This window comes from Brevibacillus sp. 7WMA2, assembly GCF_010748895.1.
In the GTDB taxonomy this organism is placed as follows: domain Bacteria; phylum Bacillota; class Bacilli; order Brevibacillales; family Brevibacillaceae; genus Brevibacillus_B; species Brevibacillus_B halotolerans.
The window spans coordinates 3,397,501-3,512,843 of the sequence record NZ_CP048799.1; the positions used below are offsets into that span (position 1 = coordinate 3,397,501).

Annotated in this window: 102 protein-coding genes, 2 tRNA genes and 1 riboswitch (2 of these 105 only partly in view); of the genes, 6 read left to right on the plus strand and 98 right to left on the minus strand. The window is 41.9% G+C overall.

Features of this window, described 5'->3' with window-relative positions; genetic code table 11:
• The 10 genes from hisA to uvrB form a co-directional block, all read right to left on the minus strand.
• Positions 1-283 carry the 5' end (the start) of a 1-(5-phosphoribosyl)-5-[(5-phosphoribosylamino)methylideneamino]imidazole-4-carboxamide isomerase gene (gene hisA, locus GOP56_RS14225; protein ID WP_022586211.1) on the minus strand. Its footprint begins 464 nt before the window's first position, so 283 of the gene's 747 nt are visible here — the first part of the coding sequence; its start codon is at positions 281-283; its stop codon lies beyond the left edge, outside the window.
• Positions 280-900 (minus strand): imidazole glycerol phosphate synthase subunit HisH, encoded by a 621-nt coding sequence (hisH, locus tag GOP56_RS14230; protein WP_163245903.1) that lies wholly within the window; start codon positions 898-900, stop codon positions 280-282. Before hisH ends, hisA begins: the two co-directional genes overlap by 4 nt.
• A 4-nt stretch (positions 901-904) precedes the next feature.
• Positions 905-1,504 (minus strand): imidazoleglycerol-phosphate dehydratase HisB, encoded by a 600-nt coding sequence (gene hisB / locus GOP56_RS14235; protein ID WP_022586210.1) that lies wholly within the window; start codon positions 1,502-1,504, stop codon positions 905-907.
• 49 nt (positions 1,505-1,553) lie between these two features.
• A complete protein-coding gene (gene hisD, locus GOP56_RS14240) occupies positions 1,554-2,837 on the minus strand; it encodes a histidinol dehydrogenase (protein ID WP_163245904.1) in 1,284 nt (427 codons plus the stop codon).
• A 19-nt stretch (positions 2,838-2,856) separates the two neighbouring features.
• Entirely contained in the window at positions 2,857-3,474 is a 618-nt protein-coding gene (hisG, locus tag GOP56_RS14245) for an ATP phosphoribosyltransferase (protein ID WP_050816534.1), read from the minus strand.
• A gap of 35 nt (positions 3,475-3,509) precedes the next feature.
• Positions 3,510-4,682, minus strand: coding sequence for an ATP phosphoribosyltransferase regulatory subunit (locus GOP56_RS14250; protein ID WP_163245905.1), 1,173 nt, complete (start codon positions 4,680-4,682; stop codon positions 3,510-3,512).
• Between the two features lie 244 nt (positions 4,683-4,926).
• A complete protein-coding gene (locus GOP56_RS14255; protein ID WP_022586206.1) occupies positions 4,927-5,409 on the minus strand; it encodes an acyltransferase in 483 nt (160 codons plus the stop codon).
• Positions 5,410-5,456: 47 nt separating this feature from the next.
• Positions 5,457-6,383, minus strand: a complete 927-nt coding sequence (hprK, locus tag GOP56_RS14260; RefSeq protein ID WP_003334359.1) for an HPr(Ser) kinase/phosphatase — start codon at positions 6,381-6,383, stop codon at positions 5,457-5,459.
• A 189-nt stretch (positions 6,384-6,572) separates the two neighbouring features.
• Entirely contained in the window at positions 6,573-9,461 is a 2,889-nt protein-coding gene (gene uvrA, locus GOP56_RS14265; RefSeq protein WP_163245906.1) for an excinuclease ABC subunit UvrA, read from the minus strand.
• Between the two features lie 12 nt (positions 9,462-9,473).
• Complete coding sequence (gene uvrB / locus GOP56_RS14270) at positions 9,474-11,450, minus strand: excinuclease ABC subunit UvrB (protein WP_163245907.1); 1,977 nt, start codon at positions 11,448-11,450, stop codon at positions 9,474-9,476.
• Between the two features lie 174 nt (positions 11,451-11,624).
• On the opposite strand from uvrB, the gene GOP56_RS14275 reads away from it, so the two are divergent.
• Complete coding sequence (locus tag GOP56_RS14275; protein WP_163245908.1) at positions 11,625-12,590, plus strand: flagellar hook assembly protein FlgD; 966 nt, start codon at positions 11,625-11,627, stop codon at positions 12,588-12,590.
• A gap of 122 nt (positions 12,591-12,712) precedes the next feature.
• Here GOP56_RS14275 and GOP56_RS14280 read toward each other — a convergent pair whose 3' ends face one another.
• The 17 genes from GOP56_RS14280 to prfB all read right to left on the minus strand — a co-directional run bounded on the left by GOP56_RS14280 (position 12,713) and on the right by prfB (position 32,577).
• Positions 12,713-13,996, minus strand: coding sequence for a PDZ domain-containing protein (locus GOP56_RS14280; RefSeq protein WP_163245909.1), 1,284 nt, complete (start codon positions 13,994-13,996; stop codon positions 12,713-12,715).
• Between the two features lie 189 nt (positions 13,997-14,185).
• Positions 14,186-15,667: a S41 family peptidase gene (locus GOP56_RS14285; protein ID WP_163245910.1), complete on the minus strand. Its 1,482-nt coding sequence runs from the start codon at positions 15,665-15,667 to the stop codon at positions 14,186-14,188.
• Between the two features lie 83 nt (positions 15,668-15,750).
• Complete coding sequence (locus GOP56_RS14290) at positions 15,751-16,938, minus strand: murein hydrolase activator EnvC family protein (protein ID WP_163245911.1); 1,188 nt, start codon at positions 16,936-16,938, stop codon at positions 15,751-15,753.
• Between the two features lie 46 nt (positions 16,939-16,984).
• Positions 16,985-17,878: a permease-like cell division protein FtsX gene (gene ftsX, locus GOP56_RS14295; protein WP_003344479.1), complete on the minus strand. Its 894-nt coding sequence runs from the start codon at positions 17,876-17,878 to the stop codon at positions 16,985-16,987.
• On the minus strand, positions 17,868-18,554 hold the full coding sequence (gene ftsE, locus GOP56_RS14300; RefSeq protein WP_022586201.1) for a cell division ATP-binding protein FtsE: 687 nt from the start codon (positions 18,552-18,554) through the stop codon (positions 17,868-17,870). The genes ftsX and ftsE overlap by 11 nt, the downstream gene beginning before the upstream one ends.
• Before the next feature lie 384 nt (positions 18,555-18,938).
• Entirely contained in the window at positions 18,939-20,387 is a 1,449-nt protein-coding gene (gene argH / locus GOP56_RS14305; RefSeq protein ID WP_163245912.1) for an argininosuccinate lyase, read from the minus strand.
• A complete protein-coding gene (locus tag GOP56_RS14310) occupies positions 20,384-21,673 on the minus strand; it encodes an argininosuccinate synthase (RefSeq protein WP_163246859.1) in 1,290 nt (429 codons plus the stop codon). The genes argH and GOP56_RS14310 overlap by 4 nt, the downstream gene beginning before the upstream one ends.
• A gap of 86 nt (positions 21,674-21,759) precedes the next feature.
• Entirely contained in the window at positions 21,760-22,731 is a 972-nt protein-coding gene (gene argF / locus GOP56_RS14315) for an ornithine carbamoyltransferase (RefSeq protein ID WP_022586199.1), read from the minus strand.
• Positions 22,676-25,915, minus strand: a complete 3,240-nt coding sequence (gene carB, locus GOP56_RS14320; RefSeq protein WP_163245913.1) for a carbamoyl-phosphate synthase (glutamine-hydrolyzing) large subunit — start codon at positions 25,913-25,915, stop codon at positions 22,676-22,678. The genes argF and carB overlap by 56 nt, the downstream gene beginning before the upstream one ends.
• Positions 25,908-27,014: a carbamoyl phosphate synthase small subunit gene (locus GOP56_RS14325; protein ID WP_163245914.1), complete on the minus strand. Its 1,107-nt coding sequence runs from the start codon at positions 27,012-27,014 to the stop codon at positions 25,908-25,910. The genes carB and GOP56_RS14325 overlap by 8 nt, the downstream gene beginning before the upstream one ends.
• A 159-nt stretch (positions 27,015-27,173) precedes the next feature.
• Positions 27,174-28,361, minus strand: coding sequence for an aspartate aminotransferase family protein (locus tag GOP56_RS14330; RefSeq protein WP_163245915.1), 1,188 nt, complete (start codon positions 28,359-28,361; stop codon positions 27,174-27,176).
• Between the two features lie 22 nt (positions 28,362-28,383).
• The gene (gene argB, locus GOP56_RS14335) at positions 28,384-29,220 is read right to left on the minus strand and encodes an acetylglutamate kinase (RefSeq protein ID WP_163245916.1); all 837 of its coding nucleotides are present in this window, start codon (positions 29,218-29,220) and stop codon (positions 28,384-28,386) included.
• A gap of 68 nt (positions 29,221-29,288) precedes the next feature.
• On the minus strand, positions 29,289-30,341 hold the full coding sequence (gene argC, locus GOP56_RS14340) for an N-acetyl-gamma-glutamyl-phosphate reductase (protein WP_163245917.1): 1,053 nt from the start codon (positions 30,339-30,341) through the stop codon (positions 29,289-29,291).
• A gap of 122 nt (positions 30,342-30,463) precedes the next feature.
• Positions 30,464-30,817, minus strand: a complete 354-nt coding sequence (cccB, locus tag GOP56_RS14345) for a cytochrome c551 (RefSeq protein WP_003334339.1) — start codon at positions 30,815-30,817, stop codon at positions 30,464-30,466.
• A gap of 325 nt (positions 30,818-31,142) precedes the next feature.
• Positions 31,143-31,229, minus strand: a tRNA-Leu gene (locus GOP56_RS14350).
• Between the two features lie 7 nt (positions 31,230-31,236).
• Positions 31,237-31,319 (minus strand) — tRNA-Leu (locus tag GOP56_RS14355).
• Positions 31,320-31,466: 147 nt separating this feature from the next.
• Positions 31,467-32,577, minus strand: a protein-coding gene (gene prfB, locus GOP56_RS14360) for a peptide chain release factor 2 (RefSeq protein WP_096886499.1) whose coding sequence is annotated in 2 segments (ribosomal slippage) — positions 31,467-32,495 and positions 32,497-32,577 — 1,110 coding nt in all. Because the reading frame shifts where the segments join, the coding sequence is not laid out codon by codon here.
• Between the two features lie 187 nt (positions 32,578-32,764).
• On the opposite strand from prfB, the gene GOP56_RS14365 reads away from it, so the two are divergent.
• Complete coding sequence (locus GOP56_RS14365; protein WP_096886498.1) at positions 32,765-33,505, plus strand: response regulator transcription factor; 741 nt, start codon at positions 32,765-32,767, stop codon at positions 33,503-33,505.
• Positions 33,495-34,913 carry a HAMP domain-containing sensor histidine kinase gene (locus tag GOP56_RS14370; protein ID WP_163245918.1) on the plus strand — a complete coding sequence of 473 codons (1,419 nt, stop codon included), beginning with the start codon at positions 33,495-33,497 and terminating at the stop codon, positions 34,911-34,913. The genes GOP56_RS14365 and GOP56_RS14370 overlap by 11 nt, the downstream gene beginning before the upstream one ends.
• An 11-nt stretch (positions 34,914-34,924) precedes the next feature.
• Here GOP56_RS14370 and cls read toward each other — a convergent pair whose 3' ends face one another.
• The 7 genes from cls to GOP56_RS14405 form a co-directional block, all read right to left on the minus strand.
• Positions 34,925-36,379: a cardiolipin synthase gene (gene cls, locus GOP56_RS14375; RefSeq protein WP_022586192.1), complete on the minus strand. Its 1,455-nt coding sequence runs from the start codon at positions 36,377-36,379 to the stop codon at positions 34,925-34,927.
• A gap of 88 nt (positions 36,380-36,467) precedes the next feature.
• Complete coding sequence (secA, locus tag GOP56_RS14380; protein WP_022586191.1) at positions 36,468-38,942, minus strand: preprotein translocase subunit SecA; 2,475 nt, start codon at positions 38,940-38,942, stop codon at positions 36,468-36,470.
• 153 nt (positions 38,943-39,095) lie between these two features.
• On the minus strand, positions 39,096-39,647 hold the full coding sequence (gene hpf, locus GOP56_RS14385; protein WP_003334332.1) for a ribosome hibernation-promoting factor, HPF/YfiA family: 552 nt from the start codon (positions 39,645-39,647) through the stop codon (positions 39,096-39,098).
• 268 nt (positions 39,648-39,915) lie between these two features.
• Positions 39,916-40,113, minus strand: coding sequence for a cold shock domain-containing protein (locus tag GOP56_RS14390; protein ID WP_003334330.1), 198 nt, complete (start codon positions 40,111-40,113; stop codon positions 39,916-39,918).
• An 852-nt stretch (positions 40,114-40,965) separates the two neighbouring features.
• Positions 40,966-41,721: an OmpA/MotB family protein gene (locus tag GOP56_RS14395; protein WP_121473049.1), complete on the minus strand. Its 756-nt coding sequence runs from the start codon at positions 41,719-41,721 to the stop codon at positions 40,966-40,968.
• Entirely contained in the window at positions 41,711-42,541 is an 831-nt protein-coding gene (locus GOP56_RS14400; protein WP_003334326.1) for a motility protein A, read from the minus strand. Before GOP56_RS14400 ends, GOP56_RS14395 begins: the two co-directional genes overlap by 11 nt.
• A gap of 162 nt (positions 42,542-42,703) precedes the next feature.
• On the minus strand, positions 42,704-43,822 hold the full coding sequence (locus tag GOP56_RS14405; protein ID WP_035318975.1) for a DegT/DnrJ/EryC1/StrS family aminotransferase: 1,119 nt from the start codon (positions 43,820-43,822) through the stop codon (positions 42,704-42,706).
• Positions 43,823-43,961: 139 nt separating this feature from the next.
• Here GOP56_RS14405 and GOP56_RS14410 point away from each other — a divergent pair, with 139 nt between their 5' ends.
• Entirely contained in the window at positions 43,962-44,522 is a 561-nt protein-coding gene (locus GOP56_RS14410) for an acyltransferase (RefSeq protein ID WP_163245919.1), read from the plus strand.
• A gap of 86 nt (positions 44,523-44,608) precedes the next feature.
• Here GOP56_RS14410 and GOP56_RS14415 read toward each other — a convergent pair whose 3' ends face one another.
• The 14 genes from GOP56_RS14415 to GOP56_RS14480 form a co-directional block, all read right to left on the minus strand.
• Positions 44,609-44,977, minus strand: coding sequence for a flagellar protein FliT (locus tag GOP56_RS14415; protein ID WP_101669274.1), 369 nt, complete (start codon positions 44,975-44,977; stop codon positions 44,609-44,611).
• The gene (gene fliS, locus GOP56_RS14420; RefSeq protein WP_121473052.1) at positions 44,977-45,369 is read right to left on the minus strand and encodes a flagellar export chaperone FliS; all 393 of its coding nucleotides are present in this window, start codon (positions 45,367-45,369) and stop codon (positions 44,977-44,979) included. The genes GOP56_RS14415 and fliS overlap by 1 nt, the downstream gene beginning before the upstream one ends.
• A gap of 28 nt (positions 45,370-45,397) precedes the next feature.
• Positions 45,398-47,020: a flagellar filament capping protein FliD gene (gene fliD / locus GOP56_RS14425; protein WP_163245920.1), complete on the minus strand. Its 1,623-nt coding sequence runs from the start codon at positions 47,018-47,020 to the stop codon at positions 45,398-45,400.
• A 12-nt stretch (positions 47,021-47,032) separates the two neighbouring features.
• Positions 47,033-47,389 carry a flagellar protein FlaG gene (gene flaG, locus GOP56_RS14430; RefSeq protein ID WP_003334318.1) on the minus strand — a complete coding sequence of 119 codons (357 nt, stop codon included), beginning with the start codon at positions 47,387-47,389 and terminating at the stop codon, positions 47,033-47,035.
• Between the two features lie 239 nt (positions 47,390-47,628).
• Positions 47,629-48,873: a flagellin lysine-N-methylase gene (gene fliB, locus GOP56_RS14435; protein ID WP_163245921.1), complete on the minus strand. Its 1,245-nt coding sequence runs from the start codon at positions 48,871-48,873 to the stop codon at positions 47,629-47,631.
• Between the two features lie 53 nt (positions 48,874-48,926).
• Positions 48,927-49,298 carry a DUF8042 domain-containing protein gene (locus tag GOP56_RS14440; protein ID WP_022586185.1) on the minus strand — a complete coding sequence of 124 codons (372 nt, stop codon included), beginning with the start codon at positions 49,296-49,298 and terminating at the stop codon, positions 48,927-48,929.
• Between the two features lie 198 nt (positions 49,299-49,496).
• Positions 49,497-49,742 carry a carbon storage regulator CsrA gene (gene csrA / locus GOP56_RS14445; RefSeq protein ID WP_121473056.1) on the minus strand — a complete coding sequence of 82 codons (246 nt, stop codon included), beginning with the start codon at positions 49,740-49,742 and terminating at the stop codon, positions 49,497-49,499.
• 9 nt (positions 49,743-49,751) lie between these two features.
• A complete protein-coding gene (locus tag GOP56_RS14450; protein WP_003334314.1) occupies positions 49,752-50,171 on the minus strand; it encodes a flagellar assembly protein FliW in 420 nt (139 codons plus the stop codon).
• 13 nt (positions 50,172-50,184) lie between these two features.
• Positions 50,185-50,763: a DUF6470 family protein gene (locus tag GOP56_RS14455; RefSeq protein WP_068794014.1), complete on the minus strand. Its 579-nt coding sequence runs from the start codon at positions 50,761-50,763 to the stop codon at positions 50,185-50,187.
• Positions 50,764-50,784: 21 nt separating this feature from the next.
• Positions 50,785-51,693: a flagellar hook-associated protein FlgL gene (gene flgL / locus GOP56_RS14460; RefSeq protein ID WP_163245922.1), complete on the minus strand. Its 909-nt coding sequence runs from the start codon at positions 51,691-51,693 to the stop codon at positions 50,785-50,787.
• 157 nt (positions 51,694-51,850) lie between these two features.
• The gene (flgK, locus tag GOP56_RS14465) at positions 51,851-53,332 is read right to left on the minus strand and encodes a flagellar hook-associated protein FlgK (RefSeq protein ID WP_163245923.1); all 1,482 of its coding nucleotides are present in this window, start codon (positions 53,330-53,332) and stop codon (positions 51,851-51,853) included.
• Positions 53,333-53,346: 14 nt separating this feature from the next.
• On the minus strand, positions 53,347-53,850 hold the full coding sequence (locus tag GOP56_RS14470) for a flagellar protein FlgN (protein ID WP_003344535.1): 504 nt from the start codon (positions 53,848-53,850) through the stop codon (positions 53,347-53,349).
• Between the two features lie 18 nt (positions 53,851-53,868).
• Entirely contained in the window at positions 53,869-54,147 is a 279-nt protein-coding gene (flgM, locus tag GOP56_RS14475; RefSeq protein ID WP_003334308.1) for a flagellar biosynthesis anti-sigma factor FlgM, read from the minus strand.
• Between the two features lie 189 nt (positions 54,148-54,336).
• Positions 54,337-54,750 carry a TIGR03826 family flagellar region protein gene (locus tag GOP56_RS14480; protein ID WP_003334307.1) on the minus strand — a complete coding sequence of 138 codons (414 nt, stop codon included), beginning with the start codon at positions 54,748-54,750 and terminating at the stop codon, positions 54,337-54,339.
• Positions 54,751-54,906: 156 nt separating this feature from the next.
• On the opposite strand from GOP56_RS14480, the gene map reads away from it, so the two are divergent.
• Positions 54,907-55,656: a type I methionyl aminopeptidase gene (gene map / locus GOP56_RS14485; protein ID WP_003344539.1), complete on the plus strand. Its 750-nt coding sequence runs from the start codon at positions 54,907-54,909 to the stop codon at positions 55,654-55,656.
• Positions 55,657-55,744: 88 nt separating this feature from the next.
• On the opposite strand, the gene GOP56_RS14490 is transcribed toward map, so the two are convergent.
• The 17 genes from GOP56_RS14490 to GOP56_RS14570 form a co-directional block, all read right to left on the minus strand.
• Entirely contained in the window at positions 55,745-56,554 is an 810-nt protein-coding gene (locus GOP56_RS14490) for a ComF family protein (RefSeq protein WP_163245924.1), read from the minus strand.
• Positions 56,555-56,563: 9 nt separating this feature from the next.
• Positions 56,564-58,510: an ATP-dependent helicase ComFA gene (locus GOP56_RS14495; RefSeq protein ID WP_163245925.1), complete on the minus strand. Its 1,947-nt coding sequence runs from the start codon at positions 58,508-58,510 to the stop codon at positions 56,564-56,566.
• Between the two features lie 76 nt (positions 58,511-58,586).
• On the minus strand, positions 58,587-58,967 hold the full coding sequence (locus GOP56_RS14500; RefSeq protein WP_236867697.1) for a hypothetical protein: 381 nt from the start codon (positions 58,965-58,967) through the stop codon (positions 58,587-58,589).
• Between the two features lie 92 nt (positions 58,968-59,059).
• Entirely contained in the window at positions 59,060-59,767 is a 708-nt protein-coding gene (locus GOP56_RS14505) for a response regulator (RefSeq protein WP_003334302.1), read from the minus strand.
• A gap of 5 nt (positions 59,768-59,772) precedes the next feature.
• Positions 59,773-60,951 (minus strand): sensor histidine kinase, encoded by a 1,179-nt coding sequence (locus GOP56_RS14510; protein ID WP_003344545.1) that lies wholly within the window; start codon positions 60,949-60,951, stop codon positions 59,773-59,775.
• Between the two features lie 11 nt (positions 60,952-60,962).
• The gene (locus GOP56_RS14515; RefSeq protein WP_068792148.1) at positions 60,963-61,973 is read right to left on the minus strand and encodes a polysaccharide deacetylase family protein; all 1,011 of its coding nucleotides are present in this window, start codon (positions 61,971-61,973) and stop codon (positions 60,963-60,965) included.
• Between the two features lie 162 nt (positions 61,974-62,135).
• The gene (metK, locus tag GOP56_RS14520; RefSeq protein WP_003334298.1) at positions 62,136-63,341 is read right to left on the minus strand and encodes a methionine adenosyltransferase; all 1,206 of its coding nucleotides are present in this window, start codon (positions 63,339-63,341) and stop codon (positions 62,136-62,138) included.
• 129 nt (positions 63,342-63,470) lie between these two features.
• A riboswitch (SAM riboswitch) is annotated at positions 63,471-63,591 on the minus strand.
• A gap of 73 nt (positions 63,592-63,664) precedes the next feature.
• The gene (locus GOP56_RS14525; RefSeq protein ID WP_096886484.1) at positions 63,665-66,217 is read right to left on the minus strand and encodes a S8 family peptidase; all 2,553 of its coding nucleotides are present in this window, start codon (positions 66,215-66,217) and stop codon (positions 63,665-63,667) included.
• A 185-nt stretch (positions 66,218-66,402) separates the two neighbouring features.
• On the minus strand, positions 66,403-67,407 hold the full coding sequence (locus tag GOP56_RS14530) for an SLAP domain-containing protein (protein WP_003344549.1): 1,005 nt from the start codon (positions 67,405-67,407) through the stop codon (positions 66,403-66,405).
• A gap of 64 nt (positions 67,408-67,471) precedes the next feature.
• Positions 67,472-68,404 carry an SLAP domain-containing protein gene (locus tag GOP56_RS14535; RefSeq protein WP_003344550.1) on the minus strand — a complete coding sequence of 311 codons (933 nt, stop codon included), beginning with the start codon at positions 68,402-68,404 and terminating at the stop codon, positions 67,472-67,474.
• A 106-nt stretch (positions 68,405-68,510) separates the two neighbouring features.
• Positions 68,511-69,482 (minus strand): accessory Sec system S-layer assembly protein, encoded by a 972-nt coding sequence (locus GOP56_RS14540; RefSeq protein WP_121473062.1) that lies wholly within the window; start codon positions 69,480-69,482, stop codon positions 68,511-68,513.
• Positions 69,483-69,580: 98 nt separating this feature from the next.
• Positions 69,581-70,546: an NAD-dependent epimerase/dehydratase family protein gene (locus GOP56_RS14545; RefSeq protein ID WP_163245926.1), complete on the minus strand. Its 966-nt coding sequence runs from the start codon at positions 70,544-70,546 to the stop codon at positions 69,581-69,583.
• Between the two features lie 219 nt (positions 70,547-70,765).
• A complete protein-coding gene (locus tag GOP56_RS14550; protein ID WP_163245927.1) occupies positions 70,766-71,374 on the minus strand; it encodes a TetR/AcrR family transcriptional regulator in 609 nt (202 codons plus the stop codon).
• A gap of 270 nt (positions 71,375-71,644) precedes the next feature.
• Entirely contained in the window at positions 71,645-73,015 is a 1,371-nt protein-coding gene (locus GOP56_RS14555) for an MATE family efflux transporter (protein ID WP_003344554.1), read from the minus strand.
• Between the two features lie 877 nt (positions 73,016-73,892).
• Entirely contained in the window at positions 73,893-76,571 is a 2,679-nt protein-coding gene (locus GOP56_RS14560) for an FIVAR domain-containing protein (protein ID WP_163245928.1), read from the minus strand.
• A 134-nt stretch (positions 76,572-76,705) separates the two neighbouring features.
• Positions 76,706-79,876 (minus strand): S-layer homology domain-containing protein, encoded by a 3,171-nt coding sequence (locus tag GOP56_RS14565; RefSeq protein ID WP_254068425.1) that lies wholly within the window; start codon positions 79,874-79,876, stop codon positions 76,706-76,708.
• Positions 79,877-80,388: 512 nt separating this feature from the next.
• Complete coding sequence (locus GOP56_RS14570) at positions 80,389-81,552, minus strand: TolC family protein (protein WP_003342359.1); 1,164 nt, start codon at positions 81,550-81,552, stop codon at positions 80,389-80,391.
• A 311-nt stretch (positions 81,553-81,863) separates the two neighbouring features.
• On the opposite strand from GOP56_RS14570, the gene GOP56_RS14575 reads away from it, so the two are divergent.
• The gene (locus tag GOP56_RS14575) at positions 81,864-82,520 is read left to right on the plus strand and encodes a YigZ family protein (protein WP_163245930.1); all 657 of its coding nucleotides are present in this window, start codon (positions 81,864-81,866) and stop codon (positions 82,518-82,520) included.
• Between the two features lie 476 nt (positions 82,521-82,996).
• Here GOP56_RS14575 and GOP56_RS14580 read toward each other — a convergent pair whose 3' ends face one another.
• The 33 genes from GOP56_RS14580 to atpA all read right to left on the minus strand — a co-directional run.
• Positions 82,997-84,112, minus strand: a complete 1,116-nt coding sequence (locus GOP56_RS14580) for a glycosyltransferase family 4 protein (RefSeq protein ID WP_003334284.1) — start codon at positions 84,110-84,112, stop codon at positions 82,997-82,999.
• 14 nt (positions 84,113-84,126) lie between these two features.
• Positions 84,127-84,867 carry a WecB/TagA/CpsF family glycosyltransferase gene (locus tag GOP56_RS14585; protein WP_163245931.1) on the minus strand — a complete coding sequence of 247 codons (741 nt, stop codon included), beginning with the start codon at positions 84,865-84,867 and terminating at the stop codon, positions 84,127-84,129.
• A gap of 133 nt (positions 84,868-85,000) precedes the next feature.
• A complete protein-coding gene (gene fabZ / locus GOP56_RS14590) occupies positions 85,001-85,429 on the minus strand; it encodes a 3-hydroxyacyl-ACP dehydratase FabZ (RefSeq protein WP_035318642.1) in 429 nt (142 codons plus the stop codon).
• A 146-nt stretch (positions 85,430-85,575) separates the two neighbouring features.
• Entirely contained in the window at positions 85,576-86,103 is a 528-nt protein-coding gene (locus tag GOP56_RS14595; protein WP_003334281.1) for a CDP-alcohol phosphatidyltransferase family protein, read from the minus strand.
• 235 nt (positions 86,104-86,338) lie between these two features.
• The gene (locus GOP56_RS14600) at positions 86,339-86,581 is read right to left on the minus strand and encodes a DNA-directed RNA polymerase subunit beta (RefSeq protein WP_022586165.1); all 243 of its coding nucleotides are present in this window, start codon (positions 86,579-86,581) and stop codon (positions 86,339-86,341) included.
• A gap of 26 nt (positions 86,582-86,607) precedes the next feature.
• Complete coding sequence (locus tag GOP56_RS14605) at positions 86,608-87,462, minus strand: flagellar hook-basal body protein (RefSeq protein WP_003334279.1); 855 nt, start codon at positions 87,460-87,462, stop codon at positions 86,608-86,610.
• Positions 87,463-87,480: 18 nt separating this feature from the next.
• A complete protein-coding gene (locus GOP56_RS14610) occupies positions 87,481-88,383 on the minus strand; it encodes a flagellar hook-basal body protein (protein WP_121473067.1) in 903 nt (300 codons plus the stop codon).
• A gap of 12 nt (positions 88,384-88,395) precedes the next feature.
• Positions 88,396-89,403 (minus strand): rod shape-determining protein, encoded by a 1,008-nt coding sequence (locus tag GOP56_RS14615; RefSeq protein WP_003334277.1) that lies wholly within the window; start codon positions 89,401-89,403, stop codon positions 88,396-88,398.
• A gap of 96 nt (positions 89,404-89,499) precedes the next feature.
• Entirely contained in the window at positions 89,500-89,784 is a 285-nt protein-coding gene (spoIIID, locus tag GOP56_RS14620) for a sporulation transcriptional regulator SpoIIID (RefSeq protein ID WP_003334276.1), read from the minus strand.
• Between the two features lie 262 nt (positions 89,785-90,046).
• Entirely contained in the window at positions 90,047-90,766 is a 720-nt protein-coding gene (locus tag GOP56_RS14625; RefSeq protein ID WP_003342336.1) for a M23 family metallopeptidase, read from the minus strand.
• An 86-nt stretch (positions 90,767-90,852) separates the two neighbouring features.
• Positions 90,853-91,851 carry a stage II sporulation protein D gene (spoIID, locus tag GOP56_RS14630; RefSeq protein WP_003342334.1) on the minus strand — a complete coding sequence of 333 codons (999 nt, stop codon included), beginning with the start codon at positions 91,849-91,851 and terminating at the stop codon, positions 90,853-90,855.
• A 100-nt stretch (positions 91,852-91,951) separates the two neighbouring features.
• Positions 91,952-93,127 (minus strand): aminotransferase, encoded by a 1,176-nt coding sequence (locus tag GOP56_RS14635; protein ID WP_035318630.1) that lies wholly within the window; start codon positions 93,125-93,127, stop codon positions 91,952-91,954.
• Entirely contained in the window at positions 93,124-93,624 is a 501-nt protein-coding gene (locus GOP56_RS14640; protein WP_003334271.1) for an Lrp/AsnC family transcriptional regulator, read from the minus strand. The genes GOP56_RS14635 and GOP56_RS14640 overlap by 4 nt, the downstream gene beginning before the upstream one ends.
• A 158-nt stretch (positions 93,625-93,782) precedes the next feature.
• A complete protein-coding gene (gene murA, locus GOP56_RS14645) occupies positions 93,783-95,117 on the minus strand; it encodes a UDP-N-acetylglucosamine 1-carboxyvinyltransferase (protein WP_003334270.1) in 1,335 nt (444 codons plus the stop codon).
• Between the two features lie 20 nt (positions 95,118-95,137).
• Entirely contained in the window at positions 95,138-95,887 is a 750-nt protein-coding gene (locus GOP56_RS14650) for a YwmB family TATA-box binding protein (RefSeq protein WP_163245932.1), read from the minus strand.
• 75 nt (positions 95,888-95,962) lie between these two features.
• Positions 95,963-96,202, minus strand: a complete 240-nt coding sequence (locus GOP56_RS14655) for a DUF1146 family protein (RefSeq protein ID WP_003342326.1) — start codon at positions 96,200-96,202, stop codon at positions 95,963-95,965.
• 272 nt (positions 96,203-96,474) lie between these two features.
• Positions 96,475-97,995: an NADH-quinone oxidoreductase subunit NuoN gene (gene nuoN, locus GOP56_RS14660; RefSeq protein WP_003334267.1), complete on the minus strand. Its 1,521-nt coding sequence runs from the start codon at positions 97,993-97,995 to the stop codon at positions 96,475-96,477.
• A 3-nt stretch (positions 97,996-97,998) separates the two neighbouring features.
• Positions 97,999-99,552, minus strand: a complete 1,554-nt coding sequence (locus GOP56_RS14665; protein ID WP_163245933.1) for a complex I subunit 4 family protein — start codon at positions 99,550-99,552, stop codon at positions 97,999-98,001.
• Positions 99,542-101,458, minus strand: coding sequence for an NADH-quinone oxidoreductase subunit L (gene nuoL / locus GOP56_RS14670; protein WP_163245934.1), 1,917 nt, complete (start codon positions 101,456-101,458; stop codon positions 99,542-99,544). Before nuoL ends, GOP56_RS14665 begins: the two co-directional genes overlap by 11 nt.
• Before the next feature lie 24 nt (positions 101,459-101,482).
• Entirely contained in the window at positions 101,483-101,794 is a 312-nt protein-coding gene (gene nuoK, locus GOP56_RS14675; protein WP_003334264.1) for an NADH-quinone oxidoreductase subunit NuoK, read from the minus strand.
• Positions 101,795-101,799: 5 nt separating this feature from the next.
• Entirely contained in the window at positions 101,800-102,306 is a 507-nt protein-coding gene (locus GOP56_RS14680) for an NADH-quinone oxidoreductase subunit J (protein ID WP_031309634.1), read from the minus strand.
• A 3-nt stretch (positions 102,307-102,309) separates the two neighbouring features.
• Positions 102,310-102,723 (minus strand): NADH-quinone oxidoreductase subunit NuoI, encoded by a 414-nt coding sequence (nuoI, locus tag GOP56_RS14685; protein WP_003334261.1) that lies wholly within the window; start codon positions 102,721-102,723, stop codon positions 102,310-102,312.
• A gap of 46 nt (positions 102,724-102,769) precedes the next feature.
• Positions 102,770-103,777, minus strand: a complete 1,008-nt coding sequence (gene nuoH, locus GOP56_RS14690) for an NADH-quinone oxidoreductase subunit NuoH (protein ID WP_022586158.1) — start codon at positions 103,775-103,777, stop codon at positions 102,770-102,772.
• Complete coding sequence (locus tag GOP56_RS14695) at positions 103,778-104,887, minus strand: NADH-quinone oxidoreductase subunit D (RefSeq protein WP_031309632.1); 1,110 nt, start codon at positions 104,885-104,887, stop codon at positions 103,778-103,780.
• 14 nt (positions 104,888-104,901) lie between these two features.
• Positions 104,902-106,068, minus strand: coding sequence for an NADH-quinone oxidoreductase subunit C (locus tag GOP56_RS14700; protein ID WP_163245935.1), 1,167 nt, complete (start codon positions 106,066-106,068; stop codon positions 104,902-104,904).
• A complete protein-coding gene (locus tag GOP56_RS14705) occupies positions 106,065-106,583 on the minus strand; it encodes a NuoB/complex I 20 kDa subunit family protein (RefSeq protein ID WP_003334257.1) in 519 nt (172 codons plus the stop codon). The genes GOP56_RS14700 and GOP56_RS14705 overlap by 4 nt, the downstream gene beginning before the upstream one ends.
• Positions 106,574-106,945: an NADH-quinone oxidoreductase subunit A gene (locus GOP56_RS14710; protein WP_003334256.1), complete on the minus strand. Its 372-nt coding sequence runs from the start codon at positions 106,943-106,945 to the stop codon at positions 106,574-106,576. The genes GOP56_RS14705 and GOP56_RS14710 overlap by 10 nt, the downstream gene beginning before the upstream one ends.
• Positions 106,946-107,208: 263 nt before the next feature.
• A complete protein-coding gene (locus tag GOP56_RS14715; RefSeq protein WP_163245936.1) occupies positions 107,209-110,502 on the minus strand; it encodes a S8 family serine peptidase in 3,294 nt (1,097 codons plus the stop codon).
• 225 nt (positions 110,503-110,727) lie between these two features.
• Complete coding sequence (locus GOP56_RS14720) at positions 110,728-111,474, minus strand: DUF6042 family protein (RefSeq protein ID WP_003334254.1); 747 nt, start codon at positions 111,472-111,474, stop codon at positions 110,728-110,730.
• 150 nt (positions 111,475-111,624) lie between these two features.
• The gene (locus GOP56_RS14725) at positions 111,625-112,029 is read right to left on the minus strand and encodes a F0F1 ATP synthase subunit epsilon (RefSeq protein ID WP_003334253.1); all 405 of its coding nucleotides are present in this window, start codon (positions 112,027-112,029) and stop codon (positions 111,625-111,627) included.
• Between the two features lie 25 nt (positions 112,030-112,054).
• Complete coding sequence (gene atpD, locus GOP56_RS14730) at positions 112,055-113,464, minus strand: F0F1 ATP synthase subunit beta (protein WP_003334251.1); 1,410 nt, start codon at positions 113,462-113,464, stop codon at positions 112,055-112,057.
• A 51-nt stretch (positions 113,465-113,515) separates the two neighbouring features.
• A complete protein-coding gene (gene atpG / locus GOP56_RS14735) occupies positions 113,516-114,382 on the minus strand; it encodes an ATP synthase F1 subunit gamma (protein WP_003334250.1) in 867 nt (288 codons plus the stop codon).
• A gap of 76 nt (positions 114,383-114,458) precedes the next feature.
• Positions 114,459-115,343 carry the 3' portion of a F0F1 ATP synthase subunit alpha gene (gene atpA, locus GOP56_RS14740; RefSeq protein WP_003334249.1) on the minus strand. Its footprint extends 627 nt past the window's final position, so 885 of the gene's 1,512 nt are visible here — the last part of the coding sequence; the start codon falls outside the window, past its right edge; its stop codon occupies positions 114,459-114,461.

Below are 115,343 nucleotides of genomic sequence, written 5' to 3' on the forward strand. Positions count from 1 at the left end.
TATATGCTTCGATATCGTGTAAAGTACGAATGCCACCCCCGACTTGAATGGGGACAGATATCGACTTAGCCATTTCACCAATCAGTTCAAAATGTACAGGGGTTCCTTCTTTTGCTCCATCCAAATCAACCACATGCAACCAAGCTGCTCCCGATTCCGACCACATTTGTGCTACATCATAAGGTGACTCCCCATATACTGTTTCTTGATTGAAATCCCCTTGATATAAGCGGACGCACTTCCCTCCACGTATATCAATAGCAGGATAGATAGTGAATGTCATACCAGCCCCTCCTTGCATTGCTGCACAAAATTAGCTAATAAGGTCATGCCTGTTGACCCGCTTTTCTCTGGATGAAACTGCATGCCGGTAACTTTTCCAGACGAGACGATCGCCGCTACATCATGATCGTAATCCGTGGTTGCAAGCAAATGAGCCAAGTTTTGTACCTGTACATAATAAGAATGCACAAAGTATGCATATTCTCCATCTACTACTCCTTTTACTAAAGGATGCTCTCGATTTCTTAGCGTAAGTTCATTCCATCCCATATGAGGAATTTTAAAATCTCCCTGAAAGCGCACAGCTCGCCCCGGAAGCAAATCCAACCCCTTATGCACCCCATGCTCTTCACTTTCGCTAAATAAAAGCTGCATTCCTAAGCATATCCCCAACAGCGGACGATCTGTCTGTACATATTCCCGGATCGCTTGATCTAAGCCAATTGTTCGGATATATCTCATGGCATCGCCAAAGGCACCCACACCCGGCAGCAATAAACCGCTATAGCTATTTAACTGCTCTGGTTGACTAACAATCTCATGTGCCGCCCCTAAACGTTCCAATGCTTTGCGTAAACTAAACAAATTTCCCATCCCATAGTCGATAATTCCAATCATATTTCTATAGCATTCCTTTCGTAGAGGGGACTCCTTTTACTCGTGGATCGAGTTGGGTAGCTTCATCAAGCGCGCGTCCAAATGCTTTAAATATTCCTTCAATCATATGATGGGTATTCTGACCATAATGCAAAATGACATGAACGTTCATCCGTGATTCTAAAGCAAATTTCCATAAGAATTCATGTACCAGCTCGGTAGGAAATTGTCCAACCTGACATGAAGGGAAAGTAGCTCGGTATTCCAAATGAGGCCGATTACTTATATCAATCACCACCTGGGCCAACGCATCGTCCATAGGGACAAATGCATTCCCATAGCGCTTAATTCCCGTTTTATCACCTAATGCCTCACGTACGGCCTGACCTAAACAAATCCCGATATCCTCAACCGTATGATGATAGTCGATCTCGATGTCCCCTTCTGCTTCCACTTGCAATTGAAAATGGCCATGGCGTGTAAATAAATCAAGCATATGCGACAAAAAAGGGACACCTGTATTCAGCTTGCTCTCTCCATTTCCGTCCACTGTAAACTGCAAAGCCACGTTTGTCTCATTGGTTTTACGCTTTATAGTCGCTGTCCTACTCATAGCCTGTTCCATCGCTTTCTTCCTTTCAGCTAGTCTGACAACAGTCTGTCATCCATATTTATCAGAATTTATCGCTAACACTAGCCAGTCTGACTTGAATGGCTTTGGCATGAGCCGTTAGCCCCTCAGTCTCCGCCAGTCTCATAATTTTTTCTCCATGCTCAACAAGATCAGCCTTACTATATGAAATAACACTCATTTTTTTTATAAAATCGTCAACCGACAAAGGAGAAGAAAAACGTGCTGTTCCGTTTGTCGGTAAAACATGATTCGGTCCGGCAAAATAATCGCCTACAGGCTCAGAGCTGTAAGGGCCTAAAAACACAGCTCCAGCATTTTTAATTTTTCCTAAATGACTGTGGGCATCTTCTACAAGTAGCTCTAAATGCTCAGGGGCTAAACGATTAACCACTGCAAAGCCTTCTTCCAAATCAGCCACAACACAGATAGCTCCATGAGAGCGCAGAGAAGCTTCTGCAATCTTTTTTCTTGGCAGGTTCATGATTTGCCGTTCTAATTCAAAAGCTACTTCCTCAGCTACTTTTTGTGAGGTCGTAAGTAAGATAGCTGACGCCAGCGGATCGTGTTCCGCTTGAGATAGGAGGTCGGCAGCAATGTAGCTGGGCGAAGCTGTTTCATCTGCTAACACTACGATTTCACTAGGACCTGCTATCATATCAATGCTGACTATTCCAAACACCTCACGTTTGGCTAGCGCGACATAGATATTGCCCGGTCCAACAATTTTATCTACAGCAGGAATCGTTTGCGTTCCATACGTAAGTGCGCCAATTGCTTGGGCTCCACCTACCTTATAAATCTCCTTCACACCAGCAATTTCAGCAGCAACTATAACGGCTGGAGCAATCCTCCCTTCTCGATCTGGCGGTGTGACCATCACAATTTTCTCCACCCCTGCGACTTGTGCTGGAATAGCATTCATGAGAACAGAGGAGGGGTAGGAAGCGGAGCCGCCTGGAACATAAAGCCCCACGCTTTGTAGAGGCCGAATCATTTGGCCCAGCATAGTTCCAGACTCTCTTGTCATAAACCAGGATGTACGCGCCTGATGCTGGTGGTATGCACGAATATTGTCGGCCGCTTCTTGTAAAGCGCTCCGTACCTCAATAGGAACGTTAGCCTTGGCAGCTAGGAATTCTTCTTCTGTTACGCGAATCTTTTCGATGGTTACCCCATCATATTTTTGGGTAAAGGCACGAACTGCTTTATCGCCACTCTCTTTAACCGCTGCTAAAATCTCCCGGACAACACATTGCTGTTCTGTAGTGCCACGGTCAATACTGCGGGCAATACTAAGCTTGTGTGCATTTGTAATCCTTAGCATGCTGTCTAGTACCTCCTATTCATCTGAGTACGCCTGCTTTTGGAATGGCCTGTATAAATTTTTGGGCAACGCTTTCTACAGCCTTACTTTTCATTCGATAACTGGAGCGATTGGCAATAAGCCTTGTAGTTATATCGCAAATATGTTCCATCTCTATCAGACCATTCTCTCGTAACGTCTGCCCTGTGGAGACAATATCAACAATCCGCTCTGCAAGTCCGATCAAAGGAGCTAATTCGACAGAACCATTTAGCTTAATGATCTCGACCTGCTGACCTTGTTCTCGAAAATAACGCGATGCAATCGTAGGATATTTGGTAGCTACTCTAGGCTGAACAGTTGGCTGATACTCGGCTAAACCAGCAACCACCATGCGACATCTGCCAATTTCAAGATCAAGTAATTCGTAGACATCCCTGTTTTCTTCCAATAAAACATCTTTGCCTACCACACCAACATCTGCTACGCCATACTCCACATAAGTCGGTACGTCAGTTGGCTTTGCCAAAATAAATTCCATCTGAAAATGCGGAACAGGAATGATCAATTTGCGGGAATCTTTCAAATTTTCACCAACCACGATGCCTGATTCTTGTAAAAAGACTAGTGACTCTTCAAATATGCGCCCCTTTGGCATCGCTATCGTTAGCTTTTGCAATGATTCCGTTTCCTTCACGGTCCCTCGCCTCCCCAGATAACAACATGATTGTGTTTGCAATTTCTAAAAGCATGCTCTGCCTCTGCTGACCATCTTGCTGTAATAACGACATTTTGTTCATCACGTTTTTTCTGTGCATAGCGAAGTGCTTCTGCTCGTTGGTGCTGCTTATATAAAACGACATATCGTTTTTTAGAAATTGGGGCTTCTATATTTGCTACCTGTAATAAACAATCAACTTCGAGTGCAAACCCTGTAGCTGCTGCTGGACGACCAAATTGCTCTAACAACCGATCATATCGGCCGCCGCTTAACAAGGACGAACCCAGTTCTGCTGCATATCCTTCAAAAACAATGCCTGTATAATAATCAAATCGTCCAATGAGCGTTAAGTCTAATTGGATATGCTCCTCTACACCATAAGCCTCCAACGCATCCCACAATGTTGAGATGGTTTGCATAGCTTCCACCGCTTTTGAATTTCGCAAGAGCTGCATGCCTTCCCTAACGGTCTCTTTACCGCCACGCAATTGAAGCAGGAAAAGCAGCTTCTCTTTTTCTTTCTTTGTGACAGATAGTCTACTCACGAGTTGACGATACCCTACATAATCTCTATGCTGAAGGCATTTCTCCAAGCTTTGTCTCTCCTGCTGATCACCTATGATTTCTTCTAACAAGCCTGTTACCACGTCTACATGACCAATTGTTAGTTTAAAGGCAGATACTCCAGCATCCTGCAAGCATGAAATCGCTAACGCAATTACTTCAGCATCCGCATCTACACTAGCATCCCCGATAAGCTCTACTCCCGTCTGATAAAATTCAGCAGGACGACTAGCTTCTTTCTCTTGCGCACGAAATACATTCGCTTGATAAAATAATCGGATAGGATAAGGTACGTGCTTATACAAGGAAGAGACAACACGGGCTATAGGCGCTGTTACCTCGGGACGTAAAATGACAGTATGCCCCTGTTTATCTAACAGCTTGAACATATGGTCGGTCAGAGTCGCACTTGCTACCCCCACCGTTTCAAAGTACTCTAGCGCCGGTGTGGCAATTTCGTCATACCCCCACCTCGATATACATTGACGCAAAATTCGTTCAATTATACGTTGCTTTTGTAATACCTCAGGCAATATATCTCGCATGCCTAAAGGCTTTTCAAAAACCAAGGGTGTAGCCATCCTCGTTCCCTCCTACTCCTCTAGATGCTTTACTCTGCTAATAAACTAAAGCGAATGAATTAGTAGAAAATATACTACTAAATATCGAAGAGGTCAACACCTTTTTACGACAGCATGTCCGTGGATCATGTGTTTACCTACTTAACCTAGTAGCAAATTTTTTTGGCACTATCCCCTTCAGGAGCTTTATTTTCCACAAAAAAACCTTTGTCTCCTGACGAGACAAAGGTCCTCTAGCTCTACTTTACTGTCGAATGGTTTGTAACGGATTTCCACCCACAAATGCTCCTGCTGGTACATCGCGGTGAACAACACTGCCTGCTGCAACCACGGCATTATCACCAATGGCTACTCCAGGCAAAATCGTGGTATTGGCCCCAATTAAAACACGATCGCCAATCATAACTTCCCCAAGGCGATACTCGTCCACTAAATATTCATGGGCTAAAATAGTAGTATTATAGCCAATTACGCAATTTCGTCCAATCGTAATGAGTTCAGGATACATAATATCCATCATAACCATCAATGCTACAGCAGATTGATCGCCTACCTTGATTCCCAGAAAGGTACGATACATCCAATTCTTCACAAACACAAATGGACAATAACGCGCCAGCTGGATAACAACAAAGTTTCTACAAACCTTCCAAAAACTCACGGTTTTATACATATGCCAAAGCGGATTGACTCCTCCCGCTACGGGATATCGTTTGGTGTTACGCATATGCGTCAGATTGCTCCTTTACCTCTCCCTATAGGGATCGCATCATCTTAGATAAATGAATCATGATCTTCAATTGTATCTGTCAAACGCTTGGAGAAATGTACGGCAGCATTGTAGCCCATGCGTTTTAGGCGGTAGTTCATAGCTGCTACCTCGATAATGACGGCTAAATTTCGCCCCGGACGAACAGGGACAGTAATGACTGGCACATCAGTATCCATTACTTTCATTTTTTCTTCATCTAGTCCTAAACGCTCGTAGTGCTTATGCTGATCCCACAGCTCTAGCTTCACGACCATATCAATGTTTTTCGTATTACGTACAGCTCCTGCACCAAACATCGTCATTACATTAATAATACCTACTCCGCGTATTTCCAATAAATGTTGAATTAAATCAGGGGCCATCCCTGTTAAGTGACCTTCTTGGGTTTGACGAATTTCTACAGCGTCATCGGCTACAAGACGATGACCACGCTTTACCAGTTCCAGCGCTGTCTCACTCTTCCCGATTCCACTAGCACCAAGGATAAAGACACCCACTCCGTATACATCCGTAAGAACCCCATGAATCGTAGCTGTTGGCGCGAGACGATCCTCCAGATAATTTGTCAGCTTACTAACCAAGCTGGTCGTTGGTAAAGGAGATTGAATGACCGGTACCCCTCTGCTGTTAGATACGTCCAGCACTTCTTGTGGCAATTCCAAATTACGCGCTACACATAAGCAAGGTGTCTCCTCACTCATTAAAAAGCTGAGTCTATCCACTATGGTTTCATTAGGCAATGTATGTAAAAATTCCATTTCAGTCATTCCGAGAATTTGGATGCGTTCTCCAGGATAATGGGATTTATATCCCGCTAGCTGTAATCCAGGCCGACTTAAATCAGTAACGCTGATCGGGCGACTTAATCCCTGTTCGCCACTTACTATTTTCAGTTGAAAATGTTCGACAAGATGACTGACATTTACCATTTGTATCAAACACCACTTTCCCAGCCGAGATCGCTGTTTTCCGTTATTTCTTACCCCTATTGTAACGAACCCATCTTGTGCAAACAACCGTCTAGATGAATTGGCTTGCAACTATCATACTTATGTAAAAGAAAAGACACCCCGGTTAACTAGGATGCCTTTTTAGTGTTGTACTGTAAAGCTTTTACCTTAGGTTTGATTAACTAGCTCTTGAATCCTTTCTTGAGTACGCTTGCGATCACGCTCAAGGATAGGTCCCAAAAACTCTCCTGTATACGATCCCTTAACCTTGGCAACCTCTTCTGGAGTGCCCGTAGCTACAATACTGCCTCCCCGTGTTCCGCCTTCTGGCCCAAGGTCGATTATATGGTCTGCTGTCTTAATAACATCCAGATTATGTTCAATAACCAAAACCGTATCGCCATTTTCTACTAATCGTTGCAAGACTTTTAGCAAGCGGTCAATGTCATAGGTATGCAATCCTGTAGTTGGTTCATCTAGGATGTATATGGTGCGCCCCGTACTGCGGCGATGTAATTCCGAAGCTAATTTCACGCGTTGGGCTTCTCCGCCTGATAAAGTAGTGGCCGGTTGTCCTAACTTCATGTAGCCTAAACCAACATCAAGCAGCGTTTGAATTTTTCTTTGGATTTTCGGTACATTTTTGAAAAACTCAACTGCATCTTCCACTGTTGTTTCCAAAATATCAGAAATGCTTTTGCCTTTATATTTAACCTCTAAGGTCTCACGATTGTAGCGTTTTCCATTACAAATCTCGCAGGGTACGTACACGTCCGGTAGAAAATGCATCTCAATCTTAATAATACCGTCTCCTGTGCAAGCTTCACAACGCCCGCCTTTTACGTTAAAGCTAAAACGTCCTTTCTTGTATCCACGCACTTTTGCTTCATTTGTGGAGGCAAATAGGTCACGAATATCATCAAACACACCCGTATACGTAGCTGGGTTGGAACGAGGTGTACGTCCAATTGGCGATTGATCAATATCAACTACCTTGTCCAAATGCTCCAAGCCATTCATTCGTTTAAATTCTCCAGGCTTAGCCTTTGCCCGATTTAATTCACGCGCCAATGCCTTGTGTAGGATTTCGTTAATGAGAGTACTTTTTCCGGAACCAGAGACACCCGTTACAGCAACGAATACGCCTAATGGAATCTTGACATTCACATTTTTTAGGTTGTTTTCTTTTGCCCCTTCAATCACTATCCATTTATCGCAGGCTTCACCATTTTGAGCAGGCTTACGTCTTTCAAGAGGTACAGGGATGAATTTACGCCCGCTTAAATAAGCTCCTGTCAGAGAGTTGGGATTTTCCATTACTTCTTGTGGAGTTCCTTCCGCCACTATCTGTCCACCGTGAATCCCTGCTCCAGGACCAATGTCGATAATGTAATCGCAGGCTAGCATCGTATCCTCGTCATGCTCTACCACGATCAGTGTATTTCCTAAGCTTGTCATATGCTCCAGCGTCTTAATCAAGCGAGCATTATCACGCTGATGTAGACCAATGCTTGGCTCGTCCAAAATATATAAGACTCCCATTAGACTAGAGCCAATCTGTGTAGCTAATCGAATGCGTTGCGCTTCTCCACCTGATAATGTACCTGCCGCTCGGCTTAATGTTAGGTAATCAAGCCCCACATCAATAAGGAAATTCAATCTTGCTTTGATCTCCTTTAAAATCATATGAGCGATCTTTATCTCTTTCTCACTTAATTCAACCTGATCAAAAAATTGATGGGCATCCACAATAGATAGACTGGTTAGCTCTGAAATATTACGTTTGCCGATCAAAACAGCAAGGCTCTCTTGACGCAAACGCTGGCCTTTACAAACCGGGCAGGCTTTTTGCCCCATGAAGCCTTCAATTTGTTCACGTATATAATCAGAGCTGGTTTCTAGGTGGCGTCTTTGCAGATTCGGGATTACACCTTCAAATGCCACTGTAGCCTCACGTACTTGGCCAAATTCATTCTCATAACGGAATTGAATTTTTTCCCCTTTGCTGCCATATAAAACGATTTGCAATTGCTCATCATCCAGCTCTTCCACCGGTACATCTGTAGGAATGCTAAAATGGCGGCAAGCTGATTCTAATAGTTGAGGGTAGTAGGTAGAAGACTTTGGCTCCCAGGCTGCTATAGCCCCCTCTGATAATGTCTTAGAGGAATCTGGAACAACCAGGTCCGGGTCAACCTCCATCCTCACTCCCAATCCGTCACACTCTGAGCAGGCTCCGTACGGGCTGTTAAATGAGAAGATTCTTGGCTCTAACTCGCCAATCGAGAATCCACAGAGCGGACAAGCATGCTTCTCGCTAAATAGCAGCTCTTCCTGATCAATCACATCGACAATTACCTTACCATCCGCTAAACGCAACGCTGTTTCTAAGGAATCAGCAATACGCGTCTGAGAATCAGGTTTGACGACAATCCGGTCAATGACAACTTCAATGCTATGCTTTTTGTTTTTTTCCAGACGAATCTCCTCAGATAAATCCCGGACTTCACCATCAACCCGAACCCGAACATACCCTTGTTTACGAATATCTTCTAACAGCTTGACGTGTTCTCCTTTACGTCCCTGGACTAGTGGAGCCAGAATTTGCATACGGGTACGTTCCGGAAATTCCATAATACGATCTACCATTTGTTCGATCGTTTGGGAACTAATTTCTATCCCATGAGTTGGGCAAACAGGTCTTCCAATACGTGCATATAACAGACGCAAATAATCATAGATTTCTGTCACGGTTCCTACGGTAGAACGTGGATTGCGACTCGTGGTCTTCTGATCAATCGAAATAGCTGGAGAGAGACCATCAATGGAATCTACATCAGGCTTATCCATTTGTCCAAGAAATTGACGAGCATAGGCAGATAGCGACTCTACATAACGACGCTGTCCTTCCGCATAGATCGTATCAAAAGCAAGAGACGATTTTCCTGAACCGGATAGTCCCGTTAAAACAACAAATTTATCTCGTGGGATGACGACATCTATGTTTTTTAAATTATGAGCGCGTGCACCCTTCACCACGATTCGATCTAAAGGCATGTATTTCACTCCCTACAAGTCAGCTTTCAACTCCAATATCAAATCACGAAGCTCTGCTGCACGCTCGAACATGAGATTGCGTGCGGCTTCCTTCATTTCCTCTTCCATTCGCTCGATGACTACTATGCGATCCTTTTTCGGCATCTTCTTTACATCTAAGTGTGGTAGATAATCAGCTTTCTCCTCCGCCACTTTTGTTGCTTCAATAACTCCGCGAATGGCTTTTTGAATCGTTTGTGGTGTGATGCCGTGCTTTTCATTGTAAGCAAGCTGGATACTACGGCGCCGTTCCGTTTCTTGTATGGCTTTCGACATGGAATCAGTCATTTTGTCAGCGTACATAATTACGCGACCCTCTGCATTCCTCGCAGCACGTCCGATGGTTTGGATTAATGACCGCTCATTGCGCAGGAAGCCTTCTTTATCGGCGTCTAAAATGGCAACTAAAGATACTTCCGGTAAATCCAGCCCTTCCCGCAACAAGTTAATCCCGACCAAAACATCAAATTCGCCCAAACGCAGGGCACGTAAAATCTGCATGCGCTCTATAGTCTTAATATCAGAGTGCAGATAACGTACTTTAATGCCTATCTCCTTCAGATAATCGGTTAGGTCTTCTGACATCTTCTTGGTAAGAGTCGTTACTAAAACACGTTCGTCTTTAGCAATGGTTGCCTGAATTTCCCCGATTAAATCATCAATTTGTCCTTTTATTTGACGAACGGTGATTGTTGGATCCACTAAACCTGTTGGACGAATGACCTGCTCTGCCATTTTAGGCGTATGCTCCAGTTCATATACTCCTGGTGTGGCTGAAATATAGACAGCTTGCTTTACTTTCTTTTCAAACTCCTCAAACCTAAGCGGACGGTTATCGCGGGCGGACGGCAAGCGGAAGCCATGCTCCACCAGTACATCCTTGCGGGCTCTATCTCCATTGTACATCCCACGAATTTGTGGGAGGGTCATGTGAGACTCGTCTATCACCATTAAAAAATCATCCGGAAAATAATCAAGCAGCGTGTATGGAGGATGTCCCTCTGGTAATCCAGTCAGATGACGGGAGTAGTTCTCAATTCCTGAGCAAAAGCCCATTTCCAGCATCATCTCTATATCGTATCTCGTACGCTGTTCTAGCCGTTGCGCTTCCAATAGCTTGCCTGCTGCTTGCAATTCCAACAGCCTTAGTTCTAGCTCCTGTTCAATATTTTCAACAGCCTTCTTCATTTTTTCCTCACGGGTAACGAAGTGAGACGCAGGAAAAATCGCTACGTGGTCCCTACTTCCCAGAATCTCCCCAGTTAATACATCAATCTCTGTGATGCGCTCAATCTCATCACCAAAAAACTCTACTCGTATTGCCTGTTCACTGCGCGACGCCGGGAATATTTCCAGTACGTCTCCTCGAACACGAAACGTCCCACGAGTAAAGTTAATATCATTGCGGTCATATTGAATATCAACGAGGCGATGCAAAACCTCATCTCTGCTTTTTTCCATGCCTGTACGCAAGGAAAGCACCATCTCTCTATATTCAATCGGGGAACCCAAACCGTATATGCAGGAAACGGATGCGACAATGATGACATCTCGTCTCTCTAATAACGAGCTAGTTGCCGAGTGACGCAATTTATCAATCTCATCATTAACGCTTGAATCCTTTTCAATATAAGTATCCGAATGAGGAATGTAGGCTTCCGGTTGATAGTAATCGTAGTAACTAACGAAGTATTCTACCGCGTTATTCGGGAAAAATTCACGAAATTCCGCTGCCAACTGAGCAGCTAAGGTCTTGTTATGCGCCATGACTAGTGTAGGTTTGTTCACCTGAGCTATCATATGAGCAGCAGTAAAGGTTTTACCTGTTCCGGTAGCACCCAGCAGAGTTTGATGGCGTTTACCCGCCTTTATTCCTTCCACTAGCTCTGCAATTGCAATAGGCTGATCACCCGAAGGCGTATACTCCGAAACTAACTCAAAACGATCCACGGTCCCCTCATCCTCCTTTTTATATCCTATCCTTCATTATAGCACAATCATTTAAAATATAAGCAAAAACTCGAACGTTTGTTTGTCTATTCGATATAAGTGATTTTACCGATAATATAGAAAGATAGCAAGTCTATCTGTCTGATAATTTTTACCCATTTGGGAGGAAAATGAATGCCGACCAACAGCATACAAAAATCGCTGGGAGCAGCGAGAGCAGCAGCCAAAGCGACAGCACAAAACACAACGCCGAAAACAAAGTCTTCCGTACAAGCAGAATATAGCTATGCTAATACAAAAGAATTTTCAACGGGCTTGGATAGCGAATCTTTTATGAAGCTAATGATTGCCCAGATAAAGAATCAAGACCCGATGTCACCGATGGATAACTCTCAATTTATGATGCAAACCGCTATGATGACCATGGTAGAAAAAGTGACGAATATCGAGCTTCTTATGAAGGAGTCAAATAGCAGTCTGTTAAACGTAAAAGAGTACGAGGAAATCATCGGTAAAAAAGCTACTTATGAAGTGGCTCGTAAGGATGACTCCGGTCAAATTTATGTAACAACAGCTTCTGGTACCGTTGACGGAGTAAAAATGGTTGATGGCAGAATCTGGTTTATCGTAGGTAAAGATATTATCTCCCAACAGCAAATCCATGGCCTAGAATCTCTTACGTCTCAAACTGGTGTTGACCAAACGCTAAAATACGCCAATATGATTGGTTATAAAGTAACGTATACAGAACAAGGAACAGGCGAGGACGGCAAACCAACCTCAACTGAGTCAACTGGTATCATTCAGGCAGTCAGCATGAAAAATGGTTTGGTAGAATTTGTTCTAGCTGACGGTAAAAAGATTAAATCTACAGATATCGTTGGACTTGAGGTAGTAAAGCCTGAAGAAGAGGAAGAAGCTCCTACTGAGCCGGACGGTTCTGAAGGTACTGACGAAAGCGGCGGTACCGGTGGTTCTGAAGGTACGGGCGAGAGCGGCGGCACCGATGGTTCTGAGGGTGCTGGTGAAAGTGAAAATCCCGACTCCCAAAAACCTGATGAATCAGGAAAACCTGGAGATTCCCAAACGCCTGATGACAAGGAAAAGTCTGAGGATAACACAGATAAACCCTCTGCATAAATAGTAGGAAGAGCAGTCCAAAACTTTTCTTCTCAAACGAAAAAGATGACCTCATACAGGCTTGAGGTCATCTTTTTGTTGTTTCCATGCTTTTTCCGCGGGTAACGCAGGGTTTCCCCCTGCTACATGCCCAGCTCTTGCTCGCCTTTCGGTTTATGCTTCCTTACTCCAAGGAAACCAATTTCTTGCATAGACACAAAATGCGTTGTCCGTTCGTCTGGTACCACAATAATACCAAGCTGATGATGCTGTCCCGCATAGATCGCACTCTGCGTAAATTTTATTTCATGATCCAGTGTCAAAACTTCCATTTTACAGAAAGCTGGGTTAGCTTGTAACGCCGGATATAAATCTTCCTTTACCGAGATCGGGTATCCATTTACCTTAACAATTACCTCGCCGCTCCTAATCCCCATGACATCGGCTGGCGTCCCTGGGAGTACAGCCAGCACCTTCAGGCCCTTACCAGTAGGAACGTAGTAGGGAGGCAATTTCTCCTCTTGACGTGCGCTTAGCCAGCCCAACCATTCGTGCCCAAAAAAGGCAAAGAGGGCAGCTACATACACAAGAGAAGGAACAATGACTGCTACATAGCTTATTCCAAGCAAAATGAATGAATACAGAAATAAATGCTTGGATAAAGAGCTCGCTTTTTCCTGTGGTGTTTTTGTTTTAGTAATAGCAGAAAAACCCGTAATTGCTGGTAAAAGCAACATCCCAAGCGTAGCCATCGACCAATCCGGAGAAAACAACGGCCATCCCTGAAATAGTGCTGGTACCTGCAATGCCCCTTCTGTAACAGGGGTTAGTACAATGACAGGTGTTAACCAAAAGGAATGAAGCTGGTAAGCACCTACAACTCTTCCGCGTTTTCCTTCTACAAATAACGGAGATGCATGTCTGTCTCCATGACTTCTAATAAACCATGCTTCTACAATATGTAATAGAGCAACTAAAGCTAGTAGCGGTGCTGGATTAGCATGAGCAAACCATCCCCATACTTTAGCGATGCCAGATACCTCTTCGGCTATGGGAAATAGTTTGGCAAGCCCATGTAAGCCGGTAAAAATAGCCGTTCCATAGGCCAAACATAGAAAGCGAAATCTTACAAAGGCAAGTAATAAAGCAATCGCCCAAGCAATCCACATGTCAGATACCTGAATAAAGATACCTAATAACCCAGCTACAAGGCTAACGAACAAACCGCCCACTATCCCCAGACCAACAGAACGCAGTGTTTGTGATAATGGCGAATGGATTCGTACAGAAAACAATTGACGCTCCCATAGCATTTGTTTGCGATAATGCAAGTAAATCAGTATGAGAAACGCATATAGGAGCGGATTTAACAGAAAATGTACCAATGCGTACAAATAGTTGCTTATCAGGTTCCAGAGCACACTCAATTTTCTCTCCCCCTCTAAAAATATAAAAGAGCTTGGCAGTTGCCAAACCTCTAGTGCCGGCAAAACTTATTGCACTTTTACTATCAGTCCAAACCATTTATCCTTAATACAAAAAAGAACCACGACCGTTTTGTTCGTGGTTCTTACTTTCTACAGAATAGAAAGGTTTCCCTGCTTTTTTTCTTTGGATTATTTTGCCTTTGACTGCGCAGTGATCTCCAATGCACGTTGCAATTGGCGATCGTTGTTCGGATCTCTCATTACTTTAATTAAAGCATTTTGCATCGCTAGACCCGTTTTTTGATCTACTTTTCCCGTCACTTCAAGCTTGTGAGCCTGTTGGAATTTTTTCACTGCGGCTTCAGTAGCAGCATCATAATAGCCATCCAAACGGTCTGGCTTCAATTGCAGACCTTCAAGAATTAATTGGAGGTTCTTTACTTCTATCCCATTCATATCGCGTGATAATACTTTATCATGCGGGAGCTGTGTTGCCTTAAAATAATCTGGCTGGGTGACAACCTCATCAGGCTGGATTCCTTTTTTATGAATCCATTCCCCTTTAGGTGTTAACCATTTAGCAATTGTCAGCTTTAATTGGCTTTTATCCTTCATTTCCATTGTGTTCTGAACGGTACCCTTACCAAACGTTTTTTCGCCAACCAATTTTGCACCTGCACTCTCGGACAGGGCACCTGCTAAAATTTCGGAGGCACTAGCAGATCCTCCATCAATTAAAACAGTGATTGGATACGGTTTTCCCTTATCTGCTTTGGAATAAAACGTCTCTATCTGTTCATTATTATTTCCATAGGAGATTTCAACAATTTTAGCCTTGTTAGGGATCAAAACCTCGCTGATACTAGTCGTTGCTTTTAGATAGCCGCCTGGGTTACCACGAACATCAATGATTAATCCTTGAATGCCTTTTTTCTCTAGTTCGGCTAATTCTCTATTAAAATCGTCAGCCGTAGCACTAGCGAAGGAGGTCATTTCTAATTTCCCGATCTTCTTACCGTTACTCTCTAGGATAGAGCTATGGACGGTCTCAATTGGAATATCATCTCGAACAATCACAACAGTAATCGGTTCGGGATTTCCCGTACGCAAAATTTTCAGAGTAGCCTTCGTTCCTTTAGGACCACGAATTTTCCCTACCGCTTTATGCAAATCTAAGCCTTCCAAGGATTCACCATTAACGCTAAGCACCTGATCGTTTGGACGAAGCCCCGCTTTTTCCGCCGGGGAGGTTTTTATCGGTGATACGATGGTAAGCTTACCATTCTTCATTGTTACTTCTGCCCCAATTCCTTCAAATGAAGAATTAAGAGATGCATTGAATTCCGCTGCTGCCTCAGGATCCATATAGTCTGAATACGGATCATCCAACGCAGAGATCATGCCGTTGATGGCTCCCTCCATGAGCTTGTCATCAGCTACCTCATGCACGTAACGCGATTTGATTATTTTATATACTTCCTGTAGCTTAGCAAAGTCTTTGGGCGAACCTTGTCCACCACCAAGAGAGAAAAGACCGTTGCTCCCGCCAGCCACTACCGCATTTGTTGCAGAGCTTAACGGAACTGTTTTCACAGCAATCACGGTTAGAAGACTGCTGGTCAACATACCGGCTAGCACAAGGGCAAGCACCTTGCGTCCGTTCCATTTCATACTATACACCATCCTTTTTGTCTGCCATGGAAAAGCTATGCAACTAGTGTATGCAAAGTGGAGCTACAATATTTGCGACAATCCTAGCGAATGTATGGTGCTGGATCAACCTGTCGACCGTTTTTATACACAGTGAAATGCAGATGGTTACCAGTTGAGCGTCCAGTGGAACCTACCTCTGCAATTTTTTCACCACGTTTTACAGCTTGTCCAACACGAACCTTAATTCCGCCTTCACGAATATGCCCATATAACGTACTGATTTCTTTATTGTGCTGAATAACGACTGTATTACCATATCCCCGCATCGTTCCAGCAACAATAACGATACCATCCTCGGCTGCTTTAATCGTTGTTCCCCTTGGTGCTGCCATATCTATTCCATCGTGTCCTGCGGCTTTGCCTGTGAATGGATCGGCCCGATAACCAAATGAGGAAGTAAGAACGAACGAGTCGAGCGGAACTGCCAATTTTCCACCTTTGTAATTACTTACACTGCTTAAATTGCGCTTTTCTAAAAGCTTAGCAGATTCTGCTTGAATCATTGCTCTCATGGCATCTTGTGCTTCTGCTTCGATTTCTATGAGATTGTTTTCTTTCTTCTTAAGCTCGGCTTTTACAACGACACTGCGATTATATTGTCGATCGAGCTCTTCTTTTAAATCTTCACTTTTTGAGAACATTGTTTTATAGGAAGCAAGTAAATTATCCACGTCTTTCTTCCGTTTTTCAATGGTTTGTTTATCCTTTTTGTTCTCCTCCAAAATCCGATTATCCTGTTCCACGATCAGCTTCATGCCGTGCATGCGTGTCAACAGATCGCCAAAATCAGAGGAGCCCATCAGCACATCCAGATAGGATACCTTACCTCGTTTATACATTGCTTTGACACGTGTTTTTAATAGCTCATCACGCTTAGCCACTCGATCTACAGCGGAATCTAAATCTTCCTGTGCAACCACAGCCTTTTTAGTTGTCAGGTGAATGTCTGTATCCAGCTTGTCCAGCTTCTGCTGTGTTTCTTCTCGCTTTAGATCGATGGCAAATAGTTCATGTTCTAGATTTTTCTGCTCATTTCTCACTGTATTAATTTGATTCTTAATATTGGTTACCTGTTGCTGTTGCTTCTTTTTCTGCGACCGAATTTGTTCTAGCTCTCGATTAATCGTTTGTAGAGATTTCTTGCTGGCAAACCCCGCAGGAGCAGGCGCTAGTCCCCATGCCAGCATACTGGTCGCTAAAACAGAAAGAATGAGGTTATTCTTTTTCATTTCCACGTGCCCTCCCATAGCCTTATTCTATCAATTGCTCTATCATCTACACCTTCAAGAATTTGCGAACGGAAAGCATACTTCCCCAAATACCAATAAAAGCACCAATCCCTACCAATAACAGTCCTACCTGATAGGCAAACGGATTCATTGGCAATAATGGAAGCATAGAGCTGTACATACTAGCGTGTATTTGTTGCAATAAATAGTAGTAACCTCCTGCAAGGATGGTAATAGGAATAATCGCTCCCAATACACCCATAAACAGACCTTCAATAAAGAAAGGCCAACGAATAAACCAGTTGGTTGCTCCTACTAGCTTCATTATTTCAATTTCACGACGGCGTGCAACAATGGTTAGTTTAATGGTATTAGCAATAAGGAACATCGCCGTAAAAGCTAATCCAATAATGAAGAAAATGCCTACATTACGCAAAATATTGGTCGCAGTAAACAAATTGTTTACCGTTTCCGCTCCGTAGTCGACATCTTCAATATGTTCCATCTCTTTGACCTGCTTAGCGACAAAATCTACATCTTTTGGTTCTTTGGTTTTTACCACCAATGCATCTGGTAGTGGATTTTCCTTCTCCAAGCCATCCAAAAGCTTCCCATTTTCACCTAGCTGCTCCCGCAAATCCTTTAACCCTTGGGCTTTCGGAACAAAGGTAACGGTCTCTACAGCTGGCAATGCCTTCACTTGTTTTTGTAAGCTCTCCGCTACCGCCTTATCTGAGGTAACATCCATAAAAACACGTATTTCAACCTGATTTTCCACCAATTTTGCCATGTGATTAACGTTTAGTGCTAGTAGTAAAAATACACCTAAGATCAATAAGGTAATGGTTACGGCACTAACTGAAGCAAAAGTCATCCAGCCATTCCGTCCCAGATTTTTTACACCTTCTCGCACATGGCGTCCGTATGTACTAATCTTCATAACCGTATTCCCCTCTCTGTTCATCGCGGGCAATTTCACCAGCTTCAATCGCGATGACACGACGGCGAATCGTATTAACAATCTCACGGTTATGTGTTGCCATCACAACGGTCGTTCCACGCTGATTGATCTCTTCAAACAAGCGCATAATATCCCAAGAAGTTTCGGGATCAAGGTTACCCGTAGGCTCGTCCGCAATAATGATACTTGGATTGTTAACGATAGCCCGCGCCAAAGCGACTCGTTGTTGCTCCCCACCCGATAATTCTCCTGGCAGCATTTTTGCTTTATGCTTTAATTTGACAAGATTAAGCACATCTAAAACACGAGGCTTGATGATCTTCTTATTCGCCTCAATAACTTCCATTGCAAATGCAACATTTTCAAATACCGTTAAAGTTGGCAATAGTTTAAAATCCTGAAAAACAACTCCGATACTGCGGCGTACATTTGGTATTTGTCTTTCTTTAATGCGACTGACATTAAATCCGTTTAAAAAGATTTGTCCCTTGGTTGGTCTTTCTTCCCGATACATTAATTTAATAAAGGTTGATTTACCAGCACCACTTGGACCTACAACATAAACAAATTCACCCTTATCAATTTTTACATTAATCCCCTTTAGCGCATTGGTGCCATTGGGATATGTTTTCCAGACATCATACATCTCGATCAAAAAAATCACACCCTATTATCGCTTATGTTCTTGAGGCATCAGAAAAAGACAAAAAATACTAGCATCTGATCACTTTTTCTATTATACCACTGAGTTTCTGTGTTGTTATCCCCTAATTATCGCATTTCTTGTCGGTAAAATGGAAAAAAACAACAAAAAATTGTGATCTTATACCCACTTTTTTATATTGACAACTATTTTCTTACTATTTTTTACATAAGCTCTTATTTAAAGAAATCCAGTATCTAGCGCATTATTGCACGAACTGGTCTGCGTGCAATTCCCCACTCATAGATTTTTGTAACTAGAGCATTCACAGCAAAAAGGACCAGCTTTCGATTAGCTGATCCTACGAACGTTTGCAAGTTTGCCCTCTATTTTTATCTATACCACAGGCGACTTAATGTCTACCAGCGCCTCCACCATAACCTTCTGACTATGTGTTGCTACCCAAACCCTGTTTTCCTTACCTTTCTCCTGATAAAATTGAATCTGCTGTTCAACCTGTTGTTTAGCCGTTCCCCCTAACACATTCCGTGCATTCACTACCGTATCAATATCTAGCGCTTGGTAGACATCTCGGTCGATGAGTGGGGAAAACGCACGGAACTCCTCTAAGGAAAGGTCAAGCAAATATTTGTGCCGTTCAAGGCAATAGAGAACCGCATTTCCTACGATTTCATGCGCCTTCCTAAACGGAATTTGTTTTGTGACTAGATAATCTGCCAAGTCTGTTGCATTGGAGAAATCCTGGGTGACCGCTTTTCGCATCTGCTCTGTTTTAACCTGCATAGTAGAAATCATCGGCGTTAACAAAGCCAATGCTCCATGCAACGTCTCCACAGTATCGAACATGCCCTCTTTATCCTCTTGCATGTCTTTGTTATAGGCCAGCGGCAAGCCTTTTAGCACCGTTAGCATTCCGATTAAATTTCCATAAACACGACCTGTCTTACCACGCACAAGCTCTGCTACATCGGGATTCTTTTTCTGTGGCATGATGCTTGAACCAGTGCAAAATGCATCGTCTAATTCAATGAAGGAAAATTCCTGACTACTCCAGATCACTAGCTCTTCGCACAAGCGAGAGAGATGGGTCATTAATAAGGAAGCATGAGATAAAAACTCAACGATAAAATCTCGATCGCTCACCGCATCCATACTATTTTGATAGATCCCGTCAAATTGAAGCATAGAGGCAACAAACTGCCGATCTATTGGAAACGTAGTCCCAGCAAGTGCCCCCGCTCCCAAAGGCAAGATATTTACCCTTTTAAACGAATCCTGCATCCGTTCCAAATCACGTTGCAGCATAGATACATACGCCATTAAATGATAGCCAAAAAGCACTGGCTGGGCCCTTTGCAAATGCGTATACCCAGGCATAACCGTCTCCAAATGATTCTTGGCTTGCTCCAATAAAGCCTGTTGCAGGTACATGGTTAATTCGATAATTTCCATCAGTTTTTCACGCAGATATAAATGCATATCTAGCGCTACCTGATCATTTCTGCTTCTGCCTGTGTGAAGTTTACCGCCCAAAGGTCCTATTTCCTCAATTAATAGCTTCTCAATGTTCATATGAATATCTTCATGAGCGACTTCAAATTGAACCTGCTTGCTTTCAATTTTTTCTTTGACCTTTTTCAAACCAGCAATGATTTGACGCACCTCATCCATCGAAAGAATGCCACATTTTCCGAGCATTGCGACATGCGCCGAGCTACCCACAATATCCTGACGCCACAATCTTTGGTCAAACGAAATAGAGGCTGTATATTCATCTACGAGTTGATTGGTTGGTTTAGTAAAACGTCCTCCCCAAAGTTTCATGGCTTGATCGCTTCCTTTTCTGTTTTACTTGTAGAAGGAGAAGCCGCTGAACCAGAGTTGCTTTCAAGCTCGGCATGGTTTTCTTGTACAGAATTGTTATTCACCTGTGAATACACCTTTGTAGGCAAGCCCCACAATTTAATAAAGCCAAGTGCCGCCTTATGATCAAATTGATCGCCGGTATTATAGGTAGCCAGCTCATGGCTGTACAAGGACGCATCTGATTTACGTCCGACTACAATGGCCTGACCCTTATAAAGCTTAACACGAACAGTACCTGTTACATTTGCCTGAGTCTCTTCTAGAAATGCTTGCAGAGCAGAACGAATTGGGGAATACCAGAGACCCTCATAAATCACCTGAGCCATTTTTTGTTCCACGATTGGTTTAAATTGAGCGACTTCACGAGGCTGTGTCAAAAACTCTAGCTCCCGATGCGCTAGAATGAGTGTAGTAGCCGCCGGTGTCTCATATACCTCACGAGATTTAATACCTACCAAGCGATTTTCCACATGGTCAATCCGGCCAACTCCGTGTTTGCCTGCTATTTTATTTAGAGCTAGAATGAGTTCAGCAAGCGTCATTGCTTCCCCATTTAAAGCAGTCGGAACACCTTTGGTAAAGCTAATCTCTATCTCTTCCGCTTGATCTGGAGCATTTTCAATCGAGGCTGTTAACTCATAAGCTCCCTCAGGCGGTGCAGCCCACGGATCTTCGAGAACACCGCACTCGCAGCTTCTTCCCCAAAGATTCTGGTCGATTGAATATGGGTTATCCAGATTAATCGGGATTGGAATATTATTTTTCTTCGCGTACTCAATCTCTTCATCACGTGTCCAGCCCCACTCACGAACTGGCGCAACAATTTGAATATTTGGATTTAGGGCAGTAAAAGAAAGGTCAAAACGCACCTGATCGTTTCCTTTACCCGTGCATCCATGAGCAACAGCTACTGCCCCCTCCTGATTCGCAACCTCAATCAAAATTTTAGAAATCAAGTAGCGAGACAGAGCGGATACCAATGGATATTTTCCCTCATACATGGCATTGGCTTGTAGAGCTGGCAAAACATATTCACTCGCAAAAGCTTCCTTCGCGTCTATAACGATGGATTTATATGCACCCACTTGCATCGCTTTTTTCTGGATAAAATCTAAATCCTTTCCTTCCCCCACATCGAGGGCGACCGCGATTACATCGTAGTTATAGGTATCTTGCAACCATTTAATTGCTACAGAAGTATCTAAACCACCAGAATACGCTAATACAATTTTATCTTTTTTCATCATTGTCTCTCCATTTCGTAGTATTTTTTCTGGGTAATTATTCATATTGTACTATAAAATAACATTAATTCCATATAAGACGGAATTTACATTACAGATGCCAACAATGCTTTTTGTGCATGGAGACGATTCTCCGCTTCTTCAAACACCACAGAATGAGGTCCATCGATAATCTCTGCTGTCACCTCTTCACCACGGTGCACAGGGAGACAATGCATAAAGATATAATCTGAATCGGCTCTGGATACCAGTTTTTCATTTACCTGATAGGCGGTGAAATCTTTCAAACGTTGCTCATTCTCTTCTTCAAAGCCCATGCTGGTCCATACATCGGTATAAATCACGTCTGCTTGGTCAACAGCTTCATTTGCATCGTGAGTCATCATAAATTTTCCACCATATTGAGTAGCATATTCCACTGCCTTTGCAGCAATAGCATTTTGCATTTCATATCCTGGAGGTGTGGCAATACGTACATCTAATCCGAGAATCAAGGCACCTAGGGCAAGCGAATTTGCCACATTATTGCCGTCTCCGATGAAGGCTAGCTTAATTCCCTGCAATCTGCCCTTGTGTTCCTGTATTGTTAAAAGATCAGCCAAAGCCTGGCAAGGATGATACAAATCAGTTAGCCCATTAATAACCGGTACACTAGCATGCTTTGCTAGCTCTACGACATTTTCGTGAGCATGAGTTCGTATCATAATTCCATCTACATAACTAGATAAAATTTTCGCTGTATCTGAAATTGTTTCACCACGCCCTAGCTGTAGGTCTTTATCAGTCAGAAATAAACTGCTTCCCCCTAATTGATACATCCCTACTTCAAAAGAAACACGAGTACGCGTGGAGGATTTCGTGAAGATCATCGCTAATGTTTTTCCAGCTAATGGTTGGTAGACCGTGCCGCTTTTTTGCATCGATTTTATTTGACTAGCATAATGCAGTAGTTCGAGCATCTCCTCTCTACTCCACTCGTCAATTTGCAGTGTATTTTTTCCTCTATAAAGAGGGGGTTGAACGTCTGCATAGAGATCCAAGTTCTTCACAGGCTTCATTACTTTCGCTCTCCTTTTCTTGACAAATTTGTAAATAGGCCGCAAATGTCTCGACAACAGTGAACAACGTAATGCCATGCTGAACAGATAAGCTACGCAGTTGAAACCCTGTACGCTCTGCCTGATTTCCTTTTGTAGCGGTAATTAATGACGTTTGAATGAATCCCGCTTTAACCAACGATGTATAGTCAGGTAATCCTTTACATATTTGCGTAATTTCAATGCCGTGATTATTCAAAAACTGCGCCGTGCCTTCTGTTGCATAGATACGTACCCCCGATACTTTTCTTTCCCGAAGGTAGGGTAATACGCTTGCTTTGTCAGCATCGTTTAGTGAAAGAAATAAACCATCTCCACTAGCTAGCCGTTTATTCGCACCTTGTTTGTAGGCAAAAGCTTTACTGAATGCCTCTTTTACAGTTCGACCAAGTCCCAGAATCTCACCTGTAGATTTCATTTCAGGTCCTAATAAAGGGTCTACACCCACTAGCTTCGTGGAAGAAAACACAGGAGCCTTTACCACAAAAAAATGAATGTCTTCTGAAAGTCCTAGCTCATAGCCCATATCTGCTAAACGCTCTCCAAGAGAGACTCGCACAGCCAATTCCACCATTGGGATATTGGTCACCTTACTCGTAATTGGCACTGTACGAGAAGCACGCGGATTTACCTCTAACACATAAACATTTGAATCCTGTAAGACGAACTGGAGATTTATAATCCCGATTGCTTGCATTTCCTTAGCGATTTTCTTGGTATAGTGGACTATTAGCCGCTTCTGTTGTTCTGTGAGATGCTGGGCAGGAAACAAGGCAAGACTATCTCCTGAATGTATTCCCGCTTTCTCAACATGTTCAAAAATTCCGGGAATTAATACATCATAGCCATCCGTTATCGCATCAAGCTCGACTTCCATACCCGATATAAATTGATCGATCAGCAAAGGAAAACAACTGGTGTCAACCTGTTCATCAATCCAGCCTTGCATCGCTGCACGTAGCTCGCCCTCATCATGCACAACCGTCATTCCTTGGCCTCCAATAACGTAAGAGGGGCGCAGCAATACAGGATAGCCAATGCTAGCAGCAACATGAATCGCCTCTTCTGTGGAATAGACTCCCCTCCCTGGTATGTGGGGAATATTTAGCTTTTGGAGCAATTGATAAAACAGTTCTCGATCCTCGACCCGTTTCATTTGCTCTAAGGCTGTTCCCAAGACGGTCAGCCCCGCTTCTTGGATAGCACCTGCCAGGTTAATCGCAGTCTGACCACCGAATTGGACGAATACCCCAGCTACTCCTTCTTGCCTAGCTACATGCAGCACATCTTCAATATGCAAAGGCTCAAAATAAAGATGATCGGCCGTCTCGTAATCGGTACTCACTGTCTCTGGGTTATTGTTAATCACGATGGCTTTCAGCTTCTGTTTTTGCAAAGCCTTAGCTGCATGCACAGAACAATAATCAAATTCAATCCCCTGCCCAATACGGATGGGCCCCGAGCCTAGCACCAATATTTTTTTTGCTGATAAAGATACCACCTCATTCTTGCCTTGCCATGTGGAATAATAATAAGCTGTCTTTGCATCAAACTCTCCCGCACAAGTATCGACCATGTTATAGACCGGCATGAGACCCCACTTCTGACGCATTTTCCAAATTTCACTTACAGGAAGCTTCATCATCCAGGCAATCGTCTGATCCGTAATGCCAATTTCCTTACAAGCTCTCAATTCTTCCATACGTAATGTGTCTTTGCATGATGCTTTCAACCTTTTCTCCCACTGGATAATGGACTTAATATGACCTAAATAGAAAGGGTCAATTTCTGTGTTCATGTGAAGCTCTTGTATACTCATACCCCGACGTAACGCTTCTGCTACAGCAAATAAACGAAGGTCCGTGGCAATCTTTAATAGTTTCTCCAACTCCTCCAAAGATAGAGACGCAATATCCTTTCGGTAGAGATAATGACAGCCAATTTCTAAAGAACGGAGAGCCTTTAACAAAGCAGCCTCAAAAGTTCGAGCAATGGCCATTACCTCGCCTGTTGCTTTCATTTGTGTTCCTAGATTGCGGTCAGCTAATGGGAATTTATCAAAGGGCCAACGTGGAATTTTGACAACTACATAATCCAATGCTGGTTCAAAGCTAGCATAGGTATTACCGGTGATAGGGTTGAGCACCTCGTCCAAGTGATAGCCCAATGCTAATTTTGCAGCGATCCTTGCGATCGGATAGCCTGTCGCTTTGGAAGCTAAGGCTGAGGAACGACTAACCCTCGGATTTACTTCAATGAGGTAATAGCGATCTGAATGTGGGTCTAAGGCAAATTGAATATTACAACCACCCACTACACCTAACGCTCGAATCACTTTGGTAGAAACACTGCGTAGCATTTGATATTGACGATCTGTTAAGGTTTGAGAAGGCGCTACAACGATACTATCTCCCGTATGAACACCAACTGGGTCTATATTTTCCATGTTACAAACGATAATGCAGGTATCATTTGCATCTCGCATGACTTCATACTCAATTTCCTTCCAGCCCTTCACACTTCTTTCCACTAGCACCTGTTGTATTGGACTTGCTGCCAGTCCTTGTTCAGCGATTTTTTCAAGAGCCTGTTGATCAGAAGCAATTCCTCCCCCTGCTCCTCCAAGTGTATAAGCTGGACGAACAATCACGGGATAACCAATCTGATTCGCAAAATGTAGAGCTTCCTGTATAGTACTCACTGTTATGCTCTCAGGAACAGGTTCATGAATGTTATTCATCATTCGTTTAAATAACTCACGATCCTCACCGTTCTGAATAGCAGTCAAGGGAGTCCCTAATAAAGCTACTCCAAAGCGCTCTAATACGCCTGCCTCAGCTAATTCCACAGCCAAATTAAGTCCTGTCTGTCCGCCTAGTGTTGGTAGCAATCCATCCGGTCGTTCCTTTTTAATAATTTTTTTGATAGAAGTGACAGTTAATGGCTCCAGATACACCTTATCTGCAATCTGCTCATCGGTCATGATAGTAGCTGGATTGTTATTCACCAGCACAACTTCTACGCCTTCCTCCTTTAGTGAAAGACAAGCTTGTGCCCCCGAATAATCAAACTCCGCTGCCTGCCCAATCACAATCGGACCCGAACCGATTACCAGCACTTTATGAATGTGTTGTTGTTTAGGCATAATGCTTCGCTCCTATCGTTTGTACCGATTCCAAGAAGGTCGCAATAATATGTGAGGTATCATCTGGCCCCGGATGTGCTTCTGGATGGAATTGTACGCTCATAATGGGCAGATACATATGTCGTAGCCCTTCCACACTGCCATCATTTACATTTCGGTAGGTGACCATTAGGTTTTGCTTATCTAATCCCCCCTCCTTCACCACATAGCTATGATTCTGCGAAGTTATATATACTTTACCAGTGCTCAGCTCTTTTACAGGATGGTTGCTTCCGCGATGCCCAAAGGGAAGTCGTTCTGTCTGTCCCCCAAACATCAACGACAATACTTGATGCCCCAAACAAATCCCTAATGTCGGAAATGCTTCGGCTAATTTACGCCATTGTCGACAATATTTTCGTAATTGTTCAGGGTTACCAGGCCCATTGGAGAAGACGATACCATCTGGCTGTAGAGCCCTAATTTCCTCCATACGCGTCTGATAAGGCACAACCGTTACCTTGCAGCCAAGCTTTAACAGGGCTTGCAAAATAGAGTGCTTCATACCCAAATCAATGACTACAATATGCTCCCCTTCTCCTCGATAGGTGATGGAGCGAGTTCTGGAAACATGCTCTACAAAAATGCGCTCCTCCTGACGAAGCTTATGCAAAGCAATCTCCTCTGCTGTCATCGGCTGATCAGCTAGAACACCGTAAAGCAGACCACCCTGCCGAACCTTTTGTGTAATCGACCGTGTGTCTACTCCAGCTAAAATAGGGAAGCCGAACTGCTTTGCAGCCGTATCTAAAGATATCCGGGAACGAAAATGGCTAGGGTTTTGACAAAGCTGACTAACAACCATACCAGAAATAGCAGGCTGAGTTGATTCATAGTCGATTTCATTAACACCATAATTCCCAATCAACGGATAGGTGAAGGTGACGATCTGACCATAAAAGGAAGAATCGCTCATCACCTCCTGATACCCAGTCATTCCTGTATGAAAAACCACCTCTCCGTATGAGGTAAGTGGTGCTCCATATAGCTTACCTGCAAATACTTCTCCGCTCTCTAACGTAAGAAACCCTGTATTGTTGCCGTGTAAGTACTTATCCAACGCAACCAGCTCCTATCGACAAAAAGTTCCCAACACTCTGCTTTATGAATATATATTCGTTATTTTTGTATAATCATACATTTACTCCAAAAAAAATGCAACGATTTTTCTGAATAAAATCAAAAATCGTTGCATGATTATTTCTGATATCTGGCTATCTTACTTCTCTCCTGACTGCAAAATCTCTTTTAGCACTAGCACTAATTGGTCGATCTCTGACTTTTGAATGATGAGTGCCGGCAATAATCGGATAACATTTGGACCTGCCTGTAGCAATAATACGCCTTTTTGCCGAGCCGCTTTTAGATACCCACTTACCTCGCCAGTCATTTCTAAACCAACCATCAACCCGAGCCCGCGTACCCCTTTTATTTGATGGGGATATTGCTTGGCTATGTCTTTTAACGCATCAAGCAGGTATTCGCTCATAGCTTTTACATGCGATAATACGTTCTGTTGCTCCATTTCCAAAAGTGTTGCCATTCCCGCTGTTGTAGCTAATTGATTCCCTCCAAAGGTGGTCCCATGTGAGCCTGGAGAAAAGGCCACGGCTACCGCCTCCGTCGCAAGCATTGCTCCTATCGGAAAGCCACTGCCTAATCCTTTAGCCAGCGTTATCACATCGGGTACGATTCCATAGTGCTGATAACTAAACCATTCACCCGTTCGACCAATACCTGTCTGCACTTCATCAATCATCAATAAAATATCATTTGATTTGCACCACGCATATAATTCGGTCACGAACTCCATTGAGGCTGGATGAACACCGCCTTCTCCTTGTACAAGCTCTAGCAATACGGCGCATGTTTGGTTTGTCGTCACGTTCTTCACAGCTTCTATATCTCCGTATGGCACAGTGATAAATCCGGCCAGCAAAGGATTAAAGCCCTCTTTTACCTTTTGCTGACCTGTAGCTGTTAACGTAGCTAGGGTTCTGCCATGGAACGACTGCTCAAACGTAATCATTTCGAAACGATCCTCATTCTTCGTTTTTTGGGCATAACGCCGTGCTAGTTTAATCGCCGCTTCATTCGCTTCCGCCCCGCTGTTGCAAAAGAACACTTGATCTAAACCAGACAATTCAGTCAGTTTTTTTCCTAATTCCTCTTGCAGCGGATGTTGCGTTACATTGGAGCTATGCCATAAGGTATCTAACTGCTGATGCAGTTTTGCTGATACGGCAGGAGGACAATGCCCAAGCGATGTCACACCGATACCAGATGTGCAGTCTAAATACGCTTTTCCTGTATGATCCCAGACCGTGGTACCGCTCCCTTTGACAATCGTAACATCCCAACGTGCATAAGTATTCATCACATGCATTTTTTCTGTATAAACAGTCATGAGCGATCTCTCTCCTTTTTCTCTAATCAATTTCTGTTGCAACGAAGGCCTGTGAGTCCTTTCCACGAGGCATCCCGGCCGAAATGGAAGTACCTACAGCTCTTCCTTTTACCAAACCATCAAGCGTTTCTGCCGCTCCCTTACAAATAACAACCTCCTGAACTCCCTGGGCCAGTGCGTCTAAAGCGGCTTGAACCTTCGGAATCATTCCCCCCGTAATCATTTGGTTCTGAATCATCATTTGGATGTCTCCAATCGTGACGCTTGGCAGCAGTTGTTTTTCCCCTAGCTCATTCTCCTCCCAAATTCCCGGCACATCTGTTAGCATCAGCATTTGTTTCGCGCCTAGGGCAGATGCAATCGCCCCTGCCGCTGTATCTGCGTTGCAGTTAAATCGTGTGTTACCATCCTCTGATACGGCAATAGGTGACACGACTGGAATATAGCCATTCGCAAGCAACAATTGAAGAGGTGCTGGATTCACTGCTGTAATCTTTCCTACCAGTCCTAAGCCATCCATTTTCTCTACTGCTTGCAATAAGGAACCATCTACTCCGCTTAATCCCCATGCTTTTCCCCCTGCATGCAATAGCTTTCGAACGATCAATTTATTCATTGGACCGCTTAATACCATTTCCACGGCTTGCATGGTAGCCTCATCCGTTACTCGCAATCCGTTAGAAAAGATTGGCTCGATCTGCAATTGATCTAGCATTTGATTTATCGCCGGTCCGCCTCCATGTACAATTACAATAGATTTTCCTTCTGCTTGCAGGGAAGCAAGCTTGTTGTAGAAAGATTCAGGCAATTGCTCCAGCATGCTTCCACCGCATTTGATTACCATAACCTCATGTAGCATTTTACAAGTCTCCTATTCATAAGTAGTTGACCTAGAATACCTCGCTTCGCGTAAAAGCGTCACATACACTACGGATAAAGAGCATGTTTCGGTAACCCCAGCGTCTCTTCAAATCCAAACAACAAATTCATATTTTGGATTGCCTGACCCGCCGCACCTTTAACCATGTTATCAATAACGGATAAAATGATAATCCGACCCGTTCTTTCATCAAAATGAAGAGCGATATCACAGTAATTTGTTCCAAGCACCTCTTTTGTGCGTGGATAGGACCCAAATGGCCTTACACGGACAAAGGGAGCTTTCTGATATGCATGTTCATACAGCTTTTGTAAGCCTTCAACGGTAAAGCCTACATCCTTACTTTTATCTATTTGAATATAGCTAGTGGTCAAAATTCCTCTGGTCATCGGCACCAGATGAGGGGTGAACTGAATAGCTATCTCTTTCTTCGTCATTTGTAAAATTCCCTGCTCGATCTCTGGTGTATGCTGATGCTGCCCTACTTTATAAGCGTGAAAGCTATCATTTAATTCGCTGTAATGAACACCAAGCGACGCTCCACGACCAGCACCCGAGACTCCTGATTTAGCATCAACAATGATACTGTCAGGCTTGATCCACTCTGTTTGAAGCAGCGGTAACAGGGAAAGCAGGGTAGCAGTTGGATAGCAGCCTGGATTAGCCACCACCGAAGCTTCTCTTACTTTAGATTTGTTCCATTCAGGCAAGCCATAGACAGCCTGCTGCAATACTTCCTTCGCTGCTGGTAACTTCTTATACCATTCCTGATAAGCCTCAGGAGATCGGAGCCTAAGGTCACCAGATAAATCGATAATCTTCACTCCCCCCTTTATTAAAGCAGGCGTTATTTCAGCACTCACCCCAGCCGGAGTTGCTAAGAACACGACATCATTCTCCTGCGCAATTTTCTCTGGCTGAATGCCCTGTAGCATGGGTAAATCTGCACTCTGCAAATGAGGGAAGAATTCAGCCAATGATCTGCCTTCTGCCGAGCTAGAATAAAGACTTTGTATGTATATCTCAGGATGCTGCAATAAGATACGAATGAGTTCAATACCGCTGTATCCAGTGGCTCCAATAATCCCAATACGTTTCATCGCTCTCACTCCTAATTTTTATGCATAAATATACATTTATAATAATAAAAATTCTAATTGATTACAAATATTATTTTGGCTAAAAAGGATGAGATCCAAGGACCTCACCCTATTCGTTCGTTCTATTTCTTTTCTGCTAGCCAAGTTGCAATTGTTTCTGCATCTTCGCCTTTAGACATGTTGGCTGGCATGCTGCCTTTTCCATTTTTAATGATCTCTAATATTTCATCTTTATTGTATTTGCTACCTATTGTTTCTAGGGAAGGACCGGTTGCTCCCTTCAAGTCCACACCATGACAGCCAACACAACTGCTTTGTTTGAATTTTTCTTCTCCCGCTGATGCAGTCGCTGTATCTCCACTTGCCTTCTCTGCCGCCGGCTTCTCTTCCGGTGCAGGTTGTGATTGTTGTCCACCACAGGCTGTTAATCCCACAGCAAGCGCTCCTACCATCAATACAGTTGCTAAACGTTTCATTTTTTGAATGCCTCCCTTTCCTCTGCAACTAAAAATAGGTACAAACGAGCAGTAGACTATATAGCCATTACCGTTTGTACCTGTGCTACTTTACTTCACTTGCTTCTCTGTTTTTACCATTAGCTAAGCTACATCCAAATTGGTGTAATTTGCTAAATGTAGTATATCATAGTAGTATGCGTTTTCTCAGCTTCTATATCAGTGTTCATAAGATTGTAAAACATTTTAGAAAAGAGCAATAAATCAAAACTATCACACTTAAAAAACTACGCAAAAAACGAAAAAGCACTTTTGCAATTATGCAAAAGTGCTCACTGTTCTTATATGGTGCCGAAGACCGGACTTGAACCGGTACGGGATTACTCCCGACAGATTTTAAGTCTGTTGCGTCTGCCTATTCCGCCACTCCGGCAGATAAATGGTGCGGGTGGAGGGACTTGAACCCCCACGGTCGCCCGCCAGAACCTAAATCTGGTGCGTCTGCCAATTCCGCCACACCCGCATCGTGTTGACTTCTATAGTCTAACATAGCAATCTGGTAAATGCAATACTTTTTCTATTTTTTATTTCTAAATTCTTTTCTAGTAAAAAAAGAGGCTGAAAAAACTAGCATTCTTCAGCCTCTCCTTCTGTCAGCATGCACGCAAGCTTATTGCAATTGGGAGCGTAGATAAGCATCAATAAATGGATCAAGCTCTCCATCCATCACTGCCTGCACATTGCCTACCTCCATATTGGTCCGATGATCCTTCACCATGCTGTACGGGTGGAATACATACGAACGAATTTGACTGCCCCAAGCAATGTCCTTCTGTTCTCCCTGAATCGAAGCTAGTGTTTTCTCTTGCTCCTGCTTCTGTAGCTCGAACAGCTTGCCTAATAGCATCTTCATAGCCCGATCGCGGTTTTTAATCTGAGAACGCTCGGTTTGGCACGTCACAACTATACCAGTTGGTAAATGAGTAATACGAACGGCAGAATCTGTCGTGTTGATATGCTGTCCCCCTGCACCACTGGAACGATACGTATCAATCTTTAAATCCTCAGTTCGAATATCTACTTCTTTATCGTTTTCAATCTCTGGTAGGACGTTGCACGATACGAAGGAAGTATGACGGCGTCCTGAAGCATCAAACGGCGAGATACGCACTAATCGGTGTACCCCTTTTTCCGCCTTTAAGTATCCGTACGCATTGTGTCCTTTAATTAACAGCGTAACACTTTTGATCCCTGCCTCATCACCTGGCAGATAATCCAGCGTCTCTACTTTGAAGCCTTTGCGTTCAGCCCAGCGTGTATACATCCGCAGTAGCATAGAACCCCAATCCTGCGACTCCGTTCCACCAGCTCCTGGATGCAATTCCAAAATAGCGTTATTTTTATCGTATTGATCGCTCAATAACAATTCTAGCTCAAAGTCCTCAAAGTTCTTCTTTAAATCTTGTGTACTCTGATACAGATCGGAAATAAGAGAACTATCGCCTTCTTCAATCACTAGCTCCAGCATCATCTGTAAGTCGTCATAAGAGGCATCCAGACGTCCCATCGTATCTGTTAGACTTTTGATCCCATTAAGCTCTCCAATGGTTTTTTGTGCAGCATCATTATCATCCCAAAAATCTGGAGCTAACATCCGCTCCTCCAATTCACCAATGCGCTCTAGCTTTTCTGGGAGGTCAAAGAGACCCCCTAATATCCGTTAGTCGTTTGGACAGACTAGCCATTTCTTGCTTTACATCAGCCACGTCGATCAGTGCCATTCTATCTACTCCTTTAAAACTCATTTTCTTATTGTTTATTGTAGCTGAAAATAAGACAGGTGCAACCTTTCTAGGTTTTGTTGACGATGAAATTTTATCTATTTCCTAAAAATATCACCACGTTTTTCCAAAACGTGTAGAATAGTGAGTAGTGTTTTACTTATAGACTTAGCGGAGGGAAAAGAGAATGAATCGGACAATCCTGGTTGCCGATGATGAGCAGGAGATAGTCGAGCTACTGCGGCTATATCTAGAAAAAGAAAACCTGCGAGTCATTGAAGCCTCAGATGGAGAAGCAGCCCTTCTCTGTATCCAGAATCAATCAATAGATCTAGTTTTAATTGATATTATGATGCCTAAGCTAAATGGTTTGCACCTGCTTACGCAAATACGTCAGGACTACACGCTCCCCGTCATTTTCTTGTCAGCTCGCAGTCAAGATCACGACATTATTTTAGGATTAGGCATGGGGGCAGATGATTATATTACCAAGCCGTTTAATCCCTTAGAGGTCGTAGCACGAATCAAAGCACAACTACGACGTTCCTACCATCTGAATCCATTAAACGATGAGACAACACAGGCCCTATCCGTTCTTACTGTAGGCGATTTAACTTTACATAAGCAGCAATGCATCCTATGCAGGAATCAGGTGGAAATCCCCTTAACATCAACGGAGTATAAAATGCTTGAGATGTTTATGGAGCAGCCCAATCGTGTTTTTACCAAACGCCAGATCTTTGAAAAGGTATGGGGCGATCCCTTTTACAGTGACGATAACACCATCATGGTTCATATTAGTAAATTGCGGGATAAGATAGAGCCAGACCCCAAAAAACCGCTTTATGTAAAAACAGTTCGAGGTCTAGGCTATAAAATGGTTCATTTTTCATCCAAACAAAGAGGGTCAGCTCACAATGAAACATAAAAAAATACACTCTACATTATTATGGAATTATAGCATCTTTATATTTATTATTAGCTCCATTTTAACGATAGCTCTCGGTTATCTCGTCTATCAAATCAACTCAAGCGTTGAACAAGGCTTATCTCCCATTTACCGGGCGAAGGACATCGTATCCGATGACTACGAAAATATTAGGGCAAATGCCATTTTGGAAAACGGGGGCTGGGTAGAAATCCTCAATTCTAACCACCAAATCATCCATGTTATCGGTGTGAAAATGGATTCCATTTACCATTATACGGAGGAACAGCTCTATCAGTTTTTAGACAATACGGAGGAGCAGCTCTATTACTACTCCATTGCGCCATTTACTACCAAAAGTAATAAGAAATATATTTGCTTGGTCAAAATTCCCCGAGACAGCATTAACATTGACATTCAATACTTTAAAAATTTTGATCATACGGTATCTCAGGTCAGCAAGATTATCCTTAAATCATGTTTGCTCCTATTTGTCCCGATCATTATTATCATCTTTTTATATAGTCGGTGGACAGCTCGCAAAATTAGTGTTCCTCTTCATACGATCACCGTTGCTATTAAAAAGATGATCGATGGAGACTATCAAGCTCGTATTCATCTAAAAGCGGAAAGTGAATTCGGAAAAATCCGCGATGCTTTTAACTTTTTGGCAGATAAATTAGAAGCGACTCGCGCTGAGAAGGAAAAATTGGAGGAAAGTAAGCAACGTATGCTCATGGATATATCTCATGATCTTAAAACACCGATCACAAGCATTCAGGGATACGCCTCTGCCCTACAGGATGATATGGTGGTGGATGAAGAAAAGAAAAGACGTTATTTGCAGCTTATTTATAATAAATCGCAGAGTGTAAATGCTTTGATTAATTCGTTATTTGACTTTTTAACTCTAGATGATGGTCAGTATCCCCTCTCCATTCGTACCTATGATGTATGTGAATTCATCAGAGAAATTACAGTCGATTTTTTAGATGACATGGAAGAAAAACAATTTAAATTACATATTCAGGTGCCCGAAAACGAAATTTTGTACGATTTTGATTACCGGCATATGAGCAGAGTCATAAGCAATCTTATTTCCAATACGATTAAATATAATCCGCCAGGAACGAACGTCCGAATTGCTGTTCAGGAGCAGAACGATTCCATCATCATTGAGATTGCAGACAATGGTACCGGCATTCCTGCCCATGTACAGCGTCATATATTTGATCCCTTCGTCAGAGGAGATCATTCTCGACAAACCGATGGTGGAACAGGCTTAGGCCTGTCAATCGCTCATAAGATTGTTAAATTGCACGGAGGTCTACTGGAATTGGATGAAAATCCTTTAGAAAAAACCGTTTTTCGTATTACTCTTATCAAACAAAAAAGGAGCCCCGAATAGCATGTGGGCTCCTATAAAATGGCTGACAGTAACCGTGAAATCGATTCTTTTAATCGAATAGATAATGGACGTTGTCTATACTTTTCCAGTGTTAATTCAGATGAAAGCTCTATATCAGCTAAGAAATGTTTAGCCAATTGTTTAGCCGTATGGGAATGGTAGAGAAACGCATTCACTTCAAAATTTAAACGAAAGCTCCTCACATCGATATTAGCAGTTCCTACTGTGGAAAGCTTATCGTCTACAACAATCGTTTTAGCGTGCATAAAGCCATTCTCATAGGTGTATACCTTTGCCCCAGCTCGTAATAGCTCACCTGCGTTTGAATAAGTAGCCCAATAAACAAAGGGATGATCCGGTTTATTCGGAATCATAATTTTGACATCGACACCAGATAACGCTGCAATGCGCAACGCATCCAAAATACTGTCATCAGGGATTAGATACGGGGTCTGGATATACACATAGTCTTTAGCTGTTACTATTAGTTTCATGTATCCATTTTTAATTTGCTCCCATTGTGAATCGGGGCCACTTGAAACGATTTGTAGGGGAATATCCCCACGGGGAGCAGACGAGGCTTGATAATAATTTCGAAAGGCCATGTCCCGCCCAGATGCTTGCTTCCAATCTAGCATAAAGCGTGATTGTAAATCATCTACCGCTGAGCCTTGTATTCTTAGATGCGTATCTCTCCAATAACCGAAGGCAGGGTTTTTACCCAAATACTCATCTCCAATGTTAAAGCCCCCAATATAGCCAATTTCTCCGTCAATAACAACTATCTTTCGGTGATTGCGGTTATTTGCACGCAGGTTTAGTAGCGGAATCTTGGAAGGAAAGAAAGGCTCAATCTGTCCACCTGCTTGCCTAATTCGACGTATCAGCCCCTTAGACAGCCAACGTGACCCACTCTCATCGTACAGGACTCGAACCTCTATTCCCTCCCGTGATTTTTCGCATAATAGATCAGCCAGTCGATTGCCAAGCTCATCGCTTTTGATGATGTAATACAGCAAATGGACATGTTTGCTCGCCCGGCGAATATCTTCAAACAAGCGTTCAAATTTATGCAAGCCATCCGTAATAATCTCTACCTGATTATCTTGGGTCAGTAGTGCTTCATCATTGTTTAGATGTAAATACACTAAGTCCTGATACTCTTTGCCAACAGGGTCATGGAACTGGAGCTTCTTGGCTTTGAGTTGCTCCATCTGTTTAACTACTTCTCGCTTCATATAAGCATAAACATGCTTATCCCACTTAAAAATTTTCTTTCGACTTAAATTTTGTCCCAACATAAGATATAAAACAAATCCAAGAACAGGAATAAACCATAAGATCATTAACCATGCCCATGTAGAAACAGGGGTACGTCTCTCTAAAAAAACAACCACGATGGCAAACAAAAAGTTTAATAAGAATAAAATTTTTAAGAGCCATGAGGTTATCTCCGCTGTTACCATTGTCTCCCCCATTTCAGTCTTATTGCTCTTATTATATGCCAAAAAAGCTGCCATTCAACTGAACAGCAGCTTTCTTCTCAGGCCTGTTTTATTTTTTCTTTTTATCTGCACGGCGTTGTGCTCTGTTTTTTTGCTCTGGCTCAGATGCTCCAGCTTCATCAGATGGTCCAGACGTTTTTAGCTTCTCAGCATCAATTACTTCCTGACGCTCAAGGTTTTGTCCAACTTCCGATTTCATGATATACAAGGATACTTCCTCTTCAATGCTTGCAATCATGCCTTGGAACATCTCATATCCCTCAAATTGATACTCACGCAATGGATCAGTCTGAGCATAGGCACGCAGGTGGATACCTTGGCGCAATTGTTCCATTGCATCAATGTGATCCATCCACTTGCTATCAACAGCACGTAGAACAACCACTTTTTCGAATTCGGCCATCATATCGCCAATTTCTTCCTGACGTTGTTTCAATTGCTTATGAGCAATCTCTTTCAACATCTCCTCAATCTCTTCCGCTTCTTTTCCTTTCAGATTAGAAACCGTAATCGCATCCTCGAACAAGAATGTGCTTACGCATGTTTCAAGCAGACCCTCTAGATCCCATTCTTCTGGAATCTGTTCTTTCGGGCAATACGCCTGAACTATACGCTCAATCACGCTATTTATCATGCCCTCAACGATATCATGCAGGTTATCGCGCTCAAGAATCTCTTTACGCTGCTTATAGATGACTTCGCGTTGCTTATTCATTACGTCGTCATATTGCAAGACAACTTTACGTGCATCAAAGTTGCTACCCTCTACTCGTTTTTGAGCAGATTCAACAGCACGGGATACAAGACGGCTTTCAATCGGCATATCTTCTTCCATTCCGAGTCTGTCCATCATATTCATGATGTTGTCAGCTCCGAAACGGCGCATAAGCTCATCCTGTAGGGACAAGAAGAATTGAGAGGAACCCGGGTCCCCTTGACGACCTGCACGTCCACGTAGCTGGTTATCAATACGACGGCTCTCATGGCGCTCTGTACCGATGATATGCAGACCACCTATTGCAGGTACCCCTTCACCCAACTGAATGTCTGTACCGCGACCAGCCATGTTTGTAGCGATGGTTACTGCACCGAATTGACCCGCGCGAGCAACAATCTCTGCTTCACGTTCATGCTGCTTCGCATTGAGTACATTATGTGGTACACCTTTTTGGCGCAATAGGTGAGATAGTTTCTCTGAGTTTTCGATGGAAATGGTACCAACCAAAATAGGTTGTCCTTTTTTATGGCGCTCCACGATCTCTTTTACTACCGCACGATATTTGGCATCCTCGGATTTATATATCGCATCCGCCATATCTATACGTTGAATTGGGCGGTTTGTAGGAATCACAACTACGTCCAATCCATAGATTTTTTTGAATTCCTCTTCCTCAGTCTTAGCTGTACCGGTCATACCGCTCAACTTTTGATACATACGGAAGTAGTTTTGCAGCGTAATTGTTGCCAAGGTCATGCTTTCGCTCTGTACTTTTAGCCCTTCCTTCGCTTCAATCGCCTGATGCAAACCATCACTGTAACGACGACCCACCATCAGACGCCCTGTGAACTCGTCTACGATCACAACCTCGCCATCCTGCACAACATAATCAACGTCACGTTTAAACAGAACCTGAGCCTTCAAAGCCGATGTAATATGGTGGTTAAGTGTAACATGGTTGGTATCGTACAAATTGTCCACGTTAAACGCTTTTTCAACCTTGCTCACACCCTCATCGGTTAAAGTAGCGATTTTTAGTTTTTCATCAATACTAAAATCCGTTTCAGACTCCAGTCTTTTTACAAAATGGGAGCAAATATAATAAAGTTCAGTAGATTTATTAGCTGATCCGGAAATGATCAGTGGAGTACGCGCTTCGTCGACTAGGATACTATCCACTTCGTCAATGATTGCATAGTGCAAAGGACGTTGTGTCATTTGCTCTTTATAAAGCACCATGTTGTCACGCAGGTAGTCAAACCCAAACTCGTTGTTTGTACCATACGTAATATCGCAGTTGTATGCCTCACGTTTTTGTTCAGCACTCATACCGTTTATGTTCAAACCTACTGTCATGCCAAGAAATTGGTACAGCTCACCCATAATCTTGGAGTCACGCTCAGCTAAGTATTCGTTAACTGTTACAATGTGAACACCCTTACCAGCCAAGGCATTCAAGTACGTAGCTAAGGTCGCTACAAGGGTTTTACCTTCACCAGTCTTCATTTCAGCAATGCGTCCTTCTTGCAGGACCATACCACCAATTAGCTGTACGTCAAAGTGACGCATCCCCAATACACGTTTGGACGCTTCACGCACTACAGCAAATGCTTCGTTTAATATATCATTCAGCGTTTCTCCCTTTTCCAAACGAGCACGGAATTCCGCCGTTTTTTCCTTTAATTGGTCATCAGTAAGTAATGTTACTTGGGGTTCTAACGCATTAATTTTGTCTACACGCTTAACTAATTTCTTTAATTCACGTTCATTTGTATCGCCAAAAAGCTTCTTTACAAGCCCTAACATAGGGACACCCCTTCCACCGTTCCCCTAAGGGTACTTTCTAACAATCTATTTTACCAAATCTCTATCAGTAAACACAAGTAAAGGAGTTGCCAATCGACAACCCCTTTACCACTTTTTGTATATATTTTTAAATTTTTTAATGATTGTATACGTTTATTTTGGTTCTATTAACCCGTATCGTCCATCATTTCGACGATAGACTACATTTACATCATTGCTTTCACTGTTTTCAAAGACGAAGAAGTTGTGGCCCAGAAGCTCCATTTGCATAATGGCCTCTTCTGAATCCATCGGTTTTAAGTTGAATCGCTTCGTTCTTACGATATCAAACTGTACATCATCCTCTTCATCCGCTACAGCTACAGAGGAAGCTTCCATATTCGGCATCGCTTTAGCCCCTGATTCATGACGCTGTTTACGGTTGATTTTTGTTTTGTACTTACGCATTTGACGCTCTAATTTTTCGACAACCAAATCAATTGCTGCGTACATATCGTCGTGAGTTTCCTCAGCTCGGAGAATAACGCCAGTCATCGGAATGGTTACCTCAATGGTTCCTTCTCCACGAAGCACGCGCATTGTCACATGTACCTCTACATGCCCTAGATTGTCAAAATAGCGTTCGAGACGGCTTATCTTTTTCTCTACATACTCCCGAAGAGCTTCTGTAACTTGAATGTTTTCGCCACGAATATTGTAGTTCATGGACACAACCTCCTTCCGTCTATGCTATTTGTATTCTACATAGACGTAATTAAAACCTGCTGTTTCTTCTTTTCGTTTTAACAAAATTCGTGAAAAAAAGACAAAATGTTTAAAAATTTTCACTTGATTTTAATCTTTCGTCAACACAGCAAGTAAGGCTTGTCTCTATTTTAAACCTATTTCGATTTTTTTGAAACAAGAAATTTTAGTAGAAATAAACACCAAAAACCCCCTAAGTTATCCTAGGGGGTATTGATTATAAAATCAATTAGATTTTAGTTACGTTAGCCGCTTGAGGACCACGGTCGCCTTCAACGATATCAAACTCTACAGTTTGACCTTCATCCAAGCTTTTGAAACCTTCAGATTGGATAGCGGAGAAATGTACGAATACATCGTCGCCTCCATCGCGCTCGATGAAACCAAAACCTTTTTCTGCATTAAACCATTTTACTTTTCCTTGCATGTATTAAACATTCCTTTCATAAGAAAACTGTGGACTATTTGTTAATCCATGATCTGACTATACACCTTGCCTATGGTAAAGTCAAATGCTGGATTATCGACAAATTTCAACGTGGACCTTATTTTTTTGTTAAACATCTCATAGCAGCCTTAGAAAGGCTTAATGTTACAAGCAAATAAGCCTTTACTGCCGTAGTAAAAGCAGGAAAGCGCTCCCACATATTTTTTGCTAAACATATTTCCATATATGTAATTTTACCAAAAAATGGAGTGCTACAAGAGACCCGATCTAGCGTTGAGAGACGTGGTCTTTACCCTATAAACGCAGGGAATTACGATACATTTTTAGCTATAATTACCAGTGTGAGATTTAAAATTTATTTGGCTCTCGAAAACGGCTTCCTCACCTACAGATATTGTCGATTAATTGTATTCTAGCTCGAAAAATTTCTTCAATCTATATAACAAATTCATGTCACACATTGGACACATAAGACTTTTTTGCTTTTTTATTCTTTATCCACAGCTATAGCATAATCTAGGTTCGACACTCGCTCACATCGCTGTCTATCCACTTCATTTTTTAAATAATTTATGCTCTAGCTTTCCCAGCTGTGGGTAACCTTGCCCATAATTGCGCATTTCCACAAAGTTGTCCACATTATCCACAAGAAGTTGTGCACAAGAACTCGTTTTTTGTGTATAACTCTGAAAAAGCATTTCTTTCTCGTTCACCACAGTTTTTTTGGCTCATCTATAAATAAAAAGACCTCCTATTGTTCATCTCAAAAAGGAGGTCTTATAAAGAAACATATATCATTCATTACTATGAATCGTTATGCTGATCATACCATCATTCTGTCTGCTCGCTTAGTACAGTAATTTCCACACGGCGATTTTGTTGGCGATTTTTTTCTGTTGTATTCTCTACAAGAGGCTTCGTTTCTCCAAAGCCAGCGACAATGAATCGTGCTGGAGATAACCCTCGTTCTTGAACAAATTCCTGCATAACGGCCTTTGCACGCGCAAGAGATAGATCCCAGTTAGCGACGTACTGGCTTTTTGTAATGGGACTGTCATCTGTGTGCCCCTCAATTCGCACTTGATGAGGAAATTTTTGTAATACATCAGCTAGCCTGTCTATGACTTTTTGACCATCTGGAGCTAAATCGGCTGATCCGCTAGCAAACAACAAATTTTCCGGTAAACGGATCATCACTCCATCACTTTGCTCTACAAAGGGGATATGGAACTCCTGCAAGGCCTCTCCCACTTTTTCCTTCACTACCTGTAGATTTCGCTCTACTGGTTCGTCTTGTTGCCCGGCACCAATCGCCTTGACATCACGCTTTGCAGACAGCTCGCGGATTTCTGCTTCCAATGCTTTCTTTTTCATTTCAGCTACGGCTTGCTCAGCTTTTGCTATTTCGGCCTTTTCCGTCGTTTCAGATGCCTTCTGCTGAAGCTCTTGCTGTTGTTGCTTGACCTGAGCCGAATACATCGCCGCAATGATTATGACAATTATAAACAGCAAGGTAATTAAATCACTGTAGCTTAATAGCCAGCTTTTCTCTAGCTCCTTTTCATCATACAGACGATCATCCTGCATACTCGCTCTGCCTTTCAATAATTCCTTTCATGCTGCCAGGCATTTTTAAGAGTACTAGCTTTTGATCAGCAGGTAAAAAGGAATTTAGTTTTTCAAACAAAATTCGTGGAGTTTCCATGCGCTGTAGCCCTACGCATCCTTCCATATAAAGCCGCTTTTCAAACATTTCCTGATCATGAATATCCATTAACCGATAGTAACATGGCAACGCCAACAGATTGGCTAGCAAGGCTCCATACAAGGTAGCTACCACCGCTGTGCTTAGGCTCTGGCCTGTCTGCGTAAAATCGGACAGGGTTTGTAATACTCCTGTCATCCCCAATAGCGTCCCAACCAGCCCCATTCCAGGCGCCAGCAGGGCAACCAATCGAAACATTCCGCCCATTTGCTGGTAGCGATGCTGTTCACCCTTACACTCGTTTTCTAAAATCATACGAAGTTCTTGCTCCGATACACCTTCGATCGCCAGCAACGCCCCCCGCTGAACAAATGAATCAGGCTCGTCCATCAATTCTTTTTCCAAGGAAATGTAGCCTTTCTCTTTTAAAACAACCGAGTATTGATAAAAACGCTTGATCGTCTCTTCGATGTTATTTTCTCTGCCGTGGATCAATAATCGAAATAAATGTTTGATTTTAATATGTTTACACTTAATAGCATACGAGATAATGACAGATAGCCCAACTAATTCAATTGCCGCCGGATGTAGTAGTTGACTTACACTTCCATTTAAATAAATGGTATGTATTAAAACCAACACAATAAATAGAACAAGTAACAACGAACGATTTCTTCCCGCAAAAAATGTTTTTACATTCATGTTAGTAACCTCACTTGCCCAAGCATGTATTTCTGAACGAATTCATTATAGCAAATGAATATCCAGAGTTAGATGAAAAAGTAAAAAATATTTCTACTGTCAAAAAAAAACAAAGAAAAAAGCGAACCCCTGCTATTCACCAGCAAGTTTCGCCCCTTTGCCCTATCCTACTTTAGCCATAAAGCTCTGTATTGCATGTACTACCCGCTGTTGTATTTCTAAGGTAATACGCGGCCACATTGGTAAACTTAACGCCTCAGTTGCCATTTGCTCTGTAACAGCTAGCTTAGGCTGTTGTGTTGCTTGGTATACTGGCAGTTGATGCACAGGAGTAGGATAATATAACATTGCACCAATTCCTTGCTGATGCAGATAACGGTGCAATTCATCGCGTAAGCCACGTTTCACCCGTATCGTGTATTGATGATACACATGCTTGGCATATCCTGCTACCTTTGGCGTTACAATGCCTGGTACGTCTTTTAGCATCTGATTGTATTGCTGGGCAGCTTCTCTTCTTGCTTCGTTCCATTGGTTAATATAAGGTAGCTTCACACGTAAAATACAGGCTTGCAATTCATCTAAACGCGAATTGTAACCTGTAAGTTCATTTTGATAAGGAATCAACGAGCCGTGGGTACGTAATTTGCGAGCTATCTCTGCCAGTTCATCGTTATCTGTGGTTAACATGCCTCCATCACCATATGCTCCCAGATTCTTGGTGGGATAAAAGGAAAAACATCCAAAATGCCCAAAGGTTCCTAGCTTCTTGCCACAGTACTCTCCACCAAATGCCTGTGCGGTGTCCTCGATAAGCCCTAATCCGTATTGTTGTGCAATCGTAATCATCGGTTCCATTTTAGCCGCATGTCCATATAGATGAACAGGAATAATTGCTCTTGTCCGCTCGGTAATTTTGGACTCTATATCAGCCGGTTCTACATTGAATGTATCTGGGTTAATCTCAGCAAACACCGGCGTCGCTCCGACTAGCTCAACAGCTTCAGCCGTAGCATAAAAGGTAAAGGAGGGGACGATCACTTCATCTCCTGCTCCAATTCCCAAAGCCCTCAACGCGATAAATAACGCATCCGTACCTGAATTTACCGTGATTGCATGTTTGCATCCCAAATAGTCAGCTACTTCCTTCTCAAACGTTTTTCCCTCGTTACCAAGTACGAAATGGCCCGAACGTAGCACTTCCTGGACAGCACTGTTAATCTCATTCCAGAGCAATTCTACCTCGTCCGTCAAATCAATGATGGGTATCCTCACGTTCATTCCCCCTCGTCTCCGTAATTAAAACCCTCTATTAGTAATACGTTAAGAAGAGGAGCATCGTGCAACATCTGCGTAATTTGTGGAAGGGAAAAAATAATCCTTTTCCAAAAAGGGAAACTGACTGACGAGGGGGCAAATTATGTCTCACCAGACACATGAAAATGTCTTTATTCATCCAACAGCAGAAGTGTCTAAGCAAGCCATGATTGGAGCTGGAACGAAAATCTGGAACAATGCACAAATTCGAGAGCAAAGTACAATCGGGAGCCAATGCATCATTAGTAAGGATGTTTACATCGATCAAGGGGTAAAAATCGGAAATAACGTCAAGATTCAGAATGGTGTTTCTGTCTATCATGGGGTCGAGATTGACGATAATGTATTTCTCGGACCCCATATGACATTTACGAACGATTTGTTCCCACGTGCATGCAATCGCGCTTGGAAAGTAGTACCGACCAAAGTCGAGATAGGAGCATCCATAGGAGCGAACGCCACTATCGTATGTGGAACAACCATCGGTGCCTATTCTATGGTAGGAGCAGGCTCTGTGGTCATCAGGGACGTAGGGGCTCATCAGCTTGTGGTAGGAAGCCCTGCTCGGATGATTGGTCTTGTTTGTTATTGTGGTGAGAGAATTGAATACCACAAGCCTTGTCAGTCTTGCGGTCAACGTATTCCAGCAGATGTGATGCCATAAATTCTTTTTGGCTCACCAAGGGCTTTAGCAAGAAACAAAATGGTCGATTGCTCGACCATTTTTTCGTGTAAAAACTAGCATATATCTTAATTTTTTTTGTCAAAGAAAGCTCCATAGGCAACATGAGTCGTTTCACCAGCGTACTGTTTGTTTGCTACTTTCGCCTTGTTTACCTGATGTAGCTGTTCTTCAATTTTTGCTTGCTGCTGCTTCATCAGAGAAAGGATTTCTTGATCAAGCTGATAGCTTTTCTGCAATAATTCCTTTTCCTGTGCTTGTAGGTCTATGCCTAGTGCTTGCAGTTTACCTAGGTGCGTAATTTGCTCTTCTCGCTGTTCAAGGACGGAGTTCCACTCATCGGGATTCGGTTCTTCATCATGCTTCAGGATTTCCATTAGTTTTTCAGTAAGGATAAGGATATTGCTCGCTACATCCATCGCAGAAACATTCGTCATTATATCTGATTTCCTTCTGGCTGCCTTCTCGCAATCAGCATTGCCTGTTTCCATGTATCGCGGAATTGCACAAAAAACTCTTCTACTTCCGTGATGATGGCGCCGTCCTTTTTCAAATTCGCTTCAATTGTACGATTATACATATAATCATACATCAGCAAAAACTGCTCAGAAATTGCTACGTTTTGATCTAACGTAACCATTAATTCTCGGATAATATCCTGTACCTTAATAATACTCTGATGAGCTTTTTGAACGTCCTGTTTCTCCAAAGCTATCTTTGCTTCTTTACTAAAACGGATGCCCCCATTGTACAGCATTAACGTAAGCTCGCCTGGCGAGGCTGTTTTTACTTGGTTCTGTTGATAGATTTGTGCAGCCGTCTGATTCATGCATTCCCCTCCTTATTCCTCAAAACCATTACGCACCGAATTTAGATAACAGGTTCGAGCCTTGAGCATTAAGCTTATTAATCGCTTGCTCCATGGCCGAGTATTTTTTCCACAGACTTGTTTCTTTATCTTTTAGTTTCTTCTCCCAAGCATTAATGCGAGTGTTGATATCTCGGATATCCTTTGAAATTAGGCTATTATCACTGGTTGTACCTGTCCGACCCGCTTTTTCCCCAATTTTTTTCATAGCAGCATTCGTCTGACTATAAATACGTTGAGCAAGACCTTGGGATTTGAATGAATCAGATCCTGAAGTAATCCCGCTACCATTTGTGAAGAGAGCAATAACTCTTTCCTGATCATTTGACAAGGCATCTTTAAGCTTTTCTTCATCAATGTGAATCTTACCGTTTTCCATGTAATCAAACTTACTGCCCAGACCATCGGATTTCTTTGGACCGATTCCAATGCTAGCAAGTGTATTTTTTGGCGGTTCTACTCCTTCTACAGGAGTATAGAACGAGCTGCGCATCTGTGTGAGCACATCAGATAAAATACTGTCCCTTTTTAACAGACCGCTCTTCGCTTTCTCTTCCCATTTATCGATTTGTTTTTCTTTCATTGCTTCTTTTTCTTCATCAATAAGCGGGTAGAAATCGCGGTACACTTTTTCTGTCAGCTTGTTATTAAATTGATCGATTACCTTGTTATAGGTATCAACGAACTCTTTGATAGCAGTCATAACTGACTCCGTATCTTTGACTGTAGAAATGACTACTTTTTTATCACCGACACCGATATTATCTTTAAAAGTAAAGCTCATACCATCAAAATCAAGTGTGTTTTTGGAATCTAAAGCAAATTCAACACCATTTACAGTAGCTTTTCCGGCTTGTTTTACGATGCCTTTAAAATCTTGTGCACCTGTAAAGCCTGTCTTCGTATAATTTGATTCAGGTGTTCCTGTAGAATCAACTTTAGTAAAGTTTTGTTTTATCTCACCATCAGTAATATTAAGCTTATTACTTCCACCGCTAGTTGTAATTTTAATAGCAGATTCCTGAGTAGTACTTTCCGTAGTTGGAGGTACCTGAGATGTGAAAACGATAGATTTGTCCGTATTCGAATAAAAAGCTTTAACGCCGGTCTTACTGGACTCACTATTAATTTTATTTAAAACTGACTCAATTGTGTCTTTTTCACCTACTGAAATGGTGACTTCGTCTGAGCCATCAGTACCCTTCAGTGTAAAATCAAAGGAACTATTTATTTCTGTATTACTATCCTTGATATCATCGCTAACCTTAAACTTCACGGAAACACCAGTACCCGGTTTCGCAAGCTGAACATTAGATACATCGTACTGCGTTGTAGAATTCTTCTTTGTAATACTTGCTGTTACTTTAGCGTCATCGGAAGAAGATACTTTTTGCTTTGTAAAATCGGAAGTCAGACGCAATTTACTTACTTTATTATTTAGCTCTAGCAATAATGCATTTTGCTCGCGATAGCTGTCGCGCGTCCATTCTTCTTTTTGACGCTTACGAAGCAATTTCTCCATTGGAGATCGTTCCGCTTTCATTAATTTTTGAATCATTGTTTCAGTATCAAGACCTGAAGCTAGACCAGATATTCTCATTGGACCTGCCATTTTGAACCCCTCCTAAATTTTTCGATCAACCATAATACCAATTAGTTCGTACATTTGGGCAACTGTATCCATCATCTTTTTAGATGGGATCTCTCTGACCACTTCATCAGTCTGATTATCAATCACCTGTACATAGTACTCACCTAATTTTTCATGTAGGTTGAATTTTAAATGCGTTTCTTTGGCTTGCATAAATTTATTTAAAGCTGATATTTCCTTTTGTAATTCTTTTTGAAAAGCATCCTTATGCTCAATAGCTTGAACCACGTCTTTTTCTGTTGAAGGCTTCGGTTTTATAGTAGCATCTAATGGTGGCTTGGTTAGCTCTTGAGGATTCGAACCTGCATTTCCATTTTGACGAATTTCCACAGTAATCCCTCCGTCATCTTCATCTTCTATCTAAAGTATCGGCATATTGCTGGTAGAAATTGAGTGGTAGCGCTCTTTTCCTCATTAAAATAAAAAAAGGGACCCCATCAAATGAGAGGGCCCCTTTCGTTCAGGTAGGTATGGTCGTTAAAATAATAACGAACAGCCATATAGCGGGCCTGACTGGTTCCTATTATTTGGATAGAGCTACAGCTCTGTATGACTTTTGACTCTGTGTTTTAATTTTTAATTAAAATGGACATATATCCCATTGTCGTGAACCCATTTTCCTCCAACAAGCCTTTCATTTTCGTTAAATAGGATTGATTATGCTCGACAGCTCGTCCAAATGATTGAATAAGCTTCACAACATGGTCTGTAGAAAGCGCTGTTTTATGGTGTCTAGCCATTCCGATTAATTGCAATTTAATCAATGCATAACGAATAACGAGCATAACATATTCTTCAAAAATATCCTTATCAAGAGCAGTTGGGAAGAGCTTGGAAAATACATGATTTACCAAATAATTTTCTAGAATATACTCATGATTCTGCATGAATGGTTGGTAATGGTTTTCATAAGCGTCTATATATCTAGAAAGGGTGCCTTCCTCTTCCATACCCTCGAAATGCTCAAGTCCCAACAAGCACTCTGTATAACACTCTATATAACGGCCATGAACTCCACCTTCGATGAAACGTTGATCCGTCAACTTTTTTAACAACTTCATCTGAATGGTATGGTTAACAGGCACATCGGCAAACATTTGATCAATGGTACCGCTTTGCAGCATATTGGTATAGGAACCTATAAGCTGTAAAACTTGATCTACCTCAGAATTGTTCACATATTCTTGAACCTTTTGAAAGAATAACCCTAAAAATAGTAAGCGATCCTCAAACTTATATTGTCGGTACTGCAAGACTTGAATCGTAAAAATTCGCAGTTCCCAGAAGTATTTTTGGAGTTTTTTCCCTTTTATATGCTTAGAGGTATCGATATCGCCAGCGAAGTGCAAACCTATCTCAACACTCTCTAATTGCTCTTGAAATCCTATTCCTTCTGGGTTAAGAAGTGCTAATCTCGCTATTTCTGGGCAGGAGATGGTTGCTGCTCGTTCAACAACATCATTCACATTGTTCCAGGTGCGAGGGTAGGTTTTACAGGTGTTACAGAGATAATCTTCCCCTTTTTTTAGTTGGATACTACATAATTTCTGTTCGTTCAGAAACACACAGCTATTTGAAGAATCCATCATAATTTTGGCATAATTACCAGTTGAGGCCTTAGAGCGAACTCGCTTTATATTCCGATCTATAATTGGTGACAATTCTTCATCTTTCAAACGTTTATATTTCTTATACGTATCCTGATCAACCGTGACCTTCCATCCAGCGCAACAAGTATCCTCGCACTCTGTACCGATGCATTGGAAAGATAGCATATACTCCGGCACAAGCGTTTTCTTAGTTGTTGTCGACATTTGCAGATTCCCCCATATTTCTTACTGTTTATCAAATTTTGTTAAAGACATACTTATGAGAGTACGTGAGGGACTACATGACGTGTCATTTCCTCTTGCCACTCTTTTTGTAATGGGATCATTTGTGACGATAATACTTGAATGGCTAGCACCTGATCCGATTGTTCAAAAGCACCTACCAACTTCTCTAGTATTTCAGTTCTGAATTTTGTTAACTCTTCCAGACGGTTGTCTTTTAGCAAAAAAGGCGAAATCATCCCTGTTGACTTTTCTAATTGATTGCATGCATCAGCGATATCTGCCATTAAATAGGCCATTTCATGGATCTGATTCTGATGCAAACGCTCATGTAGTAATTCGATTGCCTCTCCACAAGTCGTTGACAGTCCAATCATTCCTCGCATAACACCCCAATATTTTTCCATGGTATTCAAATATTTCCTTTCCAAGACAATAGATCATTGATAGCTCAGCTCAGTAAATTTCTAATCGCATGTAACATTAGCTTACTAACTTCTCATACTACATATATCGGTAATTCGTTATACCTTTCATAGCTTTTTTAACAAAACTATTTATTTACAAATGAAGGAAATTGAAAAAGACAAAAAAAAACTTGAAGCTTATTCATCTTCAAGTTTTTTTTCAGTTCCTAACCATTGGGCTAGTTGGGTCCAATCTACTTTTGTTTGTACAGCTAATTGATTCTCTTCCTGAATGGCTACATATATTTCTTTTCGATGAACGTTAATATCGCGTGGAGCCGATATGCCGATACGGACAAAGTCTTTCTCAACTGCAATCACTTTTATCTCTATCTGATCGCCAATCATGATGGACTCATTTTTTTTACGCGCTAATACCAACATATTTATCACCTACTTTGTCACTGGCTTCTCTTTTTGTAAAAGGAGGGGCTGCCGCAAATTGTAATGATCTCCTTGCAGAATAAATTGTGTAGCTTTTCTGTTTTCCACATTAATGACAAGAGGTGATTTTAAATTAACTGTGATTTGGTCTTTTCCTCGTATTGTCATGACTGACAAAATCACCACCTGAGACTCTTCCGTAATCTCCAAGGCTTCTCTCACTGAACGAGGTAGATCAAATTCATAATCCTTAAAGAAAAGAAACGGATCTACCACCCAAAAACTAATCCCCTGTTCTTCCAATGACTGAAGAGACAAAAAAGGCATTTCTGGATTTTCTTGCACTAATTGATACTCATGCAAATTAGAAAAACCAATCATACCCTCTACAATATAAAGTTTTCCCATTTTTTCCTGTTGATACATCATTAGACAACACCTCTTATCTAGCTACGTCCACATTTAAACCTACGACTTCGATATCCAGCCGATTCCACTGTTTTACATACGCCTCTACCTTGGCAGGCGTATATTTGTGAACAGGTGGGTTGACGGTTGTCTCAATTTTTGCCCCTCTTGGTGTAAATTTGATCTCTACGGGCTTGGCTTCATAACGCATTTCAATACCATCACCAATAAGAGAACCCGCAGCTACGACTCCTTCACCTGAAAACATGATGCTTTTTTCAAAAGCGATCTCAGCGATAGCGTTACCCCCACGTTCAAAAGCACGCAGTTGATCTCCTTCAACTCCGGCTTGCTCAATCGCTTCCATTACTTTGTTATAGCCATACTCGGCATTATCACTAGACCGTCGTAACGGGCCTCTCATATCGATATTTTCACGTGCTTCATTGGAATCAATCTGCAATTCCCCTTGAGGCTGGCGAATTTCCAGAATAGCCGCTTCCTGTTTTATTTCCATGCTTGCTCTTGGCTGCTCAATCTCTTGCTTCCCTTGCTTACTTTGCAAGTTTAGCAAGAGAGGAGTAGATCTCATAGATAAAGAAGCTAGTTGCATTCTACTACTCCCCTTCCGCCTTTATCTTAGAAAATCAAGTAACGATGGTTGAATAATTCGTGCGCCTGCTCCTAAAGCAGCTCGGTGTACGTTTTCTTGCATTTTTAAGTTCGTAATAACTTCTGCTTCATCTGCATCTTCATTACTAGACATCATGGAAGTAATGCTGACACTATCAGCATCAAGTCGATCAGTCATTAATTCTAAACGATTAGAACGCGCTCCTAAAGCAGCACGCTCTAACAGCAAGTTATTAATGTGATTGTCCATTCTATCTAAATAATCCGCTGCAGAATTCCCTGCGTTTAGATCTCCTACGATGTCTTCTAAGGTTTTAAAAATATTTTCACCTGCTGGCGAATCAAAAATATTTTTCCCACTAATGTTTACTTGGAAAAATACCCCTTGACTCATTTCCATTTCTACTTTACCTTCGTTGGATGTAAAAACGAACTCTTCTTTACCAGTACCAGGTTGTGTTTTTATTTCAAACGGTGGCTTATTATTATTGTCGCCTCCGTAAATATACTTCCCATTCACGGTTTGGTTAGCCAAATCACCCAAATGTTTTTTTAATTCTTCAATCTCAGCAGCAATACTCTTTGTTTCTTCTTTTGAATACGTACCATTACCTGAACCAGTTAATAGATCACGAACCCGGCCAAATACTTTTCCAACCTCATCCATAGATGTATCATAGGATTCCATCCATGTTTTGGCTTGTCCAGCATTGCGCAGAAATTGCTCATTTTCCACTAGAGAAGTTCGATAATACATCCCTCTAGCAGCAACGATTGGGTCATCAGACGGACGAGACACTAGTTTCCCTGTAGAAAGTTGCTGATAAGATTTACTCATCTGGCTCATAGAGTTATTAATATTGCGTACCATGGTGTTATTCATCATATTCTGTGTGATACGTATCGCCATTTGGTTTGCCTCCTTGTACATGTCTAGCTCAATTTTTATTTATTGCGTAATGCTCCCGTGAGTTAGAAACACAAGTTATTCCCTTTCATCTCTTCCTGTTGTACAAAATACCGTTTTAAAAAAAGCGTCGCAACATACGACGCTCTTCTCAAGTAACCTACAAACCTACACGCCCCATACCATTAATGATTTTGTCTAAGATCTCATCCATGCTGGTCATTACACGAGCCGCTGCACTATATGCCTTCTGAAACTTGATAAGGTTCGTCATTTCTTCATCGGTATCAACTCCTGATACAGACTCACGGTTCATAAGAATCATGTCTGAAGACGTTTCTGCATTTTTAAAATTACGGATTGCTTCCTGACCATCTACACCCAATTGAGCGATCGTGTGGCGATAAAAGTCGTCAATGGTTGAGGATTGCGGAAAATCATTCGGATTGTTGCCTGTTCCCGCGGGAATTAGTTTATTTTTAATTTTGGAGATCTCCAGAGCATTTTGGTTATTTCCATCATTAACTTTCCCTGTTGCATCAGCTCTAGCTGCTGCAATTTTATCTAAGCTTTTTAAAATCTCAGGATTTACTTTAATATTTGCTGCACTTGTCGGATTGTCTTTTCCCCCGTCAATAACAAAGAAATTAAGACCTTCCTGAGTACCATTTTTAATATCATCAAGGTTGTAGCCCGTTTTATGAACTTCATTTATCTCACGAGCTAAATTAACAGCGAGAGAATTCACCTTTTGTAGCATATTAGCCGTAGTTTCATCTCTTCCTTCAATTGCTGCTGACAATGTTCCCGTTCCCTTAAGCGGTTTAAACTCTCCTCCACCCAAGGTAACATCAAATTTTCCTGTTGCGGTGTTTTTTGTGGCTTTCACTTCAACAGAAGTAGAATTGTTCACAAGTGGTTGTCCACCTATGGTAATATTGACCATGCCACGTTCTGTTGGCGTAACCTTAACCTCAGCCATCGCAGAAAGCTTATCAATGAGAACATCGCGTTGGTCATATAAATCATTCGGCTGGTAACCATGTGGTACAACATCACCGATTTGTTTATTAATGGACGCGATTTGCTTGGCAATGGAATCAATAGAGTTGGCTTGTACGGCTACCTCATTATTTAAATCATCTTGTAGTTGTGTAAGGCGGTTGTGCATATGATTAAATGTGTCGGCTACTGCCACCGCTCGTTCCCGTAAAACAGAACGTACAGATTGGTTCCTTGGGTCTCCGGATAAATCCTCCCACCCTTTCCACATTTGATCCATAACCTTCTGTAAGCCATTTTCGGACGGTTCATTCATAATATCCTCTATGTTACTAATCGTTTTAACCATGTCATTCCAATAGCCTGTATTTTTAGCCGCAGCCCGATATTGACCATCTATGTAATCTTCCCGAATGCGTTGAATATCTGTTGCATACACCCCGGTACCAAGTAAACCCGGTGCACGGTCTGCATTCATTCCAGGTCCCGGGATTGGAGTCGCAGCAGCCATATTAACGCGCTGACGAGTATATCCAATGGTATTGGCATTTGCAACATTGTGTCCTGTTACGTTTAAAGCAGCCTGTTGTGCAAACAACGCTCTCTTACTTACTTCAAGTAGATGGAAGGTTGATCTCATATGGACACTCCTTTCTATGCCTTATGGTTAAAAATAGAACGATTCATTGACGAGTGTAACTGTTGATTCACTGGGTTTTTATAAATAAAGTCCTCTTCCGGTCGATCAGTGAACAAGTCAAGGCTCATATTGACAAAGTCAAGGGAGTACTCCAATAACTGCTGATTTTGCTCGTTCTCTTCCTTCAATTTTCCAATGACTCTGAGTAATTCTTCCCGACGCTGAGCTAACTGATTTTTCATCTCTACATCCGTACACAATCTAATAACATCTTGTAGGGTTCCATCCGTAACAGCTACACCCTTTTCATTAAAGATCGTGTTGGTCATATCTTTACGCAATAGCTCAGTTCTCTGAACAGCCTTTAACAACTGTTGCTCTTTTTTGACAAGGTCAGTTAATTGTTGCATATCGTTTTTTACCAAAACTTCTCGCTTCTCCATCGCTAGTGTATATAGCGCTTGGTGAAGCTCCGTCAAATTATCCAACACGGCAAAGAGTTCGTTTACATGCGCCATGAGCTCCCTGTCGCTCCTCTACGATTTTTTCCAAAAAGCAATGAATTTCTCAGCGATTTGATCGCTAGGCACTTGATATGTACCGTTTTCAACCTTGCTTTTTAGTTCAGAAATTTTAGCTAGACGAGCTGAGTCCATTTCTTGTTCTTCCCCTAGCTTGAGAAGTTCCATTCCCTCAGTAGAAATTGAAACTTCATCTTTTCCCCATTTATGCTTTAATTGGCTATTCTGCTGCACCTTATTAGCCTTATTGTAGGCTTGTATCATTCCTGTGCGGTTGGTTTCATTAATACGCATATTATCACCTCGATCATTGAGACTTGCGCTAGAAAGAACTTACGGCACCCCCCATATTTAAGAAGCGGACCGCATGTTCTTAGCTACAGGATAGAAAATCACCGTTTGCTTGCTCTAGTAGTAACATCGGCTTTTCTTATGAAAACGATTAATGTTTCTAATCATCCAAAATCGTTTGGTTGGATAGTCCTATTCTTTTCTAAACTTATAGACCTGATTTGTTTTTCGCTCATCATCCGTAAGACGACGTTCAACGTCAATTTGTTGTGTAATTTCACGTTGTAGCTTACCTGAGCAATTTGTACACATAGCCCCTGATTGAATAATTTCCCCACAGCTTTCACATGGGTATCCAAGGTTCGGGTTGCTTTGAACTGAAATCCGTCCTTCACGAATAAATCGAGTAATCTCTTTCACCTCGACACCCGTACCTTCGCTCAATTGATAAATGGTAGCACCGCGATTTTCCCTTTTTCTCAGGAAGCTAGCACATAATTCGTATTGCTTCTCTTGTTCTTTATAGCATGATGGACATACATCTCTTATTCCTTTCACAAACAGCACATCACATATTGGACAGTTTGCTAGTTGTCCTAATCCCATAATTTATTCCTCCCTAATTCACTTTGTTTTTGGCATGAAAAATATATGTTATCATTACTTATACTTATGTTTATTGCTTGAATTCAGCGCCGTGTACAGTTTTTCTAGTCGACTGAATAAACTTTAGGCAAATATCAAGTACATGGAGGTCTTACCATGATCGTTATTAAAACCAAGGAAGAAATTGAACTCATGCGTCAGGCTGGCATCATTTTGGCTAGTATCCACCAAAAAATTGCTACCATGATTCAACCAGGTATTACGACTTGGGAAATTGATCAATTCGTAGAACGTTACCTAAAAGAACATGGTGCCAAACCTGAGCAAAAAGGCTATCATGGCTATCCTTATGCCACATGCGCATCAATTAACGATGTCATTTGCCACGGATTCCCTTCTAAAAAGGAATTAAAAAATGGTGACATCGTAACGATTGACATGGTTGTTAATCTTAACGGATGGTTGGCCGACTCTGCTTGGTCATATGGAGTAGGACAAATCTCAGAGGAAGCCGATCGTCTATTGACTACCACCAAAGAGGCTCTGTATCTAGGGATTGAGCAAGCAGTTGTTGGCAATCGTATCGGCGATATCTCCCATGCTATTCAAACATTCGCCGAAGAGCGCGGATACTCAGTCGTCCGCGATTTTACCGGCCATGGAATTGGCCAAAAAATGCATGAAGATCCTTATGTTCCACACTTTGGGCCTGCTGGTAAAGGAGTTCGCTTGAAGGAAGGCATGGTTCTCACCATTGAGCCCATGCTGAATGTAGGAACTTATCATGCAGTCGTAGATGAAGAAGATGGGTGGACAGCACGTACGCGTGACGGGAAATTATCAGCTCAGTACGAACACACTCTTGCTATTACGGCAGATGGGCCACAAATCCTAACTCAATTATAAGTCTTCTGTACCAGAAAAACATAATTACCTATTATTTTCATCGGCAAATTTGCATTAATAGATTTGCCGTTTTTCTTTTTTCCATAATTTAACGAGCCAATGTGAGACTACAGACGGATAACTGAAGATTTTGTTTTTTCGCATAGTACGAAAGTACCTTAGCACATGCTTCAATTGTTGCCCCTGTTGTAAAAATATCATCTACTATCAGTACTCGCCAACTGGTTTTTTTTGGCCAAATAGAAAATGGCTGAAAACAATGAGATGTAGTATGCAGGCTCGGATGAATCACGAATGCATCCTGCATACTTTCAAAACGTGCTGCCCGTCCTTTTTGCTTACTTTGCTTTTCGGTTTCCTTTTGACGCTCCCATAGCGGAACACAAGGAATTTTCTGATGATACCCCACATATTCGGCTAGCTTCTGCGCTTGATTAAATCCCCGTTCTTGTAACCGAATCCTGTGCATTGGAACGTAACTTATAAGATCAATCCTTCTCCTCAGACCATAATGAAACCGATAACCTAATAATATCAAAGTTGCACAGATAGAATACAATCGCTCATCGCCCTGATACTTCCACTGTTTTATTACGTCTTTCGTCCATTCATTATACTGGATTACGCTTCGATTTCCTTTCAGCCCTTCCCTATGTCGACTACAATCTCGGCATAGCTCTGGTTGTCCTGCACATGCTCTACCACACATTTTACAGATATGCTTCAGCAAAAGTATAGCATTTGAAACACATTTCTCACATAAAAGTAGCTGCATTAGCTGATAGAAGCACCTTGGATAAAAGAAAGCAGGCACATTCTTTGATAGATGATGAATTACTTGTCTTGTTTTTGCAGCAATTTGAATCGGATTTTTACAGACCAAACAATATTTCATCATTTATTCCCCTCATTCTATCATTGTTGCAGTCTCTTCTGCCAAGCGATTCATTCGTTTAATATGCCTGATAGCTTGAGCAGGGCCAGAAGCTTTCTTATTCATGAGATAGAGAATCTGTCCCTTTGGATAATCACTGGACCGTCCCACTCTTCCTGCTATCTGGACTAGCGAAGCTTCGTCGAAGATAGGGGCATCTGCCTCTAGTACAATGCAATCGCTACGAGGAATGGTTACTCCGCGTTCCAGAATCGTAGTCGTTACTAAGATCATGTACTCCTTTTCTCGAAAAGCACGCACCTTATATTCACGTGCAGGATCTGAAGCGTGTACCCCTTCTACTTTATCTCTCATATCCGTAAAAAAGTGCTGAACATAAGCTACCACAAAGGGAATTTCCTCAATTCGCGGCACAAATATAAAGACCTGCCTGTGTGCCTGTATACTACTTCGTAAAAAAAATAATAAGGGAGTAATGGGCTGTAATACATGAATACTTTGACGCAAGTGGGTTGTAACAAGCTTTGTTGGAATAGGAAGTGGATGTCCATGAAACCTAGCTGGCAGAATAGCATGTGTAGAGGAAGTAAGAGAAAGCTTTTTGTGAAAAGGGAATGCTTGATTATCCATTCGTTTTTTTACTAGTTCTTGCTGGAGATAGCGTGGGGGTGTAGCGCTAAGATATAAAATCTTGCCATGTGGTAGTAACGAGCGCTTCACAGCATGATACAAAGTCTTATTTTGGTGGTAAGGAAAAGAATCTACCTCGTCAACTACTATCAAAGAATAACGCTGGTAGCAACGTAACATCTGGTGGGTAGTCGAAATCATCAGTTGGCTTTGCTCCCATTTTTGCTGACTGCTCCCATGAATAGCCACGACTGAAATGGAAGGAAATACGTTTTGTATACGTGGTGCTAGTTCTAAAACGACATCTTTACGAGGGGTAGCGATACACACAGCTCCTCCACGTGCCAATTCTGCATCGACCGCTGGAAACACGAGCTCTGTTTTCCCTGCCCCACAAACCGCCCAGATTAGAAATCTCCGTTCTTTGGAAAAAACGAATTCTCTTACCTTTTTGGCTACGATTGCTTGCCTCCTAGAAAATTGTCCATTCCATTGCAGGATGGTTTTTGAGGAAATGCAATGTTGCGTATCAGCATCCAGATGACCGGACAGACTGGCAGGCACAAATATTAGAGGTACACAGCTCTTGCATCTCCCCATCGAAAGGCAATTATAACAGTAGGCGCAGGGTTGTTGACAGCTATAGCAGCTTGTTTGTTCAATTTCCCTGAAACTATTGCACCGCTCACAATGATAGGACAGTTGATGCTGCCACCAACAACGATGTAGTTCAAGACTAACACTTGGGCGCCACTCTGCTTTTCCCTGCAAAACAAGCCAATGCAATGACATGATAAGGTGATCTGAATGATTTAGGGTTATATAGGAGGATTTCTGAAAGCTCAACCTTTTAACTTCTTCTAATAATAACGCCCTGCCTTGTAGCTTAAGATAAAGCTGATGCGTCTGCTGCTTGTTGCTAGCAAGGAATTCTATTACATTTTGTTTTTCAAGCATATGAGATTCACAAGCCCTCCCCTCCCCCTCCAATTCTTCGAAGCTAAAGGAGCAGGATCGCCCGTAGGAATAATTTTCACCTGTCTCCCTTACGGATAGACGATTTACTTCTTTCGTGTAGCCTTGAGCCACCAGACGTGCCTGCTTGAGTGTATGAGAAGCAACTTGACCAGCGGCAGCTTGCTGCGTAATTTTTCTGTTCACCCTGTCTCTTATCCCGAAAAGTAAGGAGAGTGATGTACTTTTTCCAATAATGTACAATCTTTGCCCGTTCTGCTCATTCCAAAATTGCTTGTCTACCTGGAAACACGGAGTAATATATGCTAAGACAGAATGTCCATCTTCTTTTAAATAAAGAACATATTCATGCATAATGTCGATCCCCCCTTGTCCTTATTCTTAAAAAAGACAAAGGGAGCATGCAAGAAAAAAGAGACCAGCCTATAACTTAGCTAGCCTCTTTTCCAACCGTTCGTAAATCGATGACAACGACCGATTCTCTTCCTGCTTGTTGTTCTCTTATGGTATCTGGATGGACTCGGTATAATATCTCCGTCATCCGCGGCGTATCGTCAGAAGAGCCTTCATCCACAAAACTAATACTAATTGGCTGTCCATATAAACCAGATTGAAACATCAGGGTACGTACAGCCTCTTCAACTCGATGCTCTGAATTATGCAAAAGTAGTTGATAATGTGTCAAGGTCAAAGGCTCCATAATAGAAGTGGCCCTGCCTGACTCCATCCAGATATAGAACATTTTCAGCAAAAGAGCGGAGCAGCCGTATGCTGCAAACAACCAGATCATAAAATCAGCCAACACGGTCATCCCCTCCTGTAATAAGGTATGCCGTACTGCTTGACTTGGTTGCTTTCTCCACACTCATTTTTCATAAATGATGTATGATCCGCTTAAAAATCTTACAGCTTTACCCAGCCATTCTTGATGGATATAACCACAGCTTGAGTACGATCCTGTACATTTAGCTTTTGTAAAATACTGCTTACATGGTTTTTAACCGTCTTTTCACTGATGAATAAATATTCACCGATCATTCGGTTGCTTTTCCCTTCTGCCATTAATTGCAAAACTTCACGCTCACGACGCGTCAAGGATTCAATGATACGCGGATCCATCACTGGTGACTCTTCGAACGTAATACTACGATCCATTGACTCCTCCTGCTCGCTTAAGCGACGGAATTCGTCGATTAACTTACCGGTCACTTTTGGATGGATATATGCTCCACCTTGGGCAACTACGCGTACCGCTTCTACCAATTCAGAAGTCCCCATATCCTTTAGTAAATAACCGGATGCTCCTGAACGCAGTGTGCGGTAGACATATCCTTCATCATCATGAATGGATAAAATGATTACTTTTGTTTCTGGGCTAATTTTTACTACCTCTTCTGCAGCCGAAACACCGTTGACATTTGGCATATTAATATCCATCAATAATACATCTGGTCTGTATTCAGCTACTAGCTTGGGAGCCTCCATTCCATCTGAACCTTCGCCCACCACTTTGAAACCAGATTCCATATCGAGTATTCTCTTTACGCCTTCACGAAACAATTGATGATCGTCTACTAACACGATTTTAATTTCATCCAACAATTTTTCCACCGTTATTACCCTCCCTGTTTGCCGGTACTTTTGAATACTGACGCGGGCTGTAGCGGTATTTGAAACACCACTCTAGTCCCTTCTTGGCTATTGGACGTAATGCCGATTCTGCCATTCAGTAATTGGCAACGTTCCTTCATTCCCATTATTCCGAACGATTGTCCTTTTTTGCTAACCTCACTCACATTAAATCCAATTCCATCATCTTTTACGACAATAAACATGTTTTCCAGCTGAAACTCAACCTTTATTTGGACAAAATTAGCTTTCGCATGCTTGTACACATTGTTTAGGCATTCCTGAACTAAGCGAAAAGCTGCTGCCTTAAATGAACTTTCCAACTTATGTTCTTTACCAAAAACAATTAGATCAATATGTAATTTACTACGATCCTCAAAGGTTTGTATATACTTTTGCAAAGTTGGAATGAGTCCTAAGTCATCTAAAGCCATTGGTCTCAAGTCAAAAATAATTTTTCTGACATCTGCTAAACTCATTCTTACAATTTCCTTTAAGCTGCCTAATTCCTGTTGAGCATCCTGGATTGCGTCATTTTTCAACATTTTTTCTACAATTTCTGTACGCAATACTACATTGGCCATGGATTGTGCAGGTCCATCATGGATCTCTCGGGCTACCCGCTTACGCTCTTCTTCCTGGGCCTGAATAATTTTAAGTCCCATAAGCTGATGCTGCTTGGCAGATTCCAAGGCTTCCTCTACTTTGGACAAATCTCCTGCTAAAAAGCTGTGAACCACGCTGATCTGACTTAGTAACCCTTCTGCTCTAGTAATTGTCTCTAAAATATTCCGCAAACGAAACTCTAGCTCGTCGCGGCGTTTCTTTAGGTTATTTTCCCGCTCACGCATTAAGGAAAGCTCTATCTGAACATTATGAGCTTCCTCATAAGCTGCACGAATATCGTTTTCAGTAAAGCTTTGAAAATTGCGGCTTACTTGTACCAATCTCGACCTTGATCGGCGGGACTGTAACTCTAAATTATCAACATTCTGGATCACTTCTGCCAATATTTGCCGTATTTCAACAATCTCTTTTTTGATTGCATTACTTTCCGAACGAGCACCTTCTGCTATCTGAAATATTTGCTCTTTGCTCATTTCAACCGTTCGAATCGTTTTTTTTATGACCCCATCTAGAAGGCTGATATCAATGCCTTTATCCATGGGTTTCCCCCTTATTCTTCCATTTTTACTTTAGTAAATAGTTCAAGGAGCTGGGGTGCACCTACCTTGCGTATTCCTACATCAAATCTCGGGATGGAATATGGATCTTCATTTGGCTTCACAACGTCTCTTCTAGATGTAAAGACATACTGATATCCTGCTTCCTTTGCCGAGTCAATCACAATCTTGCTTTTATAGCCTTGGGGTAAGGAGAGAGAGGCTATAGGCTTTTTCACAAGTTGCTCTAAGCCTATTTTCGACATCTTAAAATCAACAAATAAACGACTTTGGTACTCTTCCTCATTCTCTGCACGTTGGAATTCTTCTAGATATACAGGCTCTGTTCCCGCTTTCTGTACTCCCCACTCATCCAGCTCTTTATGCTCATGTAAACTGAATGTGTGCGAGCCAATATCAACTAAGCCGGAAGCCAGCATTTCGTCAATTTGTTGATAAGCTAAAGGAACGGTCATATTTTCTCGCTTTCGATCCATGGTATCTCGCAATCTACCTGCAATTACAAAAGATGCAGATGGATACCCATATTTGGAAAGCAACGGATATGCATGTGTGTAATAACTTTCATAGCCGTCATCAAACGTAAATAAAACTGCATTCTCCTTGGCAGTTACGCCTGTTTGCATAAAAGTAAAAAACTCTCTTAGGCTAATAGGATGAAAGTTATGTTCCTTTATAAATTGTAAATGCTCACCAAACTGCTCTGGTGTTATTACAAATGGCTTATTACTGTCACGGTCAATGTGATGATAATTCAAGATGACAACCTTGTCTTTATACCATCTCTCGTTTGATAGCTTTTCCTCTGGTTTACTAATTCTAGAAGGAATTTGCTCTACGTCTGGCCCTTTAGGTTCTAATGAATGAGACGTATGATCCCCCGTCTTTTGTTGCACATAATCCGTATTTTCTATCCCTACATTCTCTGGTCTAAACCAATACACAAGGATAGAAAACAGCAGAAGAAGAAGGAAAAAGACGAGAAAGAAAGGTTTTTTCTTCATGATGCGCCCATGTTCCTTTCGATCTTATTATAGTGCTTTTCGACAAAGATTTACAGAATCCTCTACGTAGTCTACCCCATTGAAGTTGTACTTGCCTAGCCTTTTTCGCAATTTTCATAAGAAAAAAGAAGCCCAGGAAAATCCTAGGCTTCTCTGTATTTTTTACAGGCTAGCAGCGTCTTTTTTTAGATCTTCTGCTTTATCTGTACGCTCCCATGGTACATTCAGATCATTGCGTCCGAAATGACCATATGCTGCGGTTTGTTTATAGATCGGACGGCGTAGGTCTAATTGCTTAATAATGCCTGCTGGGCGCAGATCAAAGTGCTTGCGAACCAATGCTACCAAATCAGATTCCGCAATTTTTCCTGTTCCAAATGTATTTACAGCGATAGATACCGGTTGAGCTACCCCGATTGCATAAGCTACCTGTACTTCGCAATGTTCAGCAAGACCTGCAGCTACAATGTTTTTCGCTACATAGCGAGCTGCATAAGCACCAGAACGGTCTACTTTTGTAGGATCCTTACCGGAGAATGCACCACCGCCATGACGAGCATAACCGCCATACGTATCTACGATGATTTTACGACCAGTTAAACCGGCATCCCCTTGAGGACCACCGATAACGAAACGTCCGGTTGGGTTAATGAAGTATTTCGTTTGATCGTCTAACAGATTTGTAGGAACGATCGGTTTAATTACTTGCTCCATTAGATCCTTTTTAATCTGATCTAGTTCTACTTCTGGAGCATGTTGAGTAGAAATAACAATTGTATCGATGCGAACTGGTTTATCGCCATCGTATTCAACAGTTACTTGCGTTTTACCATCTGGACGAAGGTATTCAAGCGTACCATTTTTACGCACTTCTGTCAGACGACGCGCCAACTGGTGAGCCATGCTGATTGGAAGAGGCATTAATTCTGGTGTTTCGTTGCAAGCATAACCAAACATTAGACCCTGGTCACCTGCACCGATTGCTTCGATTTCAGCATCAGTCATGCTACCTTCACGTGCTTCCAACGCTTGGTCAACACCTAGTGCGATATCTGCTGATTGCTCGCCGATTGCAGTAATAACACCGCATGTATCTGCATCAAAACCATATTTTGCACGATCGTAACCAATTTCACGAATCGTATCTCTTACTAGCTTTTGGATATCTACATATGTAGAAGTTGTGATTTCACCTGCCACAAGTACTAATCCGGTGGTAACAGATGTCTCGCATGCTACACGAGCATTCGGATCTTTAGATAAGATCGCATCAAGAATAGAATCAGAAACTTGGTCACAAATCTTATCTGGATGTCCTTCAGTAACGGACTCAGATGTAAACAAGCGACGCCCTTTTTGCAATTCCATACTTAAAACCTCCTTCAACTGGAAACATGATATATAGTATGTTTGCCGAGCCAGGTTTCCATCACGACAAAAAGAAAAACCTTTCCCTCCGCTGAGGAAAAGGTTGCTTTTCTAATGCGTTCCTTAACCCTCTTATCGGCCAGAGTGAGTCTAACTATTTAGATAGTTATCCTTTCTCTGCTGGTTAGCACCGCTCAAAACGGTTGCCGGGCTTCATTGGGCCAGTCCCTCCACCTACTCTGGATAAGAGTAATATCCATGATTTATAGAATAATCTTTTTTTAGAAGGGTGTCAATGTACTTTTGTAAAAAAACCCGGCATTTTACAATTGGAAGGATTTAGCTAATACAGTGACCATTTCCCCACGTTTCACAGGACGATCTGGCTTAAAGGTTCCATCCTGATAACCGTGTAACCAGCCATAGTGTGAAAGTGTTTCGATTGCAGCCACCGCCCAATGTGAATGAGGGACATCACGATAAGAAGTATTGGACGATCTTGACACGTTTATTTTTTTAGCACGCGCAATCATCAAAGCCATTTCTGCTCGATTAACAGGTCGATCCGGTTCAATTTTCCCATTGAAGCCACTCATAATTCCCAACTGAGAAGCCTGTAACAAGCTCTCATATGCCCAATGCTTCTTATCTAAATCCTTATAGGTATTAAGACCTATTCGACCAGTTGGAAGCTTTTTGGCCTTCATCGAGCGAAGGAGCATGTCTGCGAATTCAGCTCGCGTCATATTAGCATCTGGACGGAAGCTATACGTATTAGGTACGGTAATGACTCCACGTTGAGTTAAACGACCTATATCATTTCTAGCCCAATGCCCATGTATGTCTCGAAAGCCGCCGTACATTTCCTGACGAGTCAATGTAAATCGATACGCATCATAGCGGAATGGCGTAGTACTGGTCAGCTTTATATAGTATGTCCCTGCAGCTAATTTTTTTTCAAAGACAATGCTATTATCTTGTCCGAAAACCTTTTCCGCTCGAATTGCATATTTCATATCGCGACTATCGTAAATACTCATCATGATCTTTACCTGTGGCGGTACATAAGGTGCCCGAATGGTAACATACGTTTCTTTTGGAACCGAAAATGTAAACCAATCGTTATCTGCTTCTGAAGGAATTGTGCCTGTAATTAGACTGTTATCCCCTAGTTTTGTAGCTAAACGATAAGTATCGTTTGGTTCATTTGGGTCTTTTCGTTCAGGCATATAATTTAGCTGAAAAAAGTACTCGCCGCTCACAGCAGCAGGATAGCTGTTCTGAATTTGGAACAAATAGCGACCTGGCGTGACGTTCATCTCTAGGCTTTTTAATGGATCAGTGGGCGAGCTGCTATTAAGGGAAATTCCGCCAGATGTCTTATCGCGTTCTTTACGCACCTTAATTTCCGGGTCTAATCGTAGAGTATCTGTATCCACTCGCAGATAAAGCTTGCCTGGATCACGTACAAAATAGGAAAACCAATCAACGTCCTGTGCTGTGTGAAAATTCCCCTTGATCTCAATGTTATTACCTGGAGGCAGGGGTCGGACTTGATCAATACTATTATTTGGCTCATATCGATCAGGTGCAATGGCAAAACGATTGGTAATGGTATAGCGTAAAGTGCTAGACACCGCAGACCGTTGGAAGTGAATGTGAACCTTGCCCGGCTTCACTGCAATTGTTGCAGTGGCTTTATTACCAAGATAATACGTATCCTGAGGCTTTCCATCCTGATAAACACTAGCCGCCAATGGAGCCTGCGTATCCACGGAAACCTCTGCTTTTAATTCTAAGGTTCCCTCATAAGGAATATCCGTGTAAAACCAATCGCTCTTATCTTTGTCGCTTAGAGTGCCGTGAATCTGACTTTCCATGGGGAATGCGGCTGCGGTACGCTGTGTATTGTTTGGCTCATTTATATCCTCAGGCAGTCTACTCATTACTGCCTTCTGAACATTTAAAAGACCATATCCTGTCCGCCTGTCCCATCTCACTCCATTTAATTTCGTTGCTGAATGGTACAGAAGCTGGCGTACCTCCAACGGTTTCATATTTGGGTTCCTAGCAAGAATTAACGCCGCCGCACCAGCTACCTGAGGAGCCGCTGCAGAGGTGCCCTTCATCGAATCGTACCCGCCACCTCTTGTTGTCGTATACACGTTCACGCCTGGGGCTACTAGGTTAATTTCTGGTCCAAAATTAGAACGGCTATGGATGGTATTAGAGTTCGTAACGGCACCAACCGCAATCACCGTAGGAAAAGCAGCAGGATAGTTAACACGACTCCCTTCATTTCCAGTAGCCGCTACAACAACAACTCCCCTATCCTCTGCAAAATCTATTGCATCCTCCAGTGCCTTCGAATAATATAGTGCGCTGGCGGACATCAAAACAACTTTGGCTCCTTCATTAACTGCTCGTCTAATTCCCGCTGCTAAACGATCAGATGATGAAAGTCCTTTTTTATCCAAAATTTTAATAGGCAATATTTTAGCGTTCCATAAAACCCCTGTTACCCCTAAACCGTTGTTTCCTTTAGCTCCCAATATCCCGATCACATTGGTGCCATGCCCGTTTAAATCTGAAGCACTTTCCTCTTGCACTAAATTAATAGTAGGCAACAGATTGTCCTTCAAATCTGGATGGGAAGAGTCTACCCCGGAATCAAGTACCGCAATTTTAATCGCTGTATTGCTGTTGACGATCCCCCAAGCCTCCACTGCCTTAATCTGCGTTAAATGAAGCTGTTTTGAAAAGTAGGGATCGTTCGGCATCGCGGCTGCTTGGGCAGGCTTTTCACCAACCGTAAAAGCAAGTAAAGTAACAACAACCGGAATAATCATTCTTTTTGTCAACTGTGTATATCGCATATGGTGCCCTTTCCTCCTTCTCCTGTAAAGAAGTAAATCAGGAAGGATTAGCGTTCTTAATCTTTCAATTGTTCTTTATATAGCATAGTATAGGCTTGCTCAAGAGACAACCATTTCCTGCACCTAATTTTTCCCAAATACAATAGATAAAGACCCCTCTCATCACGAAAGGGGTCATAAAAGGATTACTGAATGAATCCCTTGTTATTTTCATGTAATTCTAGCTTCTGAGCTTTTACATCTTTATCCTGTCTTGCATCTGGTACATAAGCCTTGCATTTAGACAAGTCCAGATCTTTGCCTTCTAGCGAACTTGCTGGAATATAGAATCCCCATACGCGTTGAGTTTTGGGTTTAATGTAGAGGCTATGCAGGCCAAAATGCATGCGTGCAACGTCTCTACCAATCTCGTCACGGATATACACAGGTACTTCTGTGAATTCTACACGTTTATCTAAACCATTCATGAAGGCTACAATTACTTTTAGGCCGCCATCTGGAACCTGAACTAAATCAATAGCTGTCAGTTCAACTTGACCGTCACGGATCGGGAACAGATCTTTTACCTTTTGGATATAAGACTCTTCCTCTTCATCTGTTAAGCCGTTGTGTTTCTCCACTAGCTTTTCTTCCATTTTATATTGATCTAGTCTTTCTTTATCATAAACCATAAATAATTGCGTATCATCCTCAGGCATGAACAAAAAATCCTCCCATGTGAAAAGGAATTCACATGGACTTGCAGACATATCTTGCAAACCACCCATTGTTAGCATCTCAAAGGATTTGCGTGCCACTACCTTACCATCAGAGGTAACCAAAGCAAGTGGTAATTTATTTAACATAATATCCTGATGTGTAGCATTACGAACAAATGTCATTACCAGGAAGCCCGTATTTAATACATTCGTAAAGAACGGAAAAATCCCTACCTCATCACGGACAACCGGTGGCAACTCATCGTGAATGAATTGCAACAACTCAATGTCCATCTCTTCCAAATTCTTGGAAGCTAAACTATTCAAGTTTAGAAACAATTCCTTGGAAGGGATGCGGTTTGACGATTGCTCAGGCTGTTCAATGCCAGATACACCTAGGTAAAACTCTTTTTGTAGAAACTCATGAATATCCTCACGGGCCTGTTCTAACCCCTGTTTAGAACCAAACCAATTAACTAATTGCCAACTCATTCTATAACCTCCTGTGCATAAGGCAAGGCGACATGCTTTTCAGCAGTCACCTTGCACGCTTTCTCTATAAAACTTCTACATCCAATTCCCAATTGGATTTATTCAATGTTTGATTCATGTTAACAACTTTTGGCGGGAACGCTAATATCCATGGCTTGCTAGAACCGCTTTTCAGACTGATTTTACTTCCATCCACGATTCCTTCCGCTATTACCTTCTCCTTGTTTCGTTCACGCACTACTACACGCAATGCCTTTGGTTGGAAGGTGTCTTCCAAAGCGCTGCGGATTAGCATCGCCACGATTAAACGCCCATCCTCTTTTAAGCCAATATCAAAACCGGTGAAACTAACTGTACCTGGAGCCAAGAAAGGAAGATTGTATATCATATTTTCCAGACGATCCTTTTGCGTTACGGTCAAACGTTTTTCCATAGCTGGATCAATCTCTAGATTTTTTGGCCAGACAAACTCACGTTGTGGCAGTCCAATAATCAGTTTCCATTGTCTAACGTCCATAGATCTTTCGTTTGTCACCAATTCTTCTGGGAAAGTAATTTCCCACGGACGACTGCTCATTGGTGGAATTATTCCAACTGGACTCAGATCAAATTCACCTTTAGCAAATAAATGACCTTCAACAGCAATTGCTAGGTCTAATTTACCCATTTCTACCGGTATTGATGAGGCGTTACGAATAAATAAAGCTACGGTAACAGCCCCTTCACGAGGAATCAAGCTAAAACCCGTAAGTCCTAATGTTCCCTCAGGAATATCTGGCAAGCTATCATTTAAGAAGCGCAAGGTATACTTTTTCTCTTGATCCAGCATTTCATTCCATGCTGGGTTGAAAGAAACTTCCAGATCGCTTGATTTTAACATTTTTTCTGTCGCTTCTTCAATCCGATTATGCGTAGTCTGAGAAAGGTCTTTCTTGAGATCCTCGTGACTTCGCATTTCATTATCGTTAGTAAACCAATTCTTTAAAAAGTTAAACATAAGATCCCCCTCTTTGCTGTGATACAAAATTCCTATATAATCAATTCCGTTTTTAACGTAGTACGATCTCTAGTCAGTGACTAGGAGTTATTCGCCGGGAAAAAGATTAATTTTGAGCAAGCTGCACTTTCCACTGGGATAAATCAACATTTTCCTTTAGGATGCTCTCTTTTGGAAAAATAAACATCCAAGGCTTGCTTGTTTGGGCATTTACAACAAAATCCTTTAGCTGGAATACACCCTCTGCTACCTTATCACCTGTGGCATCATAAAGAGCCAGTGGCAATTGTTCAAAAGAAAGATTTTGAGTCGATCCATTCCGAATTAAGAGAATCGCTCGAATTACGCCTTCATCGTTTTGCTTCGCTTGAACGCTCTGAACATTTACTTCCCCTTCTTTTAGCTCAGGAAGACTTTTTGCCAGCTCGATAAAGTATTTCTTTTGATCGTCAGTTAACGATTTTACCCAAGATTCTTCCAGCTCCAAATTTTTCGGCAGGACCATTTTATTTTGAGCCAATTCAAAGGCAAGTTTCCAGTTTTGCAGCAGAACATTTGTCGTGATAAAGTGTTCTCTCGTAAATACAAAATTCCACGGTCGAGCATGGAACGCCGGAATTTCTCCAAGCTCGCTTAGATCAAATTCTTGTCGGGTAAATAGCTTATCGCCCTCAAACAGGATAAGCAAGGTCATTTTCCCCAACGCAACAGGCTGATCGCTTGCATTTCGTACAAAAGCCGCTATTTCAACGCCGTCCTCATGAGGCACCATATTAAATCCAGAGATAGCAATATTGCCCTCTTCCAAAGGCTCCAATTGGTTAGCCATAAAGGACATCGAATATTTCTGCATATTATCTAGCTCATTTTCCCATAACGGGTGCAGGGATAGCGCTGTCACGCGTGTAGCGACATCAGTTGATTTTTGTTTCGTATTCTTCTTGGCTTTGTCATTCTTCTTATCCGAAGCTTGTTTATCCGTGTTTGTAACAGGCAACACAGACTGTTCCTTACTTTTCGGCAAAGTAGAGGTGTCTTTTTCATCACCTGACAATATATTTTTCAAAAAGGAAAACATGATTTGTCCGCTCCCACATGTATAGTATTGTCTACCTATATTCTTATCTTTTCATATTATCATAAGTAACCTTCAAAACACAAAAGCCCATATTTTCCTTAACTCAATCGTTTCAGGCATTCCATTATACCCTGTTCATAAGGGGTATGTACAATACTCCCTAGCTCGTATTCATATTTGCTGCCGTCTAACTGAATGGTAGATTCTGTGACATACATCATCTCCACCATTTCCTTCATAAAGGGCTGGAACCAGCCTAGCACTGTCATTACTTTCCGGCCAATTGGGAGCATGAAATTTTTTCTTCCATTATATAGACGCGCCATCTCCCTGATTTGTTTTGCTGAGATCGTCCCCGAACCTGGAATATTCCAAGTCGTTCCATACGTATTTGGACGTTTAGCCAATCGAATTATCGCTTTGGCTGCATCTGGTGTATAGATGTATTCACGTTTAACAGTAGGATCGCCAATAAAGATACTAGGCTTCCCTTTAGCCAAAGACTCAAGCGTGACATGTAAAAACGTATTTGTTGCGTGTGGACCATAAAAGTCAGGTAAATGAACAAGCATACATGGGGTACCCGACTCGTGGGCTTTCCACACAAGCTGTTCTAGCTGTAACCGAATCTTTCCCTTTGTCGTATGTGGTTCTTTAGAGTGCTGTTCATTTACTAACGGTGTTTTGGCTCTACCGTATGCATAGATGTTGTCGATCACAACCACTTTTGCTCCATGATGCTTGGCAGCAGTTAAAACATTGTTCATCAATGCTGGATGGCCTGTTTTCCATTCCGGATAAGGAACACTGACACAATGAAAAATCACATCCACACCCTTAGCGGCTTGTAGCAAATCTTCTAGGCTATAGGCATCTCCTGTGTATAAGGACAAAGCTGGGGAATAGTCTCGTTTCTTCGCTTCCACTTCCCATTCTGCTTGTAATTTCGTCAGCTTTGTAGTAGAGCGTGCAAAAGCTACCGTATGAATCCCGTTGCGAAGTAATTCTAAAACTAATTCTGTTCCAATGCTACCTGTAGCTCCAAATACCAATGCTTTCTCCATGATCCTGCTCTCCTTTTTAACCAGTGGTCAATTAATGTTTGAGAAAAAACTCGACTACTGCCGAGCTTTTTTGATGGTTTTTTGATTCTTGTCTCTGGATTCTTGTTTCTTGATTCTGATTTCTGGTTTCTAGTTTCTTGTTCCATCTATTCTTTCATTTTCAGCTTTTCTTTTGGTATTGTTCATGACGTTGCTTGATTATTCAATTCGCTTCAAACTTCAAGCCTCGCGCTCGCCAGTCAATTGGTTAGCCAGAAATCTCACATGCACCTTAACAAGTGCTTCCACATCTTCGTACGTTTGCTTCGTTTGAATGTAATGAACGACAAACCCATGTAAAGAAAGGAATATTACCCATGGTATTGTGAACGTATTTCCAATCCTTTGTAGCGCATCTCCCGCCTTTTCCCTGACAAGGCTTGCAAACGTTTCATAACACCTGTCCTGTTCTGGTCGAGCGTACTCCAATGTCTCCGGCTCATTCGAACAAAACATCATTTCATAATGATGAGGATGGCTCAGGCCAAAATGGATAAAGGTCTCCATTAGCGACTCTAATTTATGCTGAGGCCGGCTCACAGTATCCGTCTGTTCCATTGATTTTTTCATTTGTTCCTGCAATGTACGATAATCCTCTTGCACAATAGCGTTAAATAGCTCAGCCTTTTCTTTGAAATGATAATAAAGTGATCCGTGGCTATAGCCTAGTTTTTGTGCAATACTTCGCATGGAAACCGCTCGATAGCCTTGTGTTGCAAATAGTTCGCGAGCTACTTTTACAATCTGTTCACGGCTCAGTTCCTTAGCTACCGCCCTTCTTGCCGCCATCCTACTTCACTCCTTACAATTCAATTCCGTTTATTTAACCAATGGTCAATTAATGTTTTTAGTATATCTTTCATTTCTTTACTTGTCAAAGGGTAATATCCGTTATTTCCCTCATCATGTCCCAAAGAACAGACAACCTATTCAAGTTGCTTCCTTATTATATATTGCTTTATGCAGGCGATCTTATGATCTATACTTCATTACGTCTTTGTACAAAAAAAACGAGCGTAAAGCTCGCTCGTCTCTTTTGTCATGTATGATGCTGTATTTTTATTCCGTATTACCCTCGCTGGCCATTCTCGCGGTTTTCCTCTGCAAATGCAACAATCGCCACATTAGGAAAATAGCCCCAACAGCAAGGCCTACAATTAAACCAATCCAATAGCCGAATGCACCTAAATCGGTAATTTGTACCAACAAAAATCCGAGTGGTAAACCAATCACCCAATATGAAATCAAAGCAACAATAAAAGTAATGTTTACGTCCTTATAACCGCGCAGCGCTCCTTGAATAGGTGCGGCAATCGCATCAGACAACTGGAAAAAGATGGCATATAATAAGAAGTGCTGAGCCAGCTCAAATACTTCAATGTCATTCGTGTAAAGGGAAGCCACTTCTTTGTTGAAGATAACCAAAGCTGCTGAAAATAATAACCCCAGTGCTACGGCAATGCCGATTCCTAAAAAACTGTACTGACGTGCATCCTTCATTCGTTTTGCCCCTACCTCATGACCAACAACAATCGTTAATGCCATGGCGATACTCATCGGTATCATATATAGGAAGGAAGCAAAATTCATTGCCACCTGATGGGCAGCAATCGTAATGGTATCGAATCGACTCATCAGCAGAGTAACAGCCGCAAAAATACTGGTCTCAAAGAAAATGGAGAATCCAATCGGCAAGCCTAATTTTAAAATTTCTCCCCATGTCTTAAAGGAGAGCTTATGAAGCTTACTAAACAATCCGTACTCCCGAAAATTCCCAACGCGTAAAATAACAAAATAAGTAATCACCAAAATAATCCAATAGGTAATAGCCGTCGCTACCCCTGCACCAACCCCACCTAATCGTGGCAAGCCAAATTTACCGAAGATTAACAAGTAATTTAATACAACATTAATCGGTAAAGAGATGAGGGAGATAAACATAGTGACTCTAGTCTCACCCAAAGCATCGATGAAGCAGCGCAAAACGGTGTAGACAAAAAGCGGAATGATACCAAAAGCAAGTGCCAATAAAAAGTTCTGAGCAACCCGGTGCACCTCTGGTTCCAGCTTCATGCCGCCCAGGATGGCAGGAATGGCAAATATACCAATCACAATGACAGAGAGTGCGATTGCCACACCTAGATAGATTCCTTGAAAAACAATATAAGGAACCTTTTCCTTCTTCTGCGCCCCAATCATTTGGGCAATGATTGGAGTGACCGCTAACAGAATTCCGTTTAACCCGGTGAAAACAGGCGCCCATATACTAGTCGCAATGGCTACGCCCGCTAAATCATTCGCCCCAGCATGTCCAGACATAATCGTATCAAAAAAGGACATTGCAAAAAGAGCCACCTGTGTAACCATGATTGGCAACAAAATGAGTAAAAAATGTTTCGATTTTTGAGATAAGTTGTAAGTTTGATTCATAATTGACCCCTGTATTTTTTTGGATAATTACAAAGTCTAATTATAACATAGTTTGGATTTTTTATTGGTAGTTTATGTGAAGAGAAAAACCTTTTGAACTGAGATGTAGGATATAAATTACATCTTACCTAGTTTATTACAATTTCATTTATAAATTTGTACAGTTTTCTTATTCGGAAAAAATCTCCATTTCCATAAAGCTTAAAAACAGACTAACTGGTGTAGATAACTTTAAGTATAAAGTAGTTGTTTTAAAAAACAATGGAAAGTTTACATTTGTCTAGTAATCGTTACCGTTTTGGATGATCGAGGAGTTATTGGGGAGACTTAAGAATATGACGAGGAAAGTAATATAGAACCTTCAGAGGAATCTCAGAACGTTTTTACAGATAATTGCTTATATTATTCCAAAAAGAGTAAGTTAGTGTAAATAGAGGTACAATTGCCTATTTTCGAGTTTTTAGAGCAGATAAGGATTGATAGAGATCATTGTACTAGGATTACGAGTCTGGACAGGTTCCTTTTCAATTGATGCGTGATATTGTTGTCATGACATCAGGGAATATACCTCCAACAAATAAATCGTATAGTGTAGCAAATCTGGTAAAGAGAAAATAATGGTCAACATGACATTTTTGCTATAGATTGAATAAGTTTTTCAGAGGTATAGATATGAAAAAATCGTATTATTGATGGGTATAGGAGTATAATAAAATACTTTTCAAATAGTTCGTAGTTTAATATAGTGGAAAAACTGACTAGTTTAATGATAAGTAAAGAGCCTCCTAGACTCAGCAGTGAGAGCTTTGTCTTAGGAGGCTCCTTTCTTCTTTTACTCAATTGAGTTTAAGAAGTTATGGTTCTTAAAATTAAAGGCTTACTTTTGTTTTGCTTCTTCAAAGGCTGTTGTAGCTTTAGCAAGTTCAGATGTTGCTGTTTCCAATTGCTGTTTAGTAGAAGTTGCCTCATTAAATACTTGTTCTGCTTTTTGAATTGCAGTCTTGTAAGCTGTTTTAGCATTTGCTGGATATTCTCCAGAATTCGTTCCTGCTGTTGCATTATCGTGAAGGTCTGTAGCTGCATCAATAGCATCTTTAAGAGCTTCTTTAGCTACTTTTAATTCAGCAGCTTTTTTAGCATCCGCAATTTTTTCGTTAGCTTTCACAATTTCTGCTTGAAGATCTTTCTTTTCTGTACCATCAGCAAGTTTAGCAACAGCATCATTAGCTGGTTGTACAAGTGCCTCAGCTGCAGCCAATTTGCCAGCATCAGATAGGTCTCCAGTTGCAGTTGTCAAATCTTGAACTGCTTTTTTTGCAGCTGTCAAATCAGCTGCTGCAGCTTGACCTTTTACTTCTAATTTCACAACTTCGTTATTTAGTTGAACTTTATAATCGGTAGTTTTTACTTTAACCTTAACAGATTTAATGATTAAAGAAGCTGTTCCGTCTTTTTTAACAGGTGTTGACGCATTACCTATACTACTAATTACTGCATCATTATCACTTAAGAAATCAAAATCTTCTACAGTAATATCGGATGCCTCAGCACCTGTGAAGGTAACTGCAAAGAGGTCTTTAAGATCAACATTCTCTTTAATTGTTGATCCTTTAGTTACATCAACACTAATAGTTCCTTTAGTCAAAGATACTTTTGGAAGTTCTTTTGTATCTTTTACTGTGAACTTATCAGAGAATAGTTGGTAAGCAGTGTTTTTATCTGCACCCATTTTAACAGTTACAGTGTATTCTTTTCCTGCTTCAAATTCAGCTTGAGTAGCATCAATTTTTGCAGTAGTAGCAATTTCTTTACCAGCTGCATCTGTTACAGAGTAGAACAGTCCACTAGTAATCTCTTTTGCTTCATTACCTTTATCGTCTACACTAAACACTTTAAGTTCCATTTGGGACTTGTTAGCAGTGTTTTTGTCAAGTTCTTTTTCAAATCCATTTACCTTAAAGTCAGCTACTTGACCAGCTTTTTCAACTTTTACAGTTAGTTCTGTTTTTACTTCACCAACAGCTAATTCGATAACAAGTGTACCCTCTTTGCCAGCTACTGGCTTAATATCGAACTTAAGCTCTTTGTTGCCACTAACAGTAAACTTATCACCTAATGATTCGATTATATCCTTATCACCAGATTTAATCTTTACAGCTACATCACCTGTATAAGAAATGTCTGTACCATATTGATCTTTAAATGCTAACACTACATTTTTAGGTGCAAGAATTGAGGAAGATACTGTTACTTGGTTTTCTTTTAACTCAAGTTTGCTAGTTACTGCTTTAGCAACTGTTTTAATTTCTACAGTTTTTGAGTAAAGAACTTTTCCATCTTTAACAACAGAAATTTTAACTGGAACTGACCCATCTTTAATTGGAGTTACTGTTCCTTCCTCACGATCAACTAAAGCTACTGTTTTATCAAGAGACTCATATTGAACAGTTCCAGTGAATTTTTCATCAAATTGATCTTTGAATTCTGTATAGAACTTATATGGAGAAGTAGACTCTGCTTTCACAGTAGTGTCTTGTTTATAATCAGCATTGCTAAAATCTGGAATACTTGTAGCAACAGTCCAATTAATTAGATCAACTGGTTTGCTATCTTCAGCCTTAACAGTGATTTTATCACTTTTTACAACAGTTCCATCTGCTTTTGTAACAACTACATATACAAAAGCAATTTCTCCATCTTTGTCAAGTTGGATTGTATTTCCAGGTTTTACTGTAGCAGTAGACTCAAACGTTACCAGTTTTTCATTTTCAGCAGTTACATCAACTCCTGCTGCGTCAAACAATTTATAGCTGATTTTGCTATCTTTTTTAGTTTTAATAACTTGAGAAGTTTGTACTTCAACTTTAGCTACTTCTCCAGCTACAAAGTCGAAATCTTTAGAAGATGTCTTATCTCCAGCTTTTACAGTTGCAGTATAAGAACCTTTTGTCAAAGATTGATAGAACTCAACAGTTGCAGATTTTTTATCATCAGACAAAGTTACTGTTTTAACATATTCTTTGTTGCCAGTATCTTTGTTTACTACTGTTACATCTTCTTTAGCAACAGCTGCAACAGCTTGAGCGAAAGTTACTTTCACAGTTGTGCTGTTAATTGCACTTACGCTTTCAACTTTCAAATCACCAGTAGGTTGTTGTCCATCTTGCTCAGGTACTTTGTTCTTTTGAGAATCTACAGTACCGTCTTCAAGAACAGTTTGGAAACCATCTGCACCACCGATTTTGTCAAAGTCAGCACCTGTAGCTACGCGGAAAGCGTCTTTGCCTGCTTGTCCATTATCGATTGCATCAACAATGTCTTTAAGAGATGCTACTTTACCTTGTGGGTTTACAAACAATACTTGATCTTGAGTAAGAGAAGATTTGAATGCTTCTTCTTTAAATTTAGCAGCTACGTCTGCATTAATTAATGCATCTGCTCCATAGTATTTCGTAACATTGCCACCAAGGTAATAACCAGTGGAAGCAGCGAATGCGGATGTTGCCATGCTAGTTACTAGCGCTGTAGAAAGTACTGATAGGACTACTTTTTTCACTTACTACCCCTCCAAACAGGATTTATTGTTGGATTTCTAATATATAAATAAGTACAAATACTGTAAATTACAGCCAATCATTAGGCAGATCAGAGGGATTTCCTCTGATCTGCTTCATGATTATTGGTCCAAAATTACTTAGCAGAAAGTTTTACTTCTGTAGAGTAAAGTTTTTTACCAGCTTTGTATGCTGTTACAGTAGCGTTTTTCTCAACAGTGTCTACGAATAGACCAGCAGAGAATTTAGCACCGTCTTTTACAGTTACAGTTTTTGTTTCAGAACCGATTTCGATTTTCACTTCGTCAGCATCTTTTGCTTCACCTTTAAGTGTACCAGCTACAGAGTAGAGGTAAGTTTCACCAGGGTATTTTTCATAGTTGCTGCTTGTGAAGTCGATATCAGCATCGTCTTGACCTGGATCTGGTTTTTCACCATTCCATTTTTGTTTCAGGAATTGATCCATTAGGGTTTCTTTGTTTTCATCTTTCTTCAGGTAACCCTCAGTTTTTGCATCGTCAGTGCTGATTACATACAATACATAATCGATATCGTCAGAATCATCATCAGTATCAACTAGTACTACATAGTCATCAGTGTCAACTCCGCCAAGGTCTTTACCGTCTTTGTCGAAGTAAACAACGTCTTTGTTAAGTCTTACGCTTTCTTTCTTAGAATCTGCAGTGTTGAAGTAGATCTTCTTAGATTCTGTTTTTGTTACAAGTGCAGGAATTACTGCTTCTACACCAGCATCTTCATGTTCAGAAGATTTGATAGTTTCGTATTTGTACTCGTCACCGCGAGCGTTAACGATGATTTTAACATCATCCTCTTCGATTAGCTTGTCGCTATCTACGCTGTAACGGATGAAAGTTTTCTCAAGCTTGTCGCCGTTGTCACCATCATATTTGAAGTCTTCTTCAACCCATTTGTTGTTGTCATCACGGTGTTTGATTTTTAGGTAGTCTGTGCTTCCTTTAGTGTAAGCTTCAGTAACCACACCAAACTCAGAACCAGATGCAAGACCTTTGGAATCTACAACGAATACTGCTTCTAGATCGCTACCGTCTACAGTGTAGTAAACTTCAGCGTCTTTCTCAGCAACGTCTTTCCATTTCAAGATCTTAGGACTTTTCAGTTCAGGTTTGCTACCGGAAGAAGTAAGATCTTTAGTTCCATCGATCAAGACAGTGCTGCTATTGTATTCATACGTTTTACCGTTGATTTTAACTGTCTCATCGCTCTTCTTGGAGTTTTTGCTCCATTCAGATTTGGATAGAGATTTTACTTTAGAAGGATCTTTCATTTCAACTTTTTCAATATCACCACTTGCATTCATTTCGATTTGTGCAAGGATGAATTTTTTGTCGTTGGACAAAGTTAGGTATTCTTTAGCAAGTTCGTCTTCTTTTTTCTTCAAGTCGCTGAACTTGTCGCCTTTTTCGTTTTTGATATATTTGCCTTCTAGTTTAACTGAAGTAGTTTTACCTTTTTCAGTGAAAACTTTGAAGACATATCTATCGTTGACATTATCCCAAGTACCGGAAGTAGAGATAACTGCCAATTGTTTGCGATCGTTAGCTTCATATCCTTCGATGTGGCGAATACGGCCTACAGCGTCAAGATAGATTTTAACTTTTGTACCTTCAAGGTTCTTAACATCATCAGAAGAGATAGTGTCTTCGATTTCCTTGTCTTTGTCTTTCGCGAAAGAAGCATTTCTGAAACGGTATTCTTTACCGTCGATGCTGATGCGGTAGTCGCTTTCAGACTTCGTACGAACTTTTTCAACTTTACCTTCAACTACAGTACGGTTAGCGAAGATTAAAAGTTTGTCTTTGTTACCGTCTGCACGGTATGCATGGTAAACGTCCATTTCTTTAAGGTCAGCCAATTTAGCTGGTTTACCATCCAAGAATACTAGGTAGTCAACGCCTTCTTTTTTACCATCAAGAGATAGATCTTTACCTACCAAAGTAGTGACTTTCTTGTCAGATACTTTTTTGATAAGCTCAGAACCGAAGTGGTTGTTTACCCAGTTTTGGTCGCCACTGCGATCGTCAACGATGCTTAGGTAACGAACTTCATTCTTAGTGTTAAGAACTAGCTTAACAGAATAAGCATCGTCAGCTTCTAGCAATCTTTGTAGAGCATCTTGTACATCAGATGCTTTTGTAGCGCGCTCAAAGTTGAACGTTACAGTTACATCTTCAGCCAAATCGTATTTTTTCTCGCTATCAAGTTCTAGAGTAAGTTTCTCGAACTTGTCTTTTTTGATTTGGTCTTTGTCTTTAGAAGGAGACAATTTTTTACCATTAACATGGATAGCTTTGTATTTATCGAAAACAACTGTTTCGTCTTCGGAACCTTCCATCCATACTACAGTGTTGTCTTTGTCTTTGATCCATACTTGTACGCGTTGACCAGCGTAGTCGTTAGCATTGATGCTGTCAGCAACTTTGTACTTCACTTTGTTGAAGAAAGATTTGCTGTCAGAAGTCAATTCTACTTCGTTGTATTTCAAAGATCCAAGACCGATTACTGGTACGTTAGAAACTGAAGGAAGATCTTCAGGTTTGTTACGATCAGTCATAGTCCATTTTGTATCGTAAACATGTACATGTAGGTACTCAGTTAGAAGGTTCTTACCAGCAAGAACTTCGTGATTGTTGTTAGATCCAACAGTTGTTTGTTTCATTAGATCAACGCGAAGAGAGTTGTCTAACATCTTCAATACGTCACCACGAACAGCTGGTTTGTTAGCATCGATAGTTACGCCATTGGAAATTCCCAAAGTGGACGCTTGTGCGATGAAGTTGTTTGGCCAAGTACCTTTTTGAAGTGCCATTGGCTCATAACCTAGTGCACGCACCAACATAGTAGCTGCTTCAGCATATGTTACTGTGTTGTTTGGACGGAAAGTTTTGTCTGGGTAACCTTTTGCAAGGTCTTCGCTAACTGCGATGCTAACCCAACCTTTGAACCAGTCAGTAGCAGTAACGTCTTTAAAGAATGGATTGAAAGTTGCAGTGTTTGCAGCTTGCTCAAGTCCACGAGCACGTACCATCAAAGTAGCGAACTCAGAACGTTTGATTGTTTGGTCAAGGTTAAGGTTACCTTTTTCATCCCCTGCAGCCAAACCAAGTGCTTGCAAACGTTTGATAACTTTCTCCATGCTTGGATCTAATTGTGGTGCAGTAGTTTTTGTTTCTTCTGTAGTTTTTGCTGCTTCTTCTGCTCCTGCAACAACAGGAACTACGGATAGTGCTAGTGCACTTGCCAATAAGCTATTAACAACCTTTTTCATAACCTTAGGTTCTCCTCCTCTAGTATATAACAATTGATTTTGGGATATCTTATTACTAGTTGTCTCTTTCTTTTTCCAGCCCGAATCCTGCAAGCGCGTTTCACCCCCTTTCGCAGGATCGCATATAGAAAGAACAAAATCCTTCATAAATTACGCAAAACTAGCGAATCATGTCATAAAAGTGCAACAGTCATTAGTGTATCATAGTTGCTAGACTTCGTGAATCCTTTTTTAGGAATCTAACCGTAATTACTTCGACATACTATTAAACGCATAGGATTTTAAAAAGTTGCGGTTGTTGCGTACATTTTTTTAAAAAACTTTTCGTAAGTTGATAATTCTGGATGAATTGAGTCACAAAGGTAATTATAATTATCGAATTTCCAATTGTCACCTACAATCTTTTTCCATTTTTGCTACCGCATACCAAAAAAGAGGGGATAGAATAATCTATCCCCTCTTTGACTGTTTGCCTACAAACAGTTGGCAATTCCCCTATTTTTGTGTGTTTATTAACCTTTAGTTGATTGCAAAACGGCATTTTCGTATGACATAACAGCCAGGTTTAGCTGATGCAAATTCTTTTGATAGCTGTTTTCCGCCTTAGATAGCTCTTCCTCAGCAGTAACTACCTCAACTGCTGTTGCCAAGCCGTTCTCGAAGCGTAACTTAGTTAAACGATAGTTCTCTGTTGCAGCTTCTGTACCCTTTTTAAGGGCTTCTAGTGCAGTTTTAATTGAATTTAGGTTGTAGTAGGACTGCATGAGATCCACTTTGACTTGATTTTGTGCTTGTGTTAAAGCTAATTTATTTGTTTCGTAGTCATTCTTAGCTTTTTGGCCCCCGAATCCAGAGAGGATCGAGTACTTCTCAATGACTTCCAGTTCTTTTTCTGAGTTTGTAATTTCTTGTTGAGCAGTTAGGATGTCTACATGTTCTTTTAATGCTTTGTTGATTGCTTTTTCAACATCCATCACTTCTACGTTTTCACTTGTTTGTTTTGTCAGTAGGTTCCATTTTTTATTCAGGTCTACACCCATAAATTTGTTAAGCTCTAGTCTGGCGATGTCTTTTGCAGACTCAGCTTGAGCAACTGTAGCTTTAGCCTGAGCTACCCCTGCTTCTGCTTGCAATACATCCGTTTTTGCACGTGTACCTACACCAAATGCTGCATTAGCAATTTTCAACTGAGATTCGGAACGTTCCAGACTTTGTTTTTTTAATGTTAAATCATCCTCAGCATTTAACAAATCAAAGTATAGTTTCTCTGCACCTAGCTTAAAGCTACCCTCAGAACGTTTCAAGGCAAGCTTCCCAAGCTTCTCCTGCCCCTCTGCTTTAACCGTTCCTACATATTTACTAGTCGCAGTGCCAACATCTTCAATCATGCCTTCCTTGATTTTAGTACTAGTGAAAGCAGCCGCGTTTGCGCCAATCATCGCATTATCCACAGCAATCTTTGCTTTTTTATAGTCCAGATTATTTTCTAATGTAAGCTGTACCGCTTTTTCAATAGTAAGATCGTTAGCTCCTACTTCTTGTTCCTTCTTAACAGTCACTTGTTGAGTTGTTGCTGGTGCTGCTGTAGTGGCTGCCGCAGCAAGTCCACTGCCTGAAGTCATAACCATCGCTGCTACTGTTAGAGCAACCCATTTTTTTGAATAAGGAAAATTCATATCTGTACACTCCTTCTCTCTTACCGTTCGATTTATGAAACTTTCACGTCTATCTACATTAGTACCATACCATATTTGGCGTAAATTGGTCTCTGGCAAATCATTCGTATTTTGTTACAGATTTGCTTAGACTTTGATTTACTTCATCCTAAGTCTTGTATACAACACTCAGGTCTCTTATGCAAATTGCTTGTATTGCAAATGCATTTTTCCTTGTACTCATTTACAATACGTCTACTATCTGCAAAAAATTACACAACGTTTGCAAGGTTCTCTGTTTCTCGTTATGCTGGTAGCATGAGGTGATGCAAATGTTACAACATTATAAAACCCTGGCTGGCTACGGAGAAGATGAGATCGTTATTGAACGATCCCGCTTCATTGGTTACGCACAGCGTGTAACTACAGAAGAAGAAGCGACTGCTTTCATCGCTATGATAAAGAAAAAGCATTGGGACGCAACCCATAACTGTTCTGCATTCATCATAGGGGAGAATGACCAAATCCAGCGTTCCAGCGACGATGGTGAACCAAGCGGCACAGCTGGAAAGCCCATATTAGAATGCATCAAGAAAAATGGGGTAAAAGATACGGTTGTTGTCGTAACTCGCTACTTTGGTGGTATCAAATTAGGGGCAGGCGGGCTGGTACGCGCTTATACAGCAGGTACGGTCACTGCATTGAAAGCAGCCGGCATCGTTGCCCACATTCTTCACCAAGAAGTAATCATTTCATTAGATTATCATTGGTGGGGGAAGGTGGAAAACGAGCTACGACTGGGAAACCACCGAGTAGCAGGTATTGATTACGCCGATTCCGTAACCGTTCGGGTACAGTTGCCACAAGGAGAGGAAACAACCTTTATCGAACGAATCACAGATCTTACAAATGGTAAGGCTACACTGACCCTCGGAAATAAAGAGTATGTAGAGCTACCCGTCGAAGCCATTCAGGAAGATACCGAATAAAAAAGGGATGACATCTTGAAAGATTATACAAAACCAGTATCTACTTACTATACGCATAAAACCATTTGAAGGTTGCACCTTCCTATTAGACAAATGGTTTCCTATACAACTATATAAGGATTATTTGTGAAATACTAGACCTTACTCGTATGAACAAGCACTTGCCAAATTACGGCAGGTGTTTTTTATTTCTAACTTTGCACCTATATTAATGAAGGAAAATTTACAGACAAAGATTTATTTCTTAAAAAAATCAAACATGCAACAGTTCATTTCTCGCTTATTTTCAACCCTAACACATACATAAATCGTTTTTGTTTGCCTACTTTTCTCTCCTAATGTCTAGGAGATGAAAAGTGATCCATCAATTTTTTGTCACTACCTTTTAAAGCTTGGGCTCCATGTTTATCGTTCGTAATTTTTTCATCCGTGTCTAAAATAAAAAAGAGCCGCTGATTGAAGAGCGGCTCTTACTTTTATTGACCTCGACGCATCGAGTTGCTTACTTTTAATTTTAAACGTTCATAAGCATTGAGGATTGGACGGTGCTTACGACCAACCAAGCCTACAATTTCGGTCACCATGTGAATGACAAACCCTAAAACAGCCAGAATAATAAGCGTCATCCAAATGGTATGCTGTGCGTTGGTTACCTTTGTAAGCAGGATAGCTGCTCCACCAAAAAACGCACTCATTCCATAGATTGTGATAACTGTTGTTCGATGGGAGAGTCCCATATTCAACAAGCAGTGGTGCAAGTGCCCTTTATCTGCACTGGAAATTGGTTTGTTATTCAGAATACGACGTACAATCGCGAAGAACGTATCCCACAACGGAACCCCTAGAACCACAATTGGAATGATAAAGGAAACAAATACCGCTTCTTTAAAGCCCATAATGGAAAGAGCCGCTAAATTAAATCCTAAGAATAACGCTCCTGTATCACCCATAAAAATTTTAGCTGGATGGAAGTTAAAATAAAGGAAGCCAATGATTGCTCCAAGCAAAATGAAGCAATACATCGCAACACCAGTATCCTTCATAATAATGGCCATAACACCCATAGTAGCTGTGGCAATACCAGACACACCAGCAGACAGTCCGTCTAATCCATCAATCAGATTAATGGCATTGGTGACCCCAATAATCCATACCATCGTAATTGGAATGGCTAGTACAGCTAACCAGCCTGTGGAGAAGTCTAAGCCAACATCCCCGAATGGAAGATTCACTACTCCAATCTTCAAGCCAAACCCGATTACGACAACCGCTGTTCCGATGATTTGCCCAAGCAGCTTCCACTTAGGGGACAACTGATACTTATCATCGAGAATCCCGGTGATTAGCACAATCGTTCCACCTATAAAGATTCCCAGCATTTCATTTGTTAAAGGCTTTAAGAAAATAAACAGCGCCACTACAAATCCTATAAAAATCGCAAGTCCACCCATGCGCGGCATAATTTTGGTGTGTACTTTTCTATCGTTGGGAGCATCAACTGCTCCAATTTTTATTGCTAGTTTTTTTACATATGGTGTAGCGATAAAAGCCACAACCATTGCAGTCAACAGTCCGAAGACATAACCAGACATGATGTTTCCCCTCTCTACTGAGACTCGGAACGTTTCTTCAAACGGCTCCACAGCACTGTGGCGACAAAGTGTGGTATTGCCAGTTGTCTTCTCCATCTCGATGGATCTTTTAGTAAGCGATATAGCCATTCCAAGTGTAATTGCTGCCACATTTGTGGGGCACGTTTTACTTTACCAGAAATGACGTCTAAGCATCCTCCAACTCCCATAGCAAGTGAAACAGGAAGTGCATCCCAGTATTTTGCTATCCATTCATCTTGTTTTGGTGCACCCATGGCTACAAATAGTAAATTTGGTTTCTTTTCTTGTATATCTGCGACAATTCTGGCCTCTTCCTCAGGCTTAAAATATCCATGTTGTCGACCAACAATGTTTGCTTGCGGAAAACGTTCCTGTAGAACTTCAGCCGCTTTCTCGTTTACATCCGGCGAAGCCCCTAATAAATAAATTCCCCAATGATTTTCATTGGCTTGTATCATGAGATGCTCTAATAATTCAACACCTGTAACACGTTCGCGTATCGGGGCGTTTAACCACCGAGCTGCATAAATAATTCCAATGCCATCTGGCACTACATAGGCTTGTTCCATCAAGCGTGCCATGCTTTTGTTTCCTTGAGATAGCATCACGATTTCTGGATTGGCGGTAACGACGTGTGTACGCTCCCCAAGTCTGACAAGATCGGTCAAATGCTGCACCGTATCCTGCAAACCTTTAGTAGAAAACGGAACCCCCAGGATTCGCGCGACTTTCATAATATATGCCCCCACTAATTCTATTATGTAGGCCTTAAAGAGACAGGTTGCACGTAGCCAATTTTACTCTAAAAGAAAGGCACATTCAAGATCAATTCCAGAATGTGCCCATGTTCTTCTTTGTCTAATTTGCTTATTTATTGGCGATGGCAAACATAATTTCGCCTTCTGCCACTACTTTTTCGCCAACTCGCGCCACTGCATTTCCTTTTCCAACAGCACCGCGAACCCTTGTCATTACTACTTCTAACAGCAAGGTGTCACCTGGCTTTACTTGTTCTTTAAAACGGAAATTGTCAATACCTGCAAAAAAAGCTAATTTCCCTTTATTCTCTTCTTTACCCAAAATTGCTACTGCACCGACTTGAGCAAGTGCTTCCACAATTAATACGCCTGGCATAACAGGATAGCCGGGAAAATGCCCTTGAAAAAATGGTTCATTCATCGTTACATTTTTCAATCCGACAGAGCGTTTCCCGTATTCTACATCTACAATTCGATCCACTAAAAGAAATGGATAGCGATGAGGGATGATCTCCTGAATTTGTACAGCATCTAAGATTGTTGGATATTCCACGCGTCTTTCCTCCACTTCCATATTTTCACTAGCTATGCTATGTATGTGAGTTGTTCGATCTACTTACAATATAAGTACTCCCTTGTCTTGTCCCAATCAGGACGAGGGTTTCCTATAAAGGGGCACTTCGGTTACGGAGTGCTCTTTTCTCCTATATCCTTGTTTAACAATAATACCTTCATTAAATAAATGGCACTGGTCAAAATGGAGAACAAAATAACGATCCATAAAAATAATTCACCATATGTGTATTGAAACATGATGGAAGTAAACACGATATAAAATAACACGGTGGTTACCTTCCCATAAATATTAGCCGATACGAGCTTCTTTCCACGAAAATGAAAAAAGGCAGAAAGAATAATCATTGCTAAATCTCGTAAAAAGAATACGGATGCAGCCCAAATGCTGATACGACCAGATAGCAAGAACGAAAAGATAACGGCTAACATCATCAATTTATCGGCTAGTGGATCGAGCATTTCACCTGTTGCAGTAGTCATTTTATAAGTACGTGCTATATATCCATCCACCACATCCGTAAGGCCTGCGAAGATAAGAATGAAATAGGCCCAGATAATATGGTCGGAAAAGAACACAATCAGGTAGATCGGGACCAATGCGATGCGTAAAAGAGTTAACGCATTAGGAACATTCACCGAGCATACCTCCGTTTATTCCGGCTCTGTAACAAGAGCGAGAAGAGTATTTTCCAGAGAAAATCGTTCATCTTATGTTCACACAAGCACTTCTCATTATACCCTTTTCAGCGAACAAACAGCAACTAGGAGTAAGGAAGGAATCAAATCTATTCCATTTTGCACCCTCATCATGAAAAAAGAAGCCCTCTTCCCCTACAGAAAAGGACTTCTATCTGATCATGCTTGTACTTTATTAATTTGAAAACATCAAATCGTAAATATGCTTGTACGTCTCAAACTGGAATGCTTGGGATAGAGGCATCTTTCCCACGACAGAAAACCCGATAGCAAGGCCTATCGCAAGAGAGATAAATAACAGGATAGGCACCATGGTTACTTTTACAAGCACTCTTGGGAAGCTCCTACCTTTTTTCGACTTTACCTCTTTTGCATCCAACTCTTCACGTTGTGTGTTACGTCCTCTCACCTGGTTCACTGCTTGGGGTCCTCCTTACTAATTTCCTATCGGCTACGTAGCATATTTGCTGTACTCATCATCTGATCGCTAATTGATAGCGCACGTGCATTAAATTGGTAGGCACGTTGAGCTAGCATAAGCTGAGTCATTTCGTGATTCAGCTCTACGTTTGAAGTTTCCAGCATGCCTTGGCGCAGTTGACCTTCACCACTAGCATAATCAATTCTGGTCATACCTGCCAAATCAGCGGCGTTATTCGTAATACGTAGATTATTTTGACCTACTCGCTCATATCGATCTTGGTTTTTAATCTTAAATAAAGGAATTGTACTGATAGATGCTGACTTTCCATTAACAAGGATTTCACCGTGATCGTTGACAGTAATTTGCCCGCCTTGCGGGTCATCGATGTCAATTTCAATACCTGAAGCGTCGACAAGCACTTCACCAGTAGCCGTTAGCAGATTATACCGCTCATTTGCATTCTTTTGCAAATGGAAATTACCATTACGTGTTGCATAATACTCTTCCGCAGGGCGTCCATTGCGGAAAATGACTTGTCCGTTTTCATCCATCATTTGCTTGCGGACTATAAACATGCCGTCGCCTTCAATCATAAGGTCAGTGGGAGCTTCTGTCGTAAGCACTCCACCTTGCTTTAGACTGGTGCGGGTCATGCCCAGCTTCACACCGCTTCCAATAGAGATGCCCGCTGGTGTATTACGATTGACTTGATCCGTAACTGGTTGTTTGTCCATAGTGTCTGACAACAACTCGGAAAAATCTGCGCTGCTCCCCTTAAAACCTACAGTGTTCACATTAGCAATGTTATTTGATGTAACGTCAAGCACCTGTTGGACAGCACGCAGGGCAGATGTAGAAATATTTAATGATTGCATGCAGGCTCCCCTTTTCTATTAGGTTACACGTCCAACTTCATTTGCGGCTTTATCCATCGTACCGTCCAATGTGGTAATTACGCGCTGATTTGCTTCATACGATCTCATTACCGTCATCATGTCAGTCATTGTACGGGTTGGATCAACATTGGCACGCTCAATCCATCCTTGTCGGATAGCATAGCGCCCAGTGTCAGTGCCTTCAAGAGCTTGTACATCCTCAGGATTTTGCGGACGAAATACATTGTTTCCCTCGCGCACCATTTGAAAAGGATTATTTGCTTTTACAAGTCCTAATTGACGTGTCGTACCGTCTGACAGGTGAATGAGTCCATCAGCATCAATCGTTATTTTCCCATCTAATAGACCCGTGTCATCGCTAATCTGAATAGGACGATTATCATTGCCTAACAGATAGTAGCCATCAGAATTCACCAGATATCCTTGGGTATTTACATTCCAATTCCCATTGCGTCCATAGCGAATTTGTTCCGCTGTTGCCGTCCCGTTTGCGTTTTCCAATTTAGCTACACTAACAAATAGCTTAGGCTGAACTGGTTTCCGATTAAAGAGGGGGGCATTTTCCGGGATTGGCAGGTTATCCGTCAAAGCAACATCATACGGATTATTACTCTCAGCAATATCGCCTTGAATAAAGTTAGAAATCGATTCAGACATATAGACACCTTGATGCAGTCTGCCGATTTGTACCGAATGCCTGTCAATCTTCGGGTAGCCCTTTACCTCGGGACCTTCTTCATCATTCATACGCATCAATAGCTCTTCAGGAAACGAGCGTAGCACGCCCTCATTCTGTTTGTATCCTGGTGTATTTATGTTGGCCAAATTGTTAGCCAACGCCTCTTGACGGTTCTGCAATGCCACCATGCCGGAGCCGGCCGTGTATAGCCCTCTAATCAAGAGAACTCCTCCTTATCCAAAAAACTTTTTACGACTAGGAAGTTTATCCAGATAATCAAGCATCAAGCCTGTTCCTTTGGCTACGCAGTTCATGGGTTCTTCTGCAACCAATACAGGTACCTTCAGCTCGTCCATCAGCATTTGATCTAAACCGTGCAGGAGCGCTCCTCCGCCGGTCAAGAAAACTCCCTTATCAATAATATCGGCAGAAAGCTCTGGAGGTGTTCGTTCTAAAACATTTTTTGAAGCTTGTACGATCTGACTCACTGATTCAGCCAGGGAAATCTGTACCTCCTGCGAACGAATCGTGATGGTTTGCGGCAAGCCACTTACCATATCACGTCCGCGGATGTCCATTTCATCCTGGCGTGAACCATAGACAGTTCCGATCTGTACTTTGATGTCTTCAGCCGTCCGTTCTCCGATTAACATTTTATATTTACTCTTTATGTACCTCATAATGGCTAGGTCGAATTTATCACCAGCTACTTTGATCGATGAGGCGGTGACGATATCTCCCATGGATAGAACCGCTACATCCGTGGTTCCACCGCCTATATCAACTACCATATTACCAGATGGTTGGTAAATATCCATTCCAGCTCCGATAGCTGCCACCTTTGGTTCTTCTTCAATGAACACTTCACGTGCCCCTCCACTTCGCTCAGCAGCCTCACGGATTGCTTTTTGCTCAACAGATGTAATATTGGTTGGGCAGCAGATAAGAATACGAGGACGCGCGAAAAAGCTTTTTGCTCCGATTTTAGCCATAAAGTGTTTTAACATTGCTTCTGTAATCTCGAAATCAGCTATAACCCCATCACGCAAAGGACGAATCGCAATAATGTTTCCTGGTGTACGGCCGACCATACGATGTGCTTCGTTCCCGACAGCCAAAACTTTTTTGGTATGATCATCTATTGCTACTACGGACGGTTCATCTAAAACAATGCCTCTGCCTTTAACATAAATTAACACATTGGCAGTTCCTAAGTCGATTCCAATATCTTTACTCAACATGAAAGGGCCTCCCTGTACTTACTAACCTTGCTACCTAATACTATAGGAATTATTTTGGAAATGTACAAGGAAAACCTTCATTAGATAAAATATTTCTTACACACTCTCTTCCTGCTCTCTGCGAGCCTTTTTATTCTTGCGCTTATACTTGATTTTGGTAGCCTCTCCACCGCGTAAATGACGAATTGCTTTATGATATTCTAAAATCTCTTTTACTTGGTTAGCCAGTTCGGGATTGATCTCTGGCAGCCTTTCCGTCAAATCCTTGTGGACCGTACTTTTGGACACTCCAAACTCCTTGGCGATCATGCGAACCGTATTGCGCGTTTCCACAATATATCTACCTATTTTAATGGTTCGCTCTTTGATGTAATCGTGCACGCCCCTCGCCTCCCAGCATCAAATTGTCTGATACAATATATGGGTTGAGGGGGACACATATTCTACATATCCTCATGTGACAAGCCAACAAGTACCCATCTTTTTTTGAGGGGTTGTACACTAGCTAGGCAATTATCCGCACCACATCTAGGGTTTGGCTGCTTTTACACAACAACAGACCTGCCATAAAAAAAGAGCTGAGATTTCTCCCAACCCTTTTTTTCCTAAGGCTATGCGACAGGTGTACTGAAACATTTTCCGTTTATTGCGGTTGTGCTTCTTTTAAAAACTTGTGCGGATCAATGGAATTTCCATCCATGCGAACTTCAAAGTGGAGATGTGCTTTTGCATCCTTCTCAAATACATTACGCCCTGCTGTACCGATGACCTGCCCTTGCTTAACTTCATCATTTTCCTTCACGGTAACTTTCTCCAAGCTCTGATATACACTTACGAGCTTATTGGCATGCTCGATTTCCACTAAATTTCCTACCAATTGATCATTGTAAACTTTCATAACTTTCCCGTCACCAGCAGCTGCTACATCAAATCCTTTACCGTTCGTAGAGATTAAATCAATCCCTGTATGCGGTACGAAAGAATCGTTAAATTTGACTAATGACTTAGATTGTTCATCAGCATTCGCTTCTTCATTGAAGAAACCCATGCCAATCTCATACATGACTTCTTTTGCTACCGGCCACGCAAGTGTCGGTGTCGTGTTGTTGACCGCAACAGCTTCCTCGTTCTCATGAACAGTAGCTGGTTTGTTTTCACCATTGACTACCGTCACCTTGTCAATTTGTTGTGGAGTCTTGGTTGCTTGATTTAGTAAGCTTCCTTGATACCACATCACGAATGCTAGGATAATTGCTGCTGTACCGATGTAGATAGCTGGGAATGCCCATTTTTTGCCTAGGATACTTCTCCATGTTGACTTTTTCATAGAAACAGGTTGTTTTTGATTTCTTTTATCTTCCATTTTGATCACCTCATCCCTCAGTATCGCCAGTTTTTTGACGTATAAACCTGAGAAACAAGGGAAAACTAAAAAAATTTTCTCACACCTTATACTTTCATAACCTTCTGATAATCTTGCAGGGTAATTCCTTTATAGTAGTATTTCACGATCTGCTCTGCTGATTTACCTGCTTTCGCCATGCCATTGGCTCCCCATTGACTCATGCCTACTCCATGACCGTAGCCTTTTGTGGTGATCACTACATTTCCTTGTTTGATTTTCATAGAAAATGAACTAGAGGATAAACGCAGTTTTTCTCTTATTTCCTTTCCGCTAAACTCCTTTTCCCCTACTTTAATACGTCCAATCCGGTTACCGGCTGTTCGCTCCTCAATGGAATACCAATGGCCATCAGAAGCAGTCGCTACAATCATTACACCTAGCCTTTGTTGAAATTGTTCAATTGGAATCTGAACGCTTTGTTCATACCTAGGAGAATCAATATCCCAAGGACTAGCTACACTCTGCAAATAGGGAATGCGGGATGACCAGTAATCCTCTGCATTCTCGGTAAATCCATTACTGGTTGAAAAAAAGGTAGCTTCAATTGGCTTACCTTCATAGGTTAGTACTTTGCCAATAGTACCTTTAACAGCTTGATGAATCCGATTTTGCTTCCACTCATACTGCTTTCCCCACATTTTCTTTCGCTCTGCTTCTCCTAAGAAGGCTTGGTGCCTCACTGTATCAAGAACATGCGCCCCCTTAGGTACGTCTTTAAAATCACCATCCGCCAATCGTCGGACAATATAGGTTCGAGCTGCCATTGCTTGGGCTTTCAGTGCCTCTAGCTCAAATTCGGCTGGCATTTCCGCCGCAACCACACCCTCGATATACGTCTCTAGCGGCATTTTTTCAATCTTATTTGATTTGCTACGAAAGACATTTATCTGAGGCTGGTTGTCCGAATAGGATTCACCCTGCTGTTCCACCATCACAACAGGGGCTACTGCTGGATCGGGCGTGTGATACATGACTAGAGCCGCCGGTACAAAAACAAGGAGAATCGGTAGAGCGAAGATGAGAAAAAGAAGGTAACGCCTCATAAAAAATCCCCCTGCCTTTTCAACTAGACAACCTGCTGCTGTACTAGTCTATGAATGAAGGCAAGAGGATAGAACGATTTACAAGATTAGAAAAAGCAAGTTAAGAGAGACGGTCTACGAAGCGACCCATACGCTCTAGCGCCCTCTCCAATTGTTCAAAGGATGTGGCGTATGAGCAACGAATATATCCCTCTCCACTAGTACCAAATACATCGCCTGGAACAACTGCTACCTTTTCTTCCATTAGCAAACGCTCTGCGAATTCAGCGGATGCTAATCCAGTAGAAGCGATAGATGGGAAAGCATAGAAGGCTCCCGCTGGTCTATGGCATGAAAGTCCCATTTCAGAGAAGCTTTTGACAACAAAGTTACGGCGTTGGCCATAGCTCTCTACCATACGATCTACATCGTCACGCCCTCCACGCAAGGCTTCTAGGGCTCCCATCTGTCCAGTAATCGGGGCACAAAGCATCGTATATTGATGGATTTTTAACATACCCTGCAATAAATCTTCCGGAGCACATACATAACCTAGACGCCAGCCTGTCATAGCAAAAGATTTAGAGAATCCAGAAATCAGAATCGTACGCTCCTTCATCCCTGGTAAGCTCACAATACTCTCATGCTTTTGGTCAAAGGTTAGCTCAGCATAAATTTCATCAGAGAGAACGAGTAAATCATGCTTGGTTAAGATCGGCTCTAATTCCTTCCATTCCTCCAAGCTCATAATGCTGCCAGTCGGATTGTTCGGATAACAAAAAATAATCGCGCGAGTTTTCTCCGTAATTTTGGCTTCTAGTTCCTGTGGTGTCAGTTTAAATTGGTTTTCTGCGTACGTGTGTAAAAAGACAGGCACTCCACCAGCCAAACGAATGACAGGCTCGTAGGAAACATAGCATGGCTCAACAATTAGCACCTCGTCACCTGGATTAATAATCGCTCGCAGCGCAATATCAATCGCTTCACTCGCTCCTACTGTCACCATAATTTCTTTGGCAGGGTCGTAGGAAACACCGATTAGCTCCTCTGTGTAGCGCTGAATCTCTTTTCGCAAATCCATGAGTCCTGCATTGGAGGTATAAGCCGTATAGCCGCATTCCAAAGAAGAGATAGATGCCTCACGAATACGCCAAGGCGTCACGAAGTCAGGCTCTCCTACCCCTAGAGAAATGACACCTTCCATAGAAGCTGCCAAATCAAAAAAGCGGCGAATGCCAGAAGGTTTAAGTTCTCCTACGATGGCTGACAAACGGCTTTTATTAGTCACCTGACTCATGGCGTTACCACCATCCTGCGATCGTCATCATTATCTTCTAAAATGGTACCATCGTGCTTGTAGCGCTTCAAAATAAAGTGAGTCGCTGTAGAAACAACGTTATCTAAAACAGCTAATTTCTTCGTAACAAAGTTAGCAACCTCATGCATTGTTTTGCCTTCTAATACTACTGAAATATCATAGCCAGCTCCTGACATCAGGTATACGGCCTTTACTTCAGGAAAACGCGAGATGCGCTCTGCTACCTTTTCAAAACCAACCTCACGAATCGGTGTTACTTTCACATCAATCATGGCTGTTACATTATGATTATCCTCAACACGATCCCAGTTGATCAGTGCTGGATATTTCACAATAATCTTCTCAGATTGCAGACGCTTAATCTCTGCTTCAATCTCTTCTTCTGTACTATCCAACAAGAGTGCAAGTTGTTTATTGCTCAGTCGGCAATTTTCTTCCAGGAGCATTAGCAGTTTTTTGCTTTTCACAGTCTCCATGATCTTCTTCTCCCATCCATTACATGCTGATTTTGTTATCAGTTTTTTTTGCTTATCCATCATCTTACCACGGGTTTCGAACTCATCCCAGTACAAATGTAGAAAATCCCTCACCAAAAGGCAAGGGATTCCCAGACCTATCCAGCCTAATTTATACGTTACGCAAAATTAGGAGATAGATTTACTTTCAAGGCTTTCGCTGTTACTTTTTCAGAGCTTGGAGCTACTTGCTCTTCTACCTTCACACGCTTTACATTTGCACCTAGCATTTGCAATTTTTCAGTGAAGTTCACATAACCTCGGTCAAGGTGATGCAAGCCGCCTACTTCTGTCTCACCTTCAGCAATCAGTCCAGCCAAAATCAGTGCAGCACCGGCACGCAGGTCAGTAGCACTCACTTTAGCACCAGTGAGTGGCACATTCCCTTCGACAATAGCACTGCGACCTTCAATCTTGATATTAGCGCTCATGCGTCTAAATTCCTCGACATGCATGAAACGATTTTCAAATACAGTTTCCGTAATAATGCTTGTCCCTTCCGAAGCAAGCTGTAACGCCATCATTTGCGACTGCATATCAGTTGGAAACCCTGGATGCGGTAATGTTTTCAAGTCTACTGCTTTCAATGAACCCTTGCGAGTAACACGAATGCCATTTTCTTGTTCATCAACAGTAACACCCATTTCACGAAGCTTAGCAGTTACAGATTTGACATGATCGGAAATAATCCCTTCAATAAACACATCTCCACCTGTAATAGCTGCTGCCACCATGAAGGTTCCGGCTTCAATGCGGTCAGGGATCACACAATGTGTGCAGCCCTTCATGCTCTCTACGCCTTCAATTCGAATGGAACCTGTACCAGCTCCACGAATTTTAGCGCCCATGCCATTTAAGAAGTTAGCCAAATCCACAATCTCTGGCTCTTCTGCTGCATTTTCAATAATTGTTGTTCCTTCAGCTAGACATGCAGCCATCATAATATTTTCAGTAGCCCCTACACTCGCAACATCCAGATAGATTTTTGCTCCTTGCAGGCGACCATTAACATTCGCTTCAATAAATCCTTGGCCAATCTCAATTTTAGCACCCATCGCTTCAAAACCTTTAAGGTGCTGATCAATTGGACGCGTACCAATCGCACATCCACCAGGCAACGCAATACGAGCTTTTCCTTTACGCGCAAGCAAAGGTCCCATCACAAGGAATGATGCTCTCATTTTGCGTACCAATTCATAAGGCGCTTCTACACCCTTTAAATCAGTCGCATTAATGGTTAACATTTCATTTTGATATGTAATGTCAATTTGCAGGGTTTTAAGCAATTCACAAATTGTATGGACATCATCCAATCCAGGAACGTCATGAATGATAGATATTCCTTCTTCTGCCAAAATAGATGCAGCAATAATCGGTAGAACCGCATTCTTCGCACCAGAAACCTTTACGTTTCCTGCTAATGCCTTACCACCGCGGACAATAATTTTTTCCAATGTTATACCCCTCCGCGTGCTTAGTATTCCGCTGTGATGATAGGTGTCCCTAAGGTGATCCTAGTCAATTGGTTCAACGAATCCACATGTGTCGCTACTTGCACATTCATTTTCTGATCGTTGGTTATTATATACGGCTTCCATTGCGCGGTAAAGCCCGAAATACTAGTCACAGATTCATCCTGTAATCGCTCAACTTCTTGTGCTTGGAGGAGGGCAAAAACCTTATTAATCCTAGCCTCCTGCCAACCATCACTCAGTGTATCATTGTATATTCCGCGAATACAAGTGCTAAATTGCGGAATCAGACCCCTTCTTTTGGTCTCAGCCACAACTTTTTCATACGCTCTTTCCATATCTTGCGCATGAATCCGCTTCCCTTCCAACGAGATCACCAAATATACGCTGATGTTATGGGGCTCAGGTAATCCTATCAAGCGAATATGAAGCTTGGTTTGACCCACTTTTCCTTCGGTTTGATAGATGAGCTGTTTTCCCTCTGCGGTTACTGCTTGTGCAGAAGGTATCCCCAGAATACCGCTCCATTCATGACCGAGAGAAAGAAACTCTGTAGCCGTGCTAAGAGTTGCAAGCTGTATACTGGTCCGATACTCAATGTCGGTTATGGTAGCCTCAGTGGCTTCGGCAGCTTCTATTAACTGCGCTGCCACAGATGCTTTGGTTACTTGTGTCCAATAGGAAAAGCCACTTGCAACAAACAGCCCAATACACAACAAGACAACATAGACCATAGATATATGCTTTTTCATTCTTTCCCTCTCCCCGTACACTTTTTCTATATCTTAATAGTCATTGTGTACGTAAAATTGGAGGGTTATACCAATCTACTGAAACAATTGATTCAGTAACAGAGAATAACCTAAATAGTCCATGAAAAAACGTGCTACTCCATGTCCGATAACAATGGAAAGCAAGATTTGTAACAGCTTGGTTTGGGCACTATCTGCACGTTTTACAAATAGATCAAAGCGAAAAGCTTGTATAGCCCACCAGCTAATACCTATACAGATGACAGAAATAAGAATCATCATCAAGGAGTAAAGTCCATTTGAACCGAGCAACAAAACTCTCACTTCTTTCTATAAACTCATTTTCCATTTTTGTAATGTTTCCCTGCGTGAATTCTTTTACTACTTTACCATAGACCTGTTGGCATTGAAAGGAAAAGGCGCTAGATATCATAGAGATGTTAGAAACTTTATAGGTAGTAAAAAAATTAACGATTTCTCAGCCTCTGATCCATTAGTAGGACAGAACAAACATACGCTTTTTTCTAATAAAAAGAGGACAGCCGATAGCCATCCTCTGTGTTTTCTCTATTCCCTGACATTCTTGCTTACAGCATATCGCCCCAATTAAACATTGGATTAAAGTGAGTATGGATGTACTGGATGAGAACCTCTGGCACAAGTCCGAAGACAAAGGTTCCAAGCGCCGCCAGCACTACAATGATTGTTACTCCTATTGGCAATCGTAATGTCTCCTCTGTCTCTCCAGCTCTCATATACATCTGTCGAATGATTCCAAAGTAGTAATAATAAGAAACGACACTCGTCGCAAGCATGATTCCTGCCAGCCAGAAGCTACCGCTGCCAATTGCGCTTAGGAAAATATAAAACTTCCCAAAGAAGCCAGCGGAAATAGGAATGCCTGCTAATGAAAGCAAGAATAGTGTCATAGCCACTGCCGCCAACGGAGAACGATGGTATAAACCGGCAAAGGCTTTAATATCCTGTGTTTTTCTATCCTCTGTCACCACCATAATCAGTGCAAAAGCACCAAAAGCCATCATCAGATAGGCAACTAGGTAGAAAATGATTTGTTCAAAAAAGAAGGTCTGATGCAAAATAACCAATGGTACTAACAGGTAACCTGCTTGGGCTATCCCAGAGTAAGCCATGAGACGCTTCACATTTTTTTGTCGTAGCGCCAGCGTATTTCCGACAATCATAGACAAGCCGGCAACGATAGATAGAAGCCATAGCATCCCACCAAAGACGCTTTGATTGGTTTCTTGATTAAATAGCCCAGCAAAGCTTAAAATCATCACGCGAATGAGGAGCGCAAAACCAGCCCCCTTGGAAACGACTGCCAAAAAAGCAGTAACTGGCGTAGCGGCTCCCTGATACACATCAGGTGCCCACATATGATTAGGTACCGCTGAGATTTTATACGTCAAACCTGCCACGAGAAAGACAAAACCGATTAAAATCATTGGACCGAATCCACTTTGGTAGGCTTCCGACAAACGTTGGGTCATTTCGTACAGATTGGTTGTACCGCTAAATCCGTATAGATAGGACATTCCAAACAGCGTAACAGCTGTAGCAATCCCCCCTGCTACCACGTATTTAAAGGCAGCTTCGTTGCTGTCGGTCCGTTTTTTCCGCATACCGACCATGATATACGATGCCAAAGAGAGTAGCTCTAGCCCTACGAATAACGTGATTAAATCAGCCGAAGAGGCCATCACCATACACCCAACTAGCCCCATTAGCATCAAATAGTAGAACTCTCCAGAATGGACAACCTCATCTGTTTTCTTTATATAGCTGATCGACATTAGTAAAGCAAACGCGACCCCAGCTAACAATATCAGTTTAAATGCACTACCAAAATGATCAACACGCATCATATCTGCCATATATATGACAGGTTCTTTGAGCGAGGTCACATTAGATACAATAAAATACCCAGCTATAAGCACGCCTAATAGTGATAGCCAACCCATGATCGTTCGATTCAGACGCTTACCTGCAATCAAGTCAACTATGGACAGGACAGTGGCAAAACCAAGAATCGTAAACTCGGGCAGGAGATAGCTCCAGTTATAGGAAAAAATATCTTTTACGTCCATCGTTTACCCTCCTATTCCCGTCACATGGATGACAATGTTTTTAAGCGTTTCTTGCAAGGGATTGCTTAACATCGCTGGATAAACACCGATCAGGATGATAAAACCAAGCAATACAACAATCGGAATTACCTCCATCGGCTGTGCATCGGCCAAATCCAGATGCTTTTCTTTTGTCGGTCCATAGGTTATCGCCAGCACGGCACGCAACACATAGACTGCAGTAAAGATAATACCTAAGGAACCAATCGCCGCTAAAACAGGCTGACTCGCAAATAGACCTAGGAAAGCAAAAAACTCACTGATAAAGCCCGACATCCCAGGCAATCCTAAGGAAGCCATCCCAGCCGCAAGGAAAACGCCACTTACGAAAGGCATTGATTTAGCTAATCCCCCTAGCTGATCCAGCTGAGAAGTACCCGTGCGGTCCCAAATGATGCCCACTAAAAAGAACATGAGCGCTGAAATAAAGCCATGTGATATCACTTGGAATAAAGCTCCTTGAAAACCAAACTGATTCATAGAAGCAAATCCTAATAAGATAATACCCATGTGGCTAATACTGGAGTAGGCTAACACCATTTTCAGATCCTTTTGGACAAAGGCAAGCGCTGCCCCGTACAAAATATTAACTAACCCCAGAATTGCCATTCCTGTCGCAAAATATTGAACTGTTTCGGGAAAAAATCCAATCCCCATGCGTAACAGCCCATATGCGCCCATTTTTAAGAGGATACCGGAGTGAATCATGACGATAGCCGGTGGAGCCTGAACATGCACTCTTAGCATCCACGTATGGAAAGGAAAAATCGGAAGCTTAATTCCAAAAGCGATAAATAGCACCAGGAACAATCCCCAACGGAACGTCTCTGGAACATGTTCAATAAACGCATTGTTCGGAGAGGTTAGTGCTTCTGTCAGGACGGGAATGCTCATAGTTGGTTCTTGTGTCACGATTGCACTCACAAAAAACAACGTGATAAATCCGACCAACATGAGAGCTGAGCCAACCCCGTTATATAGAAGAAAACGGTTTGCCGCTTTTTCTCGATCTGTATAACCCCAAATCCCAATCAGGAAATACATAGCTACCAGAGTTATCTCAAAGAACAAGAAGAACAAGAGCAAATTCTGAGCAGCAAAAACCCCAAACATCCCGATCAATAATAGATGAAAGAACACAAAATACTCTTTCGCCCTCTTTTTTACCCCCCACGAGGCTACGGCCGCTAGTGTTCCAATAATAGCTGTCATCAGGATCAAAGGCATGGAAATTCCATCTACACCCATTTCATAATCAATATGCAAATTGTATAGCTCTTGATCGGCCGTGATGGACGCAGGTATTTGAATCCATGTCGCATGTTCCTCAAATTGATTGCCTCTCTGTTGATAGTCAAAGGCACCAAACATCATGAATGCCAGAATCAACGGCACCAACGTTCCTAAGACTCCAATTTGTTTAACAATACTAACCTGCTGCTTCGGAACGAACAATAAGATCAGGAGAGCCAGAATAGGCGAAAACGTCAGGAGTGATAACAGATAGCTATTTAACAAAAGGAACACCTCCTAGCGCCGTAAGACTGACCATTAGAACAACGAGCCCCAGCAAGACTACAAAGCCATAGGTCTGCATCTGACCGGACTGTAAGCAACTTAGTAACCTTCCAACCATGTTGGTCAATCCGCCAATGCTTCTAACCAGACCACCAATGATGTAGTGATCCAGCCAGTTAAAAGCAAGACCAATACCTTTTAGCGGACGAATAAATACAAATGTATAGAGCTCATCCATGTAAAATTTACGGTACGAAAGCTGATAAAGCCATGGCAGTTGTTCGGATATAATATCGGTTGGCAGATTTTTTTTGCCATACATCAGATAAGCGAGTCCTATTCCAAACAACGAAATGATTACAGCTACAATCTGCAACCATAATGCACTATGCCCAGCTTCCTCTCCAAATTTATCAATAATGAACTGACCGACAGAGCCACTCATCATCCATTCCCCTAGCATAGGTGCATTCGGTAGATTAATAAACCCGGCACCAATTGCCAGCAAAGCTAGCAGGAGCATCGGAATCGTCATGACACTTGGTGATTCATATGCTTTTTTAGCCCCTTCAGAAGCAGGCGCTCCTCTAAACGTAAGAAAATACAAACGGAACATATAAAAAGCGGTAAAGAATGCAGCGACAATCGCAATGATTAATAAGTCATATCGTCCGGCTGCATACACCGCTCCAAAAATCTCTTCCTTCGACCAGAAGCCAGAGAAGGGAGGGATACCAGCTATAGCAAGACAACCAATCAAAAAAACAACGGATGTAACCGGCATACGTTTCGATAACCCACCCATTTTAAATACATCCTGAGTGTGTACCGCATGTATCACGCTACCCGCGGCAAGGAATAATAATGCTTTAAAAAAAGCATGCGTCATCAGATGAAAGGTTCCTGCCACATAACCCGCCGCCCCCGCTACTCCCAAGGCCATCATCATAAAGCCAAGCTGACTAACTGTAGAGTAGGCAAGAACACGTTTCATATCACGTTGCGTGAGTCCAATAGAGGCGGCAAAAATGGCCGTAAATCCACCAACATATGCCACTACGTCTAAGGCGATTGGCGACTCAATAAATAGTGGAAATGTTGTCGCAACCAGATATACCCCAGCCGCTACCATTGTAGCCGCATGTATTAAAGCAGACACAGGGGTTGGGCCTTCCATCGCATCAGGCAACCATGTATGGAGCGGGAATTGACCTGATTTTCCTGCCGCCCCGACAAAAATGAGAATAGCAGCCAAGGTAATGATAAACGGTTCCACTTTCCCGCCCTGAATAGCCGTAAAAATATTATCAAATTCAAAGCGTCCAGTTTGCCAAAACAGCAGGCAAATGGCAATGAATAATCCAACATCACCTATTCGAGTAACGATAAAAGCTTTTTTGGCCGCCGCCTTAGCCTCTGGTTTAAAGTAGTAATACCCTACCAAAAGGAAAGAACAAACACCCACCAACTCCCAAAAGATGTAGAGTTGTAGAAGATTTGGTGAGATCACCAAACCAAGCATGGAGAAGGTAAATAGCGCTAAATATTGATAAAAAACAGGAAAACGCTGATCTCCCTGCATATATCCACGTGAATAAATCTGTACTAACAAGCTCACAACGGAAACGATCACCAGCATCATGGCGTTTAATTGATTGACTTCAAAGCCTACAGGAATGACATAATCCCCTACTTGGAGCCATTTAATGCTGAGTACGTAATCCTGTGCCCCTTCCTGAAAACGAGCCACGAACGTAATACAAGCCAGCACCAGAGATGCCGCCGTCAATAGAATGCTTATGTACCCCGCTCCCTCTTTTAATTGCCGTCCGAACGAGAGGATGATGGCAAAAGCGATCAGAGGAAAAAGCGGTACGAGCCAAGCGTACTGCATACTTGTTTCCATATTTTCACCTATCCTTTTTCCTGGTTAATCTTTTAATTTATCCATCTCGTCAACGTTCACCGTATCACGATTACGATAGAGAGCGATCAATACTGCAATCCCAACAGCCACCTCTGCCGCAGCTACCGTCATGGTAAACAAAGTGAATATTTGACCAGTAACAGCCGCATGCAAACCATATTTCGAGAATGCTACTAAATTAATATTTACAGCATTCAGCATAAGCTCAATGGAGAGCAAGACGATAATGGCATTTCGTTTGGTCAATGCTCCGAACAGCCCAACACAAAATAAAATGAGGGCAACAAGCAAATAAGAAGAGATATGAATATCCATCTGTGTTACTCCTCCTCTTTCTTAGCCAACACGATTGCGCCTACCAAAGCTACTAGTAACAGCACGGACAGCAATTCAAATGGAATAACGAACTTTGTAAATACTTCGATTCCGATTTCCTTGACGTTACTAACAGATGGATTGGGGGTTCTTGCCGGCACAGAAGACCAATTTGTGTTTTGAATAGCCATAAAAATCGTTGTAAACAACGTCACAACTCCTGCCAAGCTAAACCAAAACCGTGCTCTTCTTTTTTTCCCTTCTTCTGTCGCATTGTGCTTTGTCAGCATGATTCCGAATAACATCAGAATCGAGATAGCCCCTGAGTAAACCAGTATTTGGGAAACAGCAACGAATTCAGCACCAAGCAGCACAAACAAACCTGCGATACTAATAAACGTTACCCCAATAGAGATCACCATGTGAACCACTCGATTAAAGTTAATCATAAAAATCGCCCCACCAATGGTCAGAAGGCCCAGTATAAAGAACACGGCATACGACCCGCTTATCAATTAGTTTTCCTCCCTCACATTGGTATTGTTATCGTCCAACCATTTTAAATCCTTGTACAATTCATCTCGACTATACACTGCCAGCTCAAAATTATTAGTCATGACGATTGCATTTGTTGGACAGACCTCCGTACATAGATCGCATAAAATACAGATTTCAAAGTTAATATCATAGGTATCAATGATTTTGCCTTTTTTCTCGGGATCAGGGTGCGGCTTCCCCGTTAACTGAATGCACTCAGTCGGACAGACCCTGGCACACTGATTGCACACGATACATTTTTCCGGAGAGAAATGCTGGATTCCTCGGAATCGAGGCGGCATCTGGAAGGGTACATCTGGGTACATCGTCGTTAACTTCTTCTCAGACAGCTTTTTGAGCGTGTATCCTAGTCCTTTGGCAAATCCTAGCACGTAAATTCCTCCTCATTATCAAAATAGATAGCTTTTAGCTAAAACTCTATATAAAACCTTTTTGAAATGAGATGACTACAGCCGTAAGCAAGATATTCAATAGAGCGATTGGTAGAAGCCCTTTCCAAGCAAAGCCCATTAATTGGTCTGCACGGAATCGCGGCATCGTAGCCCTAATCCAGAACTGCAAAAATACGTAGCACATAAATTTAAGGATAAACCAAATAATCGGCGGAATAAAGCTCAAGCTCGGATGAATAGGCAGCCATCCTCCCAAAAACAGAATGGTAATCAATGCCCCCATGCCAAACATGTACACGTATTCAGATAACATAAACATGGCAAAACGGAAGCCAGAGTACTCCACATGATACCCTGCGACAAGCTCCGACTCAGCTTCTGGCAAATCAAATGGGGAACGATTCAATTCCGCCTGTGCTGCAATTAAGAATACACCAAATCCTAAGATTTGCGGAATAATATTCCACATGTCCTGCTGTGCATAGACGATATCTTTTAGATTAAGGCTGCCAGTCATTAACACAACACCCACAACTGACATAACCAGCGGCACCTCATAGCTAATCATCTGCGCTGCGGAACGCATGCCGCCGATTAAGGAATATTTATTATTAGAAGCCCATCCAGCAGTAATGACACCCATGACTGAAATACCAGACAAGGCAATGTAATACAAGACCCCAATCCCTAAGTCGGCAAATTGTAGCTTATCCGTAAATGGCATAACCGCCAGTACCGCAAACGCAGGAGCATACGCCAATATAGGGGCAAGTGTAAACAGGGCGTGGTCTGCATTTTTGGGTCGAGTATCTTCTTTAATAAGCAATTTGGCAACATCAGATACCGTTTGTAAAAGACCTAGTGGACCTACACGATTAGGACCATAGCGCAATTGCATCCAGCCAATTACTTTTCGTTCAAAATAGATCGCATATGTAACAAAGGCAAGCACCACTAACAGTAACACTATTGCGGCCATGGAGAACAGTAAAACATTGGTAAATGATGGGGTTTGCTGGAGCCAACTAGTCATTTATGCATCTACCTCCCCTACCACAATATCAATGCTACCCAAAATGACCACCATATTGGACATATTAACACCTTTCAATAAGGAAGGTAAAATCTGCAAATTCACAAAGGATGGTCTTCGCAGTTTCATTCTCCATGGCTTATCCTTACCCTGACTAGCTATATACACACCTAATTCTCCACGTGGTGCTTCAATTCGTACGTATGCTTCTCCTGCTGGCGGCCGAATCACCCGAGGAACTTTACCAATAACCTCTCCTTCTGAAGGAAATTGATCTAGAGCTTGCTCTAAAATACGCAGTGATTGCTCAATTTCTTGGAGACGCAAATGGTAGCGAGCCATGCAGTCCCCATCTGTAGATACAGGAACATCAAATTCAAAACGATCGTAAATGGAATATGGCTCATTTTTACGAATATCCCAGTTCTCTCCCGTACAGCGAAGCATGACACCAGACAGAGAATAATCAAGAGCCGTTTGACGATCATACGTACCAATACCGGTTAATCGACTAATAAAAATTTCATTCCCGCTCACCAAACGGTGGTAATTAGCTAATTCCTTTTTCAGATATTGAACAAATGTCTTTGCTTTATCAATCCATCCAGGAGGAGCATCCCATTTTACTCCACCAATTCTCATATAATTGTACGTCAAACGTGCCCCAGAAATCTCATTGAACAAATTAATAATGGTTTCTCGATCACGGAACGCATACAAAAATGGTCCCATCGCCCCGATGTCCAAAAGAAAGGTGCCCCACCAAACTAAATGGCTAGCGACACGATTTAGCTCCATTACAATTACACGTAAATACTCAGCCTTTTCCGGAATTTCTAGTCCCATCATCGTTTCAACGGCATGACACAACACATAATTATTGGTCATAGACGAGAGATAGTCCAGTCGATCTGTATAGGGAATGATTTGCGTGTAAGTCAGATTCTCAGCTAGCTTTTCTGTGCCACGATGCAAATAGCCCATTACAGGGATAGCCTCTTTAATGGTTTCCCCGTCTATCTTTACAATTAAACGAAATACGCCATGGGTACTTGGATGCTGAGGTCCAACATTCAGGATCATTTCTTCTGTGCGAATACTAGTCGTCATTGGAGTACTCAAGGTTATACCCCCTCATCAAAAGGCTCATAATCTTTACGCAACGGATGTCCAATCCACTCATCTGGCATCATGATTCTAACTAGATTGGGATGTCCTATAAAGTGGATTCCTAACAAATCATATGTTTCGCGCTCATTCCAATCTGCTCCTCGCCACACATCTACAACAGAAGCCACAGATGGTGCTTCACGCGTAGTTTTCACCTTAATGGCCAAGCTTTGCTGATGCGCATACGAGTACAAATGATAGTAGACTTCCATCCGGTCTTCATAATCGACGCCGTGTAGGTTGGAAAGGTAATCAAATTGTAAGCTTGACTCCTGCTTTAAAAAGAGTGCAATGTCTTGCCAAAGCTGATTTTTTATCGTCATGGTGGGAACTTCTTTTGATAAAGTGTTAACGTAGGATTCTTCGATGCTTTCTTTGCCAAATCTCTCTGTAATGATTTGTACAAAACGATCTAGGTAGGGTTGATTCTTTGAGGGGGGAACTTCTGCTGTTACAGTTTCTTCGCTTGTTTTCGCCTTTGCCGCCGCGGCTGCTGCCGCTTTTGCTTTCGCCGCTGCTACTGCTTTCGCTTTTTCTGCTGCTTTAGCCTTGGCATCTGTATCAGCCTCTGTTGGTAGTCCTGTGGTCACTTCTTCACTTGCTTGTGTATTTTTTTCTTGAATAGACTGCGCAGGGTTTTCTGTAGTCGTAGCGCCACTTTTAAGCTTTGCTTTTGCTGCCGCGGCCGCCTTCGCCTTTGCTGCCGCCGCTGCCTTTGCTTTCGCTGCTGCTTTAGCCTTGGCATCTGCATCAGCCTCTGTAGGTAGTCCTGCGTTCATCTCTTCACTTGCTTGTAAGCCCTTCTCTTGGACAGCCAGCTCCTCACTCGCTTCCGTCGTAATATTTCTTTCGAGCTTTGCTTTCGCCATCGCTGCTGCCTTGGCCTTTGCTGCTGCCGCCGCTTTTGCTTTCGCTATCGATTGTTCATCGGGTACGGAAGAACTAGAGGAGGGCTCATCTTGTGTCATTGTTTGTGTTGGAGGTTCGTTTGTTTCCTCATCAGCTACATTCGCTTCTGCTTGCTGTGCCAATTTAGCTTTTACAGCCGCCGCTTTTGCCTTCGCTTCCGCCACTGCTGCTGCCTTTTCTTCCGGTGTAGGCTTTCTTTTTTCTTCACTCATTGCTGATCCACCCGCTTTCCGGTCTTTGCTTCATAGCGGATTTTTTCTTGCAATTTATTAATACCATAGATCAACGCAACTGGACTTGGCGGGCAACCTGGAATATAAACATCGACAGGGCATATTTGATCAACACCCTTTACTACACTATACGATTTAATATAGGGACCACCCGCCGTAGCACAGGAACCCATGGCAATAACCCATTTTGGCTCTGGCATCTGATCATACAAGCGTCTTAATAATGGCGCCATTTTTTTGGTTACTGTTCCAGCCACAATCATCACATCTGACTGTCTAGGAGAAGGGCGAAAAATGACGCCGAATCGATCTAGGTCATAGTGAGAACCGCCTGTCCCCATCATTTCAATCCCACAACAGGCTAATCCAAACGTAAGCGGCCATAGCGAGTTGCTTCTTACCCATCCTTTTAATGTCTCTAAACTCGTAAACAGAACATTCCGATTTAATTCTTCCTGTAAATCTGGTTCGATGCTTTTCAAATCTAATTCCATTCAAGCACCTTCTTTCTCCATGCGTACAACAGTCCAATAATCAGAAGAACAATGAAAATACACATTTCCACGAGAGCAAAAAGCCCTAATTCATTAAAAGCTACTGCCCACGGATACAAAAACAACGTTTCTACATCAAAAATAACGAACAGTAGAGCAAAGATATAATACTTTACGTTAAAACGAACCCAACTGTCTCCAATCGGGATATTTCCGCTCTCGTATGTTGTTTGCTTTTCAGCGCTCGGTTTATTAGGACGTAATAAAGGCCCAATGATGCTTACCGTGGCAACTGGAAGCAAAACACCAAGAAGCAGAAAGATGGCTACAATCACATAATTGTTTGCATAAATAGCATCCATCTTATTTCCCTCCATTGTGCTGTAGGTCTTCGAATTTCTTCATAATTATAGCAAATCAGTACATTTCTGTACAACGAAAGCCCTTACAAAAACTCAGACTTTTATTAGCCTACGTACATTTATATACTTATTTTATCAGATTTTTGTTTATTTTATGAAAAAAATATTACGCGAATAAAATATAAGGGTCTTACCTGCAGCAGAGATGTGCAGGTAAGACCCTTTGTTACTTGGAGTTAGTTCCTCCTAAACATGCAACTGTCTTACTGAACAGTAGGTTCGGCCACTTGTTGCTCAGTTTGTTCAGCTTGCTGCTTAAGTTGCTGCTCAACTTGTTGTTCAACTTGTTCTTCTACTTCGCTTGGAGCAGGAAGTCTACCTTTTCCTTTTCCCTTACCTTTATTCGGTTGCAGCACTACATCTACAACGACTGCCTTTTTAATCGAAGGCACCTTTACAGAAGATACATAAACGGTAAGATATACTGGCTTTTTCTGTTTTTTCTTTGGCAATTTTACTAGGAAGCCATCGTTGTCGATCAAATCAGGGTTAGAGCTTTCTACCACTTTATAAGTAATTTCATCTGTTTCATTCGGTAGCTTCAACACTTGCTTATTCAATTCGCTTACATTGACAATCTTTGCAGAGAAATCATCGGCTGCTTCGTTAACTAATTCCCTGATGTCTTCACGGTCTTCTTCATCAACTGGACCTTGAATGGAAATAGCACTCCAAGCCTCATATTTAATTTTTATATCTTCCTCTTTTTCAACTGGATTCTCTGGATCATACTGATATCCAAAGATTCTTACTTTATATTTTCCGTTTTCCGGCTTAGTCAGTTTACCAGTTTTTGTACTTACATATTCCCCAGTTAGGTTTTTAAAGGAAAGCTTTCCTGGTTTCAATAACTGAAGATTTCCTTTTTTGTCTGTCTTCTTCTCTACAGCCATTGTACCTAGCTTCTCGTCATTTAGACCCCAAATCTGTAGCTCAATGAGATTAATATCCTTTGCCTGCAAGTCGGCAGATGCAGAGAAAGTGAGTGAATCCGGATTAACCTGAGTGCTGGAGAGCTTAAAGCTATCAAAACCGAATTTGTTTTCTTCTCTTTCATCACCTACATGAATAACAAACGGCAGATGCAAGTCAGGGTGTCCATCCTGGCTCTTCAGACGAACTTCACCTTCATATACGCCGTCCTTTACTTTTTTCTTAGCCTCTATCTGCAAATTAAATTGTAAGGACTTTCCAGCTTTTACGGTGAAGTCATCCTCTGACAGCTTCACTTTCAGGTTGTCCACATTAGTAGTTGTCGCTGGTTTCCCTGGTACAGATGTTACCTTTTCGTGCATAATAACTTCTGCTTCGTATTCAACCTCTTCATCGGAAGTATTTTTTAATTGAAGAGTTCTAACTAACGGTTTTTTCATGTCTCTGGAAACTAAGCCAAAGCTAACATTTGTTCCGTAGTTGGTAACATACTTTTCATTCATGTTTTTATCTAGGATTTTGGTCTTTTCAACTGTTTGTAGCAGAGCTGGTGTTTTTAGCGCTGCCAAACCATCTACACGACCAGAGCCTTGGGAATACACATCATATAGAACACCATTGCCATCCTTGATTTCAACAGCAGTATTAGCCATAGCCGCCTTTACATCAAATGGCGTCCAATCTGGGTGAGCCTGTTTTAAAAGCAATACCAGACCTGCTACATGCGGTGTCGCCATACTTGTACCGTTTAGGCGTTGGTATGCATGATCGTAATTCGCATCTGGGAAATCCTTTTTCCATGTTGGCTTAGCTGACAGGATACTTACCCCTGGAGCCGAAACATCTGGCTTAATTGAGTACTCATCATCCATAGCTGGTCCACGCGAACTAAAGTCAGCCATTAGATCGCCTTTTTCTTCCGTCTTAGGATACTCGCTGCTAAACGTAATGGTAGCTTTGCTTGGATCAGCTTGAATTAGCTTCACCAATTCACGGCCTTCTTTTCCTTTCATATCAAAGGTAGGAATTGCATCCATTTGATCGCCAAGATAGGAATTAAAGTAATCGTCACGGCCTACCGGATCTGGATCTGCAATGCCGTCTCCATTTGCATCATTGCCATTATAAATAATAATCGCTTTTGCTCCCGCTTTTTTCGCACTGGAGATCTTTTCCACAAAGGCTACTCCACCGCGTGAAACTAAGACCACTTTGCCCTTCACATCTACTTTAGCAAAATCAGAATTCATTCCTAGGTTAGCAAATACAAGCGGGAGGGCATCTGTACCCACTATCTTCGCAAAATCATTTAGACCTGTTTCATAACTTGCTACTTTAAATTCATAGTTTTTACCGAAGGAGGTAGTAGCTGTACTGGTATACAGCTCTACTGGTGGCGTAGTTGCTCCTACAGAAATAACTAACTTAGCTCCTGCTGGAGATCCGGCTGTATAATAATATTGATTTGGATTATTATTAGCAGCATTTCCGTTAGCTACCACTGGAATAACCCCAGCCAATACAGCATTATTTAATGCGATAGCATCAGGTGAGTCAGGGCTCTTTTCCAAATCAGAGCCTAACGACAAATTGATAACATCCATGCCATCTTTAACAGCACGTTCAATTCCATCAATTACTTGAGCCGAGCTTCCGCCATGTCGTCCTAATACACGGTATGAATAAAGGTCAGCCTCATAGGCAATTCCACGAACATGAACATCGGATGTTTTATTGGAAGCTCGTCCCACAATTGTGCCGGCTACGTGAGTACCGTGATGTGAGCCTTTATAACCTTTCCCCTCTGGATCTTCTTCAACTGGGATTGGCTTTTGCTCATATGGGTCATCATCATCGTCGTAGGAGTCATAACCACCCTTATAGGCATCCTTTAAGTCAGGGTGCAAATAGTCCACACCGGTGTCAATAACACCTACTTTTAAGCCTTTTCCCGTGTAGCCTAGCTTCCACATCTCAGGTATTTTCATTGCTTTCAGAGGGTTCGCGTCATAATGTCCCGGTGGTAGCTCGGCTGCCTCAGATACAACCTCTACCTCTGGTTGGGAATAGTAGTTAATGTTGTTATAAACAGCTTTTACATTAGGCAGTTCAGCCAGCTTAGGGATTTCATTTGCAGGCAGAGTCACTACCATTCCATTAAATACTTCTTCAAACCTCTTCTCGATATCTACATCAAGGCCCTTGTCTTCAATAAGTCCTTCAAAATCATCCTGATCATCAGATACTAGTGAACGGGCTTCTCTTTCAGAACTTTTCGACTTTCCTTTCGTTACAACAACTGGGTCAGCTTTTAATTGGACAATAACCGTGACCATTTTAGAAGACTTGGTATCCAAAGCAGGAGATATGTACGCAGGGCCAGTAGAAACTTCCTCATCAGTTTCTCCCGTTACCTTTGCCTTTGTTAACTCGTTAACGTCTAATAGGGCGTCCAATTCTAAACCTTCTTTTGGAGTCGCCGCCATAACATTATACGGGATAACTCCTAGCAACAAGCTAGTAGCTAGTGCTATTGATGTAATCTTTTTAGGTTTTCGTAACAACGATGATCCCTCCTAAAAATAATAAATTTTTAAAAAATATAATGGCATACTGAGTTTTCTAAAAAATCAGTACATATTAATTTCTCTATATTTTTCTTTATTCCTTTAGGCCTAAAGTCATGTTTTTACAAAATTTAAAAAAACTGCCCTTCCGTATAATTGTCTATACGTTAAAGGGCAGTCATTTTTAATTTTTTATGGTAAAATTTGTATTTTGAATAACGTCTATTGAAGAGCTTGCGGATTATCTGTACCCAAGAAATCCTCGTAAATACGCTCCCATACCACTTTGAATTCCATTTTTTCATTATCCGGAATTTCTTGGAAACGTTCAATCGGCTCTTCTAGGTATGGTGTTAATTTGATCAAGACTTCTGTTAGCATATTATCGTTAATGCCTCCTAGAATTTCCTTGATCTCATTTTTGGATAACGAGAATTCATTCTCTTCTTTTTCATGTAGATACATTACTAACTGGCTAAATACTGGATGAATCAACGACTCCAAACGAATGTGATACAAAGCGAACATTTCATCATCACGAAGCTCGAATGTATCTACTACTTCTGGGAAGGGATCTACTGGTACATCTAGGCTTGTTCCTTTATCAATTACTAGTCCCCACTTAATGAACATATCTAACGCTTCCTGAGCTGTTGCCGGATACTCATAGTTAGAACGCTTCAAAAAGTTAGCGTACTTCTCCAATAGAGCCACATAGTTTTCATAGTTCTCTTCGTCATGGAATTTATTTTTATCCAATGTATCGAAAGTTCCTTCCAATGCTCTAGTAGAATAGATGGACTTTAACATTTCTTCTTTTGTCTCTAGCTTGCTCACCGCATAGCAAACGGCTTTAAATAATACGTTCATCTCATGAGAGAACACGGTGCTCCAGCCATGCATATCATAGCCTTTCGGAATAATAATATCGTCGCTACCTTTTGTGCGAAGATCTTGTATCGTTTGCATATTACACTCTCCTTATCCACAACTGCGTTTCACAGAGTACCTCTTAGTAATCCTCAAGTACATTAGGTTTATTATACACATAACTAGAGGCAGATTTCCAACTTCCAAAAGAAAATCCCCAAGCATATTAAAATGCCTGGGGATTTTCGCTTACTTGTGGCGTGCCACATCTAAACGTACAACTGCGCGTTGTAGGGCATACTCAGCGCGATGAACGTCAAGATCTGGAAACTTCTCATTGAGACGTTTTTCGGCACGTTGTTTTGCTAATTCTGCACGAGCTGCATCAATGTCTGTTGATTGCTCTGCTGCTTCTGCTAAAATCGTTACCTCTTGGCCGCGAACTTCCATGAAGCCGCCGCTAACTGCGATTACGGTCTCTTTGTCGCCTTCTTGCTTAATCCGAACAGGAGCAATTTTTAACGGAGTCACTAGCGGCGTATGGTTAGGAAGAATACCTAACTCACCTTCAACGCCTCGTGCAATGACCATTGTGGCTTCTCCGCTATAGACAACCCGTTCAGGAGTAACGATCTCTATTACCATTTTGCTCATTACCGTCTCCCCTTTCAGGGTTGTCTTACTTCATGTTCTTTGCTTTTTCAACTGCTTCTTCAATCGTACCTACAAATAGGAAAGCTGACTCTGGCAAATCATCATGTTTACCATCAAGAATTTCTTTAAAGCTACGAACAGTCTCCTTAACTGGTACATATTTACCAGGGAATCCAGTAAATTGTTCAGCAACGTGGAAAGGCTGGGACAAGAAACGTTGTACACGACGTGCGCGCGCTACGGTTTGTTTGTCCTCATCGCTCAACTCATCCATACCTAGGATCGCGATGATATCTTGCAATTCCTTATAACGTTGTAGGATTGTCTGTACGCCACGAGCTACTTCATAGTGTTCTTGACCTACAATGTCAGGTGCTAGTGCACGAGAAGTAGAAGCTAGCGGGTCAACCGCTGGATAGATACCCAACTCGGAAATACCACGATCCAGGTTAGTTGTTGCATCCAAGTGAGCAAACGTAGTAGCAGGTGCTGGGTCAGTATAGTCATCCGCTGGTACGTAGATCGCTTGAATAGAAGTAACAGAACCTTTTTTCGTGGAAGTGATACGCTCTTGCAAGCTACCCATTTCAGAAGCAAGTGTTGGTTGGTAACCTACCGCAGATGGCATACGTCCAAGAAGGGCGGATACCTCAGAACCAGCTTGCGTGAAACGGAAAATGTTATCGATGAACAGAAGTACGTCACGGCCTTCTTCATCACGGAAATACTCAGCCATTGTAAGACCAGTCAGTGCGATACGTAGACGTGCACCTGGTGGTTCGTTCATTTGTCCAAATACCATCGCTGTTTTAGCGATAACACCGGAATCCTTCATTTCGTGGTAAAGGTCATTACCCTCACGAGTACGCTCACCTACACCAGCGAATACAGAGATACCGCCGTGCTCTTGCGCGATGTTATTGATCAATTCCTGAATTAGTACGGTTTTACCTACACCCGCACCACCAAATAGACCAATTTTACCACCTTTTACGTATGGTGCTAGCAAGTCAACAACCTTGATACCTGTTTCTAGGATCTCAGTAGAAGTTGCTTGGTCTTCATAAGCAGGTGCTTGACGGTGAATCGGATCACGACGAGGAACATCGTTCATTTCTACTTCGTCGATTGGATCGCCTAATACGTTAAATACGCGGCCCAATGTAACTTCACCTACAGGTACAGAAATTGGTGCACCTGTGTCGATTGCTTCGATACCACGGATTAAACCGTCTGTAGAAGACATCGCAACTGTACGAACTTGGTTATCTCCCAAATGAAGCGCAACTTCACATACTAGATCAATGTCGCGTTCCCCGGAGCTTTGTGCTTTATAAGAAATTTTGATCGCATTATAGATAGCAGGCAGGTGACCATTGTCGAATTCAATGTCAACAACCGGTCCCATTACCTGAACTACGCGCCCTTTCGCCATCTTAAATCTTCCCTCCTAAAAGCTAATTGGAAGCCTTTATAACTGTCTTTGTTATACTTGTGAGTTCGCACCCGCAACAATCTCGGAGATTTCTTGCGTGATGGCTGCCTGACGAGCACGGTTATAGAAGAGTGTCAAACGATCGATAATATCAGATGCATTATCAGTCGCATTACCCATCGAGGTCATACGCGCTCCGTGCTCTGAAGCTTTCGCATCCAATACAGCACTATAGATTAGCGTTTCTGCATATTTTGGCAAAAGCACTGCGAGAACCTCTTCTGCAGAAGGCTCATAATCATAGTTAACTGTAGAGGCCTGTGAATCCGATTCAATTGATTGAAGTGGCAACAGGCGTTTCACCTGTGGAACTTGCGAGATAGCAGATTCAAATTCGTTATAGCAGAGATAGAGTTCGTCGATCTGTTCTTCCGCATATAATTTAACTGCTGTGTACGCAATTTGCTTAATGTCAGAAAAACTAGGGTTTTCCGGCATTCCAACTACCTCTTCAATAACAGGATAGTTACGTTTCACAAAGAAATCGCGGCCTTTGCGTCCGATAACAAAGATCGCATACTCATCTTTAGATTTATGCTTTTCGTTAGCCGCCTGAAGAACCTTACGGATGATATTCCCGTTATATCCTCCTGCGAGTCCACGGTCAGAAGTAATTACGATATATCCTGTCTTCTTCACCGGACGGGTTTGAAGCATCGGATGTTTAAAGCCAGTGCTTCCTGCGGCAATACTTGCTACTACCTCTTGAACCTTTTGAGCATACGGGCGAGCCGCTTGCGCTTGGTCTTGGGCACGGCGAAGTTTTGCAGTAGACACCATCTTCATCGCTTTCGTGATCTGACGCGTGTTTTTAACGCTTTTTATACGTCGTTTTACTTCACGAATACCTTGAGCCACTCATTTTCACCACCTTGGGAAATGCATGCTGAATTCTTCTGAACCCAGCATGCACAAAATCTATCGATGCCGAAGATTAACGGCTTGGAGCAAAGCCTTTTTTAAACTCTTCGATCGCTGCTCCTAATTCTTTTTCATCCGGTAATTCGTTTGTTGTACGGATATGTTCGAACAACTGTGGTTTATTGGAGTCGATGAAGGCAAGCAATTCTTTTTCGAAACGACGAACGTCTTCCACAGCAATTTCGTCTAGGAAGCCTTTTGTCGCAGCGAAGATAGAGATAACTTGCTTTTCAACAGGCATTGGTTGGTATGAAGGTTGTTTTAGGATTTCAACAACACGCTCACCACGAGTCAAACGAGCTTGTGTTGCTTTATCCAAATCGGAACCGAACTGCGCAAACGCAGCCAACTCACGATATTGTGCCAAGTCCAAACGAAGTGGACCAGCTACTTTTTTCATTGCTTTAATCTGTGCGGAACCACCTACGCGGGATACGGAGATACCTGCGTTAACCGCTGGACGTTGACCTGCGTTAAACAAATCGGTTTCCAAGAAGATCTGTCCATCTGTGATGGAGATAACGTTCGTTGGAATGTACGCAGATACGTCAGAACCTTGAGTCTCGATGAAAGGAAGTGCTGTTAGAGAACCAGCTCCTAGTTCATCAGATAATTTGGCTGCACGCTCTAACAAGCGGGAATGCAAGTAGAATACGTCACCAGGGTATGCCTCACGACCTGGAGGACGACGAAGCAATAGGGACAACTCACGATAAGCTGCCGCTTGTTTAGATAAGTCATCATAAATACATAGGACATGTCCGCCCTTGTACATGAAGTACTCACCCATTGTTACACCCGCATAAGGAGCTAGATACAGCAATGGAGCTGGATCAGAAGCTGTAGCGGAAACAACGATTGTATAATCAAGAGCACCATGCTTACGAAGTGTTTCAAC

Excerpts from the sequence above, each read along its gene's own strand:
- hisH (WP_163245903.1), bottom strand. The coding sequence starts at position 900 with ATGATTGGAATTATCGACTATGGGATGGGAAATTTGTTTAGTTTACGC.
- hisB (WP_022586210.1), bottom strand. The coding sequence starts at position 1,504 with ATGGAACAGGCTATGAGTAGGACAGCGACTATAAAGCGTAAAACCAAT.
- hisD (WP_163245904.1), bottom strand. The coding sequence starts at position 2,837 with ATGCTAAGGATTACAAATGCACACAAGCTTAGTATTGCCCGCAGTATT.
- hisG (WP_050816534.1), bottom strand. The coding sequence starts at position 3,474 with ATGCCAAAGGGGCGCATATTTGAAGAGTCACTAGTCTTTTTACAAGAA.
- GOP56_RS14250 (WP_163245905.1), bottom strand. The coding sequence starts at position 4,682 with ATGGCTACACCCTTGGTTTTTGAAAAGCCTTTAGGCATGCGAGATATA.
- GOP56_RS14255 (WP_022586206.1), bottom strand. The coding sequence starts at position 5,409 with ATGCGTAACACCAAACGATATCCCGTAGCGGGAGGAGTCAATCCGCTT.
- hprK (WP_003334359.1), bottom strand. The coding sequence starts at position 6,383 with ATGGTAAATGTCAGTCATCTTGTCGAACATTTTCAACTGAAAATAGTA.
- uvrA (WP_163245906.1), bottom strand. The coding sequence starts at position 9,461 with ATGCCTTTAGATCGAATCGTGGTGAAGGGTGCACGCGCTCATAATTTA.
- GOP56_RS14275 (WP_163245908.1), top strand. The coding sequence starts at position 11,625 with ATGCCGACCAACAGCATACAAAAATCGCTGGGAGCAGCGAGAGCAGCA.
- GOP56_RS14285 (WP_163245910.1), bottom strand. The coding sequence starts at position 15,667 with ATGAAATGGAACGGACGCAAGGTGCTTGCCCTTGTGCTAGCCGGTATG.
- GOP56_RS14290 (WP_163245911.1), bottom strand. The coding sequence starts at position 16,938 with ATGAAAAAGAATAACCTCATTCTTTCTGTTTTAGCGACCAGTATGCTG.
- ftsX (WP_003344479.1), bottom strand. The coding sequence starts at position 17,878 with ATGAAGATTAGTACATACGGACGCCATGTGCGAGAAGGTGTAAAAAAT.
- argH (WP_163245912.1), bottom strand. The coding sequence starts at position 20,387 with ATGAAACTTTGGGGAGGACGTTTTACTAAACCAACCAATCAACTCGTA.
- GOP56_RS14310 (WP_163246859.1), bottom strand. The coding sequence starts at position 21,673 with ATGAAAAAAGATAAAATTGTATTAGCGTATTCTGGTGGTTTAGATACT.
- argF (WP_022586199.1), bottom strand. The coding sequence starts at position 22,731 with ATGAAGCCTGTGAAGAACTTGGATCTCTATGCAGACGTTCAACCCCCT.
- carB (WP_163245913.1), bottom strand. The coding sequence starts at position 25,915 with ATGCCTAAACAACAACACATTCATAAAGTGCTGGTAATCGGTTCGGGT.
- GOP56_RS14330 (WP_163245915.1), bottom strand. The coding sequence starts at position 28,361 with ATGACTGTTTATACAGAAAAAATGCATGTGATGAATACTTATGCACGT.
- argB (WP_163245916.1), bottom strand. The coding sequence starts at position 29,220 with ATGCTACATGAGGTTATGGTAATCAAATGCGGTGGAAGCATGCTGGAG.
- argC (WP_163245917.1), bottom strand. The coding sequence starts at position 30,341 with ATGAAACGTATTGGGATTATTGGAGCCACTGGATACAGCGGTATTGAA.
- cccB (WP_003334339.1), bottom strand. The coding sequence starts at position 30,817 with ATGAAACGTTTAGCAACTGTATTGATGGTAGGAGCGCTTGCTGTGGGA.
- GOP56_RS14365 (WP_096886498.1), top strand. The coding sequence starts at position 32,765 with ATGAATCGGACAATCCTGGTTGCCGATGATGAGCAGGAGATAGTCGAG.
- GOP56_RS14370 (WP_163245918.1), top strand. The coding sequence starts at position 33,495 with ATGAAACATAAAAAAATACACTCTACATTATTATGGAATTATAGCATC.
- cls (WP_022586192.1), bottom strand. The coding sequence starts at position 36,379 with ATGGTAACAGCGGAGATAACCTCATGGCTCTTAAAAATTTTATTCTTA.
- secA (WP_022586191.1), bottom strand. The coding sequence starts at position 38,942 with ATGTTAGGGCTTGTAAAGAAGCTTTTTGGCGATACAAATGAACGTGAA.
- hpf (WP_003334332.1), bottom strand. The coding sequence starts at position 39,647 with ATGAACTACAATATTCGTGGCGAAAACATTCAAGTTACAGAAGCTCTT.
- GOP56_RS14390 (WP_003334330.1), bottom strand. The coding sequence starts at position 40,113 with ATGCAAGGAAAAGTAAAATGGTTTAATGCAGAAAAAGGTTTTGGTTTC.
- GOP56_RS14395 (WP_121473049.1), bottom strand. The coding sequence starts at position 41,721 with ATGCAGGATGATCGTCTGTATGATGAAAAGGAGCTAGAGAAAAGCTGG.
- GOP56_RS14400 (WP_003334326.1), bottom strand. The coding sequence starts at position 42,541 with ATGAATGTAAAAACATTTTTTGCGGGAAGAAATCGTTCGTTGTTACTT.
- GOP56_RS14405 (WP_035318975.1), bottom strand. The coding sequence starts at position 43,822 with ATGAACGTGAGGATACCCATCATTGATTTGACGGACGAGGTAGAATTG.
- GOP56_RS14410 (WP_163245919.1), top strand. The coding sequence starts at position 43,962 with ATGTCTCACCAGACACATGAAAATGTCTTTATTCATCCAACAGCAGAA.
- GOP56_RS14415 (WP_101669274.1), bottom strand. The coding sequence starts at position 44,977 with ATGACGAATGTTTCTGCGATGGATGTAGCGAGCAATATCCTTATCCTT.
- fliS (WP_121473052.1), bottom strand. The coding sequence starts at position 45,369 with ATGAATCAGACGGCTGCACAAATCTATCAACAGAACCAAGTAAAAACA.
- fliD (WP_163245920.1), bottom strand. The coding sequence starts at position 47,020 with ATGGCAGGTCCAATGAGAATATCTGGTCTAGCTTCAGGTCTTGATACT.
- fliB (WP_163245921.1), bottom strand. The coding sequence starts at position 48,873 with ATGTCGACAACAACTAAGAAAACGCTTGTGCCGGAGTATATGCTATCT.
- GOP56_RS14440 (WP_022586185.1), bottom strand. The coding sequence starts at position 49,298 with ATGGAAAAATATTGGGGTGTTATGCGAGGAATGATTGGACTGTCAACG.
- csrA (WP_121473056.1), bottom strand. The coding sequence starts at position 49,742 with ATGTTGGTATTAGCGCGTAAAAAAAATGAGTCCATCATGATTGGCGAT.
- GOP56_RS14450 (WP_003334314.1), bottom strand. The coding sequence starts at position 50,171 with ATGATGTATCAACAGGAAAAAATGGGAAAACTTTATATTGTAGAGGGT.
- GOP56_RS14455 (WP_068794014.1), bottom strand. The coding sequence starts at position 50,763 with ATGCAACTAGCTTCTTTATCTATGAGATCTACTCCTCTCTTGCTAAAC.
- flgL (WP_163245922.1), bottom strand. The coding sequence starts at position 51,693 with ATGGCGATACGTATCACACAGAATATGATGAATAACACCATGGTACGC.
- flgK (WP_163245923.1), bottom strand. The coding sequence starts at position 53,332 with ATGAGATCAACCTTCCATCTACTTGAAGTAAGTAAGAGAGCGTTGTTT.
- GOP56_RS14470 (WP_003344535.1), bottom strand. The coding sequence starts at position 53,850 with ATGGCGCATGTAAACGAACTCTTTGCCGTGTTGGATAATTTGACGGAG.
- flgM (WP_003334308.1), bottom strand. The coding sequence starts at position 54,147 with ATGCGTATTAATGAAACCAACCGCACAGGAATGATACAAGCCTACAAT.
- GOP56_RS14480 (WP_003334307.1), bottom strand. The coding sequence starts at position 54,750 with ATGGGATTAGGACAACTAGCAAACTGTCCAATATGTGATGTGCTGTTT.
- map (WP_003344539.1), top strand. The coding sequence starts at position 54,907 with ATGATCGTTATTAAAACCAAGGAAGAAATTGAACTCATGCGTCAGGCT.
- GOP56_RS14490 (WP_163245924.1), bottom strand. The coding sequence starts at position 56,554 with ATGATGAAATATTGTTTGGTCTGTAAAAATCCGATTCAAATTGCTGCA.
- GOP56_RS14495 (WP_163245925.1), bottom strand. The coding sequence starts at position 58,510 with ATGCATGAATATGTTCTTTATTTAAAAGAAGATGGACATTCTGTCTTA.
- GOP56_RS14500 (WP_236867697.1), bottom strand. The coding sequence starts at position 58,967 with ATGACCGTGTTGGCTGATTTTATGATCTGGTTGTTTGCAGCATACGGC.
- GOP56_RS14510 (WP_003344545.1), bottom strand. The coding sequence starts at position 60,951 with ATGGATAAAGGCATTGATATCAGCCTTCTAGATGGGGTCATAAAAAAA.
- GOP56_RS14515 (WP_068792148.1), bottom strand. The coding sequence starts at position 61,973 with ATGAAGAAAAAACCTTTCTTTCTCGTCTTTTTCCTTCTTCTTCTGCTG.
- metK (WP_003334298.1), bottom strand. The coding sequence starts at position 63,341 with ATGGAATTGCAAAAAGGGCGTCGCTTGTTTACATCTGAGTCCGTTACT.
- GOP56_RS14525 (WP_096886484.1), bottom strand. The coding sequence starts at position 66,217 with ATGCGATATACACAGTTGACAAAAAGAATGATTATTCCGGTTGTTGTT.
- GOP56_RS14530 (WP_003344549.1), bottom strand. The coding sequence starts at position 67,407 with ATGAGTTGGCAATTAGTTAATTGGTTTGGTTCTAAACAGGGGTTAGAA.
- GOP56_RS14535 (WP_003344550.1), bottom strand. The coding sequence starts at position 68,404 with ATGTTTAACTTTTTAAAGAATTGGTTTACTAACGATAATGAAATGCGA.
- GOP56_RS14540 (WP_121473062.1), bottom strand. The coding sequence starts at position 69,482 with ATGTTTTCCTTTTTGAAAAATATATTGTCAGGTGATGAAAAAGACACC.
- GOP56_RS14545 (WP_163245926.1), bottom strand. The coding sequence starts at position 70,546 with ATGGAGAAAGCATTGGTATTTGGAGCTACAGGTAGCATTGGAACAGAA.
- GOP56_RS14550 (WP_163245927.1), bottom strand. The coding sequence starts at position 71,374 with ATGGCGGCAAGAAGGGCGGTAGCTAAGGAACTGAGCCGTGAACAGATT.
- GOP56_RS14555 (WP_003344554.1), bottom strand. The coding sequence starts at position 73,015 with ATGAATCAAACTTACAACTTATCTCAAAAATCGAAACATTTTTTACTC.
- GOP56_RS14565 (WP_254068425.1), bottom strand. The coding sequence starts at position 79,876 with ATGAAAAAGGTTGTTAATAGCTTATTGGCAAGTGCACTAGCACTATCC.
- GOP56_RS14570 (WP_003342359.1), bottom strand. The coding sequence starts at position 81,552 with ATGAATTTTCCTTATTCAAAAAAATGGGTTGCTCTAACAGTAGCAGCG.
- GOP56_RS14575 (WP_163245930.1), top strand. The coding sequence starts at position 81,864 with ATGTTACAACATTATAAAACCCTGGCTGGCTACGGAGAAGATGAGATC.
- GOP56_RS14580 (WP_003334284.1), bottom strand. The coding sequence starts at position 84,112 with ATGTCTGGTTATGTCTTCGGACTGTTGACTGCAATGGTTGTGGCTTTT.
- GOP56_RS14585 (WP_163245931.1), bottom strand. The coding sequence starts at position 84,867 with ATGAAAGTCGCGCGAATCCTGGGGGTTCCGTTTTCTACTAAAGGTTTG.
- GOP56_RS14605 (WP_003334279.1), bottom strand. The coding sequence starts at position 87,462 with ATGCAATCATTAAATATTTCTACATCTGCCCTGCGTGCTGTCCAACAG.
- GOP56_RS14615 (WP_003334277.1), bottom strand. The coding sequence starts at position 89,403 with ATGTTGAGTAAAGATATTGGAATCGACTTAGGAACTGCCAATGTGTTA.
- GOP56_RS14625 (WP_003342336.1), bottom strand. The coding sequence starts at position 90,766 with ATGGAAGATAAAAGAAATCAAAAACAACCTGTTTCTATGAAAAAGTCA.
- spoIID (WP_003342334.1), bottom strand. The coding sequence starts at position 91,851 with ATGAGGCGTTACCTTCTTTTTCTCATCTTCGCTCTACCGATTCTCCTT.
- GOP56_RS14635 (WP_035318630.1), bottom strand. The coding sequence starts at position 93,127 with ATGAGTCAGGTGACTAATAAAAGCCGTTTGTCAGCCATCGTAGGAGAA.
- GOP56_RS14640 (WP_003334271.1), bottom strand. The coding sequence starts at position 93,624 with ATGGAGACTGTGAAAAGCAAAAAACTGCTAATGCTCCTGGAAGAAAAT.
- GOP56_RS14650 (WP_163245932.1), bottom strand. The coding sequence starts at position 95,887 with ATGAAAAAGCATATATCTATGGTCTATGTTGTCTTGTTGTGTATTGGG.
- nuoN (WP_003334267.1), bottom strand. The coding sequence starts at position 97,995 with ATGGACGTAAAAGATATTTTTTCCTATAACTGGAGCTATCTCCTGCCC.
- nuoL (WP_163245934.1), bottom strand. The coding sequence starts at position 101,458 with ATGGAAACAAGTATGCAGTACGCTTGGCTCGTACCGCTTTTTCCTCTG.
- nuoK (WP_003334264.1), bottom strand. The coding sequence starts at position 101,794 with ATGGATATTCATATCTCTTCTTATTTGCTTGTTGCCCTCATTTTATTT.
- nuoH (WP_022586158.1), bottom strand. The coding sequence starts at position 103,777 with ATGACTAGTTGGCTCCAGCAAACCCCATCATTTACCAATGTTTTACTG.
- GOP56_RS14695 (WP_031309632.1), bottom strand. The coding sequence starts at position 104,887 with ATGACGACTAGTATTCGCACAGAAGAAATGATCCTGAATGTTGGACCT.
- GOP56_RS14700 (WP_163245935.1), bottom strand. The coding sequence starts at position 106,068 with ATGAGTGAAGAAAAAAGAAAGCCTACACCGGAAGAAAAGGCAGCAGCA.
- GOP56_RS14705 (WP_003334257.1), bottom strand. The coding sequence starts at position 106,583 with ATGGAATTAGATTTGAAAAGCATCGAACCAGATTTACAGGAAGAATTA.
- GOP56_RS14710 (WP_003334256.1), bottom strand. The coding sequence starts at position 106,945 with ATGGATGCTATTTATGCAAACAATTATGTGATTGTAGCCATCTTTCTG.
- GOP56_RS14720 (WP_003334254.1), bottom strand. The coding sequence starts at position 111,474 with ATGCAAACGATACAAGATCTTCGCACAAAAGGTAGCGACGATATTATT.
- GOP56_RS14725 (WP_003334253.1), bottom strand. The coding sequence starts at position 112,029 with ATGAGCAAAATGGTAATAGAGATCGTTACTCCTGAACGGGTTGTCTAT.
- atpD (WP_003334251.1), bottom strand. The coding sequence starts at position 113,464 with ATGGCGAAAGGGCGCGTAGTTCAGGTAATGGGACCGGTTGTTGACATT.